Genomic DNA, 115,343 nt, shown 5'->3' on the forward strand with positions numbered 1-115,343 from the left:
CGCCGCCAGCGTTCGTCCTGAGCCAGGATCAAACTCTCCATAATAGATTGTTTATCTTAAGCTCTAAAACTAATAATTGACGTTTACTTCATGTTTTGTTTAGTTTTCAAAGTTCATTTTGTCGTCATATCTCTTGGCGACTTCTATATATTAACACGCTATCTTTTAGTGGTCAATACCTTTTGTTAATATTTTTCAAAAAAAGTAACCTCATTCCATTAAGTGGATGTAATTATTAAAAACAATATAATAATCCCCAAAACTTCAAAACCTAAGTTTTTCATAAATCAGTTTCCTATAAGTAGAGGGAGAACAGAAAATTAACTATAATTATTCCATATTCCCCCATGGATATTAACATTCTCCCCTAATCATAAAATCCTTATAAAAGGATTAACCTAAAGAATCTAACAAACCTCATTACACAAACTTGCAGTTCAAGGATAAAAAAATATTGCACATCACTGTTTTAGTTAAACACATTTTACAACTAGATCAGTTCTTTAATATAAAGAGTACGATCCTTCGTTAAATCGATAACCATTCCACTATTTTCTACTTTGATAGTCGGTCTTGTTATTTCCGTTGGTGACTGGTAAACAATTTGTCCCAGAACTCCGTTTGATAACATAACTCGATCACCAAGTTGATACTGAATAATCAGACTACTCATTGTCTCAATTACGCTAGGGTGGAACTTTCCAAAACACTCTTTCTTTAAATGTTCTATAAACTGAAAATCATTTTGTGTATGATTAGCGTCTAAAACAATCGTAACATAATATGTACTTGCACCTAATATTGATGCGAATTCATTAATAAATTTTGCTTTTAACTTAAGAGGAAAACCAGAACCATCGAGTCGCTCTTGATGTTGCAAAATAGCAATTTTCATTTGATCACGTAAAAATTGAATTTTTTCTACCATACGATAACTATACATAGGATAATTTTTATATTCTGGATCATTTTTTATTTGTGTCAAAGCATGGAATTGATATTTTGCATACCCTGCATTACAAAGTGCCGCTGAAATCCCAATTTGTATCACATCGCCTTTGGGATATTTCAACTTAGTTGCAATCATTGTTGAAATCATTGTACATAATAAACTATAGTGTGCAATTTTATCTTTCTCATCTTTTAAGGTTATTGAAGGAATGACCAACTTTTTAATAGTATCTTGATTAGAATATTCAATTATTGGTAAAAGTAGCTTTCTAAATTCCACAATATTTACCGCTGCTCCTGACTCCCAGCCACTAAAGTGTATCTTATACTTTTTAATTGCTTCAGAATAGATATCCATGAATTCGATACTTGAAATTGCTAATTTTTCTTCTTTTGCAGAAGAGTTGTTTGTGTTTTTATTAATCTGTACATCTACTTCGTTAATTAAAAAGGCACTTATTATATCAATATCTTCATTAGTTAATATTTTTCCAGTATTAATTATTGGAACATCTGATAAAGAATAGATTGGTTTATCGATCATCCAACCCTCTCTTAACATATCCACTCTAACGATCATTGTAAATCCCCCAAATTAATATAATAAAACTACAAAAGTTTATACAAAAAAGCACCTTCTGTAATCAAGATATATAAGTTACCAAATTCCTTACATACTATAGTTAACAGAAGGTGCCTTTTTGAATTACAAGATTTGTGCATATCTCACAAATTTATTTTATTCTATTTCTTCATGATTCTCTTCATCATTAGATTCTTCTTCTTCTTCTTTGGCAGTTACTGCAACAGTTGCAACATGCCCTTCTTCACCTAGTTTAATTAACTTAACTCCTTGAGTTACACGACCTAATCTTGAAATTTGATCAATAGGCATTCTAATGACTACACCTGATTCAGTAATCAGCATTAAATCTTCTTCATCATTTACGACTTTCATCGAAATCATTTTCCCGTTTTTCTCTGTAACATTAAGTGTTTTTAGACCTTTTCCGCCACGGCTTTGAATACGGTACTCTTCTTGGGATGTTCTTTTTCCATAACCAAACTCTGTTACTACTAAAATGTCACGATCCTCTTCAATAACTTCCATACCAACAACATAATCATCTTCAGAAAGTGTGATTGCTTTAACCCCTGTTGCGCTTCTTCCCATTGAACGAACGCCCTCTTCATGGAAGCGGATCATCATTCCTTTGGCTGTACCTACAACAATATCCTTTGAACCATCTGTTAAACGTACAGAAATAACATCATCATCTTCACGTAAGTTAATTGCAATTAATCCATTTGTACGGATATTTGCAAATGCAGATAATGGACAACGTTTAGCAATACCTTGTTTTGTTGTAAAGAACAGATACCAGTCATCTAAGAACTCGCTGACAGGTATGATTGCATTAATACTTTCATCTCGGTCTATTTCAAGTAGATTAACAATTGGCAATCCCTTTGCAGTTCTGCTATATTCTGGGATTTCATATCCTTTTATACGATAAACTTTCCCTTTATTTGTAAAGAATAAAATTGTATCGTGTGTTGATGTGGTTAAAAGATGCTCTAAGAAATCATCGTCATTTGTACCCATCCCTTGAATACCTCGTCCTCCTCTTCTTTGAGAGCGGTATGTAGAGATTGGTAGACGTTTAATATAGCCATTATGAGTTAAACTAATAACAATATTTTCTTGAGGTATTAAATCTTCATCCTCAATAACTTCATAACCACCAGGAATTATTGAAGTTCTACGTTTATCGTTGTATTGCTCTTTTAGTTGCGTAAGCTCTTCGCGGATAATCTCAAGTACACGTTCTTCATCCGCTAAAATTGCTCTTAATTCAGCAATCAATTTAATAAGCTCTTGATACTCTTCTTCAATTTTTTCACGTTCTAATCCTGTTAAACGTTGTAGACGCATATCTAAAATTGCTTGAGCTTGTTTTTCACTTAATGAGAAAGTCTCAATTAAACCATTTTTAGCAATTTCTGCTGTTTGTGAGGCACGAATTAAACTAATTACTGCATCTAAATGATCTAAAGCTACTTTTAATCCTTCTAAAATATGAGCACGTGCTTCTGCCTTTTCTAGTTCAAAGGCAGTTCTTCTTTTTATAACTACTACTTGATGATCAAGATAGTACTTTAAGCAGTGTTTTAATGAAAGTACTTTTGGTTCCCCATTTACTAAAGCCAAAAGATTTATACCAAAGCTTGTCTGTAATGCCGTTTGTTTATATAGATTATTTAAAAGAACATTTGCATTAGCATCTCTACGTACCTCCATTACGATACGCATACCGTTACGGTCAGATTCATCCCTAAGGTCGGTGATTCCTTCAATTTTTTTGTCGCGTACTAATTCTGCAATCCGCTCAACTAATCTTGCCTTATTTACTTGGTAAGGAAGTTCAGAAACAACGATTGATTGTTTGCCATTAGCTTTTTCCTCTATCTCAACTTTTGCACGAACAATTACAGAACCCTTACCTGTTTCATAGGCTTTTCGAATACCGCTTTTTCCTAAGATCATTCCAGCAGTAGGGAAATCTGGACCAGGGATATACTCCATTAGCTCTTGTACTGTTAATTCTGGATCTTTACTTAATGCAAGCACTCCATCAATAACTTCTCCAAGTTGATGAGGCGGAATATTCGTTGCCATCCCTACCGCAATACCAGTCGCACCATTTACTAATAAGTTTGGAAAACGAGCAGGTAATACAATTGGCTCTCTTTCAGAACCATCATAGTTATCTTGGTAATCAATTGTATTTTTATTTATATCACGTAAAAGTTCCATTGAAATTTTGGACATTCTAGCTTCTGTGTAACGCATTGCAGCCGCAGAATCTCCATCTATAGATCCAAAATTCCCATGTCCATCTACAAGCATGTAGCGATAGTTAAAATCTTGTGCCATACGGACCATTGTTTCATAAACTGCAGAGTCGCCATGAGGATGATACTTACCAATAACTTCGCCAACAATACGTGCCGATTTTTTATAAGCTTTATCTGCAGTCATCCCTAAATCATTCATAGCATATAAAATACGTCGATGTACTGGTTTTAGTCCGTCACGTACATCAGGTAATGCTCGTGCTACAATAACGCTCATTGCATAGTCTAGAAAGGAAGTACGCATTTCATGACTAATATTAATTTCTTTAATTTGTTGATTTTCGCTCAACAACAGCACCTCCCTTATTTCTAAATAGTACACTTAAGTAGGAAAAAGGAGCATAATGCTCCCCTATAAAATTCTTAATTATATATCTAAGTTTTTTACGTATTTTGCATTATCTTGAATAAAGTTTCTACGTGGCTCTACTTTGTCACCCATTAATGTATCAAATATTTCATCAGCTTCGATCGCATCTTGTAGGTTAACTTGTAATAGTGTACGAACTTCAGGGTCCATTGTTGTCTCCCAAAGTTGCTCAGGATTCATCTCTCCTAGACCTTTATAACGCTGAATAGATGGTTTAGGTACTGCATTTAAAGTTGATAGTACCTCTTCAAGTTGTTTATCATTATAAACATATTGTACTTTTTTCCCTTGTTGAATCTTATATAAAGGTGGTTGAGCAATATAAATATAACCTTGTTCAATAAATTCACGCATATAACGGTAAAAGAACGTTAACAATAGAGTACGAATATGCGCACCATCAACATCGGCATCTGTCATAATAATAATTTTATGATAACGTGCTTTTGAAATATCGAATTCCTCAGCGATACCCGCTCCAAATGCAGTAACCATTGACCGAACCTCATTATTAGAAAGGATTTTATCTAGGCGTGCCTTTTCTACGTTAATAATTTTTCCTTTTAGAGGAAGAATAGCTTGGAAGTGGCGATCGCGACCTTGCTTTGCACTTCCTCCCGCTGAATCACCCTCTACTATATAAATTTCACTAATAGAGGAATCTTTAGATGAACAGTCTGCTAATTTCCCAGGTAAACTTGAAATTTCTAAAGCACTTTTTCTACGAGTAAGTTCACGAGCTTTTTTAGCTGCAACACGCGCTCTAGCAGCCATTAATCCTTTTTCAATAATTTTCTTGGCTTCAACAGGATTCTCTAGTAAAAACTGTTCTAACTTCTCACCAAAAACATTATCTGTAATTGTTCGTACTTCACTATTTCCTAGTTTCGTTTTCGTTTGACCTTCGAACTGTGGGTCTGGATGTTTGATTGAAACGATAGCTGTCAACCCTTCTCGAACGTCCTCACCAGTTAAGTTACTATCTTGGTCTTTGATTAACCCATTTTTACGTGCATAGTCATTAATAACACGCGTTAATGCTGTTTTAAATCCTACTTCGTGAGTACCGCCTTCATGGGTATTGATATTGTTTGTGAAAGAATAAATGTTACTTAAATAACTCTCATTGTATTGAAGTGCAATTTCTACAGTAATACCATCTTTTTCACCCATTACATAAATCGGTTCTTCATGGATAACTTCTTTCGAACGGTTTAAATGCTCTACATAAGATTTAATTCCGCCTTCATAGTGATAATCTTTTTTCTGCTTATTTTCACGTACATCTTCAATTGTTAATTTGAGGCCTTTATTTAAAAATGCCAATTCACGTATACGATTTGCTAATGTATCAAATTCATATACAGTCGTTTCGGTAAAAATCTCTGGGTCTGGCTTAAAGTGAGTATGTGTACCTGTTGTATCGCTCTCGCCAATAACCGATAAATCAGCCGCTGGAACCCCTTTATGAAACTTTTGATAATAGATATGTCCTTCTCGATATACCTTTACTTCTAAAAGTGTAGAAAGCGCATTAACAACCGATGCACCAACCCCGTGAAGACCTCCTGATACTTTATAGCCTCCACCGCCGAACTTACCACCAGCGTGTAGAACTGTCATAATAACTTCAAGCGCTGGTCTTCCCATTTTTTCATGGATCCCTACTGGAATTCCGCGCCCATTATCTTTAACTGTAATACTATTATCTTCTTCAATAATGACATTGATTTCGTCACAGTAACCTGCTAAAGCTTCATCAATACTATTATCGACAATTTCCCAAACTAAATGATGTAAGCCTTTAGAATTGGTAGATCCGATGTACATACCAGGACGTTTTCTTACAGCTTCAAGACCTTCAAGCACTTGAATCTGACTCTCATCATAGCTATTGCCTTGTACCTGTTTTTGATCCATTGTCATCAATGCTCACCTTCTTTTCTAATTAATTATGGCGTTAAAATTGTGCCTTTTTGAACATTAATTATATTTGCTTTTTTTATTGTTTCATGATCTATTCCGTCAACACTAGTAGTTGTAACGAAGGTTTGTACTTTATTTTGTATTGCATTTAATAAATGAGTTTGGCGATAATCATCAAGTTCTGATAATACATCATCTAAAAGTAAGATTGGATACTCTCCAACTTCTGATTTAATTAATTCGATTTCTGCTAATTTTAACGATAGGGCAGTTGTTCTTTGTTGTCCTTGTGAACCAAACATTTGAACATTTCTCTCATTGACCATAAATAACAAGTCATCTCTATGTGGGCCAAGTAACGTTGTACCTCTAGCAATTTCACGATTTTTTTCACTAGAAAAAGCCTCTATATACTCTTCTTCCATTTTCGACAAATCTTCTGTATCTGATACATTTATACTTGGCTTATAAATAATCTCTAGGATTTCCGTTCCCCTTGAGATTTGGTGATGAATAGCAGACGCCCATTTTTGAAGTAATTGAATGAACGAAATTCTCTTAATAGCAATTTTAACAGCATGTTTAACAAGTTGAGCTGTTAAGACATCTAACATCAACTCATTAGTTTGCTCTCTTTTTACTTGTAATTGCTTTAATAGAGAATTTCGTTGGTTAAGGATTCGTTGATATTGACTTAATTCATGCAAATAGATAGGTGATACTTGACCTAATTCCATATCCAAGAATTTTCGTCTAACTTGTGGGCTTCCTTTAACAAGGTGTAGATCTTCAGGAGCAAACATGACAACATTCATTACGCCGATATACTGACTTAATTTTGATTGTTCTAAGTGGTTATATTTAGCTTTTTTACCTTTTTTTGAAAGGATAAGCTGTAAAGTAACTTCTTGATTTTTCTTTTGTACCGTTCCTTTTATTGTACCATACTCTTGGTCCCAACGAATAAGTTCTTTATCATTGCTTGTTCGATGAGATTTTGTCATGGCTAAAACATAAATTGCTTCCATGAGATTTGTTTTACCTTGAGCATTCTCTCCAATAATAACGTTAACCTGATCTTTAAACGTAAGGTTTAGGACTTCGTAATTCCGATAGTCTTTTAACCGTAAATCTTTTATATGCAAAGGGATTCCCCCAAATTATGTGGTAATAGTAAAGATACCAAATCCTATAATTTTAATTTCATCATTTGGTACTAATTTCTTTCCACGTCTATTCTCTAATTCGTTGTTCACATAAATTTCATGCTCTGATAAGAACCATTTTGCCATTCCGCCTGTATCAATCACACCAGCAAGCTTTAAAAATTGCCCTAAAGTAATATATTCTGTTTTAATTTTAATTTTTTCATTTTTCATTTAATCACCCTCAATTGTCCATTCCTTAATTGTACTAAACTTCTGAAAGAAAAACTATATTCTACTTTGTTTATTTTCTCCATATGATAGAAAAGTTACTAGCATTTCTACTAGTAACTTATATCTTACATAAAATTCATTAATAAGTACGTACAGGTAATATTAGTTGTAACGTTTTTGTATCATTTGCCGTTCTAATTAAGAATGGTCTCATTACACCTGTAAATTGAATATAAATTTCAGGACTTTCGATCGCTTTTAATGCATCCATAACATATTTCGCACTAAATGAGATCTTTAATTCTTCTCCTTTTAATTCTTTACAAATAATTTCATCTACTACTTTGCCAATTTCAGGTGAGTAAGAAGAAATATTAACGATTGATTGATCTACAGTTTCTAAATGAACAACATTATTTCGTCCATCTCTAGCTAATAATGAAGCTCGATCAATCGCTTGTAATAATGTTTTTGTATCAACAGTTAATTCTGTTTTACATTCATTTGGAATTAATTTAGTTGTATCTGGGTAGTTTCCTTCAAGAAGTCTTGTGAAAAATAAAATATGTTTTGTTTTGAATAATGCTTGATGCTCAGTTAAAACAATCTCTACTTTTTCATCGTTGTCATCAAGAATTTTGCTCAATTCGTTTAAACTCTTTCCAGGAATAACAACACTTACTTTAAAGTTATTATCCATAGAATCCATCTCTATCTTTGCTTCACGTAATGCAAGTCGATGACTATCTGTTGCAATACATGTTAGATCGCCGTTTTCAATCTTCCAATTTACCCCAGTTAAGATTGGTCTTGTTTCAGAAGTAGAAACTGCAAAAACAGTTTGACGAATCATAAATTTTAGTAAATCAGCTGATATTCTAAATGTTTCATGTTCTTCAATTTGTGGTAATAAAGGAAATTCTTCCGCATCAAATCCATTTAAACTAAATTCCGTTTTACCTGATTTAATTTTTGTAACAAAATTTTGATCTGATTCGATCTCTACAAAATCAGAAGGTAGTTTTTTTACGATTTCACCAAAGTATTTAGCATTAAGTACAATACTTCCAGTTTGTTGAACTTCTAATATATGTTGATCATCTAAAGTACTTGGTATAAATGATTCAATTGAAATATCCGAATCACTACCAGTTAAGATCATACCTTCTTGTGTAACGACAATTTTTATACCAGTTAAAATTGGAATAGTTGTTCTTGATGAAACAGCCTTCATTACATCTTGTACAGCTTTTACTAAATATTCTTTTTGAACAGTAAATTTCATAGTTTTCACTCCTTATAAGTAATTATTTTAAAGATAATAGTAGTAATAGGGGCTGTTAACATGTGGATAACTTTGTTTTAGTAAAGAAAAAATAGTCTATCAACATGTGGATAGACTGTGTAAAAGTGGATGTTAGTTATTCACAGTTTAACAACTTTTACTGTTGTAACTTTTCATTGATTTCTTTTAATTGAGCTTGAAGTTGGACATCAATTTCTACTAATTTAGAGATTTTTTCGTGGGCATGAATAACAGTTGTATGATCGCGGCCACCAAATTCTTCTCCAATTTTAGGTAGAGAGTGGTCAGTAAGCTCTCTAGATAGATACATTGCAACCTGTCTTGGGTAAGCAACTGACTTTGTTCTTTTTTTAGCTTTGAAGTCATCTAATTTTATATTAAAGAATTCTCCTACAGTTCGTTGGATATCTTGAATTGATAATATTTTTGGCTTAGCAGTTGTTATAAGGTTTTTAAGAGCCTCGGCTGCTACACTTGCATTTATATCTTTATTAATTAAGGAAGAATAAGCGACAACACGAATAAGTGCACCTTCTAATTCACGAATATTTGTGTCAACTTGGTTAGCGATATATAGCATTACTTCATTTGGAACATCTAAACCCTCTGCTTTAGCTTTTTTACGTAAAATAGCGATACGTGTTTCTAAATCCGGTGGTGTGATATCTGTAATAAGGCCCCATTCAAAGCGAGAACGTAAACGATCCTCTAAAGTTGGTATTTCCTTCGGTGGTCTATCACTGGAAATAACAATTTGTTTGGATTCCTCATGTAGCGTATTAAATGTATGGAAAAATTCCTCTTGCGTCTGCTCTTTTCCAGCTAAAAATTGAATATCGTCAATTAGTAAAACATCAACGTTTCTATATTTATTTCGAAATTCTACTGCTTTATTATCACGAATAGAATTAATAAACTCATTTGTGAATTTCTCTGAAGATAAATAAACTACTTTTGCATTTGGATTATGTTCTAATACATAATGACCGATCGCATGCATTAAGTGAGTTTTTCCAAGTCCAACTCCCCCATAAATAAACAATGGGTTGTATGCTTTCGCAGGAGCCTCCGCAACAGCTAAAGATGCAGCATGTGCAAATCGGTTACCTGAACCAATTACAAACGTATCAAAAGTATATTTAGGATTTAACATACTTTGTCCAAACTCTATTGGCTCATCGATTTTTACTTTTTCTTTTACCGCAGGGATATTCATAGCGATTTCATCTATATGATTTTGTGGCAGGATAAACTTAATAATTAATTCTGCACCAGTTATTTCTAATACAGTGTCCATTATTAATCCTGAATACTTTGATTCTAGCCAATCTCTAGCAAATTCATTAGGGGCTACAATGGTCAAGGTATCTTCTTTTAAGGAGTAAGCTTTTGTTGATTTCAACCATGTTTCAAAACTTGGCTTACTAATTTTTCTTTCGATTTCTTCTAGTACTCTTGACCAAAGATCCTCGATATTTTCCAATTAATTTTACCTCCTTTTATTAGATTGTTTAACTTTTGTACAACGTCACTTACGGAAGTTAATTTTTATTCAAAAACATGTATACGTTGCTTTCGTGATATTTCGGGAAATAATTAGTTATTCGACAATATTCACGGCCTGTGAATAACTTTATTTAGTATAACTGCAAAACCTGTCCACAAGTTATCAACAATTGTGGATAAAATTATAGGCCGTAAAAGTTACTCAGAAATAGAAAACAAATTAATCATAGCAAATTAAAACAGTATTTTCAATGCTTTGTTATTGTTATCCACAGAGTCGTCCACTTGTTGAAAAATACTTGTCCACAACAATAGTAAATGTGCAAAACCTGTCAATATTTGTTGTGAATAAAAAATGTGGAAATAAAAAATATCCACAGGTAAGTAAACAAATTAAATAAAATGGAGAACGAAAAAATTTCGTATGCATTAAAACTACGGATTGGTTCGCTAGTAATTAATCATTTAAATAGATTAATTTTTATTGGTTTGGAAAAACTGTACTTGTTTAAATCGAAGGATTAATTTAATATAGAATAATTCCATTAAAATGGTGATTTAATGGATGCAATATAGAAGATATTCTTATCATTTATCTTTTAAGGAATAGAAAAGAAATTATTTCCACTCTAAATAACACGCATTGACATATTAACTACTTATTCTTTATAATTGATAGGACTGTCTATAACAGTAATTCCTCAGGGAGGTGTTATATAATGAAAAGAACATATCAACCAAACAAACGTAAACGCAGTAAAGTACATGGTTTTCGTAGCCGTATGAGCACTAAAAACGGACGTAAAGTTCTTGCTGCTCGTCGTCGTAAAGGAAGAAACGTATTATCTGCATAGGCCACTGTCATCAGTGGTCTTTTTTCGCTAAATAGGGTATTTTTTCTTTTCTGGACGTAATGACTAATACCTAATAAATAAGATCTTTAACGAAACTTTCATTAGATATTTAAAGGAATTTCAGAGGTGTCAATCGAACATGAATAAGAAAAACAGAATAAAGAAAAATGCTGATTTTGATAGAATTTTTCGTGAGGGGACATCTACTGCAAATCGTCAATTTGTGCTTTATGTTTTACAAAAACAGAAACAAAATCAATATCGAATTGGACTTTCTGTAAGTAAGAAGCTGGGGAACGCGGTTGTACGCAATCATATCAAAAGATACATAAGACAAGCATTATTAGAAATGAAAGAACAACTTCAAAATGATTATGATTATGTTATTATTGCAAGAAAACCATGCGTAGAAATGCCATTTGATCAATTCAAAAGTAGTTTAAATCATGTTTTAAAACGTGCAAAAGCACTTAAAATAGACAATCAAAAGAACCTAATTAGCCGTAAAAGTTAATGGGGTTACTAGATCTTATAAAGGAGGGACTAAATTGAAGAATAAAAAGTTTAAACCACTTTTTACTGTTCTTTTATTAGTTCTAGTATTAGCATTGGCTGGATGTTCATCACAAACAAGTTCATCGCAAATCGTTCATCCGGTTGGTCCAAATAGCCCAGGAATTTGGACACACTATTTTGTTTATCCTCTTTCTTGGTTTATCAAACAGGTTGCAAGTATCTGCGGTGGAAATTATGGATTGTCAATTATTATTGTGACAATACTAATTCGTTTAGCGCTTTTACCTCTAATGATTAAGCAGATTAGAAGTACTAAAGCAATGCAAGCAATTCAACCTGAAATGATGAAATTAAAAGAAAAGTATTCTTCAAAAGATCAGAATACTATGAAGAAATTAAATGAAGAGACAATGAAGTTATACCAACAACATGGTGTAAATCCATTATCGGGTTGTTTACCACTCTTCATTCAAATGCCGATCTTAATGGCTTTTTATTCAGCAATTAGAGGAACAGAAGAGATTTTCCATAATTCGTTTTTATGGTTTAAACTTGGAGAACATGATCCTTATTATATTCTTCCGGTATTAGCTGGTATAACAACATTCTTATCTCAAAAAGCATCAATGGCAAACAATCCTGCTACAGGACCAGCTGCTCAACAAATGAAAATAATGTTATATATCATGCCAGTTATGATTATGTTTTTCGCAACCAACTTACCAGCAGCATTAGCACTTTATTGGGTAGTTGGTAACGTATTTATGATTGTTCAAACAATGGCAATTAAAATTCCTGATGCTAAGCATAATGTAGGAGGGGCCAGTAAGTGAGAGAAGTAACTGCTAAAGGTAACACAATTGAACAAGCAGTTGATTATGCACTTCAGCAACTTAGTACAACAAAAGATGAAGTAGATATCGTTATTGTGGAAGAGGCTAAAAAAGGTTTTTTAGGTCTTTTTGGAGCAAAACCAGCGATTGTTACAGTTACTAGAAAAGAAACTGTAATGGAGAAAACAATTAAATATCTATCAAATATCGTAAAAGCTTTAGATGAATCTGCTCAAATAGAAGTAAAAGAAACAGATAAATCTTTGTATTTTACAATTAAAGGAAATAAAGTTGCTCTGATTATTGGTAAAAGAGGAGCAACGCTGAACTCTTTACAATTTCTAACTCAAACTTTTATCAATCGACTTTCAAAACAATTAATACACATTGTAGTTGACGCAGAAAATTATCGTCAAAAACGAAAAGAATCCTTAGAGATACTTGCGATAAAAGTTTCAAAGACAGTTGGACGTACAAAGAAAGCTGTTTCGTTAGAACCGATGCCTTCCTTTGAACGAAAAATTGTTCATAATGCCTTAACAAAAGTACCTAATATTATAACAAAGTCAGTAGGGGAAGATCCGTACAGACAACTTGTTGTTAGTTACAATTCAACCAACTAAGTCATTCTTAGTTGGTTTTTCTTTTATATTTCTGAAATATGAAGTAGATGATACGAGCCATTTTAGTTTACTGAGAATTAATAGAGGTTATAATAAAAACGTTCAATTCTAAATATCTTTGTGCTATGCTATAAGTTTAGAAGTAGCATACTGCTGTGAATGCAGTATGGTAGAGGTGATAATATTATGGAATATGATACTATTGCAGCAATATCAACGCCTAAAGGAGAAGGGGCAATTGCAATTGTTCGCTTAAGCGGTGATCAAGCTGTTCAAATAGCTAATAAATTATTTAAAGAAAAGGACCTGGAAAAGGTTGATTCACATACAATTCATTATGGTCATTTAATCGATCCAGCTTCTAATCAAACAATAGAAGAAGTAATGATTTCAGTTTTAAGAGCACCAAAAACATTTACCCGTGAAGATGTTGTTGAAATTAACTGTCACGGTGGTATTTTTTCCGTAAATAAAGTATTAGAGTTAGTTTTATCTCAAGGTGTTAGACTTGCTGAACCTGGTGAGTTCACAAAACGAGCGTTTTTGAATGGTCGAATTGATTTGTCTCAAGCAGAAGCTGTAATGGATTTAATCCGTGCGAAAACTGATCGTGCAATGGCGGTTGCAATGAATCAAGTTGAAGGTAGACTTTCAAAATTAATTCAAACATTGAGACAACAATTACTGGAAATTCTTGCACATATTGAAGTGAATATAGATTACCCTGAATACGATGATGTTGAAGAAATGACGAACAATATGCTGATTCCTAAAGCGCAAAATGTCTTAGTCGAAATCCAAAAACTTCTTGAAACATCGAAGCAAGGGAAAATTTTACGTGAAGGACTTGCTACTGTTATTATTGGTCGCCCTAATGTTGGTAAGTCATCACTTCTTAATACGTTAGTACAGGAAAGTAAAGCAATTGTAACAGATATACCTGGTACTACTCGAGATGTAATTGAAGAGTATGTTAACGTTAGAGGAGTTCCGCTTCGCTTAATCGATACAGCAGGGATTCGTGAAACAAAAGATGTTGTAGAAGCGATTGGAGTTGAACGTTCTAAAAAGGTACTTGGTTTAGCGGATCTTGTCTTATTTGTTTTAAATTATAATGAACCTTTAACAGAAGAGGATCGTGTTCTTTATGAACAAATGGAAAATAAGGATATAATTGTTATTATAAATAAGACTGACTTAGAACAAAGATTAGATATCGAAGACGTCAAGCAATTAGTAAAGAATTCAACGATTGTTTCAACCTCTTTGAAAGAAGAAAAAGGAGTCGACGAATTAGAGGCTGCGATTGCTAACTTATATTTTAAAGGCCAAATCGAAGCTCAGGATTTAACCTATTTATCTAATGCAAGACATATCGGATTACTAAAACAATCTGAGCAAACAATTAAAGACGCTATTAGTGCGATCGAAATGCAAATGCCAGTTGACTTAGTTCAAATTGATTTAACAAGAACATGGGAATTATTAGGTGAGATTGTCGGAGATTCAGTTCAGGAAAGCCTGATTGATCAATTATTTTCTCAGTTTTGTTTAGGAAAATAAGGAGTAGGAGGTAAGAAATTATGGGATTTGAAGCTGGAAACTATGATGTTATCGTAGTTGGTGCTGGTCATGCTGGTGTTGAAGCCGGTTTAGCTTCTGCAAGAATGGGTGCCAACACTTTAATGCTAACAATAAACCTAGATATGGTTGCATTCATGCCATGTAATCCTTCAGTAGGAGGTCCGGCAAAGGGAATCGTTGTGCGTGAAATTGATGCCATTGGCGGTGAAATGGGTAAAAACATTGATAAAACACATATCCAAATGAGAATGTTAAATACAGGTAAAGGACCTGCAGTGCGTGCTTTACGTGCTCAAGCCGATAAGTTTTTATATCAACATGAAATGAAAAAAACAATTGAAGAAACACCTAATTTAACGTTGAAACAAGGGTTAGTTGAACGTTTAATTATTGAAGATGGAGAATGTAAAGGCGTTATTACAATGACTGGCGCAATTTATCGTTCTACAACAGTTGTTATTACTACAGGTACTTTCCTTCGTGGCGAGATTATTGTCGGTGAATTGAAATATTCGAGCGGGCCAAACAATCAACAGCCTTCAATTAAATTATCAGAGCATTTAGAAGAACTAGGATTAGAATTAGTCCGCTTTAAAACTGGTACACCGCCTCGTGTAAATAGTTTAACAATTGATTACTCAAAAACAGAGATTCAACCTGGTGACGATCAACCACGTGCGTTCTCTTTTGAAACAAAAGAATTTAATATGGATCAAATCCCATGTTGGTTAACGTACACAAGTGAACGTACTCATCAAATTATTGATCAAAACTTGCATAGATCACCTATGTATTCCGGAATGATCAAAGGAACAGGTCCTAGATATTGTCCATCGATTGAAGATAAAGTTGTACGTTTCAATGATAAACCACGTCATCAAATTTTCTTAGAGCCAGAAGGAAGAAATACACAAGAGGTCTATGTACAAGGTCTTTCAACAAGCCTTCCAGAAGATGTACAAGAAGAAATGTTAAAAACTTTACCTGGTTTAGAAAATGTTCAAATGATGAGAACTGGCTATGCGATCGAATATGATGCAATCGTACCAACTCAGCTTTGGCCAACTCTAGAAACAAAAGTAGTAAAAAATTTATATACAGCGGGCCAAATTAATGGAACGTCTGGATATGAAGAAGCAGCTGGACAAGGCCTAATGGCTGGAATTAATGCAGCATGCCGAGCAATCGATAAAGAAGAAGTTATTTTAGATCGTTCTGATGCGTACATTGGTGTTCTGATTGACGATTTAGTAACAAAAGGAACAAATGAACCTTATCGTTTGTTAACTTCAAGAGCAGAGTATCGTTTATTACTGCGTCATGATAATGCAGACTTAAGATTAACAGCATTAGGGCATAAAATCGGACTCATTACAGATGATCGATATAACGCATTTTTAGAAAAGAAGAAACGAATTGAAGAAGAAATCGAGCGTTTAAAACAAACAATTATTAAACCAACAAGTGAAGTGCAAGAATTAATTGCTTCGGTTGGTGGAAGTGAATTAAAGGATGGAATTCGTGGAGCAGATCTTCTAAGACGTCCTGAAATGAATTATGGTCATATAAAACAAATTATCCCGTCAGAGATTGCTCTATCTGATGAAATAGAAGAACAAGTGGAGATTCAAATCAAATATGAAGGATATATTGAAAAATCACTTCAGCAAGTTGAACGTATGAAAAAAATGGATTCTAAGAAGATCCCTGAAAATATTGATTATCAAGCGATTTCAGGTATTGCTTCAGAAGCAAGACAAAAACTAGAACAAGTTAGACCTCTGTCTGTTGGTCAGGCTTCTAGGATATCTGGAGTTAATCCTGCGGATATTTCTATTTTACTTGTTTATTTAGAACAAGGAAAAATTGCAAAAATATCGAATGAATAAAGATAGGGGAAAAAATTGTGAATAAACAGCAATTTGTAGATGCTCTAAAAGAAAAAGGAATTCTACTGACTGATCAACAATTAAATCAATTTGACTTATATTATAAACTTTTAGTTGAGTGGAATGAAAAAATGAATCTGACTGCAATTACCGATGAAGAAGATGTGTATTTAAAGCATTTTTACGATTCAATTTCAGCGGCATTTTACTTTGATTTCGATCGAGATCTAACAGTTTGTGACGTTGGTGCAGGAGCAGGTTTCCCTTCATTACCATTAAAAATATGTTTCCCGTCAATTAAAGTAACTATTGTTGATTCATTGCAAAAACGTATTACATTTTTGAATCATTTAGCAACGAAGCTAGGTTTAGAGAATGTGGCGTTTTATCATGATCGAGCTGAAACCTTTGCTAAAAAGGTTGGCATGAGAGAGAATTTTGATGTTGTTACTGCTAGAGCGGTTGCTAGGATGTCTGTTTTAAGTGAACTGTGTATGCCTTTAGTAAAAGTCGGAGGAAACTTCGTTGCACTAAAGGGTGCTGCTGGACAGGAAGAATTGGAAAAAGCTAACTTTGCTGTAAACAGTTTAGGTGGTAAAGTTGCCGAAGTTAATCATTTCTTACTACCAGAAGAAAACAGTGATCGTAATATTGTAATTATTAACAAAATAAGAAAAACACCAAATAAATATCCAAGAAAACCTGGATTACCAAATAAAGAACCACTCGAGCAATAGGTAAAATTACTCAAAGTATTTTTAATAGGCATAATTAATAACTAACTAATTATGTCTATTAAATTTAATGTTATATGATAAATAAAGTAGTTTTATAGATAGGTAATATAAAATAGTAGTGGTTGAGTGTTTGAAGAGTGTTTCACGTGAAACATTCTTTCATCTTTTATTTTGTGTTTGAAATCGAAAAGGGTGGGGGATACAGTGAAGAATACGTTGTCACGTCTTTTAGGTTTATCAGAGAAGGAGCATTTGGAAGATGAGGTTGTAAAGGAAGAAATAAAACAGATCCCTATTCGTGAAATTGTGCCAAATCGTTATCAGCCTAGGACTTTTTTTGATGAAGATAAAATTAAAGAGTTAGCTTTAACAATTCGGACTCACGGAATTATTCAACCTATTGTTGTTAGAAAGTTTGAAGATAATCGATATGAAATTATTGCAGGAGAACGTCGTTTCCGTGCAGTTACTTCATTAGGTTGGGAAACCATCCCTGCTATTATTAAAAACTTTTCTGATACAGAAACTGCTTCGGTTGCTCTAATTGAAAATTTACAGCGTGAAGAATTATCTCCGATTGAAGAGGCAATTGCATACGAAAAATTAATTACATTACATAATTTAACTCAAGAAGCATTAGCACAACGATTAGGCAAAGGGCAATCAACAGTAGCGAACAAAATGAGATTATTGAAGCTACCAGCAGAAATACAACAAGCTTTATTAGATAAGAGTATTACTGAACGTCATGCACGAGCACTTATACCTCTTAAACAACCAGAATTACAAATTAATATGTTAAATGAAATTATTCAGAAACAATTAAATGTAAAACAAACAGAAGATCGTGTTGCTGATTTACTTACTGAGAAAAAGCCAAAAGGAAAGCCAAGGCGTAAAGCTGTGAGTAGAGATTTTCGGATTGCAATGAATACCATTCGTGAATCACTACAGATGGTTTCGAATGCTGGTATGGATATTAATAGTGAAGAAGAAGAACACGAAGATTACTATCAAATCACTATTAAAATAGCTAAAAAATAACGATTAAAATCCACTTATTAATAGGTGGATTTTTTATTTTAACGCTCTATCGAGTAAAGCGAGCATTTCTACGTTCCAATTAACCTATCACTTTGTTAAAGGCTACTCTGAAAATAACATCTTAAAAGACAATCCTAATAAGATGATTCCTTATTTTTATGTGCCAAGGTGCGAATGTTTAATAGTATGGATGTCTCTTTTCTAAAAGATTGACGTTTTTGAGATTTGTAACTTTAAAGACAGAAGTTGATTGCAGTGGAAGGTGCGAGACTCCGGCTCCTGTGGGAATAGCGGGAAGGCTGAGACCCCGCAGGAGCAATAGCGACGAGGAGGCTCAGCTCACGCCCCACGGAAAGGGAGCATCCTGGAGTTGTAATCAACTAACGCATTCTAAAATAACAACAAAGTTTGCGAAAGTAACATTTTTTAGAAATATTAGCACTTTTAACTGATTTCTCGTAGTTTGGTAATAAAATTGAAATGTATTCTTTTTAAAACTTGGCCCTATTATGAATTGATTCATGATAAAATAAATTAAATAAACCGACTGAAGCGAGAGGAGTAGGTTACAAAGTGGCAAAGGTAATCTCGATAGCAAATCAAAAAGGTGGTGTAGGTAAAACAACCACTTCTGTTAATTTAGGAGCTTGTTTAGCTCATATAGGGAAGAAAGTATTATTAGTTGATATAGATCCACAGGGGAATGCAACAAGCGGAATGGGTGTTGAAAAAGCAGATGTAAATCAATGTGTTTATAATGTTCTTGTTGATGATGTTGATGTAAAACAAGTGATTATACCTACATCAGAAGAAAATTTTGATATTATTCCTGCAACAATTCAGTTAGCTGGTGCAGAAATTGAGTTAGTTCCAACTATTTCGAGAGAGGTACGTCTAAAACGTGCGCTTGATACGATCAAAAATCAATATGATTATATATTAATTGATTGTCCACCTTCATTGGGATTATTAACCTTAAACTCATTAACAGCCTCAGATTCTATTATTATCCCTGTACAGTGTGAATACTATGCACTAGAGGGATTAAGCCAGCTTTTAAGTACGGTACGATTAGTGCAAAAGCATTTAAATAAAAATTTGGCTATTGAGGGCGTATTATTAACAATGCTCGATGCTAGAACAAATTTAGGTTTGCAAGTAATCGAAGAAGTGAAAAAATATTTTCAAGACCGAGTATATAAATCAATCATTCCTAGAAATGTACGCTTAAGTGAGGCTCCTAGTCATGGTAAGCCGATCATTACCTATGATCCAAAATCGAGAGGTGCAGAAGTTTACTTAGAATTAGCAAAGGAAGTGATTGCAAATGGCTAAAGGGTTAGGGAAAGGGATTGGTGCTTTTTTTCAGGATTTAGAAAGTCAAAGTACGGAAGAACTAGTCCAAGAAATATCACTAAAAGATTTAAGAGCAAACCCTTATCAACCTAGGAAAAACTTCGACGAAACAGCTTTGCGAGAGCTTACACAGTCGGTTATAGAGCATGGTATATTACAGCCGATTATTGCTAGAAAGAGTATTAAAGGTTATGATATCGTTGCAGGTGAAAGAAGGTATCGTGCTGCTAAAAATGCTGGATTAAAAACAGTACCTGTTATTGTTCGTGAATTAACTGACGAGAAAATGATGGAATTAGCAGTGCTTGAAAACTTGCAACGTGATGATTTAAGTCCTTTAGAAGAAGCAAAGGCGTATCAAACTTTAATTGAAGCATTATATGTTACCCAAGAGCAACTTGCTAAGAAATTAGGGAAAAGTCGCCCTCATATTGCAAACTTCTTACGCATTTTATCTTTACCTCAATCTGTACAACAACTAGTTGAAAATGGCTCCTTAACAATGGGGCACGGTAGAGCTTTATTAGGATTAAAAAAGAAACAGCTAATCGAGACAGTAGCACAAAAAGTCATTCAAAAAGATATGAGTGTACGTGAAGTTGAAAATTTAGTAAATGAATTAAATAAAGATGTTTCACGTGAAACAAAAAGTGCGACTAAAAAGAAAAATATATACTTTGAAGAGTATGAAACAGTTTTGCAAGAAAAGTTAGGTACAGCGGTGAAAATTAAAACAACAAAAGATAAAGGTAAAATTGAAATTGAATTTTTTAATCAAGAAGATTTAAATCGTATTTTGTCACTTTTGAACTAATTGTTTATGATAATAAAAAGGCTGTCCATGGATTATTTGGGCAGCCTTTGCTGTTATCAAAAAATAGTTAGTTATTTTTTAGTAGTTCATTTTCAGTTTCTTTTATACCTTTTGCAATAAACTTGGCCATTTTCATTACAACGCTTAAACGTGTGTTTTGAAGAACTAAATAATCCATAAATCCACTAATGTTTACAACACCAGTAAGATGGATATGGCCAACTTCTGGAAGCTTTTTGTTTAATGCAGCTCCAGGTTTGACAGGTCCTTTTGCAATTCGAATACTACTAATGTTTTTCATCTTACCTAGGCAAGCATCAATGCCAACGATAAAGGGATTGGTATAATGAGATTGAATAAAGTCAAGCCGTTCTTGTAAATTTAATGCATGAATTGGATCATCGAGAGTACCATAAAAGTGAAATCTTTTTAAATCACTTTCTTCTAAAAAGGTTCCTACAAGTGGTCCTAATGAATCCCCTGTTGAACGATCAGTTCCAATGCATACAAAAATAATATCATGTGTTATTGTACTAGGTAGTAATTTGCATAAATGCTGACTAAATCGAGTAAGTGAATCTACCTCGTGATGAAATACAGTTAAATCGTCTTGAAAAAGATTTTGAAAAGAAAAAGAAGAAAATTGCATAGAATCACCTACTTTTCTAGTTAAGGAATAGTATCATTCTATGCACTTTTCTATTAATTTATACTGGTGAATCTATCTTTATATTAATTTGATTAGCCAAAAATATATTTTTATCATATAAAGTGAAAGGAAAGAATTCAAAAATGAATATGAATATGATTAACGGAAAGGATATTCAAACATTCATTGATAAATATATCATTTCTGAAAATGAATGGAGTATATTATTATCCGCAACGATTCGAATTGCATTGATTATTATCGGTGCAATATTAGCGATAAAATATGGAAAAAAAGTAATTAGAAAAGTATTAAAAGTCCAGGTTCGTGGTCCTTTGCAGGTTTCTGAAAGACGCTCTTTGACTTTAGTGAAGTTATTGGAAAGTGTTTTAGTTTATGTAGTATTCTTTATCGCAGTTATTTCGATTTTGCCGATATTTCATGTTGAAATTAAAGGATTACTAGTTGGGGCAGGAGTAGGTGGAGTTGCACTTGGTTTTGGTGCACAAAGCTTAGTGAAAGATATTATTTCTGGCTTCTTTATCTTATTTGAAGATCAATTTTCTGTAGGAGATTTTGTGAGAATACAAAACTTTGAAGGAACTGTAAAAGAAATCGGTTTAAGAACAACAAAAGTTCGCGCGTCTACAGGTGAACTGCATATTATCCAAAATGGATTAATAACCGAGGTTACGAATTTCTCACTAAACAATGCAATTGCGATTATTGACTTTAATATTACTTATGAGGGTGACATTGAGCATGCCCAGCAAGTAATTGAAGCCCATTTAGAAACAATGCCTAAACAATACGAGGAAATGGTAGATACACCTAAATTTTTAGGAGTGCAAAATTTAGGTCCCGCAGGTGTGACACTTCGAATTACATCTGAAGTGAAACCAATGACTCAGTTTAAAATATCTAGAGCAATTCGTAAGGAAATTAAGGAAGTGTTGGAGGCAAATAACATAGAAATTTCCTTTCCAAAAATGGTATTATATAACCAACAATAATAAAAGAATACATGACCGTCATTCAGTTTAAGAAGAGAGAGGAATTGTATGGAGAATAAGGAATTTAATTTAAACGATATCGTCCAAATGAAAAAAGCACATCCTTGTGGAGAGAATAAATGGAAAATTATTCGAATGGGGATGGATATTAGGTTAAAATGTGAAGGCTGTGGACACAGCGTCTTAATTCCTCGCAGAGAGTTTGAAAGAAAAATGAAAAAAATTCTTGTTAAAGCAGAAGAATAAAAGCGGATAAAATGCCTATTGAAATTCGTTTGAATTTATCATCCTTTATGTAAATGCATAAAGGATTTTTTTATTTTAAAACAGATGAGTTATCGTAATTTGCTTGTTATTTTTCCTAAGAGTAACTATAATTGTGGAAGATTGATTAGAACGTATAGGAGTGAATTTTATGGCATTAACGGCAGGTATTGTAGGTTTACCAAACGTTGGTAAATCAACTCTTTTTAACGCAATTACTCAAGCAGGTGCAGAGTCTGCAAACTACCCATTCTGTACAATAGATCCAAACGTAGGTGTAGTAGAAGTTCCTGATTTTCGTTTACAAAAACTAACTGAACTTGTTCAACCTAAAAAGACTGTCCCTACAACTTTTGAATTTACAGACATCGCAGGTATTGTAAAGGGTGCAAGTAAAGGTGAAGGATTAGGAAATAAATTCCTTTCTCACATTCGTCAAGTAGATGCAATTTGTCAGGTTGTTCGTTGTTTTGCTGATGATAATATTACACACGTTTCTGGGAAAGTTGATCCACTTTCTGATATTGAAACAATTAATTTAGAGTTAATTTTAGCTGACCTTGAATCAGTTGATAAACGTATTGATCGTGTTGCAAAATTAGCTAAGCAAAAAGATAAAGATGCTTTATATGAATATGAAATTTTAGCACCTCTAAAAGAAGCTTTCGAAAATGGGAAACCAGCTCGATCTGTTGAATTTACGGAAGAGCAAATGAAGGTTGTAAAAGGTTTACACTTATTAACATCTAAGCCAATGCTGTATGTTGCTAACGTTGGAGAAGATGATATCGTTGATCCTTCTGAAAACGAATATGTTCAAAAAGTAAAAGAATTTGCGAAAGATGAAAATTCTGAAGTAATCGTTATCTGTGCTAAAATTGAAGAAGAAATTTCTGAATTAGACGAAGAAGAAAAAAGAGTATTCTTAGAAGAATTAGGAATTGCTGAATCAGGATTGGATCAGTTAATTCGTGCGGCATACCATCTTCTTGGACTAGCAACTTATTTTACTGCTGGTGTTCAGGAAGTTAGAGCTTGGACATTTAGACAAGGAATGAAAGCTCCTCAATGTGCAGGTGTAATTCATACTGACTTCGAACGTGGATTTATCCGTGCTGAAACAGTTTCATTTGAAGACCTTTCTACTTATGGTTCAATGCCAGCTGCAAAAGAAGCAGGTAAAGTGCGTTTAGAAGGAAAAGAATACATTGTACAAGATGGCGATGTTATGCATTTCCGTTTTAACGTGTAAGTTAATAAAAAGTAAATTTAAACTATTCTTAGGGACGGGTTGATTAAAACTCGTCCCTATGTTATAATTTTGACTCGTGAGTAATTAAAATAATTGCTCCTTGCCCTTAAATAAGGGCCGTTAGTCCAAAAGGAGGTGAATTGTGATGAATAAATACGAAATTATGTACATCATTCGTCCAAACATTGAAGAGGAAGCACAAAAAGCATTAGTTGAGCGTTTTAACAATGTATTAACTGAGCAAGGTGCTGAAATCACGAACGTTAAAGAGTGGGGTAAACGTCGTTTAGCTTATGAAATTAACGATTTCCGTGATGGTCAATACATGCTTGTAAACGTAACTTCTAAACCAGAAGCAGTACAAGAATTCGATCGTTTAGCGAAAATCAGCGAAGATATCATTCGCCATATCGTAGTTAGAGAAGAAGCAAAATAATTTTGAATTACAATAGGGAGGTAAGAGTCAGATGATTAATCGTGTTGTGCTTGTAGGTCGTCTAACAAAAGAACCAGATTTACGTTATACTCCAAATGGAGTAGCAGTTGCGACATTTACTCTAGCGGTTAACCGTACCTTCTCAAATCAGCAAGGTGACCGTGATGCAGATTTTATTAACTGTGTTGTTTGGAGAAAACCTGCTGAAAACGTAGCAAATTTCCTTAAAAAAGGTAGTTTAGCTGGCGTAGAAGGACGTATTCAAACTAGAAATTATGAAGGTCAAGATGGGAAACGTGTTTATGTAACAGAAATTGTTGCAGATTCCGTTCAATTCTTAGAACCTAGAAATGCAGCTGCTAACCAAGGTGGTTCGTTTGGTGCAAATCCTTCGAACCAAGGTTTTAACACTGGATCTCCATTTGATGAACCGTTCAAACCAAGTACAAACGATGATCCATTTGGTGGATCAGGGAAAACGATTGATATCACTGACGACGATCTTCCTTTCTGATGAATATAGTTCGTAATGTTGTTCGGTACACATTACGTGAAACTGATTTAAACAATAAAGGAGGGAAATAAAATGGCATTTGGACGCAAAGGTGGACGTGCTAAACGTCGTAAAGTATGTTACTTTACAGCTAACGGCATTACAATCATCGATTTCAAAGACGTAGAATTATTAAAACGCTTTGTATCAGAACGTGGTAAAATTTTACCTCGTCGTGTAACTGGTACTTCAGCTAAATACCAACGTAAATTAACGATCGCAATCAAACGCGCTCGTCAAATGGCTTTATTACCATACGTTGCTGAATAATTATTATTAAAGCACAGCGAATTATTGCTGTGCTTTTTTTAGTGGAGAGGACAAAATAGCAGTATCTAATTTTTTTTTATTATTTATGGTAAAATATATAGATAGAATAAATCTTGGTAACAAGTTATAGAAAGGAGATGTACTTTGAAAAATACACGACTAGTTACAGAAGGTGCTATTTTATTAGCGATCTATTCTGTACTTATATTAGCGTATAGATATATCCCTTTTCTTTCGTTAATATTAACTTTTATTATGCCTTTACCATTTATCCTTTTCAGTATTAAATATACATTGAAAGAATCATTCATTATTTGTGCGTGTGCCTTAGGTTTAACGGTTATTATCTCATCAGTTTCAATTCTTCCAACCACGTTTATGTTTTCTACTGTTGGTATTTTGATCGGCTATTTAATTAATAAAAAAAGGTCAAAAGAAGAAATTTTACTCTCAAGTACTTTTTTATATTTAATACATATTGTACTTATATACTCGCTTGCAAAACTATTTTTCAATATAGATTTTGTAAAAGAAATTACTAACTCAATGAATGAGGCGATTAAGCAATCGCAATCGATCTCGGCAGGTTTGGGATTAAATTCAAATAAAGCTAGTCTAGATCAATTTAAAATGGTCATAAAACTGATTCCAAGCATGTTACCAACTTTATTGTTAATGTGTAGCTTTCTTTTGTCGCTTTTAACTCAAGTTTTAACATTCCCTTTAATAAAAAGATTGGGGTTCAATGTCCCGATATTTAAACCGTTTAGAGAATTTAAGTTACCATTAGGATTTGTTTGGGTATTTTTTGCAGTATTTATTTTATCATTTTTTAAATCTCAACCTGGAAGCTTCTTCTCGTTAGCGATATTAAATATAAGTTACCTATTGGAAATTGCACTAGTCATTCAAGGATTTGCTGTAATTTTTAATTTTTGTTATTCACGGCAGCTTTCTAAAGCGATTCCAATCATTATTCTTATTATGTGTCTTTTAATTCCTAACGCCTTATTTATTGTAAGTTTAATTGGAATAATTGGTATGGGCTTTAACTCTCGCATTAGAAAATAAAAATGATAATTCTACATACAAATTAGTCAAAGGTTTATTTTTAATGTATATCAGTTTTTTTTAACTCACCTTTTAATTCATAATAAAGTATTTTGTATTAGTGTTAATCTTAAATAAGTAATTCGAAATTACTTATTTGGTGTAGGAGCTGAATGTATGCAAGATTTTCATAAGAAACAAACGTTTCTTATACCTGTTTATCTATTACTTGCCTTGTCTATTCTGTTAATTGGAGTAATCACTTATATTTATCCTTTGCTAGGGTTCCTATTTATTCTAATTTTTCTTTGCATCTTATATTTTGTTATTCGAATAGAATGGACATATAAAAATAAGTTGGAGCTTTATATAAAATCAATTACGGCAAGAGTAAAAAACTTAAATAATGAAGCGATAACTGAGATGCCAATTGGGGTACTTATTTACAACAAAGAGTACCAAATTCAATGGGGAAATCAGTATATTTTAGATAGAATTGACAGTCTTAATTTGAATGGAAAACATCTGTTTGATGTATCTGAAGGACTAATGACGCTTGTTACACAACAGGAAAAGAAAGAAGATGTCTTGTTAATCAATAAACATACTTACCGAGTTATTTTACGAAGAGAGGAACAAGTTATTTATTTCTTTGATGTAACTGAGCAAGCACAGTTAGAAAAACTTTATGAGGATCAAAGAACTGTTATTTCAGGAATTTTATTAGATAATTACGATGAAATTACTCAAGGTCTTGATGACCAGGAAAGATCGAGTATCAATGGAACGGTAACGACGATTTTAAATAATTGGGCAAACCAATATGGGATTTTTCTACGTAGGGTTTCTTCTGATCGACTTTATGGAGTTTTAAACGAGGGTATATTAGCTGAGCTTGAAAAAAATAAATTTTCAATTCTTGATACAGTACGTGAAGAAACAACTAAGAAAAATCTTCCTATTACCCTTAGTATTGGAGTAGGAGTTGGGATGACAAGCTTACCTGAGTTAGGTCAACTTGCTCAATCGGGTTTAGATTTAGCTTTAGGTAGAGGTGGAGACCAAGTAACAGTAAAAAATGTTAATGGTAAAGTTAAGTTTTTTGGTGGGAAAACAAATCCAATTGAGAAACGAACGAGAGTTAGAGCAAGAGTTATTTCACATGCTTTAAGAGATTTAATGAAAAGTAGTGTGAATGTCATCGTTATGGGCCATAAAATGCCTGACATGGATGCGATCGGTTCGGCAGTTGGTGTATTAAAAATGGTACAACATAATGAAGTACCTGGTTATATTGTCGTTGACCATAGCGATATTGATAAAGGTGTTCAAGGGTTAATGAAAGAAATGCAAAAAAATGAAACGATCATGTCTAGTTTCATTTCTCCAGAGCAAGCGGAAGAACTTATTACTGATGATACATTAATTATAATTGTAGACACGCATAGGCCATCTATGGTGACAGAGGAAGCTCTTTTACAAAAAACAGATAAAATTGTTGTAATTGATCATCATAGGCGAGGAGAGGATTTTATTAAGGATGCTATTCTCGTTTATATGGAGCCATACGCATCGTCTACAGCGGAATTAGTGACGGAACTACTCGAATATCAACCAAAAAAAGTTAATTTAAGTATGATTGAAGCGACAGCCTTATTAGCAGGCATAATAGTTGATACAAAAAGTTTCACCTTCCGAACAGGTGCAAGAACATTTGATGCAGCTTCTTATCTAAGGTCAAATGGTGCTGATACAATATTAGTACAAAAACTATTGAAGCAAGATATGAAGCAGTTTATCAAACGAGCTGAATTAATTGAAGAGGCTTATATTTATAAAAATGGTATCGCAATTTCACATGCGTCAGCGGATGAAGAGTATAGTCAAGTGTTAATTGCCCAAGCAGCAGATACATTGTTATCAATGACTGATGTGGTTGCATCATTCGTAATTGCAAAAAGAAGCGATAATGTAATTAGTATTAGTAGCCGATCGCTAGGAGATGTAAATGTCCAACTAATCATGGAATCACTTGGTGGTGGGGGACATTTGACAAATGCAGCTACACAAATTGAAAATATGACTATAAAAGAAGTAGAATTAAAATTAATCGAAAATATAGATCAATATCTTGAAGGAGGAACCATACAATGAAAGTAATTTTCTTAAAAGACGTAAAAGGTAAAGGTAAACTAGGAGAAGTTAAAAATGTATCAGATGGCTATGCTCATAATTTTCTAATAAAAAATGGTTATGCTATTGAAGCAACAGAAGGAAATATGAAAACGTTAGATGCTAAAAAGAAAAAAGAAGCAAAAGATGCTGAAATCGAACTAGAAAATAGTAAAGAATTAAAAAATAAAATCGAGCAACTTACAGTTGAACTAAAAGCTAAGTCTGGTGAAGGTGGTCGTTTATTTGGCTCAATTACTAGTAAGCAAATTGCGGACGAATTACAAAAAGCTCATGGAATTAAATTAGATAAACGTAAATTTGAAATGAATGATGCAATTCGCGGTTTGGGAGTGACAAACATTAAAGTAAAATTGCATCATGAAGTGACTGCAACATTAAAGGTACATGTTAAGGAACAATAAAAGTATAAGTTGGGGGGATATAACAAATGAGTGATTTATTTACTGATCGTACTCCGCCTCAAAATATAGAAGCAGAACAAGCTGTTATCGGAGCGATACTGTTAGATTCAGACTCCCTTATTCCAACTTCTGAACGCTTAATGCCTGAGGATTTTTATCGAGCAGCTCATCAAAAAATTTATGAGTCAATGCTAACACTTTCTTCAAAAAATGAGCCACTAGATGTCATCACAATAACTTCTGAGCTGGCAAACCGTGGAGTGCTTGAAGAAGTAGGTGGAGTATCCTACTTAAATGATTTGCTAGCATCGGTTCCAACTGCTTCAAACGTAGATTATTACGCAAAAATTGTTGAAGAAAAAGCGGTATTAAGAAGGCTAATTCGAACTGCTACAGGCATTGCTACTGATGCCTATTCATCAGAAGATACAGTAGATGTGTTATTAGATGACGCCGAAAAGAAGATATTAGAAGTTTCTCAACGTAAAAATGTTTCTGGATTCCAGAACATTAAAGATGTAGTGTTTCAAACGTTTGGAAAGATCGAACAGCTTTATAGCAGTAGAGGTGAAATTACAGGTATCCCAACTGGATTTACAGAGCTAGATAAAATGACTGCTGGCTTTCAACCGAATGATTTAATTATCGTTGCTGCCAGACCTTCAGTAGGTAAAACTGCATTTGCTCTGAATATAGCACAAAATGTTGCAACGAAAACGAGCGAAAATGTAGCGATCTTTAGTTTAGAGATGGGAGCAGATCAGCTCGTTATGCGTATGCTTTGCGCAGAAGGTAATATCAATGCACAAAAGTTACGTACTGGTTCACTTGAACAAGAGGATTGGAATAAACTCACAATGGCAGCTAGTAGTTTAGCTGGCACAGGTATCTATATCGATGATACACCTGGAATTCGCGTAAATGAAATTCGTTCGAAGTGTCGTCGATTAAAGCAAGAACATGGTTTAGGAATGATCTTGATTGATTATTTACAGTTAATTCAAGGGAATGGTCGAGGTGGAGAGAACCGTCAACAGGAGGTATCAGAAATCTCTCGATCACTAAAGCAATTAGCAAGGGAGTTAAAAGTACCTTTAATTGCCCTGTCACAGCTTTCTCGTAGTGTTGAGTCACGTCAAGATAAGCGTCCAATGATGTCCGATATACGTGAATCTGGAAGTATTGAGCAGGATGCTGATATTGTAGCTTTCCTTTACCGCGATGATTATTATGATAAAGAGTCAGAGAGTAAAAATATCATAGAAATCATCATTGCAAAGCAAAGGAATGGTCCAGTAGGAACTGTACAGCTTGCCTTCGTAAAAGAATATAATAAATTCGTTAATCTTGAACGACGATTTACGGATGAACATGCACCATCTGCATAATAATAAATCACATAGGATATTCTTCTATGTGATTTTATTTTGTCATAAAAAGTATAAATTACGAATGGAATTAGGATTTTATCCTCAAAATTAGAGTGTTTTATTGACAAATACCGTAAGTTTGATATACTAATCTTGTTTTTAGTTCGGAAAAAACCGTAATATATTTCGGAGGTGCAACACAATGTCATCAGTAGTAGTAGTAGGTTCACAATGGGGAGACGAAGGTAAAGGTAAAATTACAGACTTTTTATCTCAGCAAGCAGAGGTAGTTGCTAGATATCAAGGTGGAAACAATGCTGGACATACAATTGTATTCCACGGTGAAAAGTATAAATTACATTTAATTCCATCAGGTATTTTCTTCCCAGAAAAAATTTGTGTAATAGGGAACGGAATGGTTGTTGATCCAAAAGCATTAGTTCAAGAACTTGCTTACTTACATGAAAAAGGTGTAACAACTGATAACTTACGTATTAGTAATCGCGCACACGTTATTCTTCCTTATCATTTAAAACAAGATGAGCTAGAAGAAGAAAGAAAAGGCGACAATAAAATCGGTACTACGAAAAAAGGTATTGGACCTGCTTATATGGATAAAGCAGCTCGCACTGGTATTCGCATGGCTGATTTATTAGATAAAGAAGAATTTTATATTCAGTTAAAACGTAACTTAGAAGAAAAAAATCATATGTTTGTTAAAATGTATGATTCAGAGCCACTTGATCTTGAACAAATTTTTGAAGAATACTATGAAGTTGGACAACAAATTAAAAAGTATGTGTGTGATACGTCAGTAGTATTAAATGACGCAATCGATGAAGGACGTCGTGTTCTATTTGAAGGTGCTCAAGGTGTTATGTTAGACATCGACCAAGGAACGTATCCTTTCGTTACTTCATCTAACCCAGTTGCTGGTGGTGTAACAATCGGTTCTGGTGTAGGACCAACAAAAATTAAGCATGTTGTAGGTGTGTGTAAAGCTTACACTTCTCGCGTTGGAGAAGGAGCTTTCCCTACTGAATTACATGATGAAATTGGACATCAAATACGTGAAGTTGGACGTGAATATGGTACAACAACTGGTAGACCTAGACGTGTTGGTTGGTTTGATAGCGTAGTAGTTCGCCATGCTAAACGAGTAAGTGGTATTACGGATTTATCACTAAACTCAATTGACGTGTTAACTGGTTTAGAAACAGTAAAAATTTGTGTTGCTTATAAATTGAATGGTGAAGTAATTACAGAATTCCCAGCAAGTTTAAAACAATTATCAAAATGTGAACCTGTTTATGAAGAGCTTCCAGGTTGGACAGAGGATATTACAAGTATGAAAACATTAGATGAACTTCCTGTAAATGCACGTCATTATGTTGAGCGTGTATCTCAATTAGTAGGAATTCCATTATCTGTATTCTCAGTAGGACCAGATCGTAACCAAACAAATATTGTTCGTAATGTATACGGTGGCTAATTAAAAGTAAAACCTCTTTTACTAAAGGAGTTTTAGTAAAAGAGGTTTATTTTATCTTGTGCTGATCTATTTGAATGGGGTTTTTTAGGCAATTTGATTAAATCGGGAATCCCGTGACACTCCTGCGATAAAACGGGCTGAATCCCCCTTTAGGGCGCGGAGGATTAACAGTTAGTGCGTGGAAAAGGAGCGGATTATCTTGAAAGATCAAAATGTAGTGTAACAAAAATATAGTTAAAATAAAAAAATGAATAATTTTTTTAAAAAAAGTATTGTGCAAATTATATAGTTCATGTTATGATAAATCTTGTCGTTGTTAAGAATAATTTTTAACTTTATGAGACATATTGTCGAATACATAAGTTACTATTATGAGCCATTAGCTCAGTAGGTAGAGCATCTGACTTTTAATCAGAGGGTCGAAGGTTCGAATCCTTCATGGCTCATCATTTATTATGGCCCGTTGGTCAAGCGGTTAAGACACCGCCCTTTCACGGCGGTAACACGGGTTCGAATCCCGTACGGGTCATTCTTAACTTAATATGGTCCCGTGGTGTAGCGGTTAACATGCCTGCCTGTCACGCAGGAGATCGCCGGTTCGATCCCGGTCGGGACCGCCATTTACATATAAGTAATTTGGTTAAAAAGGCTCGGTAGCTCAGTCGGTAGAGCAGAGGACTGAAAATCCTCGTGTCGGCGGTTCGATTCCGTCCCGAGCCATAAAAGATATCTCATATTGAATGAGATATCTTTTTTTTCATATTCTAAATGGTTGTCAATGTAGTGATATAATCATAAAAAGGTTGAATTGTATAAGAGTGTAAACGGGTAAAATTTAGGAATATGTTCTATCAACCAATTTAGGATAGAGATTTATTAGTGTAAGTATATTTTACAAACTATACATGTTAATTTAAAATAAAGATAGGAAAGTGCCTCTAGCAACAAGCTAGAGGTTTTTTAACAATAATTTATGGGTTCTTCAAGGAGGTTTATATAACCTGTAGAAATTTATAAATAAAGGGAATAAAAAGGCGCTTTTCTAAAAGATTGTTGGTTATGAGATTTGTAATCAACTGACGCATTCTAAAATAGGAACAATGTATACGAAAACAGCTATATAAAAATAAAAAATTGGATTCTATTGCCTAATTTTTCACTTTTAGATAAAACTACGTATATAGTCATAAATTGTTAGTTTAAATAGAGAATGTTAAAGAACACGGAAATTTAAATAGAAGACAGATATCTAGAGGAGTGAGGAGAATGAATAAAAAAATCTTAATTGTGGATGATGAAAAGCCTATTGCAGATATATTAAAGTTTAACTTAGAAAAAGAAGGTTATGAAACTTACTGTGCATACGATGGGGATGAAGCACTACAAAAAGTAGGGGAAGTTAATCCAGACATTGTTCTATTGGATATTATGCTACCTATACGAGATGGATTAGAAGTGTGTAGAGAAATCCGAAAAACTCATGAAATGCCAATCATAATGATTACTGCTAAGGATTCTGAATTAGATAAAGTTTTAGGTCTTGAAATGGGTGCAGATGATTACGTTACAAAACCATTTAGTACTCGTGAGCTTCTAGCGAGGGTAAAAGCCAACTTAAGAAGACACCAAGCAGGCGGAGCTGCTGAAAAAGAAGAAAATGTAGATATCGAAATTGGTACACTCTTAATCAATCCTAATGCCTATGTTGTTACAAAAAGAGGAGAAAAAATAGAATTAACACATCGAGAGTTTGAATTGCTTTATTACTTGGCAAAACATATTGGACAAGTTATGACTCGCGAACATTTACTACAAACTGTTTGGGGATATGATTATTTTGGTGATGTTCGAACAGTGGATGTAACAATTAGACGTTTAAGGGAAAAGATTGAAGATAATCCTAGTTATCCATTATTTATTGTAACGAGAAGAGGGGTAGGTTATTATCTACGTGATCCGGAGCAGGATTAATGGTTAGGATAAAGAAAGTAAACTTATTTAGATCAATTAAATTTAAGTTTGTTTTAGTTTATATACTCCTAATTTTAGTTGCAATGCAGATAATTAGTGTTTATTTTGTTAGAGAACTTGAAAAACAACTCGTTAATAACTTTTCAGTTTCCTTAAATGAACGAGCTAATTTGCTAACGTATAATATAAAGAATGAATATGAGAAGAAACAAACACTAGATGATCCCGAAATACAAGCAAGTATTCAAAATCTTGTTAACGATTTTTCAAAAACTAGTGACTCAGAAGTAAAAGTAATTAATCAAAATAGTGAAGTGATTGCTACTTCAGATCCTAACGATCAATTGATTGTAGGGAAACGCACTACTGATATTTTAATAAAAAGAGCCTTGTTAGTTAATTTGAAAACAGAGAAAACGTTAATAGACCCTAAAAATGGACATAGAATGAGAATTATTGTATTACCAGTTGAGGCTGATGGAGAGGTTATTGCTGCGATCAAATTGAGTTCTTCGATGGAGAGTACGTATAACTCAATGCAGCTTATTAATCAAATTTTTTCAACAGGTACTATTATTGCAATTACAATTACGTCCGTTTTAGGAATTTTACTGGCTAGTGCAATAACAAAACCAATTACAGAAATTCGAAAGCAAGCTCAAGAAATGGCAAAAGGAAATTTTTCTCGTAAATTAAAAGCATATGGAAATGATGAAATTGGTGAACTGACTATTTCATTTAATAATTTATCAAGAAATTTACAACAAGCCAGAGCTTCGACTGAAGGAGAAAGAAGAAAATTATCATCTGTTCTAGAGCATATGACAGATGGAGTTATAGCAACAGATCGAAGAGGAAAAATCATCTTATTAAACGACTGGGCAGAAGATTTATTAAATGTTTCACGTGAAACAGTCTTAAATCAGTCAATTTTGGATGTTCTAGGTATCACGGATAAATACTCTCTAGATGATTTATATGAAGAACCGGACGATGTACTACTTGATTTTAGTGAACCAAATAAAAATTTTATTATAAAAACTAGTTTTTCTACGATTCAAAAGGATACTGGTAAAGTGAATGGGTTAATTGCTGTATTATATGACGTAACTGAACAAGAGAAAATTGATCAAGAGCGTCGGGAATTTGTTGCAAACGTGTCACATGAACTACGTACACCTCTTACAACAATGAGAAGCTATCTAGAAGCTTTAACAGATGGAGCTTGGGAAGATAAAGAGATTGCTCCAAAATTTTTACAAGTAACACAAGATGAAACTGAGCGAATGATTCGGTTAGTAAATGACTTATTACAACTTTCAAAGCTAGACAGTACTGAATACCGTTTGATGAAAGATTGGGTTAACTTTACTGAGTTATTTAATCGGATTATCGATCGTTTTGAAATGAGTAAGTCACAAAATGTTACATTTAAACGAACATTTATCAATAAAGAAAGATTTGTATTTATTGATGAGGATAAAATTACACAAGTGTTGGATAATATGATTTCAAATGCTTTAAAGTACTCGCCTGAAGGTGGAACGGTTACCTACAGGATAAAAGAGTCAAGAGATCAAATATTAGTAAGTATAAGTGATGAAGGTGTAGGTATACCGAAAGAAAATATTAAAAAGATTTTTGATCGTTTTTATCGAGTTGATAAGGCTAGATCTAGAAAGCTAGGTGGTACAGGCTTAGGTCTTGCCATTGCCAAGGAAATGATTTATGCACATGATGGACATATTTGGGCAAAAAGTGAAGAAGGTAAAGGAACAACAGTTTATTTCACTTTACCAGTGGTAGATGACCAAGAGGATGGTTGGGGATGAATAAGGAACACATAAAATCAATTGTTTTGACAACCTTAGTAATTATTAGCCTAGTTCTTTCATATAGTCTTTGGTCCTATCAACCTGCGTATGACTTAATACCAAAACAAGATTATGTACAAAATGTTTCAATTGGTTCGAAGGAAGATTACAATGATATCATTGTTCCGTATGAATTAATTTATCACACCGATGGCAAACATCTAGTAACAAATAAAGAAGATGAAATTTATTATTTATATCGGTTACTACAAAAAAATCAAATAACTGATATGAAAAATATTTCAAACCAAATTAGTGAAGCAGCATATGAAAATTTAACTACAGCAAATGATCGGCTGGAATATCTATTTCCAGCCACTGTTCCAATAGAAACACTTAAAAGAGTATTAAGAGTTGATACAAAACGAGTAGATAATATCTCTTTTGATAGAATAATCATTGATTTTTCAAGAGTATCACATTCAATAGCAAACATTTATTTTGTTAATAATAACTTAAAATTGGTTTATCAAGGGAGAATCGATATAGCGTCTTTTCAAAATTCGATAAGCAAAATAGATGAGAGCAATGATAAATTTGAATCATACAAAGGATATAAACTTGTAAATGGTAAGACAGTTTACCTACCAATTAAAAGTAAAACGTTAAATACAATCGAGTTTTTAACAACAGATGTACCAGTTGATAAATTAAAAGATGCCATTTTTATTGATCCAACCAATGTCCGAAATGAAAATAGTGAGTCGGGAGATACGTATACTGATGGTACGCGATTAATGACAGTTTCCCAATTTAATAGGTCAATTACGTTTGTAAATCCAACGAGTACCGGAAACTCAAACGAAAATGCAGATTCACTAATTCAAAGAAGTGTTGATTTTATTAATGGTCATGGTGGATGGACAGATCGTTATTATTTGACGGATATTAACCTAATGAACGATCAAATTGGTTTTCGACTTTTCGTAAATAATCTACCTGTCTTTACGAACGCAACTATTTCAACCCAGTGGGGAAGAGATGATTTATCGACTTTTAAACGCCCTCTTTATAAGCTTGGAATTAAAGTAGATAAGGAAGAAAATAGCGTAAATCTTCTCTCGGGAGATGATTTAATGAACTTAATTGATCAAGATAAAATGATTAATAAATCATTAATTAGTGGGATATTTATAGGGTATGAAACAGTTTATAATAATTCTGATGACACTATGCCGAATCAGTTTTATCGAAATAGTGCGATTCAGCTTCAGCCTGTTTGGGTTATTAAATATGATAATTCATATAAAAAGGTTGAACAAAATCTACTCAGCCGAACTGGGGTGAAGATTGTTGGATTGGAGTAGAATAAAAACAATATTTATTTTTACTTTTTTAGTATTAGATCTTTTCCTAGCCTTTCAGTTCTATGAAAAGAGAAGTAGCTCTCAATTAGATGTTATAGCTGAATCAAGTATCGAAGACCAATTAAAGGCCAATGATATTACGTATGTTAGTTTACCGAAGAATTCTTTAAAAGAATCCTATATTGCTGGAAAAAGTAAAAAGTTTGATTTAAATGAAATCGGCAAATTAAAGGATCAAACAATCGACATCTATGATGAAGTGATTAATGGTACTTTAATTCATCCAGTTTTAATTCCTGCAGCGAATAAAGCATTTTTCTTTGAGAATTTTGCAAAGGAATATGTATGGAATGGGGATCGGTATAAATTTTGTAAGGTAAATGATGCAACGAAAACTGTCTATTTATGTCAAACATACAAAAATCGAATGGTCTATAATATAAATAATTCGTTTATTGAGTTAAAATATAATGATCAAAATGAAATTGTCTCATACAAACAACGCTACCTTGAAGGTTTAAAGGAAGTAGTTGATAAGCAAAAAGTTCAGGAAGTTTTACCAGCAATTAAGGCAATTGAAAATATGTATGTGAAAGATGAGCTAAATCCTGGAGATAGGATAACGAAAGTTGATTTTGGTTACTATACGATCATTCCATTATCAACAGGCGTGAAAGTATTAGCACCAGCTTGGCATTTGGTTGTAAATGATAAAGACGACTATTTTGTAAATGCAATAGAAGGACAAGTTATAAAAGTAGATTCAAATCAATGGAGTGGATAAGAATGAGTTTGCATTTTAGTGTACTTGCAAGTGGAAGTACAGGAAATGCGGTATACGTTGGTACTGATCAAACGAAACTTCTTGTTGACGTAGGATTGAGCGGTAAAGCGATGGAAGCTTTATTTAAAGAAATTAATAGGGATATCAAAGAAGTATCTGGTATCCTCGTCACACATGAGCATAGTGATCATATTAAAGGGCTTGGTGTTCTCGCAAGAAAATACCAAGTCCCAATTTATGCAAATGAAAAAACTTGGAGAGCGATGAATTCACTAATTGGAGAAGTGCCTACTGACCAAAAATTTATATTTAATATGGAAACTACTCATACATTTGGTGATTTAGAGGTCGAGTCTTTTGGAGTTTCACATGATGCTGCAGAACCAATGTTTTACGTATTTCATCACGAAGGAAAGAAAATAGTTACAATTACAGATACTGGTTATGTTAGCGATCGGATGAAGGGGACTATTAAAAATGCGGATATGTACGTTTTTGAAAGTAACCACGATGTAGACATGCTAAGAATGGGAAAATATCCATGGAATATTAAAAGAAGAATTCTAAGCGACGTTGGACATGTTTCTAACGAAGATGCTGCACTTGCGATGGCTGATGTAATTGGTGAAAATACAAAACGAATTTATTTAGCTCATTTGAGCCAGGATAATAACATGAAAGAACTAGCAAAAATGACTGTTACTCAAGTGTTAGAAAGCAAAGAATTAGGTGTAAATAATCAGTTTACAATTCATAATACTGATCCAAAGAAACCAACTGAACTTGTTTACATTTAAAGGTTTGAAGGGAGGAATCTACACTGATTCCTCTTTTTTTATAACATTAAAATAGATTAATACGTTTGGAGGAAAAAGAGTAAAATGAAAGAGATATATAGTTGCTTGGAGCATGTTGAATTTGCATTAGATGATTATGTGGATAAGTATAATCAAGTACCAGTGTTGAATAATGTCGAAGATGCAAATAAACTATCCACAACCTGTGAATATTGTCAAAATAAGGCCATATATATTGTGTCGAACACAGATTCGCCTACTAAATGTGGATAGATTTTGTGAATATGTGGATAACTTTTGTGAATAACTTGTTCGTAAAGTGAGGATACATTGTGAATATCTTAATAGTAAGCGTTGGAAAACTGAAAGAGAAGTACTTAAAGCAAGGAATTGAAGAATATATAAAGAGGCTTTCGAGTTATGCGAAAGTAGAAATAATAGAAGTTCCAGATGAAAAAGCACCAGAAAACTTAAGTGATGCAGATATGGTTATTGTGAAGGAAAAAGAGGGAGAAAGAATTCTTGGAAAGATTTCAGATGATACATATGTGATTGCTTTAGCGATCGATGGAAAAATGCACTCATCCGAGTCATTAGCAAAACGTATGGATCAGCTTGCTACATATGGAAACAGTAAAGTGGCTTTTGTGATAGGAGGATCACTTGGCCTAAGTGATTCTGTTATGAAAAGGGCAGATGAAACACTATCTTTTTCGAAGATGACATTTCCGCATCAATTAATGAGATTGATTTTGGTGGAGCAGATTTATAGGGCTTTTCGGATTAATCGGAATGAACCGTATCATAAATAGAGGCGGATTTTTGTAATAATCCCCCCAATATATTCCCAAAGAAGACAAAGGTGCTATAAAAAATAGCATCTTTTTTGGGTGCTTATCTATAAAGGGCTAATAATTCCTACCAATCTTTGGTTGCCTTGTTTGACGTTAACTTGGAGTGCAGAAAATATTTATAAAATAAATCCGACCAAAAAATCATATTAAAAAATGATCATTTAGACAGCTTTTTGATTTATTTGCTGACCATTGCCAATCCCCACTTCCACTCTAGTTTTCAAATGATTTGGGGCATGCATATAATCTTTATTGATGTAAAATAGCTTTTCTGCTCAAAAAGCCAGGAGAACCGTCCCCGTAACTTAGCCCTTTCATTTTCTGTATTATACGATTACGATTAGGAATATATTAAGTAAAAAGGGGGACTATCTTAAGTTTTTACAGAATGCGATTATTGATGTATAAGGACTTTCAAAAAACTACGGAGCATTTAAAGCGGCTGGTTAATCACAGCCTTTGTGGTGGCTAGTTATACCTTTAAATGGGAGTGAAAAAACAATTTTAGGAGGAACGCGTATGAATCAAAATTATAAGAATCATAGGAGAATGGATCCGCTTTTTCATATTATCCTTTTACTATTTTTATTATTTACCTTAGTAGCAGCCATTATTTTTATGTTCAAAAATGGATTCGATTTAACGTCTATCCTCATATTGGCCATCGTTGTGATTTTGGTCATCATATATATCTTAATTCGCCAGTACCCTTTAAAGGCTCAGGATCGCGCAATTAGAGCAGAGGAGAATCTGCGAAATTATGTTTTGACAGGAAAATTGCTGGATGAAAAACTAACAATGGGCCAAATTATCGCCCTTCGCTTTGCAAGTGATGCCGAGCTTCCAGCCTTAAGCGAAAAGGCTGTTTCAGAAAATCTGAGTCCCGATGAAATTAAGAAACAGATTACGAATTGGAAGGTAGATTATTATAGAATATAGTAGTAAAAAAGGATGACGATCGTTTGACGAAGTGAGCGGAATGGTTAATAAGTTCAATAATCAATTGAAATTGTAAATACAAGTAAAGCCGGGGAAAGGATTTATGGTATGAGTAAACGACGTACTTCCGTTTTGAAACCAATTGTTTTTTCGATTCTCATCCTCATCCTTATTCTAGTAGTTGGCTATTATTTTTTCGTCGGGGACCGAGGTGAGAAGCAGCCAACTAAGGAAACTCACAATACAACACCCCCAACTAAGAATCAACCATCCGATTCAAGTGAAGTTCATACATCGAATCCAGAGACCTTGATACTTAACACCTTTTCACTTTCTAAGGAAGGTAAGGTAGTCAATTCTCCTTTCATTTCCGGTAAGACCGAAGAAATGGACATAACGAATCGATGGGGAAAGCCGAACCAAATGGCGAAAACTTCAAGTGGGATGTACGAAGAATATCCACAGCACCGTGTAGTCGTGGGGTTTCTTGGAGAAATCGCGAACGATATTAGGTCTTATGATTCGGAATTACAGACCATTCCATTAAATGAAATCAAGAAGGCAGGCGGCGAACCTGACGAGGTACGGTACTACCAAGATCAATCCCATAGCCAAATCATTCTTGTTTATCATGTAAACTCTACAACGGATTTAAAATGGATATTACCAAAACCAACCGGCCAGGAACCGAATCCAAAAGTGGATCATATTTCTGTCTATACCCAAGTGAAAAGCCAATCAGACCAACAAAAGAGAATTGCGGATCTCCTTTCCGGAATGAGTTTAGATGAGAAAATTGGGCAGATGATTATTGCTGGTATTTCTGGTACAAAAGAAGATACACAGTCAAAAAATTTAATCACGAAATACAAAGTTGGAGGGATCATTTTTTACCCTGAAAATCTAGTAAATCCAGTGCAAACCGTTCAACTATTGAATCAATTAAAGAATGATAATACTCCCAATCCTTTACCACTATTGTTAAGTGTGGACCAAGAAGGTGGACGTATTTCCAGGCTGCCTGGAGGAGTTAAGAAATTCCCAACCAATAAAGAGATTGGATCCATAAATAATTCCCAGTTTTCTTATAAAGTGGGAACTATTTTAGGCAAGGAGTTAAAAGGATTTGGCTTCAATCTTGATTTCGCACCAGTTCTTGATGTCAACAGCAATCCGAACAATCCAGTAATAGGGGATAGGTCATTTGGAAAAAATCCGGACGTTGTCAGTAAACTTGGCATGCAAACCATGAAAGGGATTCAGTCGCAAAATATCATCGCAACGATTAAGCATTTTCCGGGGCATGGAGATACATCGGTTGATTCCCATCTCGAACTGCCAATCGTCAATAAAAATCTGACGGAACTAAAAAAATTGGAATTAATCCCTTTTGAGCGTGCCATCGATAATGGGGCCGATGTGGTTATGGTAGCGCATATCTTACTGCCAAAACTTGATGCCAATTATCCAGCTTCGATGTCCCAAAAGATCATCACGGATATCCTTAGAAAACGATTTGCATTCAATGGTGTTGTGATTACGGATGACATGACCATGAAGGCCGTAACGGACCATTTTAACATAGGCCAGGCTGCAGTAGATTCTGTCAAAGCTGGTAGTGATATCATTTTAGTGGCACATGATTATAACAAAATAGTCGGAACCATTGCTTCCATAAAAAGTGCTGTTCAAAAAGGAGAAATATCGGAACAAAGAATTAATGACAGTGTCAGCAGAATTATGAAGTTAAAAAGGAAATATGGAATTATCAATAAGAATGTGCGAAATGTAAATATTGGTGAGATGAACCAAGCGATTACCAATCTCCTAGCTGAGTATGTAAAATAAAAGGAAATGCCAAGAGAGAAAATTTGAGGAGTTCATACTATTAGCAAGTAATTGGCAAGGATTTGAAAGAGGAAAATCTTATACCAAGGATGGATTATAGCGACTGAGGTAAAGCCAAGAAAAAATGCTTTCAAATCTTAAATACTAAGCCTAATTTGACAATCCCTCCTTACACAATTATACGGGGGATTGTCTTTTTTAAGTATTGGAAAGACACTTTTAAAATTACAGATACAAAAAAATCTTTTTGAATACATGGATTAACTCTCCCTGCAATAAAAAGCTAAGGTTTTCAAAAGTTTTTACATAGAATATAAAACGCCCGAAATTGCTCCGGACCCAGATAAAAGATCGTACTAAGTTAATTTTTACAAGATAAATTTCTTAATCGCATAGGCAACACCATCACCTAATAAAAAAAGTAAGGAGTTTTTGAAACTGCTTACTTTTTTTATTTACAAAAAGGATTATTAAACTTTCATAAACTATGAAAACGGTTTTCATCCGAATATGATAGACAGGTAACAAAACAAAAGGGAGATTAAAACATAGTACAACATGCAAGAAAATTGGAACCGCTTTCTGAAATTGTTGGAGCAATTGGTAAAATAATGGATTCATTCGAGATTATAAAACTATTTTAGGAGGGGTAAAAATGCAAATTCCAATTAAGAAAACGCTTGATAAAATTCCAGGTGGTCTTATGGTTGTTCCGCTTTTTTTAGGAGTATTAACGAATACCTTTTTCCCGCAATTTTTAAAAATTGGAAGTTTTACAACGGCATTATTTAGTAAAGAAGCATCATCTACCATTTTGGCATGTTTTATGTTTTTAATTGGTTCACAAATTAATTTCAAATTAGCACCAAAGGCATTAAAAAAAGGTGCAATATTATTAACAGGAAAATTTATAGTGGGTGCTGGTATAGGTTTAACTGTAGCAGCGATTTTTGGGCCTGCCGGAATACTAGGATTATCACCATTAGCCATCCTTGCAGCGTTATTAAATGCTAATGGTGGATTATATGCATCTCTTGCTTCACAGTATGGTGACGAAACTGATGTAGGCGCATATGCTTTATTTTCTTTAAAAGATGGTCCATTTTTCACATTAGTTGCATTAGGTGCATCTGGCCTTGCTACAATTCCTTTTCAAACACTTGTAGGAGTATTAATTCCAATCGTAATAGGAATGATTTTAGGAAATATTGATCCTGATATGAGAAAGTTCCTTGGAAGCAGTAAATTATTATTAATCCCATTCTTCTCATTCCCATTAGGTGCAGGAATGAATCTTTCAACGATTATAAAAGCGGGAGGTCCTGGCATATTACTAGGATTAATAGCCGCATTCACTGGAATTGGAGCTTACTTACTTTTGAAGTTATTTAAAGAAAATCCTATCGTTGGTTTAGCAACAGGGTCAACTGCAGGAAATGCTGTAGCTACACCAGCTGTTGTTGCAGCAGCAGATCCAACCTTAGCTCATATAGCACCAGGAGCTACTGCACAAGTTGCAGCTGCATGTGTAATATCCGCAATAGTCTGTCCGATTATTGTTAATTATGCATTTAAAATGTCCGAAAAGAAAAAAGCTAAAAAACCAATTTCAAGTGCAGCATGACAATAAAGTAAAAATCTACTGTTATCCTGGCCATCATGCTGCTGAAGCTTGTAAGCCAATTTGAAAATGAAACAAAGACAAAGCAGCCAGCGGTTTCACTGTCTGCTTTGTTTAGTTACAAAAAAGGGTCATTAAGTTAAAAAAACTAGTGGGATAAGGAAAATTTTATTAACATGGTTGCGGTATTGTCGGAATAGCTATTTTAAGATAGAAGGAAGGAAACACCATGAATGTACCTGAGAATGTTATTATAACTACAATAAAAGGAAAAGAAGTTCTCTCCAATCCTTTTTTAAATAAAGGAACAGCTTTTACGAAAGAGGAAAGGGAAGACCTTGGACTTGAAGGACTGTTACCACCACAAGTACTCACCCTTGATGAACAAGTTAATAGGGTCTATGAACAATATTCGATGCGGACTACGAATCTGTTCAAAAACGGGCTGCTTTATGATTTATATAACCGCAATGTTGTTTTGTTTTACCGTCTTTTGAAAGAACATCTCGCAGAAATGCTCCCTATCATCTACACTCCTACTGTCGGCGATGCAATCCAGTCATACTCCCATAGCTACAGTCGCCCAGGTGGCTTATATCTTTCCATTGATGATCCTGAGGGCATTGAAAAGGCATTTTATAATCTAGGAAAGCCCAAAAATGGTATTGATTTAATCGTCGTTACCGACTCTGAAAGCATTCTTGGTATTGGGGATCAAGGGATAGGCGGTATTAATATTGCGATTGGTAAACTTGCCGTGTACACGGCTGCAGCTGGTATTGATCCAAGCCGTGTTCTGCCAGTTGTACTGGATGTTGGTACGAACAACCAGGCATTGATTGCCGATCCTATGTATATCGGTAACAAATTCCCACGTGTCCGTGGCGAGCGTTACGACGAATTCATTGATATTTTCATCCAGACTGCAAGAAAGTTCTTCCCCGAAGTGCTTCTTCACTGGGAGGACCTTGGAAATGTGAACGCGCGTAAAATCATGGACAAATATGGTGATCGAATTCTTACCTTTAACGATGATATCCAGGGAACAGGTGCCGTTACTCTTGCTGGTATTATGTCTGCTTTGAAAGTAACAGGAGAATCCCTGAAGGACCAGCGCATTGTTGTCTTTGGACCAGGTGCTGCCGGCATCGGTAACGCAGACCAAATGGCAGATGCCATGGTTCTAGAAGGGTCGACCAGAGAAGAAGCCTATGATCGTTTCTGGGCTGTAGACTATCGGGGTCTACTAACAGATGAAACACCAGATGTTCTGAACTTCCAGAAGCCTTATACAAGAAAGGTGGATGAAGTTAAGGACTGGGAAAAGAATGAGGACGGGATCATTTCATTAATGGAAGTAGTTCAAAGGGTGAAGCCAACCATCCTGATTGGTACTTCCGGACAAGCCGGTGCCTTCACTGAGGATATTATAAAAGAGATGGCCAAGCACGTTGAACGTCCAATCATCATGCCAATGTCCAACCCGACTGCGCTGGCTGAAGCAGTGCCAGAAAACCTAATCAAATGGACAGATGGCAAGGCGTTAATTGCGACTGGCAGCCCTTTTGCCGATGTAAAATACAAAGGTGTTACCTATGAAATCGGGCAGTCAAACAACGCATTTGTATTCCCAGGGCTTGGACTTGGAGCAATTGTTGCAAAAGCTGAAATCATCTCAAAAGGAATGTTCGCAGCAGCAGCACATGCAGTTGCCAAAATGTCAGATACCAGCACATCAGGCGCATCCCTGCTGCCATCCATTGAAAAACTTCATGAAGTCTCAAAATACGTAGCCATTGAAGTAGCCCATGCTGCAATACACGAAGGAATTGCAAGAATAGATATTCAAGATGTTGAAAATGCTATTGAAGATGCTATGTGGAAACCAGAGTATAAAGAAATTAAGAGTGTAGGTATTTGGACAAAGATTAATTCCTATGCATATTAAATAGTTAAATAAAATGCCTGTACTCATGGTAATTGATCGAACTTTCGGTATTCCAGTCAGTGACAGGCATTTTTGTAATAAACTAGATTAAATGGGGCCAATTCTTTTTTGGGAAATCTTTCATATATACGGTTTATTGCTGAGTATTGGAAAGCGAATGACACGAAAAAGGAATAAAAGAGCCTAAATATTGAATAAAAAATAAAGATGGAGTTTTACGTTGACTCCATCTTTATTTCTTTACCATACCTTGCTTACCTCAATCATGGCGGGAGCAATTTTATTAATAAGATGATTTAATATAGAGACTGCAAAGCTCTTCCAGAGAGCTTCGCGGTCTCTAAGTATGTAATAGGTAAACCTTATTCATACTATAATTAAGCAGATAATCTGGAGGAGATTATGAAAAAGGGCAGATTTAGTTTACAAGCCAGCATTATTATTTTTGTTTGCCTTGTCGTCGCTTTGTCACTTGGTATAACCGATTTGTTAATCAGTAAGAGAATTACCTCCAGTGTGGAAGAGACACAGAAAGAAAAGGCACTCAATATTGCAAAGATGGTTTCTCTTAGCCCGCAAGTGATTGGATCTCTTGAGGGGAAAACAAATCCGACAGAAGTACAAGCTTTTGCCAATCAAATAAAAGTTAAAACGCATGTTAACTTCGTTGTCGTCATGGATATGAAAGGAATCCGGCTTTCCCATCCGGATCCCAGTGAAGTGGGAAAGAAATTCAGGGGAGGAGATGAAGGGCCAGCCCTTCGCGGGAAAGAGTATGTATCCATCTCAAAGGGTATTCTCGGCCCCTCCATGCGGGCATTTACCCCAATAATAAATTCACAGGGAAAACAAGTCGGCGCAGTTGCCGTAGGGATTTCTTTGGAAAACGTAACCAAGGCTGTACATAAAGGTCGGATGGGTATGGTGATCGGGACATTAATCGGAATACTGATCGGGGTAACTGGTGCAGTGGTCTTGGCCAGGTTTATCAAAAAAATCCTTTTGGGACTCGAGCCGTTCGCTATTGCCAGGCTGCTTGAAGAGCGGAGTTCTATGCTCCAGTCTGTCCGTGAGGGCATTATAGCCATTGACCAAGAAGGAAAAATTACCCTTGTAAACAGGGCAGCTCGAAAGCTTTTTAAAAAAGCCGGCCTAGAAGGGAATCCAATAGGATTCAAAATAGAAGACTATTTGCCTGAGACCCGTTTAACCCGTATTTTGCAGTCTGGAGAAACTGAGGTTGATCAGGAACAGGATCTGCATGGGGTTACTATTTTGGTAAACAGGGTACCGGTAGTGGTGGATAATCAGCCGGTTGGAGCAATCGCTACATTCCGTGATAAAACGGAAGTTCAGTTATTGGCCGAACAGCTCACAGGTGTACGCAATTATGCGGATGCCCTCCGTGCCCATGCCCATGAATTCATGAATAAGCTGCATGTCATTCTTGGCCTTGTTCGTACCGAGCAATATGATACACTTGCGAACTATGTGAGTGAAACGGTTAACCACCGGGAAACGGAAAATGGTTTTGTAACCGAGAATGTCCAGGATCCGGTTCTAGCCGGATTTTTGATTGGCAAGCAAAGCTTTGCAAGAGAATCAGGTGCCTCACTATCATTTGATTGCTCCAATAAGCTTCCCCAGCCTGCGAACCCAGAAATCACCCATGAACTGATAACGATTATTGGAAATCTCGTCAATAATGCAATGGAAGCTATAGCGGACAGTCCTATCAAAAAAGTTGACTTAAAGCTTGATTACGCAGAGGATATTTTAACAATCGAGGTTAAGGATACAGGGATGGGAATGACGAAGGCAATGCAAAATAAAATATTGGATAAAGGCTTCTCCACGAAAGGAGATAACCGCGGGTTCGGGCTATATCTTTTAGCTCAGGCTATTGAAAGACTAGAAGGGGACCTAATCATTTCTTCCAAACCGGGAAAGGGAACGAATTTTGCGGTGTATATACCTTATAAAGCAGAGGATGAAGAGGAATGATCAATGTAATGATTGTCGAAGACGACCCTATGGTGGCGGAAATTAATAAACGATACCTTTCTAAGATTGGTGGGTTCCGTTTGACTACTATAGCCAATTCAGTTGATGATGCTATCCTTTTGCTTGGAAAGGAAAATATACAGCTTATACTTCTGGATATTTTTATGCCGGGCAAACAGGGATTAGAGCTACTTTCGTACCTCCGGAAAAATGAACTTGAAATCGATGTAATCATTATTTCGGCTGCATCGGATCTGGAGCGAATCAAGAAGGCATTAAGGTACGGCGTTGTCGATTATTTAATAAAGCCTTTTGAATTTGAAAGGTTCAATACTGCTCTAGTCAGCTATCAGCAAAAGACCCGGTTTACCGATAAACTGGAAGCAGTCAGCCAACAGGAGCTCGATAATTATCTATTGCACAGGGATGAAGCTGCAGTAGTTGAAGAGCTCCCAAAAGGGTTGACTAAGGATACCTTAAAGCAAGTATGGGAAGCGGTTCAGGAATTGAAGGAGGTGCCGTTTTCCACCGAAGAAGTGGCAAATGTTGTGGGCATTTCAAGGGTCTCAGCGAGAAAGTATCTGAACTTCTTAAAGGATTTAGGAATCCTTGATGTCAAGGTTATATATGGGACCATCGGAAGGCCTGTTTACCAGCATGAATATAACCAAATTAAAGAGTACTTAATAAAAAATTTTCTGTAAGTGGTTTTTAAAACTGCTTACTTTTTTAGTTTTAAAAAGAATTATTAAACCTTCATAAACTTTGAAAACGATTTACTTGGGAATATTTAGAACAGAGGAATTTGACAGTAGTAAAAGGATACTTTATCGGTTTAAGCTATTAGTCGATAAGGGAAAGTGGAAGGTACACTTCATCAACAGAAAAAGTTATACAGAAATTTGTATACAAATGGTAGTGTAATTATAGAATGTATTGAAGTAGAAATGAAAGAGTTACTAAGCTATCTGGCAAAAAAGTTTTTATAGGGGGTGGACTATGAAGTGGTACTTAATTATTAGTCAAATATTATATTCCATTACTTTAATTGCTTGGTTTTTTATTTGGGGTATATCATTTATGGTCTTTGACAGTGGGATAATCAATATATTTAATGTTTCTTTTGTTATTATTATTACTTTATACCCGGTTGCAGTAATCCTTTGTTCGTTATTAGCGTGGAAGATGAGAATAAAAAAGAGAGAACTTGCATTTATTATTAATTTAGTTCCGATGATATGGGTTATTGGCTTCTCCCTTTTACTATTTTTATCTTGAATAAAGGATATATTCCTTTTCTAAATCTGCAATAATAGGAAAAGAAGCAAGGTACATCCGAAACGTATTGTTATTTTTATATAATAAAATAATAGAAATGTGAACATTTTTAAAATATTTTTTTATATAATTGACAATGAAATGTTATTTCTCTATAATTGGCTATAATTTAATATATCAAATACGTCGAAAGAGCCCAGTAGCAGTTTGTCACTGTTATTTAGAAAGCTAGGGGTTGATGGAACCTAGCACAAACAAACTTGTGAATTACACTCTGGAGTATCTTAGGTAATGCTAAGCGGAGCAGCAATCGATACTATTGCTAAGAGTGGTACGAATAGTAGAATACATGCTATTTGTGCAATCTGGGTGGTAACACGGTTAAAGATCGTCCCTATGTCTAGTGCAGACATAGGGACTTTTTTTATCTGTTTACCAAACTAGGGTAAGCAAAATTTACAAATAAAAGGAGCTGGAAAGACATGAACATCATTGATGAATTGGAATGGCGCGATGCCATTAATCAACAAACAGATGCAGAAGGATTACGTAAACTAGTAGAAGAGAAAAAGATTTCCTTGTACTGTGGTGTAGATCCAACTGGTGACAGCATGCATATTGGACATTTAATTCCGTTTATGATGATGAAACGTTTCCAATTAGCTGGGCATCATCCAGTTATTTTAATTGGAGGAGCAACGGGAACAATCGGTGATCCAAGTGGACGCCAAACAGAAAGACAACTTCAAACATTAGAGCAAGTACAACAAAATGTTGACGCATTAACAGCACAAATGCAAAAGCTATTTGACTTTGGCGGGAACAGCGAAGTGAAAATGGTTAATAACTATGATTGGACGAAAGATGTAAGTATCCTTGATTTCCTACGTGATTACGGTAAAAACTTTAGTATAAATACTATGCTAGGAAAAGATATCGTATCAAGTCGTTTAGAAACAGGGATTTCATTTACAGAATTCTCATACCAAATTTTACAATCAATGGATTTCCACCACTTATTCAAAGCAGAAGATGTGCAACTTCAAATCGGTGGTAGTGACCAATGGGGAAATATTACAAGCGGTTTAGACTTAATTCGTAAAAAAGAAGGACCAGAAGCAAAAGTATTTGGATTAACAATTCCATTGCTATTGAAATCAGACGGCACGAAGTTTGGTAAAACAGCAGGAGGAGCGATTTGGTTAGATCCTGAAAAGACAACACCATTTGAATTCTACCAGTTCTGGTTGAACACAGATGATCGTGATGTTGTTAAATACTTAAAATTCTTCACATTCTTAACGAAAGATAGAATTGACGAATTAGCTGCTAAGGTTGAAACAGAACCTCATAAACGTGAAGCTCAAAAAGTATTAGCAGAAGAAATGACGAAGTTTGTTCATAGTGAAAATGCATTATTACAAGCAGAAAAAATTACAGCAGCATTATTCAGTGGAGATATTAAATCGTTAACTGCTGATGAAATTGAACAAGGGTTTAAAGATATGCCGACTTTCCATGCTACAGAAGAAACAAAAAATATTGTCGATTGGTTAGTCGATTTAGGAATTGAACCTTCTAAACGCCAAGCAAGAGAAGATATTAATAATGGAGCTATTTTAATGAATGGAGATAAAGTAACAGATGTAAACACAGATGTTACGGCTGAAAATTCATTTGATGGAAGATTTATTATTATCCGTAAAGGTAAAAAGAATTACAGCTTGGTAAAATTAGGGTAATTATACGCAAAAATGACATTCCCACTTTCTATTAGGTGGGCGAGGGCACCTGGCCATATGGTCAGGGCCTTTTTTTACCTTATGCAAAGGTTAAATAAAGAGGAAAGTAGCTAATGGAAAGAAGCTAAATGTGAAATTTCCCAAGAAAAATTGTTAACATTTCGTGAACATAGAAGTAAATTTCCTCTTCGGAAAAGTAAAATTATGACATCTAGACGTTTAATCGGTTACGGAAAATTGTTAAAAAGTAAAATAGAGGAATTGGTAAATGAAAATAAATTTCATTTATGTATGGATGAATTATGCATAAACAATTCAATTGTAAATCATGCTTTCGTAAATATGTTAGACTGGCATCCGGGTTTAAGAGAAGATGAAAAACCTTTTTTAGAATAATAATCAGCCCTTTTAGTAGTAGAAGAGTGTAGCAAATTCACTCTTCTTTTTTAATGGTTTTTATTGTGAAACCCGATTATGTTTTTATTCAATTTAATGAATAATTATTCTATCTATTTTTATAAATAAACTGTTTAATACTTTAACGGATGAAAGCATAAAATCGTTAATGATTTAAATGAAAAGTTTCTTTTTTTTGGTAATAAACATTGTCAAATTAACGTTTTGTAGGTTGTTGACAAAACAAAAGAACAGGAGTAGACTGACGTCATAAATTGATTGTGCAACATTTCACAATCATAAATACAGAGTATTATTTCATGAATATTATTCATCCGATTTATGAAAAAGTGAGTGGATGTATTCTACGAATTCATAACTCTGTTTAAAGAAGAAAGGGATGATTCAATAGGATCTACAAATTTTGTCTCAAATATTTTGTTTTAATACCCTAGTTTTTAATGTTTGTATTTTGACAGTACAGGCCCTTTGAAAATTAGCGTATTAGTTCAGTTTATTTCTTCTATGAAATTTAAATAAGGGAAAGAAGGATAAAGTCATGGCCAAGGCAAAAAAATTAACGCTCTTTGGGTTAATTGGTATTACGATGGCATTCTTTGGCACTGTACGTAGTGTACCGACGCTTGCTATTACAGGATGGACGTCAATTTTTTATATGTTAATTGCTGCACTTGTATTTGCTCTTCCTATTGCGCTCATGTCAGCCGAACTTTCAACAGGCTTTCCTGAAGAAGGTGGCCCTCAAGTATGGGTAAGAAATGCATTAGGTGAAAAATGGGGATTCGTTACCTCGTGGTTATTATGGGTTCAAATGTTTTTCGGAATGGTAATGGTTTCTTCAACAGTTGGTGTTTTATTCGGTTACGTTATTAATAAACCAGCACTATCTTCAAATAACTATTTTATTTTTGCCGTAATCTTAATTTCATACTGGGGTGTAACTTTATTAAACCTTAAGTTTGACATGGTAAAAATCGCAGGTAACTGGGGTGCCGTGATTGGTGTTTATATCCCGTTTGTGATTTTAGTAGTTTTAGGTGTTATCTATATGATTAAAAATGGCATTCAGCCAAATAGTTACTTAGGAAATTTCAAACCAAGTGACTTAATACCAAATTTAAAAGATTTAGGAAGCTTAGCGTATTTATCAGGGATTATCTTCATTTTTGCAGGGGTAGAGATTTCATCTGTACATGCAAATAATATTGAAAATCCGAAACGTAACTATCCAGTTGCTGTTATCGCTTCTGTTATTTTACTAGTAATCTTTAATATTATCGCTGGTTTAACCGTTTCTAACGCAGTGCCACGCGGTCATATAGAGTTAGCTAATATTACACAACCATACTTGATTTTCTGTGAAAATTTAGGAATTCCAACTATCTTTGTTAACATTATTTCTTTAATGATTTTAATTGGTGTTTTAGTACAGCTAAGTGCATGGGTACTTGGACCAAGTAAATCGATGATTAAAGTGGCAGAGGAAGGGAATTTACCAAAATTCTTCCAAAAGAGAACAGAGAAAGGTATTCCAATCACATTTGTGATGATTCAAGCAATTGTTATTTCATTAGTATCTTTCTTATATGTAGTCGTTCCAGATGTTAATAGTGCATTCTTAATTATTACCATTACAACAACGATTCTATATGCTATCGTATATGCTTTAATTGCAATTTCAGCAATTCGCTTACGCTATAACATGCCTGATGCTAACAGACCATTTAGATTAGGTAGTAAAGGAAATGGATTAATGTGGTTTGTATCTATCGTCTCAATGATAGGTATTGTTCTAACGATTGGTGTAAGTTTGATTCCACCATCAATTTTAAAACCAAGTCAGTATACTGGTTACGTCATTTATCAAGTGACTGCAACAGTGGTTATGATAGGGATCGCTCTTGTTATTTATAAATGCAAGAAACCAGAATGGAAGAAAGAAGATCACCAAGAAGACTATTTAAAACAAGCTAATTAAAATAAATAATTCCTTATATTAACATAGTTTAATTGACAACAATGGAGGAACTGAAAATGAAATACGAAATGCCAGAAATTAATTTAAAAGCGTTATTCTTAGGAGATAAAGGAGAAAACGTAGATTTATTTAAAGAATTATTATTAAAAATGGTAGATGAGCATGTTGGTTGGAGACAAAACTATATGCCACAAGATTTACCGGTGATTACACCTCAAGATAGAAGTTCTAAAGACTTCCAAGAAACTGCAGATCATATGCGCAGTGTGTTCAATGTATTATCTTCTAAATTACGTACGCACTCTTTACCTTGGCATTCTGCTGGTCGTTTCTGGGGACATATGAACTCTGAAACATTAATGCCTGCTATTATCGCTTATACAGCAGCAATGTTATGGAATGGTAATAACGTAGCCTATGAATCTTCACCAGGCACTTCTCAAATGGAGGAAGAAGTTGGACATGAATTTGCTGCACTTATGAGCTATAAAAAAGGTGAAAGCTGGGGACATATTTGCGCAGATGGTTCTATCGCTAACATAGAGGGCTTATGGTATGCACGTAATATGAAATCCTTACCACTAGCAATTAAAGAAGTGGCTCCTGAATTTGTTGAAGGTAAATCTGAATGGGAATTACTGAATATGTCTACAGAAGAAATTCTAGAAATTTTAGATCAAATTCCTGAACAAATTGATGAAATTAAAACTCATTCTGCACGCAGTGGTAAAAATCTACAAAAATTAGGTAAATGGTTAATTCCACAAACAAAACATTATTCTTGGCTAAAAGCTGCTGATATTATCGGTGTTGGTCTTGATTGTGTAGAGCAAATCGATGTTGATGACAACTATCGTATGGACATTACTAAATTAGAAGAAAAAATTCGTGATCTAGCGGCTGATCAAATTCCTGTTTTAGGTGTTGTTGGGGTTATCGGTACAACAGAAGAAGGACAAGTAGATCGCATTGATAAAATGGTAGAACTTCGTGAAAAATTAGCAAAAGAAGGCATCTATTTCTACCTTCACGTAGATGCAGCTTACGGCGGTTATGCTCGTTCTATTTTCTTAGATGAAAATAACGAATTTATCGAATGGGATCAAATCGATGAAGTGTATGCAAAACACAACATCTTCACTGAAAAATGTGAATGGCTAACAAGAGACGTTTATGAGTCATTTAAAGCAATGAGCCAAGCAGAAACAATTACAATTGATCCACACAAAATGGGCTACATTCCTTACTCTGCGGGCGGTATCGTTATTAAAGATATTAGAATGCGCGATGTCATTTCTTACTTTGCAACATATGTATTCGAAAAAGGTGCAGATATTCCAGCCTTACTAGGTGCTTATATTCTTGAAGGTTCTAAAGCAGGTGCAACAGCAGCAGCAGTTTGGACAGCTCATAAAGTATTACCTCTAAATGTAACTGGTTATGGTAAGTTAATTGGTGCAAGTATTGAAGGAGCTTATCGTTTCTACGACTTCTTAAGTAATAAAGAATTCAAAGTTGGCGATAAAACGATTCATGTGTACCCATTAACAAAACCTGACTTTAATATGGTTGACTACGTATTTAATGAAGAAGGTAATACAGACTTAGAAAAAATGAACAAATTAAATCATGATTTCTTCGATCAAGCTTCTTATGTTAAAGGTGGATTATGTAATAATGAGTTTATTACATCTCATACTGACTTTGCTACACCTGACTACGGTAACAGCCCACTTCCATTCGTGAAGAGTCTGGGATTTAGTGAAGGAGAATGGGATCGCGAAGGTAAAGTAACGGTGCTTCGTGCTTGTGCGTTATCTCCATATGCTCATGATAAAGAAGTATTTGAAGAATATGCTGTTAAGCTAGAAAAAGCAATTCAATGCAAACTTAAAACAATCTACAATGAAACGAAATAAGTTTAATAGAATACTATTTTAATAGAATGAATGCATGACGTTAAAAATCCGTTATGCATTCATCTTTATCTAATTGATTTTATTTATTTTAGTGAAGGATAGATCAATTAAGGAGTGAAAAAAGATGGTAAAAAAAGTATTAACGATAGCAGGTTCTGATTCAAGTGGAGGAGCTGGAGTACAGGCGGATCTTAAGACATTTGAAGAGTATGGTACTTTTGGTTTAACTGCCATTACAACAATCGTCACAATGGATCCCGACAATAACTGGCATCATCATGTTCATCCGATTGATAAGGAACTTGTGCAAGCGCAATTAAAAACAATTTTTTCAGGCGGAAAATTAGATGCGATGAAAACAGGAATGCTTGGATCTATCGAACTGATTGAACTCGTAAGTGATGTAATAGAAACATACGATATGCAAAATGTTGTCATTGATCCGGTTATGGTTTGTAAAGGAGAAAACGAACCACTTCATCCTGAAAATGGCCTTGCCATTCGTGATCTTCTATTACCAAAGGCAACAATTGTAACACCAAATTTATTTGAAGCAGGCCAGTTATCTGGAATCCAAAATGTAAAAACGATTAATGATATGAAAGAAGCGGCAAAAAGAATTATTTATTTTGGTGCTAAAAATGTTGTTATAAAAGGTGGTAAATCTATAGCTGATCATAAGGCAATTGATTTACTTTATGATGGAACAGATTTTGTGCTTTATGAAGTCGAGAAAATTCATACTAACTGCAACCACGGTGCTGGGTGTACTTTTGCAGCAGCGATTACAGCCGGATTAGCTAAAGGACTTTCAGTAAAAGAGGCTGTAGCAAAGGCGAAGGACTTCACAACAGAAGGAATTAAAAAGGGATTTAATTTTAATACATTTGTTGGTCCAGTTTGGCACGGTGCTTATAATAAAGCTGAATTGCGATAACTGTTTTATATTTTAGATGAATAAGAAAGGGCATAAACATCTATTGGTGTGATTTGTATGTAATATATTCTCATCCAAAGAATTGTTTATGCCTTTTTATGTGCAATTGTTCACAAATTAATGATAAATAGATTAGTAGAAAAAATCATACACCAACTTAAAAGGAGTTTATTAAAATGAAAAGAGATGTAACTCTAAAAGAGAGTATCTTTCTTTTAGTTGTTTTATTAGCGATTATTGGAACTTGTATTATAGGGTTAAGTTTACCTCCTCAAGTTCCTATTTTAATTGCCATAGGTATTGTTATTTTATTTGCAAAAGTGAAAAGTTTTTCATGGGATACAATACATAAAGGGATTATGAATGGAATTACACCGGGTTTAATTCCGATCATTATATTTATGTTAATTGGCGTTTTAATTAGTGTTTGGATTGCAGCAGGAACAATTCCAACTATCATGATTTATGGATTTAAAATTTTATCTGCAAAATTCTTTTTACCTTCTGTTTTTGTCATATGTGCACTTGTGGGGATAATGGTGGGAAGCTCTTTTACAACCATTTCAACTGTGGGCATTGCATTTTTAGGAATGGGACAAATGATGGGCCTAAATCCAGCGATGATTGCAGGTGCTATTATATCGGGAGCTTTTCTAGGAAATAACGTTTCTCCATTATCTGATACAGCGAACTTAGCAGCTGCTATTGCAGAAGTAGATTTATTTGAACATATCCGTAGTATGATGCGGACAATTATTCCAGCTTTTGTTATAACTCTTATCTTTTTCTTATTTGTAGGACATGGAGCATCAGAATCAGCAGGAAATGAAATCGATGTACTGGTTCGTACACTCCATTCATCTTTTACTATTTCAGCTTTCACATTAATTCCAGTGTTAGTATTATTTTTATGTGCTTGGAGAAAAGTACCAGCCATTCCGACATTATTACTTAGTATAGTAGTTACAATTGTTATCTGTTTTATTTATCATCCGCATATTAGCCTTAGTCAAATAGCTTCGTATATGCAAGATGGATTTGTTTCAAATACAGGCGTAAAGAGTGTAGATGTGTTACTTACTCGCGGAGGAATGCAAAGCATGATGTGGTCTGTTTCTCTTATCCTTCTTGCTTTAGCACTAGGTGGATTATTAGTGGAAGTAAAAATTATTGAAAAGCTAATTTCTAAAATTTCGGGTATGGTAAGCACGAAAGGAAACTTAATGCTCATGACTGCATTAAGCTCTATTGGTATTAATGTTCTTTTAGGAGAGCAGTATTTATCAGTTATTTTACCTGGTGAAGCTTTTAAATCACAATTTAAGGCAATTCATGTAGATTCGAAAAATCTTTCGGGGATATTAGCGAATGCCGGAGCCGCTGTGAATCCTTTGATTCCATGGGGAGTAAGCGGTGTGTTCATCGCTGGAACACTAGGTGTATCGACGCTGCAGTATTTGCCATTCACTATATTTTGTTTAGTAATTCCTGTAATTCATGTTATTTTAGGATTTCTTGGGAATGGAAAACAACAATTAAAAGAACATAAGAAAGCTAGTTAACACATCATTTTCTATTGTAAAAGAAAATTTAACATTTTGTACAATTAGTGAAAAAGCTGGTAAATACCAGCTTTTTTTGTTGGAATAAGTTTTTTTGTATTTCATACATAATTTAGACAAAATTTTGCCACTAATATGTAATAAAGGGGCAGGATTTAAGATGAAAAAACAGTGATATAATACCTTATACTCTTTAAAGGGTTAAAGAAGATGGAAATAGGGGTGAAGTACCTTTTTCTATATTTTTCTAATATATCTTTAGAATACTTTAGCATAAGAATAGGCAACTTGTGGCGCAGCGGCTACTTTGATGAAGGTGGAGGTAGGCATATGCTAATAGATAAATTACGTGGAAAAGATTTAGATGAATTTTTTAAAGCAATGTTAACACTAAAAACTGTAGATGAGTACTATAGTTTTTTTGATGATTTATGCACAGTGAATGAAATGAAGACAATCTTTCAAAGATTTAAAGTTGCTAAAATGTTATATAACAACAACACTTATCATGAAATTGAAGAAGAAACTGGAGCTGGTACAGCAACAATTTCTCGTGTGAAGAGATCTTTAAACTATGGAAATGATATGTATAATGTTGTTTTTAGCCGTATGAAAGAAAAATAAGTTTCACTTTATCCCGTATTAACGGACAGTAAGACTGAACCAGGTAGCTTTTGAAGGAGCTCTAGAGTAATAAAAAAAGAATGGGAAGATATTACTCAAAACATCAAAGCAGAGCAGATTCAATAGTTATAGATCTGCTATTGCTTGATACAACACATTATAGAGATACATTTACTGAGAATACCATTTTAGAAGTTTATTAACAAAACCACTCCATTGTTAGGAGTGGCTTTTTTGTTTAACAATCTAAGGTAAGAAAATCTTACTGATTAAAGGAGTTGGCAAGACATGAACATTATTGATAGATTGGAATACCGCGATACTTTTAATTAATAAACAGATGCAGAAGAGTTGCATAAACTAGTAGAAGAGAAAAAAATTTCCTTGTACTGTGGTGTAGATCCAACTGGTAACAGCATGCATAGTGGATATTTTTAAGAGAAGACGGATTGTCCCTTTTCAATTAGCTTTAATAGTATATAATTATTATGTAATAATAGAAATTTTAATCTTTAATTAATTATCAGATATTAGTAGATATTTTAATCTATAAATAATTATAATAGAATATGGTAGGGTATAATTGAGATAGAAAAGGTGTTTTCCTAGGTGGTGCCTTGGTTTTTGTGACATCTAAGCAGGAGCGCCTACTCTTTTTTGCAAATATTAGGGGATGAGGAAGGGTATTATGAGCAGCATAAAGAAAAAAACAGACGTTATCTTAATTGGTGCCGGAGTCATGAGCGCAACTTTGGGATCATTACTGAAAGAGTTAGCACCTGAATGGGAAATCAAAGTGTTTGAGAAACTTTCAAACGCAGGAGAAGAAAGCTCTAACGAATGGAATAATGCGGGCACGGGGCATGCTGCACTGTGCGAGCTTAACTATACATCCGAAAAATCTGATGGATCTATAGATATTAGCAAAGCTATAAAAATCAATGAACAGTTTCAGCTTTCAAGACAGTTTTGGTCTTATCTGGTAAATAGCAATCTGATTCGTAATCCACAAGACTTTATCATGCCAATACCTCATATGAGCTTAGTTCAAGGGGAAAAAAATGTATCGTTTTTGAAAAAACGCTTTGAAGCGCTTTCAAACAATCCACTGTTTCAAGGGATGGAATTTTCTGAGGACCCTGAAAAACTGAAAGAATGGATACCTCTTATAATGGATGGCCGTACAGCCAATGAACCGATAGCAGCAACAAAAATTGACTCTGGAACGGACGTCAACTTTGGTGCTTTAACACGTATGTTATTTGATCACTTAAAGGATAAAAATGTAGAGATCAACTACAATCATAGTGTTAAGAATATTAAACGTACTACTGACGGTTCATGGGAAGTGAAAGTCCATGATATGGATAGCGGTAAAATCGAATACCACACTGCAAAATTTGTGTTTATCGGTGGTGGGGGCGGAAGTCTACCTTTACTACAAAAAACGGGTATTCCTGAGTCAAAACATGTTGGAGGATTCCCTGTAAGCGGACTATTTATGGTATGTAACAAGCCTGAAGTTGTAGCGCAGCACCATGCAAAGGTATACGGTAAAGCTAAGGTTGGTGCACCACCAATGTCTGTTCCGCATCTTGATTCAAGATATATTGACAATAAGAAAACATTACTGTTTGGACCGTTTGCTGGTTTTTCACCAAAGTTCTTGAAAACGGGTTCAAATTTTGATTTGATCGGTTCCGTAAACCTGAATAATATCCTTACAATGTTGGCGGCAGGCGTAAAAGAGATGGCATTGACAAAATACTTGATTCAGCAAGTTTTGTTATCGCATGAAAAACGCATGGAAGAACTACGTGAATTTATTCCGAACGCCAAAAGCGAGGATTGGGATATAGTAGTAGCGGGCCAACGCGTGCAAGTTATCAAAGATACTGAGACAGGTGGAAAAGGGACACTTCAATTTGGTACGGAAGTTATTACTGCCACAGATGGCTCAATAGCTGCATTACTTGGTGCTTCTCCGGGTGCTTCTACTGCCGTACATGTCATGCTTGAAGTAATAGAAAAATGCTTCCCACAACAGATGAAGGAGTGGGAGTCAAAAATAAAAGAAATGATTCCATCATATGGCATGTCACTAATGAAAAACCCAGAGCTTTTCCAACAAATTCATACTTCAACAGCCCATGCGCTTGGTCTAAACGGGAAAGAACCAGTCTTTAGTTAATTCTTTGGATGTAAATTACAAAAAGAATTGAGTAAATAATAGAATATCATTGAAAATAAAACATAGAACCTTTGATCTATCTTTAGATTGAAGGTTCTTTTTTCAAAAATTGAGGTTAGGGAGGCTATAGATAGGTAAAATGACTAGGGATGAGTAGGTTAGAAAAAACCTGCTTTCTCAGCCTTTTTAATGTAATAAAAAAGAACCCTAAGCCAAAAAGCTTAGGGTTGTACTCTGAAATCATCGTTTTAAGGTTTTCTTACAAAGAAATAGTTAACTAATAGCCAACTTGTCCAATTGGAAAACATAATTTATTTTGTCGATTTTCGTCCTACTAATACCCAGTACAGAGATAAACTGAAAAGGGTAAAGAGTACGAGAATGAATAGGATATTACTAAACATGGAAGCATCCAAATTGTTTGTAATCCCTAGGAAGTTGTTTCGCATTGCGGAATTGTCCATCATTGCTGCTGTATAAGCAATTCCGATTGACATAGCAATACTAAGTGTTAAATTATAAAATCCGATTGCTGTTCCCGTTTTTCCTTTTTCAATCGTACAAATGCAAGCATCAAGTAATGGTGCATACATGAATGCAAATGAACTAGAAAATAAAATCATGGATATTACGAATACAACAACAGAAGTTCTTATAAAGAATCCGCCTAATAGTAAGCTGATCATAATGCTAGACATAGCGATTGTAATACATTGCTTGCTTCCTAGGACCTTCGCAATTTTTCCAGAAAGAGCGCCAACTATAGTAGCTGCGATATAGCCTGGAATCAATAATAGTGAAACGGTATCTAGCTTCAAACCATACATCTTTTCAAGCAAGAATGGAAATAAGAAAATATATGCTAACTGTACAGAATAAATTACAAAAGCAACTCCAAGCAATGAGATAAACTGTTTATTTTTAAAGAATGATATTCTGATAAACGCTTTTGAATTCTTGCTGATATAAGCAAGGAACAGTGCAATTGCAATAATAAACAAGATAAGGAACATCCAATTGAAATCGGTAATATATAGTAGCAAGGATGCTGAAATAGTTCCAACTAGAAATAATCCTAATACGTCTACATTACTGTTTTTTGTTTCTTCCTTAGGAAGATATTTTAAAATAAATGGAAGTGTAAAAATTGTTACTAAAGAAAGTAAAAACAGAGTTGTCCAATGGAAATATGTAGAGACATAGCCTCCAGTTAAAGCACCTATAAGTTGTGAAAGAGCAAAACTACTTGTACTTAATCCTAAAAATTTCTTTTGTTCATTTGCAGGTAAATATTTTGTTACAAATATAACATATAATGTTTCAGCCGATGCTAAGCCTGCAGTTTGGATCATTCGTGAGATAACAACAAGTAAAAATGAGTGTTGAAAAATGTATCCCATAACTGAACCAACACATATTAAAATAATACCAACGCTAAAAAGTTTTCTGATACTAACGGAATCCGCCAAAGTTGCGTAAACCACCGCTCCAATTCCAATCACAAGGCCAGCTAGAGTTGCTTGCCAGCTAACTGTTGTCGCTGAAATGTGAAAATCCTTTGCCATATCAATAGAAACAATCTTAAACGAATTGTCAATTACTAAACATAGTACAAATAACAGTAAGGTAACAGGTACTGCTTTCTTAGCACTATATTCCTGAGTTTTCTTCATGCTCACATCTGCAGTTGTTGTAGACATAGCTATATTCCTCTCCTTTTGCTATGCAGGAAATTGTCTTCCTGATTCATGGTTGTCTTGTTTTTAACTATCAATTGATCCTTTCGTAAAAGGATGCTTTCAATAATTTCTACGTCATTTGTTTTTATATTCAGGGTTTCTTTATGCACAGTTATACCTGCTTTTACTCTTTCTTATGATATTTAAAGAGGTAGCGTTTCCATGATCATGCATGATAACCCTTTAAAATATGCATCATTGTACAGCTATCTAAAAGTTTGTGCACATTTTAACAATGAAAAGGATACCATACCTTTTTTATGCTCACAACCCATCTTTTTTTGGGAATTTGTCTTTTTTGTATCAAAAAAGCGATGTATTCCGTATAAAATACATCGCTTCCACCATAGGCAGTGCTAGTTAAAACCCAAATGATCTTGGCCAGTTGCCATTTATCCTTTCGGTGAAACCTATCATAAGTAAAGGTAAATTATCCATAAAGTTGTGAAACTTAATTTAGTTGGAATGTTAAATAAAAGGTATTGGATAAGGACAAAAAAGAGATTTTAGTCCTTATTTTTTATGTTAGATAAAGTGTTTAATATGGTATGCAAAGAAATGGCGAGGAAGAAATACATTCTTATAAAAGAAAAAAGTAATCAAATTTGAATTGATTACTTTTTAGAAATTTACAGTAGAGGAGAAATGAGACGCATAAGAGATTCGAGCATGCGTTTTTGAATACTTCGCTTTTGAAATGAGTCCCATTTGATCTCTATGGAGTCTTGAAAATCTTGTTCAAAATCACTTTTTATATCTAGAACCGTTTTAGATTCATATAGGACCGCAATGAGTTCATAATTAAGCTCAAAACTACGAATATCCATATTTGCTGTACCAATTGTTGCAACTTCATCATCAACAAGTACAATCTTGGCATGCATAAAACTATCTTTATAGCGATAAATGGAGACTCCCGCTTTTAGAAGTGGAGTAAAGTATGATTGGGATGCTTGATCACTAATGATGCTATCTCCTTTTCCAGGGTATAAAATACGGACATCTACTCCGGAAAGTGCACTCAAACGTAGTAATGTTAATGTTTCTTGATCAGGAATGAAGTATGGACTAGCAATCCAAATTGACTTTTTTGCAGAGCCCATAACTTTCAATAGAGCATTCCGAATACTTGTATCATCCGAGCTAGGTCCACTTGCAACAATTTGTACTGCACCTTCTGCTTGAAGAATTCCTTGATTTGGAAAGTATGTTCTATTCATAAATTGTTCCCAAGAATAAGTATTTAAACTACTAGTGGCATAGAGCAAATCTTCTAAGAAAATGGCTTGTAGTTTGTATAATGCTTTTCCTTCTATTTTTAAATGACTATCACGCCAAATAGGAAACTTCTTCGAACGACCAAGATATTCATCCCCGACATTGAGTCCACCTGTAAAACCAATTGTCCCATCTACAATAACAATCTTACGGTGGTTTCGATAATTTACGGTTTCTAATAGCCAAGGCGAAAGAATAGAATCAAATTCGATTACTTCAATCCCTGCATCTTTCATTGGTTGCAAGAAACGCCTCCGTAATGTATTACTTCCTAGTCCATCGTAAAGAAATCGTACGATAACGCCAGATTTTGCTTTCCTTATTAAGGCATCTCGAATTTTTGTACCGATTTCATCTGATCGATAAATGTAGTATTGAATATGAATATGATGCGTAGCATTTTCAATCGCTTGTAAGATTTCAGTAAATGTTTCATCACCATTTGTTAAGAGTTTTGTTGTTGTTTCATTAGCAACAGGACCACCGCCAAATTTTTGTATAACTTCTGTCAAATAGGTAGATCGTTCATTTAAAGGGGAGGAGATTTCTAAATTAAAACTTCTCCCTGCTAAAATCTCACGGAATATCTTTCTTCGTTCTTCTGAACGATGTAAATGTTTCTTTCTTCTCCAGCGACTTCTTCCGAAAAGTAAGTACAGAAGTACACCGATAACAGGTAGAAGTGCTAATATTAAAAGCCAAGCCAATGTACTTTGTGGGGAACGATTCTCAATAAAAATAACGAAGGAAATCCCTATAATTGTGATCGGCCATAGTACACTGATAAAAGTATTTAAGGAAATGATGGATTTATTTAAGAGTATGAGCACAATTGCTGCAAGAGCAAATACAAATAGTAATTGAACAACGCGATTTTTCATATGTATACATTTTACCTATTCTTTCTTAAATATAAGTCTCATAAGAGGAAGTTGTACTTTAATAGTTATATTATAATTTAGTAATATTCAAATGAAAATGTTCCTGGCATGGTTTCCAGGAACATTTTTTCATAAAGGCAATTTACACCAAATATCTTATTCACTTCGATGTACATTGAAATATCTTGCTTCAGGATGGGCAAATACCATAGCAGTAACAGAAGCTTCCGGTTCCATCATACAACCGTCTGTTAGATGAATGCCAATATCTTCCGGGTTTAGAAGTTTAAATAATTTTTTTTGATCTTCTAGTTCAGGGCATGCCGGGTATCCAAATGAAAAACGCTGGCCTTGGTATTTAGCGGTGAATCGGTCTTTCATAGTCATCTCAATTGGATCTGGAAAGCCCCAGCGATCTCGCATTTGTCGGTGAAGTAATTCTGCGAAACCTTCCGCAGTTTCTAATGCCAAAGCTTGCAGAGCATGGCTTTCTAATAATCTTCCATCACTTTTCAATTTACCAGCTACATCACGAATTCCTCTGCCTGCTGTTACTGCAAAAAAGCCAACAAAATCCATTTGGCCACTTGAAACAGGTTTAAGGAAATCTGCTAAGCATAAATAGGAACCAAATTCCTGTCTAGGAAACTCAAATGTTTCAATAATCTGATTTTGTTTCTCAGGATGATAAATCAAGACTTTATCACCATCTGATTGCGCTGGGAAAAATTGATAAACTGCTGCAGGAGTAATCCAACGATTGATTTTCGCTTCAAGCAAAAGATTTTGAACCATATCATATACTTTAGTTGCCTTTTCATCACGAGTTTCTAGTAATTTTTCAAGTTTTCCTTTAACGCCAAGATGGTGCCCTATTAACATTTGTTGGTTAATATAAGGTTCAATATGAGAGAGCGAGAATGATTTTACTAAATGGCGTTTTAAATCAATCGGCTTATATACAGGAACATCTGTTTTGACGTTTGATTTCATTTTGACTGCGGTAGCAACCGAATGATTTGTTGGTAATGCTTGAGATGTTTGTATCGTTATTTCTTTTTTGCTTTCAATTAATTTTTCTTTTTCAATTGGGTCTTGTAGTTGATTAGCTAGCGCTAAACCGTTCATGGCATCTTTTGCATATAAGACAAGCCCATCATATTCCTTGCCTATTTTTGTTTCAGTAAATTTCCTTGAAAGAGCGGCTCCACCCACAAGAATGGGAACTTGAATACCTGCTTGCTTCATGTCATTGGCTGTTATGACCATTTGTTGTGCTGATTTTACGAGTAGACCTGACAAACCGACGATATCAGGTTGTTCCTTTTTTATGACTTCAATCAAATTAGCCGGGGTTACCTTAATTCCTAAATCAATTACTTGATAGCCATTATTACTTAAGATGATATCGACTAAATTTTTTCCAATATCGTGAACATCCCCTTTAACTGTTGCTAAGATGATTTTTCCTTTCGTAGAAGAGGTATCGTTGGCTTCCATATGTGGCTCTAAAAAAGAAACAGATGCTTTCATAACTTCAGCGCTTTGAAGAACTTCCGCTACAATTAATTGGTTATCATTAAATAATCTACCCACTTCTTTCATTCCATCCATCAAAGGTCCGTTAATAATACTAAGAGGGTTTGGATAGGTTGAAAGAGCGATTTTGAGATCAGGAATAAGTCCTTCCTTTGTTCCTTCAACAACATAGAATGCAAGCCTTTCTTCAAGTGGCATATCTTTCTTTACGTTTTTTGATTCCTTTTTTTTATCCCTGTAGAAATCCGTAAAGGATGCCAATGTCTCATCAGTTGTTTCGAAGAGTAGCTTTTCGGCTAAAACTACTTCTTCTTTTGGAATAGACGCAAATCTCTCAAGCTTTTCTGTATTCACAATTGCATAGTCGAGTCCTGCCTGTGTGCAATGATAGAGAAAAACAGAGTTTAATATTTCCCGTCCAACCGGAGGAAGACCAAATGAAACGTTACTGATTCCAAGAATAGTTTGGGTTTCAGGTAAATGTTCTTTTATCGCGCGAATCCCATCAACAGTTGCTTTTGCTGAGCCGATATATTGTTCGTCACCTGTCCCGACAGGAAAAACTAGTGGGTCAAATATAATATCTTTTGGTGAAATCTTATATTTGTTCACAAGTAAATCATAAGAACGTTTAGCTATTTCAAGTTTTTTATCAGCTGAAACACCCATTCCGGATTCATCGATTGTTCCAACGACAATAGCAGCTCCAAACTGGTGAATAAGTTTTGCTACTTGCCCAAAACGTTCTTCTCCATCTTCTAGGTTAATAGAATTTATAATGGCTTTTCCTTGCGAATAAGTTAGAGCTTTTTCAATAACTTTTTCATCAGTTGAATCAATCACAAGCGGCACTTTTACTTTTTTCACTACCTCTTTTATGAAATTTTCCATATCATGTAGCTCATCGGTATCAGGGTCAGCTAAGCAAATATCAATTACGTGTGCTCCACTTTTGACTTGGGCTCTTGCAATCTCTGAAGCCTCCTCAAATTTAAAATCTCTTATCAATCGTTTAAATTTACGTGAACCGATTACATTTGTTCTTTCTCCGACCATGATCGGGCGGAGGGTAGGATCGTCGTAAATAAATGGTTCAATACCAGATACCATGTGATGGCTCGTTTCTTGTATTTTACGAGGGAAATAGTCTTTCATTTTATCGGAAATTGCCTGAATATGTTCAGGCTTTGTCCCGCAACAGCCACCTACAATATTTAACCAGCCTTTCGAAGCAAAACCAGATAGTTTTTCTGCAAGGGATTCTGGTGTTTCGTGGTAATGCCCCTCTTCATCGGGTAGACCAGCATTTGGATAACAGCTAACAGCTATTGTAGATAGATTTGATAGCGATCGGATATGATCCTGCATAAATTCAGGTCCAGTGGCACAGTTTAAGCCAATAGCGATCGGATTCATATGCTGAATAGATATATAAAAGGCTTCGATCGATTGACCAGCTAAAGTTGTTCCCATTGGTTCGATGGTTGCAGAAATCATTATGGGAAGTACTTTCCCACTTTTTTGAAACGCACGCTGAATTCCAGTAAAACCTGCTTTCACATTTAATAAATCTTGACTTGTTTCAAGAAGAAGTAAATCTACTTCTCCATCAATTAACCCTAATGCCTGTTCCTCATACGAATCTGATAATACTTCAAAAGTAGTGCCCCCTGTAACACTCAATGTCTTCGTAGTTGGTCCCATGGAGCCTGCAACAAATCTTGGCCAAGAGGCCGTTGATAGTTGATTAACCGCTCTCTTAGCAATCAATGCTGCTTGTTTATTAATCTCATACGCTTTTGGACCAAGATCATACTCATCTAAAACCAGACTTGTTCCACCGAATGTATTCGTTTCAATAATATCTGCACCGGCATAGAGATAAGCAAGATGGATCGATTCAATGACAGAGGGAGCTGTTAGGTTTAAGTACTCATTACAACCATCAAACTGTTCTCCACCAAAATCATCGGCACTTAAATTTGCATCTTGAAGCATAGTTCCCATAGCCCCGTCCATAATAAGGATCTTCTTTTTTATTTGTTCAGTTACGGATGCTGTTGACATGCTGGTTCCTCCTTAGTGATTGAGAGCTACGAATACGAGCATATTTTGCTAATTCGACTGTCATTTCATATTTCATAAAAGGGGTAATAAGATAGATCCCATTAAACAGTTCGGAAGCGGCATCAATAAGCGCTTTAGAGATGACAATACCTTCAAGGTTCGACTGAATAGGATCATTTTTTAAAGATTCCATTCGATTACGAATTGTTTCTGGAATTTTAATACCTGGAACCTCATTGTGTAGAAATTCTGCATTCTTACTACTAGTTAATGGCATAATTCCTACATAAATGGGAGCATCAATGTGTCTAGTCGCTTCATAGATCTCTATTAATTTTTCTTCTGAATAGATAGGTTGAGTAATAAAATAATCGGCTCCATATTGGATTTTCTTTTCCATACGTTGAATAGCTTTATCAATCGAACGAACATTTGGATTAAAGGCTGCACCAATTGAAAATGCTCCTTTTTGTCCTAATGGCTTTCCCGAGATGGACAAACCTTCATTAAATAGCTTGATCATTTGAATTAGCTCAAAGGAAGAGACATCATAAACCGATGATGAACCTGGAAAATCTCCGACTCTTGCGGGATCCCCTGTAACGGCAAGAACATCATGCATACCAGCTGTATGGAGTCCCATTAAATGTGATTGGAGACCGATGATATTACGGTCACGACAAGTAATATGAACAAGAGGCCGAACTTCAATTTTAGCTTTAAGCAATTGCCCAAGCGCAGCATTGGAAATCTGCGGAGATGCTAGGGAATTGTCAGAAAGAGTAATCGCATCAATACCAGTATCCTGTAAGGCTTTTGCTCCTTCAAAGAAGCGTGTTGTATCTAATTTTCTTGGAGGATCGAACTCGACGATCACAGAAGGCCGTTCCCTTACGATATCCTGAAGAGCAGGTAAATCTCGTTTAGTAGGTAATGGTTCAACCTTAATCGTTGATTTTTTAATAGGTACTATTTTTTCCGTGATTGGTTTTGCATTCTTCAACTCTGCTGAAAAAGCATGAATATGCTCAGGTGTAGTCCCGCAGCATCCACCTAATAATCGAACTCCTTGTTGTCTAAATTGCTGTGCCATTTTTCTAAAATACTCTGGATCCCCTTCATAATGGAATTTTCCATCTGTATAAGCTGGTAAACTAGCATTTGGATAAGCAGATAAAAAAGCCGTTTTTGGCAGTTGAACTTCTTCTAGGGATAGAACCATATGATGAGGACCTAATCGACAGTTAATTCCAACTACGTCAGCTCCAAGTTCTTCAAGTTTTCGTAAAGCAACATTAAGAGATGTCTGATCTTGTAAAATTCCAGGCTCATGAAGAGAAACTTGAGCAATAATCGGTAATTCTGTCTCTTTTCGTGCGATTGCAAGGACGGTTTCAATTTCTTCTAAATCATAAAAGGTTTCTAATAATAGACCATCAATGCCTTCCATTAGTAAACAATATAACTGCTCTCGATAGCTTCTTTTTATCTCTTCCAACGAAATGGTGCTAGGTCTAATCCCACGATTCCCACCAATCGTTCCAAGAATAGAAGTGTTTTTATTTGCTGCTTTTTTAGCGAGACGAACTGCAGCACTATTTATCTCTTTGACAGAATCCTCTAAACCATATCTTTGGAGCTTTATATAGTTAGCAGCGTATGAATTAGTTTGAATAATGTCAGCTCCTGCTTGGATATAGGCTTGGTGGATATGGATAATGTCCTCGGGACGTGAAAGATTTAATTCTTCTATACAATTACCAGTTCCATAGGAGTATAAGAGTGTTCCCATTGCACCATCTGCAATCAATATTTCGTTTTGTAATCGATCTAAAAAACTCATTGTAAACCTCCTTAAATCCTTGAAACTTCTGGACTTACTTGTAGGGCAAATGAAAAATCTTTTATTAGGTCATTTGTATTTTCGATCCCTACAGAAAGTCTTAATAGACTATTACTAATCCCACGTTTTTTACGTTCCTCTTCAGGCATAGCCGCATGAGACATTTTGGCTGGATGGGAAATAATTGTTTCTACAGCACCTAAACTAACAGCAAATACTGGTATTTGAGTGTTTTCGATAAAATGTCTAACTGCATTTTCATCCTTTAATTCAAATGAAAGAACGGCCCCTGCAGAAGTAGACTGTCTATGTTGTAATTCATATTGAGGATGGTTTTTCAATCCTGGATAAAATACATTTTTAACAGAATGGTGCTCGGAAAGAAATTCTGCTATTTTTTGTGCGGAAGATGTAGACTGCTTTAATCTAACAGAAAGTGTCTTTAATCCTCGAAGTACTAACCAAGAGTCTTGGACTCCCAATACTGCTCCGAACGCATTTTGTAAAAATGCTAAACGATTTGCCAGTTGTTCATCCTTTACAACTGCAAGCCCAGCTACCACATCACTATGTCCTGATAAAAACTTTGTCGCACTATGAAGGACAATATCAGCACCAAGCAATAATGGCTTTTGAAAGGCTGGGGTTAAAAAGGTATTATCGACAAAAGTAAGAGCGTTATGTTTTTTTGCTAGATTACTAACTGCTCTTATGTCAGTTACTTTTAGTAAAGGATTAGATGGTGTTTCTACATAAAAAAGCTTAGTGTTCGGAAGGATAGCCTCTTCTACAGAATCCAAGTCTGTCATATCAACAAATGTATGCTCCACACCATATCTTGAGAGTACTTCTGTCACAATACGATAAGTTCCCCCGTATACATCTTCAGAGATGATGACATGGTCACCCTTTGAAAGAAGGAGGAATGCAGTAGAAATAGCAGCCATTCCAGAAGAAAATGCAAACCCTCTCGAACCTTCTTCTAATTCTGCGATTGTCTCCTCTAAAGCTTCTCTTGTTGGATTTAAGCTACGACCATAATCATATTTTCCAAAATGATCGAAATTTGGTTGATGGAAAGTAGATGCATGATGAATGGGAACACTAACTGCCCCAGTTGTAGAGTCAAATTTATGCGAGTTATGAAGAAGCTTTGTTTCAAATGTATAATCCTCAGCATGACTCATTGTGTAACCTCCTGTCTAACTTTTGCTAGTGCTTGCTCTAAGTCTTTTAATAAATCTTCTGAATTCTCAATTCCGACAGAAAAGCGTAATAGACGATTACAAACTCCTGTTTTAAGTCTTATTTCCTCAGGAATATCAGCATGTGTTTGCGTTGCAGGATAAGTGATTAAACTTTCTACACCACCAAGACTTTCTGCGAAGGTGATTAGAGATAAATTTTGCAATAATGGATTTACCCATGATTCATCTTGAACTCTAAAGGATAACATTCCGCCTTTTCCTGGATAAAAAACATCAGTAATAGCGTCGTGATTTTCTAAGTAATCAACAAGGATTTTCGCATTTTTTTCATGCTTATCCATACGTAATGCTAATGTCTTCATGCCGCGTATTAACAACCAAGAATCAAAGGGACTTAAAACAGCGCCAGCTCCGTTATGGTGTAAGGCAAGATTTTCACATAATGTTGCACCTTTTGCGACAATCAAACCAGCTAAGACATCATTATGTCCGCCTAAGTATTTAGTAGCACTGTGAATGACAATGTTAGCTCCTAAGGTTAATGGTTTTTGTAAGTATGGTGTATAAAAGGTATTGTCCACGATTAAAAGAAGGTCATGTTCTTTCGCAATGGTAGCTACTCTTCTAATATCTGTTTGTTGCATTAATGGATTAGTAGGAGTTTCGACCAATATTGCTTTCGTATTTGAATTAATGGCATTAATGATTTCAATAGGTTCGCTCGTGTTGACATAGTGAGTTTGTAATCCCCATTTTTTATAGCCTTGCTCTAAGAGGCGATACGTTCCACCGTATAAATCACTTGATACAATTAGCTCATCCCCAGATTGAAAAAGGGAGAGTACTGTTAGAATGGCTCCCATACCAGAACTACAAGCATAGCCTTGGTCTCCTTCTTCAAGATCTTTAATTGCATTCTCAAGAATTTCCCGCGTTGGATTTCCCGTTCTTACATAATCATATCCGCTTGATTGACCAATTCCTTCATGCCTGTAAGCTGTAGACAAATATAAAGGGGGACTTACAGTGCCTGTTACGTCTTCACTTCTATTGCCAATTTGGGCAAGTTGCGTATCAATTTTCACCATTTCATTTATCTCCTTTGTAAAAAAAAATAAAATAAAAAAAGCCCTCTTTAAGAAGAGGACTTTTAAGTGTAGACAAATTTAGCCATCTTCTTATCTTCCAAGTTAAAAAACTTGTAGGAATTAGCACCTTTTCAATAAAACATTGAAGGTTGCTGAGGCGTCATAGGGCCATACCCTCGACCTCTCTTGATAAGAAATCCGTATGTGATTTTTCTAAACTTTACAATACAATCTAAATTAATGTCAATCACTTTTTTGAAAAAAAGGAATCATCAGAAAAAGTAAAATGGAGTAAGAGTGCAAAAAGAAGTTATATAGAGAGTATGACCATTAGGTAACAAATATGAATGGATAAATTTTTTGTCTGGACATAAATCTAAATTTTCAAAAAAAATATTGACTTTTGGTATTTCTTGCATTTAATATTTTCATTAAGAATTTCATAGGCAAATTTTTTTCTTATCAAGAGAGGTGGAGGGACTGACCCTGCGAAGCCTCGGCAACCAGCATTTTTATGCCCGGTGCTAATTTCAGAGGAAGTTATTATGATTCCGAAGATAAGAAGGTGGAGCTCGCTATTTATTTACCCCCTTCTGTCTTTGTACGGAAGGGGGTTTAATATTGGGGGTCGTCACGGAAAATTTGATAAATGAATATGGTGTTGTTTGTGTCGGGGATCTTGAATTAGAGTCAGGCGAAGTCCTCCCTAAGGTAGAACTAGCATATGAACGAGCAGGTCAAAGGGACGGAGAGATTATTCTTGTTTGCCACGCTTTAACTGGAAATCAGTTCACTGTTGGATCCAATCATCAAGGTTGGTGGAGCGGTTTAATTGGTGCAGGTAAGTATATTGATACAAGTACCTATCAAGTGATTACTTTTAACGTTTTAGGAGGTTGTTCAGGTTCAACTGGCCCACTTAGCATTAACCCGAATACAGGGGAATTATATAAAAATAGTTTTCCCTTTGTGACAGTCAGAGATATGGTTCATGCGCAAGCTAAGGCTCTTCAAAAGATGGGAATTAGTAGAGTTAGGGCAATTATTGGTGGTTCGTTAGGAGGAATGCAAGTTTTAGAGTGGGGACTTCTTTACCCCACCTACTCAGATTTATTAATTCCATTAGCTGTTACGCCTGTTTTTAGTGACTATGGAATTGCCTTCAATACGATAGCAAGAAGGGCAATTGAAGACGATCCTTCTTGGCAAAATGGAGAATATGAAAATGGCGAAGTCCTTCGAGGTTTAGAGATTGCAAGAATGATTGGAATGGTTACATATCGTACTGATAGCCTGTTTAATCAACGGTTTAAGAAAGAACGAAAAGTGATAAGTAGTAACCAAGAGGAGTTTCAGGTTGAATCCTACTTGAAATATCAAGGTGAGAAACTAGCCCGCCGTTTTGATGCAAATAGTTACGTTAGATTACTTAATGCCATGAACAATTATGATATAGGTTTCTCTCGTGAAGGATGGAAAAAGGCTCTTCAATTTATTCAATCTAAGATTTTGTTGATCGGTTACTCGGGAGATTTACTATATCCTCCAACTATTCTTAAAGAAATGGCAAGTGTATTAAAACAATATCGAAAAAAAGTTATATTTCATAAAGTTGAAACAGATTTTGGTCATGATGGATTTTTGGCTGAGTATTCAAAATGGGGAACCATTATTAAAAGAGTGATAGAAAGGGGTATAAAAAATTGACAGCTATTCATGTTGCTTTATTAGGGTATGGGACAGTAGGGAAAGGTGTATATCGAACGATAGAAAAACATCAAGAAAGACTAAAAACGATTTTAGGAAAAGAGGTTAAAATTGTAGCAATCCTTGTAAAGGAATTAGAAAAACATCAATGGGTTAATAATGAAGTCCTTTTCACTGATAATTATACTGATATAATCAATCTTCCTAAATTAGATGTAGTAATTGATGCTATTGTGGGTGTTGAACCAGGATTTTCTTATTTACGACAAGCAATTAATAGAGGGTGCCATGTCATTACCGCAAATAAAGAAATGTTTGCCCATCACGGAACTGAACTATTAAGTCTGGCAAAAGAAAAAAACGTGTCCCTAGGTTTTGAGGCAACAGTGGCAGGGGGAATTCCGATCATTCAAACGTTGAAGAAACTATTAAATGCCAATAAAGTAGACAAAGTTGAAGGAATCTTAAACGGTACATCCAATTTTATATTAACAAAAATGAGAGAAGAAAACCTATCATTTGAGGATGCTCTTAAATTGGCACAGGAATATGGATATGCAGAAGCTGATCCAGCCAATGATATAGAGGGTGTGGATGCATTTTATAAAGCGGTTATCTTAAGTGAGGTTATTTTTGGTGAACAACCTGAATGGGAACAAACTATTACTCAAGGGATTGGCACGTTAACATTACAACAAATTAAATTATTTGAGTCTCTCGGTTTACGATTTAAACATGTCGCTTCTCTGCAAAAATCAAACACTGAGATTCAATGTACAGTCCGCCCGGTTCTAGTGACTAATTCCCATCCTTTGTATCAGGTTGAAGAGGTTCAAAATGCCATTAATATTGAAGCAGATATTGTTGGAAATATAAGCTTACAAGGACCAGGCGCAGGTATGTTCCCAACTGCAAGCGCCATTGTTGAGGATCTTATTCACATCGGAGATAAACAATTAGCTTCAAGCCCCGAAGATAGTTTGTTTTTTGAAAAGGAGACGAAAGAAAATATTTGGGCTTTGCATGGAGAGATAGACAATCTTCTTTTATCGGATGATATAAGAATTAGTAAAGAAATTCATCCTCAAGTAGTATTGGTTGAAACGACAGTAGAAAGAATCATTAACCTCAAAACATCACATGAAATATGTTGTTTTGAAGTATTAGGTAATATCGAGGAAGATAAGGTGCTTCATGGAGAATTAATTAAGGAAGAGAATATAAATCATTCTTACTAAACAAATATCAAACGGTTAATTTTAAGTTTATGGGTCTGGATAATGATATCAGTCAAATACAAAAAAATTAATATTTGTATGAAAAAATGTTCCTGATATGATTACCAGGAACATTTTTTCACAAGGGTAAATTTATTTACTACTAATCGTAGAATTTATCAATTCGAGCATATCGGCAAAGTCAAAAGGAGCCTTCAATTTCACTCGTTCAGCAAATTGAGACACAATTTTCAAAGTTTCAATACTTTGTACAGGATAATGTCCTGCAGCACTTTCAGCGGACAACATGACAGCATTTGTCCCATCCATAACAGCTTGAAATACATCTGTAACTTCGGCTCTTGTAGGTAATGGGGCTTCTACCATTGATTGAAGCATTTGTGTAGCGGTAATGACGAAAGTATCCATCCGATTACACTCGTTAATCATTGCTTTTTGTAGCACTGGTATCCATTGAAAAGGAAGCTCAACACCGAGGTCGCCCCTAGCGATCATCACTGCATCCGTTTCTTTACAAATTTCTTGAAAGTTACGGACTGCTTCAATCGTTTCGATTTTTGCTACTAACTGAGATGCAGTCCTTTGCTTAGATTCCATAAAACTTCTTATTTCTTTAATATTTGCTGCCCTCCGGATAAAGGAGCAAGCTATGTAATCTATTTCTTCTTGTAAAAGGAATTCAATATCCTGTTTATCTTTTTCAGTAATGGCGGGTAAACTTGTTACAACACCTGGAAGATTGACTCCTTTATGAGAAGATATTTCCCCACCTGTTTTAACTGTAGTGACAATACTTCTTTGATCCACTTTAGTAACCAATAATTCGACCGCACCATCGTTAATCAAGATTCGATTATTCGGCTTCACATCATTAATTAAGCCTTCATAATCAACACTTGCCTGTTTGTTATCTCCAACTACTTCATCAATGAGAATGGTAAAGGTTTGTCCAGCTTCAAGAATGACTTTTTCGCTATTAACTTTCCCTAATCGAATTTTTGGCCCTTGGAGGTCACCCAATATTTTGATATTCGTCCCAGTCTCATTACGAATTGATTTTATTAATTCAATAACACTACGATGGCTCTCATGGGTTCCATGGGAAAAATTCAGTCTGGCGATCGTCATACCATGCTGAATCAAGTCAGTAAGAACTTTTTTATCACTACTTGATGGCCCAATCGTACAAATACGATCAATGGACATAGTAACCACCCCCATTTAATGGGATTATTATGCCCAATAAAAATCTTTTTTTATTAGCAATTGACCGATAGCCTAATATTACATATTAAAATAATAATCTAAAGAGTTTTTTAGGCAGTTTGTCAACATAGAAAGACCGTGTTAGTATTTATCCATATAAGGAATATGCTATATATTTTTGTCGATTTAGATAGTAAAAGGAAATTGAAAATTATTCTATGTCGAACTAACAAGAACAAATGGAGGAAATACGAATGTCAAATTTACCAAATTGCCCAAAATGTAATTCAGAATACACTTATGAAGATGGAAGTCTTTTTGTATGTCCAGAATGTGGCCATGAGTGGGCTTTAGGAGCGGAAACAGAAACAAGCGAAGAAACTAAAGTAATCAAGGATGCAAACGGAAATATATTAAATGATGGTGATACAATTACCGTAATCAAAGACCTTAAAGTAAGAGGAAGTTCATCGGTCTTAAAAATGGGTACTAGAGTAAAAAATATTCGTTTAGTAGATGGGGACCATGATATTGATTGTAAAATTGATGGCTTTGGGGCTATGAAATTAAAATCTGAATTTGTTAAAAAGATATAAGCACATTTTTATATTAAAGAAGAACTCCAACCTAAACTGATTAATGTTCAGGTTGGAGTTTTTCTTTTAGTTTATTACTGAATAGATAGTATCCCGCTTTGACCTTGAGATGCTTGTCCATTTTTCTTAATATCTAGTTTAGATAAATTAGTGAAGATCACAGGTGTTACAGTTGAAGGAGCCGAGTTCTTAATGAAATCAAGATCGAACTTCAAGATTTCTTGTCCTTTTGTAACACGTGCACCTTCTGGGGCAAGAACTGTAAAACCTTCTCCTTTTAAATGAACAGTGTCTAATCCAATATGAATCAGAATCTCATATCCTTGATCCGATTTAATGCCAATTGCGTGCTTTGTTGGGAAGACGCCTGTAATAGTACCATCAACTGGAGAAACAACTGAACCACCTGATGGAATAACTCCGAAGCCATCACCCATCATCTTTTGTGAGAAGATTTGATCTGGTACTTCTTCAAGAGGGATGATTTCACCTTCGATTGGCATGACAAAGTCTTTTTCAGTTAGTGGTAATAGAGTATTAGTATTTGTTTCTGTTACAGTACTTTCTTCATTTCCATTTAGTTTTCCGACGTTCATATCAACCTTCTTCATCGCATCTGCGACAAATTCTACTGCAGTTCCTACAACAATTTGTAGGTTTGTTTTGTCTAGTTTGATGACACCTCTAGCACCGTGCGTTTTCAGGGCAGAATCATTTACTTTTTCCATATCCTTCACATTTAATCGAAGGCGAGTTGTACAGTTGTCAATTGTTGAGATGTTTTCTCTGCCACCAATATCACGTACAAAATGGTAAGCCATTGTTTCGTATTTATTGTCTCCTACTACTTCTTTGGCATTTACATCTTCAACAGTTTCCTCATCGTCTTCACGACCAGGTGTTTTTAAATTGAATGCCTTAATAACTGTATAGAACACTACGAAGTAAATTACTCCATAAAATAATCCTACTACAAGTAATAAAAGTGGTTTTTGTGCGATATTGAAGTTTAATAAATAATCAATTGCTCCAGCAGAGAAGGTAAATCCGTCTCTAATACCGAGCAATGAGGTAATTAGCATTGATAAACCTGTTAGAATCGCATGAATCAAATACAAGAAAGGTGCGATAAACATAAATGAGAATTCAATCGGTTCAGTAATCCCTGTTAAGAAAGATGTTAAGGCTAGTCCCATAAACATACCAAAAGTTTCTTTTTTCTTTTCAGGTTTTGCTGTTGCGATGATTGCAAAAGCTGCTGCTGGAAGACCGAGCATCATAATAGGGAAGAAACCTGTCATGTATGCTCCAGCGTGTGGATCACCTGCAAAGAAGCGAGCAATGTCACCTGTTTTTCCAGCAAATGAGCCAAATTGGAACCAGAATAAACTGTTTAGAACGTGGTGAAGACCTAATGGAATAAGTAGACGGTTTAAAAATCCGAAAATCCCTGATCCGACTGCTCCTAGTCCAATAATCCAGTTACCAACACCGTTGATTCCATCTTGAATAGTTGGCCAAACATAGCCCGCGATTCCTGCCAAAATAACCATTGCAACAGAGGTAACAATTGGAACAAAACGTTTTCCACTAAAGAAAGCAAGCCATTCAGGGAGCTTTATATTATGATAGCGGTTGTATAATAATCCGGCAATAATCCCGGCTAGAATTCCTCCCAGTACGCCCATATTAATATTTTTATCAATTGCTTGTGTACCTTGAGTTAGAACTAAATAACCGATGGCACCGGAAAGAGCAGCTGCACCATTGTTGTCTTTTGAGAAGCCAATCGCAACACCAATTGCGAAAATTAAAGCTAAGTTAGAAAAGATTGCGTCTCCTGCATTCGCAATGAAAGGAATGTTTAGTAAGTCAGGTTGTCCAAAACGAAGTAACAATCCTGCTGCAGGTAAAACGGCAATCGGTAACATAAGTGCTTTACCAATACGTTGTAAAAATCCAAGCATCATTTTTCTCTCCTTTTTGTAAATTATGAAAGCGCTTTTCCTTGGGCTTAATATAACACTAAGTAAATATAGATGTCTATACCAATTTAAACCAAAAATAATAAAATAATAGAATATTAACTGGGATTATAAGGGGCATTAAAAAATATAGATACTTTCGGATGGGTGTATTGGTATAGACAACTAGATAATTTAGGTGCTAAGATTAAGCTAAGAAACCGAAAGGAAGTTATGAAAATGATTTCGAATAGTCATCAAATTTTAATTAGAGGAATGAGAATTTATTCAGAAAATCAAATCATTGAAAGCGGTTATATAAAGATAGAAAATCAAAAAATTACGGAATTTGGAACGATAGAGAATCTTAAAAGTGAGGAAGGATTTGAAGTTTTTGAAGTGCCATCTCACTTTCATGCTATTCCTGGTTTGATTGATGTTCATATACATGGGGTAAACGGGGCAGATACGATGGATGCGACAGAGGAAGCTCTAAGCATTATGGCAACTGCTTTACCAAAGGAAGGTACAACAAGTTTCTTGGCTACAACAATTACGCAAGAAGCTAGTGAAGTAGAACGAGCAATTGTTAATGCTGGAGAATATATTCAAAAGCAATCATCACAAGGCAAAGCAGAGGTACTTGGTATCCATTTAGAAGGACCGTTTGTAAACAAGAAAATGGCAGGCGCGCAGCCGATTGAGCATATTATTGATCCGGACCTTGACTTGTTTAAGAAATGGCAAGAGAAAGCAATTGGGAATATTCGATTAGTGACGATCGCACCTGAACAACCAGGCGGGCTCGAAATGATTCGTTATTTAAAGGAGAATGGAGTGATTGCTTCCATTGGACATACCAATGCAACATATGAGCAGGTAAGTGAATCAATTGAAGCAGGTGCAAACCATGTAACACATCTATATAACCAAATGCGTGGTTTACATCACCGTGAGCCTGGGGTTGTTGGTGCAGCTTTTTTACGTGATGAGTTAAAAGCAGAAATCATTGCAGATGGGATACATGTTTGTTCTGAAATGGTTAAGCTGGCATATCACCAGAAACAAAGTGATGGCTTAATTTTGATTACAGATTCTATGAGAGCAAAATGCTTAAAGAACGGAAAGTACGATCTGGGTGGTCAAGAGGTAACAGTTGCAGAAGGCAAAGCAGTTCTTAAAGACGGTACGCTTGCAGGCAGTACTCTAAGATTAGGACATGCGCTTAAGAATATGATGGCGTTTACTGGGTGCCCTCTTAAAGAAGCAATTGAGATGGCCTCAGCAAACCCGGCTAAACAACTAGATATTTATGATCGTAAAGGAAGTATAGCGGTTAACAAGGATGCAGATATCGTTATTCTAAATGATGAAATGGAAGTTATCATGACATTTTGTCGTGGAGAACTTGCTTTTCATAAGGAGGAGAATGAAGAATGAAAATTGTTGAAGTGAAAGACTATAAACAAATGAGCCATATAGCAGCAGAATATATTATTCGTAAGGTAAGTGAAAATCCAAGTATCAATTTAGGTTTAGCAACTGGTGGAACGCCAATTGGAATGTATAAAAATTTAATTCAAGATCATCATTTAAATGGTACATCCTATCAAAAGGTGACTACTTTTAATTTAGATGAATATATCGGTTTGTCAGGTACGAACGAAAACAGCTATCGTTACTATATGAATGAAAATTTATTTAATCATATTGATGTTCAAAAAGGAAAAACATTTATACCTCATGGAGATGTACAGGATTTTGAAGCAGAGTGTAGGCGATATGAAGAGTTAATTGAAACAAATGGTGGGATTGACCTGCAAATTCTTGGGATTGGAAATAATGGGCATATTGGCTTCAATGAGCCGGGTACATCTTTTAATTCCAAAACACATTTGGTTGATCTAAAGTCTTCAACAATTGAGGCAAATGCAAGATTTTTCAATCGAATTGAGGAGGTACCAACACAAGCGGTAACGATGGGGATTTCAAGTATAATGAAAAGTAAAGAAATCATCCTTTTAATATCCGGTGAGGCAAAGAAAGAAGCATTACATCAGCTTTTATGTAGTGAAGCCACTGAAAGTTTTCCTGCCTCTGTGTTGAGAAATCATCCATGTGTTACAATTATTGCAGATGAAGCAGCAGTTTCAGGTGCAAAGCTCTATTGCTAATAAGATAACACTTTATGTTTAGGGTTTTAGAAGTGTAATTGCTGAGTTTAAGCAGAAAGGTGTCCGTAAAGAGAATGATTAATAAGAAATCCCCAATTCCACTTTATTATCAACTTGAGGAACACATTAAAGAGTTGATTGAAGAAGGCGAATTAAAGCCTGGTGATGCTCTTCCACCAGAAAGAGAGTATGCTGAGAAATATCAAATTAGCCGAATGACAGTTAGACAAGCATTCACACAACTCGTTAATAATGGTTATCTATACCGTATACAAGGAAAAGGTACGTTTGTAGCGGATAGAAGAATTGAACAAGCACTTCAAGGATTAACAAGTTTTACGGAAGATATGAAGGCAAGGGGACTGAAGCCAGATAGTCAATTAATCGTTTTTGAAATCATTCCTGCCACCATTCAAATTGCTAATCAATTATCGATTACTGAGTATAGTCCAGTTTATGAAATTAAACGAGTTCGGTTAGCTGATGGTGTTCCGATGGCGATTGAGACAAACTATATTTCAGCAAATCTAATTAAGGGACTAACAGAAGAAATTGTAAATCAATCCTTATATGGCTATATTGAAGGACAATTAAATCTACAAATTGATAATGCCTCACAAGTGATTGAGTCATCTGTTGCCAGTCAGAGCGAAGCAAAACTTTTAAATATTAATAAAGGTGCTCCGGTTATGCTAATCCAAAGAAATACGTATCTTAAGGATAGAACCCCTGTTGAGTTTGTAAAATCAGTATACCGTGCTGATCGATATAAATTTATGATTCAAATGAAAAGATGAAATCAATCGAATAATGGAGATACTACTATGTACAGTCTTTATTTTCAAAAATTAAAAGATTTATTCGATATTATAGAAAAGAATGAGGCCAGTCATATTTCATTGGCTGCCGAAAAAGTAGCACATTGTATTAGGCAAGATGGGATCATTCATGTCTTTGGTTGTGGGCATTCTCATATGCTTGGGGAAGAGCTATTCTACCGGGCGGGAGGACTTGTACCGATCCATCCAATCTTTTTTGAAGACTTGATGCTGCATAAAGGTGCTTTACGATCATCTCAATTGGAAAAGCAAAATGATTTTGCACATGTCGTTATGGAAAATGTTCAAATTAAGCCGAACGATATACTTCTTGTTGTTTCAACATCTGGAAGAAACCCTGTTCCAATTGATGTAGCTGAAATTGCGAAAGAACGCGGTGCTTATGTTATTGCGATTACATCTGTCGTTTATCGTGAAAGTGTTACGTCAAGGCATAAACAGGGGAAGTTTCTAGCTGATGTAGCTGATTTGGTGATTGATAATCATATCGCTGTCGGTGATGCTTTAATGGAGCACCCAGATTCTCCTGTCTCATTTGGGTCAGGTTCAACGATTGTTGGCATGATGATCGTAAATGGGATGATGGTAGAAGCCACTAACATGATGATTGAACATAATTTTATCCCGCCTATTTTTAGAAGCAGTAACGCATATGATGGAGAGGGTCATAACAGCCAATTGATTAATAAGTATAAGAAAAGAATTCCGTTATTGGATAACTGAATAGACATTGAATATAGAAACAAGAAGATGAAGTTCTAAGGATAGTATTTCTTCATTCTCTTGTTTTTTATTTTTGTAGTTTCATGAAAAAGAATCTGTGACTCTGCGGAAAACGGATTATCGATATCCGTAAGGGGGACCGAGCATATTACCTTCTTTAGATTTGAATAAATCAAAAGCTAAAATTTTGAAAAATTATGCAATTTGAATAAGTAACACCTTTTTTTATTGCCTGAAACAAGTATAATTAGATACAGAAATAATAAAGGTGTGAATAAATGAAAGAATTTAATCAGTATTTTAAGCAAAGGTTATATTATGTATCCGCCCTATTCTTTATTGCATTTATGACAACTGGTGTAATAGTTGCTTATTCTCGTTTTCCAACATTTAATGTTGGTTATACTTTACATATCGTATTAGTGGTACTTTTATCATTTTGTTTACTGATCTATCCTAGATTTGAAACACATGTTTTAAAAGTAATAATCATCTTAATTGGGACTGCTTATTCCTATAATCTATTCTTTTTATACCCTGAAACCTTGTATACTATTATATTTATCTGCTTTATACCAGCCATTTCCATTCTGTTTTTTGACTCAAGCTTATTTTATTTTTGTTTATTATTTAACGGGTTGTGCATGACGGTTACATTTTCTTACGTAAGTCTGTTCGACACCCAAGGAAAGTTCCTCCATATAAAATCTGACTTAATAGGAAATATAATTGACTTTATCGGAAGCCAAATTATTTTATATCTAATCTATTCTATTACTTTAAATCGAATTAAAAAGTTGCAGTTGTATTATGAACAAATACAACAAACAGAGCGATTAAAAACAACTGGACAACTTGCCGCTGCTGTTGCTCATGAAATTAGAAATCCACTAACGGTGGTTAAAGGTTTTTTACAATTCTATGAAAATGATCAATCTTTTGAGCCTGATGTAAAAAGAAATTTTTCATTGATGGTTGATGAGTTAGATTCAGCGGAATATGTAATTTCGCAGTTTTTAACGGTGGCAAAACCAGATAAAAATAAAATAGTAGAGATAGTGGATGTGAAAGTGACTATTCAAAGTGTGAAGGATTTAATTAAGTCTTATGGGCTTTTGCATGACAATAATATTGACTTAAGTATTCAAGATGACTTATTTATAGATATTAACAGTATAGAGTTTAAACAATTGCTCATAAACCTTGTAAAAAATGCAATTGAAGCTTCTGACACAGGTGATTCAGTTTTGATTCGTGCAAAAAAGAAAAAAGATTTTGTTGAAATACAAATAACTGATCAAGGCTATGGTATGTCTGAGGAAGAAATAAAATCTCTTGGCACTCCTTTCTACTCCTTAAAGTGCAAAGGAACTGGCCTAGGACTGATGATTTGCTTTAATATTGTTGAAAAATATGAAGGAAAAATACAATTTAATAGCACCAGAGGAAAAGGAACGACGGTTACAATTCGATTTCCCGTTCATTTAGAATAATTAATTCTTTCAACAGTCTTGATAAGGCTGTTTTTTTATTGTATAGGAAATAAATATTATACCCAAAGTATACAATTGAATAACTATAAAAATGTCGAAAAATAGCTCAAGTGTAATATCGTGTTCATCATTTGTTCACCATTCCTATATAAAATAAAGTCATCAAAGGAAATAAACAAAATTATTAGGAGGAACAACGATGTTAGTATATGCCATTATATTTATTACGTTAGCACTTATTTTTTATACAATTGGAGTATGGAGTGAAAAAATCCAAGGAGTATTGAAGCTTTGGCACGTTCTAATCTTTTGGTTAGGGCTAGTATGTGATACTGTTGGAACAAATATTATGGGTAAAATCGCTAAAACAGGGTTTGAATTTAGTTTCCATGGAATAACAGGATTATTAGCAATATTATTAATGTTATTTCACGCAGTGTGGGCAACAATTGTTCTAGTTAAAAAAGATAGCAAAATGATAAAAAGCTTCCACAAATTTAGTATTATGGTATGGATTATTTGGTTAATTCCTTATATTTCAGGCTTAATTTATGGAATGACAAGATAATGAATAAAATAACAAAAGAGGATGAGGCGAATGGGACTCATCCTCTTTTCCATCTAATGATTATTGAAAATCATTTTGGGAAATTTGGGTTAATGCTTCACCAGCACTTTCATTAGAAAGCTCATGCGTTGAAAGATCTCCTAGAGAAACCATTCCAACTAAGTTACCGTTTTCTACTACAGGTAATCTGCGGATTTGATGTTGAGACATTAAAGCAGATGCTTCTTCGAGACTAGCATCAGCGTTAATAGTCACAATGTTATTAGACATTACTTGTGATGCATTATCTACTCCATCGTGTCCAATTCCTCTTAATGCTAAGTCACGATCCGTTACCATCCCAACTACTTGACCATTATCTACAACTGGAATGGCACCTACATTTAATGATTCCATTTTACTTGATATTGTTTGTAAAGAATCTTGTCCTGAGCATGTTTCTACATTGCTTGACATTACATCTCTTACTTGCATTATGAAAACACCTCCTTTCACAATTAACAAAGATATTATTTGGGAAAATCAGATTAAATATGCAAAAACGACAAAATTATCATGCGTCTTACTAAATTCATTTTTTAATCCCTGATAAACTTACTAATAAGAAACTTAACTGTTTGAAGTGTGACAATATGATTAACATTAAAAAAAGTACGCTGTAATTTTTACAACGTACTTTTTGTTTTATTATCGATTATCAATTTTCTCTGGATATAAATCATGGTTCATCATACGATATTCAGCCATTTTTTCGTATTTTGTACCAGGTCGACCATAGTTGCAATATGGATCAATTGAAATACCACCACGAGGTGTGAACTTACCCCAAACTTCAATGTAACGAGGATCCATTAATTTAATTAAGTCGTCCATAATGATATTCATACAATCTTCATGGAAGTCACCATGATTACGGAAGCTAAATAAATATAGTTTTAAAGATTTACTTTCAACCATTTTTTGTTCTGGTATATAGCTAATATAGATTGTTGCAAAATCAGGTTGTCCAGTTTTAGGACAAAGTGATGTGAATTCCGGGCAATTAAATTTTACAAAATAATCTCTGTCAGGATGAGTATTATCAAATATCTCTAAAATTGACGGATCATATTCAAAGTTGTATTTTGCTTTGTTATTCCCTAGTAATGATACATCTTCTAAACTACCTTGTGATCTTCCTACTGCCATTATTTAAACCCCTCTCTTATTTCCCCATACATAAGCATGTAATTGAGGTAGAACTTTTACATTTTTAAAGACTGTTGATTTCATTACTTGATCAATTAGCCATTCGTAGCGTTTTAATAAATATTGTAATAATGATTCGTCATCTGCTTCTAGCCAACTATTTCCCACTTGTAGGTATAAAGGTAACTGCGGGAAACGTTGATGAACTATTTCTGCATAAGCTAAATCTTTTTCATCAAAGATAACAATTTTTAGGCATACTTTTGGATGGTTTTTCAGATGATCAATGATGTTTTCTAATATCGTAAAATCTGTGTCCATTCCGCTACTTGGTGGTTTCGGTGAAAGTGTTACTTCATCAATTAAAGGTAGCCAAGATTGCCATTTACTTCCTTGCGTTTCAAGAGCTAAAGTCATTCCTTTTTCCTTTAAAAAGTCAACAACAGGTCCTAAAGAAGGAAGAAGAGCAGGGTTTCCACCAGAAATTGTAATATGAGAGAACGTATCTCCACCTAGTTCATATAAAGTGTTCCAAATTTCTTCAGCTGTCATCCAATTGATATTTTGTTTTTCGGTACCATTCCAAGTGAAAGCTGAATCACACCAACTACATTGGTAATCACAACCAGCTGTACGAATAAACATCGTTTTTTGACCAATTGTCATCCCTTCACCTTGTACAGTTGGTCCAAATATTTCAAGTACGGGAACCTTATTCATGAATCATCCACTCCCGTCTTGCTTCTGCATAACTAGTAGGCGTTTCATATAAACGAACAAATTCAACACGTAAATCTTGTTCTGGATTCGTTTTTTCTGCCAATGCATTTTCCATTTGCTCATAAATCCAAACAACCATGTTTTCAGCAGTTGTGTTCATTGGAGGAAGCATTTCGTTTAAATAACGATGGTCTAAATAAATTTCAATTTTTTCTTTCCAAATCTGTTTAATGTCACCGAAATCAATCACAAGACCAATTTCATCGACAAAGCCACTAATTCCAAAGATCACTTTATATGTGTGACCGTGTAAATTTTTACATTTTCCTTCGTAGCAATGTAAATGATGGGCAGCATCAAAAGTGAATTCTTTATTTACTAATACACGTCTATGATGGTATTTTAAGTCTTTTTTCTGTATGTGTTCATCAATTTTATGCAGTCTTTCTACAATACGAAAATCAAACATCTTGAGAAGCCCCTCTCATTTCCAGATAGCGTTCTAATCCGGCACGACGAAGCTTACAAGCAGGACATTCTCCACATCCATCAGCAATGATTCCGTTGTAGCAAGTTAATGTTTTCGTTCTTACGAATTCAAATGCATTCAAGTCATCAGCCATTTTCCACGTTTCAGCCTTATCTAGCCACATAAGAGGTGTATGGATGACAAATGAATAATCCATTGATAAATTCAGCGTTACATTTAGTGATTTAATAAATACATCACGGCAATCTGGGTATCCGCTAAAGTCTGTCTCACAAACGCCTGTAACAAGGTGGCGAGCCCCTTTTTGTTTAGCTAATACAGCTGCAAAAGATAAGAATAATAAGTTGCGTCCATCAACAAATGTCGAAGGAAGCTCCCCTTCTTCTTGTGTAATTTCAATATCTGATCTTGTTAAAGCATTTGGCGCAAGCTGATTTAACAAGGACATATCTAGAATAGTATGAGGTATATTAAGTTCTTTACATATATCTGAAGCAACATCTAATTCTAATTTGTGACGTTGATTATAATTAAAAGTAACTGCTTCTACTTCTTTAAATTGTTGCATTGCCCAAAATAGGCAGGTAGTACTATCCTGACCACCACTAAATACAACAATTGCTTTTTCGTTTTTTAACATTTTTTTCTCTCCTTTACCTGTTTAAAAAGAAGAGCGCATCCCTAATAACAAAAATAAAACAATACGGACAATATTGTTTTTTCCTTATTTTTTGTAGAGGGAGGTTGCGACCTCTACCATAAGTATTGACTTATGGATTTTTATTTAATTAAAATACAATCGAAATTATTCGATAAGAGCACAAATATTATTATAATCGTTTAAACAAAAAAGAACAAAAATTTTTCTAGTAAAATAACAATTTTGGAAAAAATATCAAATAAAAAAAGATACCAATTTAGAATTGATATCTTTACGTAACTAGTTAAATTTGTACTTCACTCATTAATGCATGAATATTTTCTTCTGAGTCTTTGAAAAACGTCATCCAAGTTTCTGTATTGCCCATTTTTGCTACAATATGAGGCTCATCAATAAATAAAACACCTTTGGATTTTAATTCTTCATATTTTTCTTTAATATTTTCTACTTGAAAATAGATAACGGAACTTGAATGAGCAAACTCTTCTTTTTCAGGCAGGCTAAGAAGTAGACGAACACCATTACATTCAAAGAATGCCATGTTGTCTGTATTAAATAGGAGTTGTAATCCTATTAAGTCTTTGTAAAAGCTAATCGCGCTTTCTAAATCTTTTATAGGTAACCCAATTTGTCCAATTTTTTGTATTGAATTTGGTTTCATAAAATTCCTCTCCCTTTATCTGATTTAATAAAATTGATTACTTTGTTCGTGCAGAATAAAGTTTACTGAGTCTTTTTTTCTCATAAAGTCCTCTCCAAATGAAATTCAATAAAGATAAAAAGAAAGCACAATAGCGAACCATTGTGCCTCACTAAACTAATTTCTTAAGTTTTCTAGAACAACTTGAGCTTCATAACCTGCATAGAAATCTATGATGTTAGCATCTTCACCTTTGATTGCTCTTACAAGGTGATCAACAAGCGAATAAGATAAAGATGGATCTGCTTCAATTGTTTGAATAGGTTCTCCTACTTTTCCGCCTTCAAGATCAGCCCAGTTTAATAGGGACAATGTGCCTTCTGTTCCGTAAGCTGTGAATTTAATTTCTTCCTTTCCAGCAATTCCGCTTAATCCATCAATTACGATCGGTGTTCCATCTTCCAATTCCATTTGAGCAATTATTCCGATCTCACATGCTGCTTTATCTTCAGAATATTGAAGAGAACGGTTTAAGACATTAATTGGCCCAAATATTTTTTGGATTTGTTGGATGTAATGTACGCCAACTTCCAGTACAAATCCACCCTGTTCTTTGCTTGCAATCCATTCGTTATGCTGCCAAGGGCGTGGCCATTCGGGGAAATGCATTTTTAGCTCAACACGTCTTACATCTCCTATGTATCCAGTTTGGATTAGATGAGCGAATGTGTTGCTACCTTCCTTATAATTTAAAGGGAAATTCATTGCATGAAGAATTCCTTTTTCTTTTGCATGTGTATATAAACTTTTCGCTTCTTCAACTGAGTTTGCGAGAGGCTTTTCACATAAAACGTGCTTACCTTTTGCGATGACATCAGAAACTACTTGATGATGAAACTTTGGAGGTACCGCAACATACACTAAGTCCAATTCTACTTCCTCAAGCATTTGAACGTAGTTTGAAAAAGTTAATACATCTTTTAATTCAGTAGACACTTCTTGAAGTCGTTCTTCTACCCGATCACAAACGGAAACAATCGTTACATCAGAATGTTCATTAAAATTTTTAATCAGACGCTGCCCAATCGCACCAAGTCCAATAACACCAACTTTTATCATGAGGAAACCACCTTTCAATTCAATAAACTGATAATTAATTATATTAAGAAAAATAAACTTATTAAAGTGCTTTATTTCACTTTTAAGCACATATAAATAATTTCATTTTTTCATAGATTCCTATAGAAGAGATATTAGCTTTTAAAGATTTGATTAATTTTTTCAATCTCATCAATACTTAAATGGACATCTATTGTTTTTAAGTTATTTAATACTTGATCAGGTCTTTTTGCACCTGGAATTAATACATCAATGGAATTTTGAGTTAAGTACCAAGCAAGAACAACATGAGCAACTTCAGCATTTTTATTGTAGGCAATGTCTCGAACTTGTTCTACTTTTTCTAAGTTACGAATAAAAGTTTCTCCTTGGAATAAAGGTCTCTTTGCCCTTCCATCTTGGAATGTTGTATCTTTTGTGTATTTTCCGCCTAATAGGCCTGCCGCAAGTGGAAAATAAGGGACGAATGAAATGTTATTTTCTGAGGTATAAGGTAATAGATCTTTTTCAGCCTCTCGTTTAAATAAGTTATATTCGGATTGTAGGACATCTACATAGCCATTTTTATTTGCTTGAGTTAATTGTTCAATAGAGAAGTTAGATACGCCAATTGCTCTAATTTTTCCTTGATCTTTTAATTCCTTTAGTGCACCAACAGCTTCGTCTTTTGGTGTATTTTGATCAGGGAAATGAATATAAAATAAATCAATATAATCGGTCTGAAGGCGTTTTAAGCTACCTTCTACAGCCTCTTTTAAAAAACGAGGTGAATTATCTAACTCAATTTTCCCATTCGCAAACTTATGAGCACCTTTCGTTGCGACGATAGCTTCTTCTCGGTTGCCCATTTCTTTGATGACTTCTCCAATTAGTTCTTCTGAACGTTCTGGACCATAAATAAATGCAGTATCTAAAAAGTTAATTCCATTTTCTAAAGCAGTACGAACGATTTCTCTTCCTGTCTCATCACTAAGATTTGGATAAATGTTATGTCCACCAACAGCATTTGTGCCTAAACCAAGAGGATTTACGTATAAATCAGTTCTACCAATTTGAACTTTTTTAGCCATTTATTATTGTCATCTCCTTTTTTCAACCTCGCTAATATCATATCAAAGTACGAGATGTGAAAGAAAATAGTTAGCTTAACTATTTGAATATTATTAAAATTATTTATGTTTAGTGGAGCAATAGTGTGGTTGTATTAGCTTAGTTACTATAATTGCTCAAACTGAAGACTGAAATATCTAAAAAAAGCTGTCAAAAGTTAAAAGATGATTGTATACTTTTTGGGGCAAAATAATTTTGTGAGTCTAGTATGTGATCAAGGAGAGTTACATGAAAAAGAAGGAAGAGATTTCATATAGGAAGTTGCTTGGAATTTCAGGTCTGGGCTGGATGTTCGATGCACTAGACGTAGGTATGCTGTCTTTTATCATTGCAGCTTTAAAGGTTGATTGGAATTTATCAGTGCAACAAATGGGTTGGATTGGAAGCGTTAACTCGATTGGAATGGCAGTCGGTGCATTTGTTTTTGGAATATTAGCTGATCGTATTGGAAGGAAAAATGTTTTTATTATTACGTTATTGTTATTTTCTTTGGGGAGCGGCGCTTCAGCATTTTCAACGACCTTATTTATGTTTTTGTTCTTACGATTTTTCGTTGGTATGGGACTTGGAGGAGAACTACCTGTTGCTTCTACCCTTGTTTCTGAAAGCGTTCCGGCTGAAAAGCGAGGAAGAGTCGTAATCTTATTAGAGAGCTTTTGGGCAATCGGATGGATTGTTTCTGCTTTAATTTCTTATTTTATCATACCGAAATATGGTTGGGAAAAGGCATTATTGCTAGTGATGATTCCAGCACTTTATGCACTCTACCTACGCTTTAATTTACCAGATTCACCGCAATTTCAGTCCGTACATAAAAAAGAAAGACTGTCCGTTTTACAAAGCATTAAACAAGTGTGGTCTAAACAATACATACGTCCAACAACCATGCTTTGGATCGTTTGGTTTTGTGTTGTATTTTCTTATTATGGAATGTTCTTATGGCTTCCAAGTGTTATGTTAATGAAAGGATTTAGTTTAATAAAAAGCTTTAAGTATGTATTAATAATGACACTCGCTCAACTACCGGGTTATTTTACAGCAGCTTGGTTAGTTGAAAAGATTGGAAGAAAGTTTGTTTTAGTTACTTATCTAATAGGTACAGGATTAAGTGCATATTTCTTTGGTTCAGCTGAATCACTGACACTTTTGCTATTAGCAGGAATGTTTCTTTCATTTTTCAACCTTGGAGCATGGGGAGCATTATATGCTTATACGCCTGAACAATATCCGACAGTCATTCGAGGGACTGGTAGTGGGATGGCTGCTTCCTTTGGGCGTATAGGTGGAATATTTGGACCTTTATTAGTTCCTTATCTGGAAGCTCAACATATTTCAATTATCTCGATCTTTACGATCTTCTGTATTGCCATTTTTATTGGAGCATTAGCAGTATTATTATTAGGAAAAGAAACAAAAAAAGTGGAACTGATATAAAAAGGATATTCTACTTCAGTCAAAAAACAATAAGCTAACCCTATTTTTTTAAGGGTTAGCTTATTGTTTTTAGACTTTTAATAGATTTAGTAAAAATATTATGCCTCAGCTTCAAATAATTTAATGATCTCAATCACAACTTGCGTAGCTTTGATCATATTGTCTACTGAAACATATTCATATTTACCGTGGTAATTTTCGCCACCTGTAAAAATGTTCGGTGTAGGTAATCCCATATAAGAGAGCTGGGAACCGTCTGTACCACCGCGGATTGGTTCGATGATTTGTTTAATATCTAAATTCTCCATTGCTTTGTAAGCGATATCAACAATTTCTTTAACTGGTTCGATTTTTTCTCCCATGTTGTAGTATTGATCGTTCATTTCTAAAATGATGTTGTCTTTACCATATTGCTCTTTAAGATCTAGGGCAATTTTTTCAAATGTTGCTTTTCTTGCTTCAAACTTTTCTTTATCAAAATCTCGAATAATATAATGAAGTTCTGTTTTTTCTACATCGCCATTCATTGAAATAAGATGATAGAATCCTTCGTATCCTTCAGTAAATTCTGGAGCTTCCTCTACAGGTAATTTACGATTAAATTCCATCGCAATTTTAGCTGAGTTTACCATTTTTCCTTTAGCTGTTCCTGGATGGACATTGCTTCCTTTAATTGTAATTGTTGCACCTGCAGCATTAAAACTTTCGTATTGAAGTTCACCAATCGGTCCGCCATCAACTGTATAAGCAAATTTTGCACCAAATGCATCAACATCGAATTTGTGAGGACCTCTTCCAATCTCTTCATCAGGTGTAAAAGCAACTCTAATTTTCCCATGTTTAATTTCTGGATGTTTAATTAAATAAGCCATTGCGGTCATAATTTCGGTAATTCCAGCTTTATTGTCAGCACCTAGAAGAGTTGTACCATCAGTAGTGACTAATGTGTGCCCTTTGTAATTATGTAGTGATGGGAATTTTTTAGGCGACATGATGACTTGTAACGTCTCATTTAAAACAATATCATTTCCACCATAATTCTCTATTAATTGTGGTTTAACGTTAGTACCAGTAAAATCTGTTGCTGTATCAACGTGAGCTAGAAATCCAATTGTTGGTACTTCCTTCTCGGTATTTGAAGGAAGAGTAGCCATAACGTAACCATTTTCATCGATTGTGACATCTTCCATGCCAATCATTTTTAATTCTTCAACTAGTTTATTTGCAAGAACTAATTGCCCAGGTGTAGATGGGCATGTGTTACTACTCGCATCAGATTGTGTGTCCACTTTAACATAAGATGTAAAACGTTCAATTATTTCATTTTTCAATTTCATTCAGCTCCTTTAAGTAGGTTGTTTTAATACTATCATGATAAATAAATTTTTACATAATTGGACGCCTTTGTTTATAAAATATTAATCCAATTTAAGTAAATCATAATCGAAAACTTCTTATAAATATTTTTCCTATGTATTATTCTATAATACGAAATGAGCGTAATTTAATGGTTAATTTCTTTCGTCATTTTTAGAATAATTCGTCTTTTTTGCAGAGAATTAATTTTTTGGAATAACTATGATGAATTGGTTATTAATCCCCCCATAACATAATAGACTTACAATGTTCTAGTATGTTAGACTGTTAAAGTTGTTCCAAAAAGAAAATTAAAAGCTTGTTTAAGATAATAATAGTGATTGAACTTGCATATAAGGAGGGGAACATTCATTTATGGAGACAAAAAATTTCTACAAAAATAAGTTATTCTTCAGTCTCTTTGTTTTGAGTGTTTTTGGTTTGTATTTTTATTTGGCGTACAATACTCCATTGACACATGATGATTGGACTTGGGGAAGTTCAGATGGAATCCATCGATTAAATAATTGGTTTGCGAATTATAATGGAAGATATATGGGGAATCTTTTTGAGTTATTTTTAACTCGTGTTTATTGGATCAGATTCTTTGTGATGTCTTTATTTGCAACAGTTTTAGTTATACTAGCAGCGAATCAATCGAAAAATAATTCTTATTTCAATTACATTTTAAGTTTAGTATTGTTCCTATGTGTACCTATTAATGTCATTAGCCAGACATACGCATGGATAGCAGGTTTTTCAAACTATATCACTTCAATTGTTTGTGTATTACTTTATTTAGCTATAATTAAAAATATTTTTGAAGATGATAAACCAGTTTATAAAACATGGATGATCATTGTAGTTATTCCATTAGGGATTATTACTGAGTTATTTATGGAGCATATAACACTATACACACTATGTATGGCACTAATTGTTATCGTTTTTACAGCTATAAAATTTAGAAAAGTATATGCGGTTCATGTAACTTACTTTATTTCGACTGTAATTGGCGCAATTATTATGTTCACTAATGGAGCATATATGGCAATTTTCAGTGGAAAAGACCAATATCGCTCAATTGGACAATCAGCCGTGGCTCATGAAAGTTTAGTTATGAAAATTTATCATACATTTACAAATGAGATGTATCCAATGCTATTTTCGAATAATGTTGTGTTGAATCTTCTAATAGCTACTTTCTGTATAATTTTAATTATAAAATACAAAAAGTCAGTTTCGATGTTTGGTAGTTTTATTAAAAATGGTCTATTAACTATTTTAGTAATCTATCCACTTTATAAACCAATTGTGGTCGATCGATTAAAAATGAGTGTTTTCAAAATTCATACAAATGATTTTGAAGCATTCTTTTCAGTGATTTTTTTCATAAGTGTTCTACTAACGATTTGGCTATATACAGACAATAAAAACTTTAAACAAAAAGCAAGTTTATATTGGTTATCAGCTATTGTTTTAGCTGCTCCACTAATATTTGTTCAACCATTTGGTCCAAGATGTTTTATTGCTCCATACACATTCTATGTAATGGTCACAATTCAATTAGGACAATATATTATAGAAAAAAAATACTTTAATTTATTCTCTTTAAACAAATTATTTACTATTTTTGCTCTGTTTGTATCAGCTTGCTACATTTATATTTTTACAATGAATGGAATGGTAGACCGTCAACGTATGGATTACATTCATCAGCAAGTTAATGCACATAAAGATGAAATTATGTTAGCAAAATTACCTTTTGAACAATTTTTATGGCATAGTACGCCAATCATTGATAGTTACCAATATCAAACGTTTAAAGAGTATTATCATATTCCTGAAAACACTAAATTAAAAGTGATTAGTTATAAAAGATGGGAAAAAATGAACAAGTAATTTTACCCTGTATAAAGTGATAAAAAGATAGATAAAGTAGATCATAATTCTGCTTTATCTATTTTTTTGGCTCTTTTCTAAAAGATTGTTGCTATTTCAGTATGTGTAAGTTGATTGGAACGTAGGGATGCTCGCTTTCCTAGGGGCGTGAGCTGAGCCTCCTCGTCGCATATGCTCCTGTGGGGTCTCAGCCTTCCCGCATCTCCCACAGGAGTCGAGCACCCTTCCGTTCCAATCAATTTTTGCTTTTAAATTACAAAACCTAAAAGCAACAATCTTAAAAAAAGAGCCTATTATTAATAATGACGCAAAATGACTGTCTATGTATAAGATAGTCATTTTTATTTCTAAAAGTTTTTTTGTTTTGAAACTATTGATAATAAAATTGATTGAAGTGTGTACCCTTACGTTCCAATCAATAGGTACACGAAAACAGCCTAATTTTTTTAGTAATTATCAAATTTGTCATTATTTTTTTATGTCTTTCTTCACTTACAAAGGATTTGGATGTGACATCAAAGAATAAATATAGAATAAAGGATAACTCATGAAAAAGATGGGGGAGAAAACACATGGAAAAAGTAAAAGTAACGATTAATATTGCCATAATGATAGAAGAGTTACGTAAACAAGGGGTAAGCACTGACGAAATACTTAGTCTATTACATAAAGGGGATCCAAAGAATTTTGATGAATATGGAAAAGGATTTCCTGATTGGGAATCATTTATAGGGTTTTATGAGAAAAATCAAGAGCACGCAGTAAAAGCAATAGAAGAGGGGTATTGTTTAACTTTCCTTACAAAAGGCTCACTTCAAACATTGTTACGTATCAAATTTGACTTACAACCAGAAAGTGACTATCAGGTTCATGAAAAATATTTAGATGAAATTAAAATGACAACGGAGAACTTCACATTATTGAAATCTCTTTTAGCACCTAATTGGGTCATTAATAAAGAATGCTTTGATCAAGAGAAAGGTGTTCATGTATTACGAATTGAATTAGTTCAGCATACAAAACAAGGTGTTTAATTAATAAAATTCTTTTACCTAAATACAAAGGGATGAACAAGCTACTGAAATCAAAAGTAGCTTGTTTTAATGTTGAAAATAAAGTTGATTGGAATGGAAGGTGCGAGACTCCTGTGGGAGCGGCGGGACAGGTGAGACCCCGCAGGCGTGCCGAGGAGGCTCACCGCCCGCCCCACGGAAAGAGAGTATCCTGGAATGGAAATCAACTTAACGTATTTTTAAATAGCAACAAATTTTACGAATACTGCCTAGTTTTTAGGCTTTATTTAATGAATTAGCCGGTCTCACAGTATGATCAACTGTACTAGCTAGAATACTTTTTGCTATAAAAAATTGTGCTAAATAGTATGTGGTCATAATTAGTATATTGGAATATGAAATACTTGAAACAAATTGATTCCAAGATAAAATAGAGTCAGAAATCATAAAAAGAACACTTCCAATTATTGCCCACTTATTCGCAGTCATAATAGCAGACCAAACCATCGTTGAAATAACAGTAATATAGAAAATGACAGGCCAAATGAGTGATGTGTCACCTTTATCTGTTAGATGATGAATAATCGTGCTTCCCATATAAATGGCGTAAATTGCGATTGGTAAAATCATCATGAGTCGAACACGTGAAAAACGCCATTTGCTTAAAAATCCTCCAACATAAAATAAATGCCCAACTAAAAATGAGCTTAGCCCAAAAATAAACCAAGTAATCAACCAATCACCCTGCATACAGAAAAATAACCCGGTTAAAATGAGCCATCGGTTTTTAGATGAAGCGAAAGGGTTTTGGAGGTAAGCATAAATTAAGATTAATAACATTGGGATTAATTTAAATAAAATCTTTATTGTTAGTGGGTCAGACGGAATTAACCATATATAAATGATTGCCATAATTAGTATTGCTAGAGGCAGACGTTTCATAAAAAAATCCTCCTTATAGTGAATCCTTAAACTGTATCATTCTACTTAATATAATGAAATCCTTTTTAATTTCCTAAAATGAAATCAATTTGGAGAAATCCATCTCAGTCTCAAAGAAAAAAAGCTACCTGCTAGTTAAAGGAGGTAGCAAAAATAAGAACTATTTGCATAATAGTTATAATCGAATTAATTAAGATGCTACAGCTGCTGTCTCTTCTTTTTTCTTCTGTAATAAATTTAGTCTAATAAATAATGTAACAGCAGAGAAACACAATCCTGAAATTAAACCAATCCAGTAACCTTTTGCGCCCCAATCTGTATTAGTTGCAAGGAAGTAGCCGATTGGAAGAGCAACAACCCAGTATGCAAGAATCATCATTAATAGTGTGATATTGACATCTTTATATCCTCGCAATGCACCTTGAATCGGAGCTGCAATTGCATCAAATAATTGGAAGAAAATCGCAAAAATAAGAAATCCCCCAGCCATCATCTGCACGGTATGATCATTTGTATAAATTCCTGCTACGTCATATCTGAAGAGATAAATGATCAAACCAAAGACCGACGCAACGAGAAGCGCCATTAGGATTCCTATAATGCTATATTGCTTTGCAGAATGAAAGTTTTTTGCTCCAACCTCATACCCAACTGCAATTGTAAGCGCCATGGAAATACTTAAGGGAACCATGTAAAGCATCGATGCAAAGTTCATCGCTATCGTATGTGCTGCAATTGTGATTGTATCAAATTCACTTAATAAAAGTGTAACAACTGCAAATACACTTACTTCAAAAAAGATACTAAGTCCAATTGGCAAACCAATCTTCAGTATAGTTTTCCAAGCTGAAAAAGAAATCGGAGAAAAAGTTCTCAATACACGATAAGATGTAAATGGTTGTTTTGTAAGGACAATGTAAGTTGCTAAGCCTAAAATAATCCAATAAGTTATAGCTGACGCAACGCCTGCACCTACACCACCTAAACGAGGAAAACCAGCATTCCCAAAAATAAGAAAATAATTAAGAACTACATTGATCGGGACAGAAAGAACGGTAATAATCATTGTTGTCCTTGTTCTACCAATTCCATCAATAAAATAACGTAAAACACTATATAAAAATAGTGGAATAATACCAAATGAAAGTGCTCTTAAGAAGTGATAAGCAACTGTTCTTACGTGCTTCTCAAGATTCATGTGATCTAATACAGGGTTAATTAAAAAAGAACCAATTATAATGATTGCTACTCCAACAGTCAGTGCTAAATATAATCCCTGTGTGATAAGAGGAGCAATTTTCTCTTTTTGCTGTGCACCATTATAATTTGCTACTAATGTAGTTACGGCAATTAATATCCCTGTAAGTCCTGTACTAATCGGTACCCAAACACTCACACCAATTGCAACACCTGCTAAATCTTTTGGACCATAATTTCCTGACATTACTGTATCAAAAAAAGACATTGCGAATAATGTCACTTGGGTAACTAATATGGGTAGTAATAATTTTAAAAAGCGTGTGATTTTTTTCTTTACTGAACTAGTCATTTTCCCCTCCATCTCAAAACAATACGTCAATTGTAACATGTTCTCCTTGATTAGTTTATTCACCAGGGAAATTTTTTAACTCTTGATTCCAAAATATGTTTACTATTCTATCACAATAAATAATTGAATTGTGATAAAATTCATATAATTGGGTTAGGGGGGATAATGATGAACAATCAAAGTGAAGTAGCCGTATCAATTCGTAATCTTGAGATGTATTATGGCTATAAAAAAGTATTAAATAATATTAATTTAGACGTGATGAAAGGACAAATTGTTGGTTATATAGGTCCAAATGGAGCCGGAAAAAGTACGACAGTAAAAATTTTATTAGGATTAATCGAAGGATATGACGGAGAAATAACCGTTCTAGGAGAGCGTATTGGGAATGGCAATGTAGATTATAAGAAAAAGATTGGCTATGTTCCCGAAATAGCTGAGATGTATGAAAATTTATCTGCTAGAGAGTATTTAACTTTTGTTGGAGAGCTATATGGTTTGTCCTTTGACCATGCAGATCAGAAGGCTAGGGAGCTAATGAAAAGTTTTGGATTAGAAGAAATGTATGAAACAAGATTGACTTCATATTCGAAAGGGATGAAACAAAAGGTTTTATTAATCTCTAGTTTATTACATAATCCAGATATCTTATTTTTAGATGAGCCATTAAGTGGATTAGACGCAAACAGCGTAATGGTCATAAAAGAAATATTGGCTCAATTAGCAGCGCAAGGTAAAACAATTTTTTATTCCTCGCATATTATGGAGGTTGTTGAAAAAATAAGTCACCGAATAATTCTTTTGAATGGTGGAGAAATTGTAGCGGATGGTACATTTGAAGAACTAAAAGAACAAAGTAAAGAAGGTTCCTTAGAAGAAATCTTTAACCAATTGACTGGTTTTAATGAACACAAGGAAATCGCAAAAGATTTTGTCCAAACGATTCAAGAGGTAGAACAGAATGAAAAATAATTTCTTATTTCTACGATTATTAGATAGAATATCTTTCTTTTTTCGTTGGGTTAATGTCGACTATCCTGTATTTCGAAAAATTTTACAGGTAAAGTTAATGATGGACCAAAGAAGAGTTTCAACTGTTTTAAGTAATTCCTCAAAAAAGAATAGAGAGGAAGATAGTATAAACAACTTTTCTAAGTCGCTTATATTTTATGGGATAGTTGGATTAATAATGCTTCCGTTCATATTTATGGAAAATCAATATTTCTTTCAAATGAGTATGATTTTTGCAATTCTTTCCTTTTTAGTCATGACGACGCTAATTTCTGAATTTTCCTCTGTATTATTGGATGTGAGAGACAAAAATATATTGTTCTCAAAGCCAGTTAGCCGAAAGACAATCAACATGGCTAAAACATTCCATATCATTTATTATGTTCTTATAATTACATTTTGTATAACAGGCCCTTCGTTAATCGTGGCATTAATTAAACATGGCGTTTTGTTTTTCTTCTTATTTCTAATCGAAATCATTATAATTAGTCTCTTGATTATTGTATTAACAGGGTTAGTCTATTTACTTGTACTTAAGTTTTTCGATGGTGAAAAATTAAAAGATATAATTAATTATGTACAAATTATCTTATCGATTGTACTTGCGGTAGGGTATCAACTTGTAGGGAGATTATTTGTCCTCGTTGATAAACAGTTAATTTTTACGCCTAAATGGTGGCAGTTTTTTATTTTCCCTGTCTGGTTTGGGGCGCCATTTGAAGTGCTACTAAATCACCATACTACTAGTCTACTGATTGCTCTTTCTTTACTTGCTTTCATTGTACCAATTGGAGCCATCCTCATTTATATTAAACTAATGCCTTCCTTTGAGAAAAACATGCAAAAACTACTTAACAATCAAGCAAAAAGCAAAGGTAGAAGCTATAAATTCATTAATCGAGTAAGTAAACTTTTATGTGCTTCAAGAGAAGAACAAATCTTTTTTAAGTTTGCCTATTCCATGATGAGAAGAGAAAGAGAATTTAAGCTCAAGATCTATCCTTCCTTAGGATTTTCTTTAGTGTTTCCTTTTATCTTTTTAGCAAATTCACTTATGCACGATAGTTATCAGGATGTTGTGAATGGCAAATTATACTATAATAGTTATTTTTGTGCATTCATAGTTCCTACTATGATTATGATGATAAAGTTTTCAGAGAAATATCAAGGCTCATGGCTGTATAAAACTACTCCAATTCATGAGGTTACACCAATATTTAAAGGTGTTTTTAAGGCTTTTCTTTTAAAGCTTTTTATACCAGTTTATTGTGTAGTGAGCATAAGTTACTTATTCATTTTTGGAATGAGAATCATCCCAGATTTAATCGCTGTTTTATTAGGAATTCTCCTATATGTAGTGATTTGTTTTAAAGCAATGAAACAGTCATTGCCTTTTTCGCAAAAATTTGAAGTAGCAGGTCAAGGCCAGGGGATTATAATATTCTTTTTAATGTTAATCCTTGGAGTTATAGCTGGTATTCATGTTCTATTCTCTTTCTTAAATTATGGAATTTACATCTATATTTGCCTTTTACTTATTAGTAATTATGTTCTGTGGAAAAAAGGTTTTACTATTTCGTGGGATAAAGTTATTGAATAAAAAACATATTTAAGCTTAGGTACATTTAAATAGTGTATTTAAGCTTTTTTAGTTGGCTATTTTCTAAAAGATTGTTGTTTAAGTATGGTTGAAAATAAGTTGATTGGAGCGGAAGGTGCGAGACTCCTGTGGGAGCAGCGGGCAGGTGAGACCCCGCAGGAGCGATAGCGACGAGGAGGCTCACCGCCCGCCCCATGGAAAGCGAGCAACCTGGAGCGGAAACCAACTTATCTCGGTGTTAAATAGCAACAAAGTTTACGAAAACATCCTATTAGTTAACTTGTTTATTTTATGACCAATTTGAGAATGATGGTAGCAGGTATGAACATAGTAAGGATGAAATGAAATTAGAAAACGATAGTAGGATGCATAAATCTGTTACAATAGCATGAGTAAGTAAATAGTAGATAGGACGGATTAAATGAAATCAGAGGTCATACTTAAAGTTAAAAAAAACTTTGTTAATCAGTATAAAAAAGGATATCCACTACTTTCAAAAGATGCGATTCAAAATGAGAAAGATCTGAAAGAAGAAGGAAGTCTTATTAAGTTAGTTGATGATCGTAATCAATTTATTGCAAGAGGATATTATGGAAAACAAAATAAAGGGTTAGGTTGGGTTCTAACAAATAAAGATAATGAAAAAATTGATCAAACGTTTTTTGCTAAAAAGCTAAAGCAAGCAATGAATAATCGACTCCATTTATTCCGTAGCACTGAAACAACTGCTTTTCGTATGTTTAATGGTGAAGGTGATGGAATTGGCGGATTAACAATTGATTACTACGATGGTTTTTATGTCCTAAGCTGGTATAGTAAAGGGATTTATGAATTCAAAGATGAAGTCCTCTCATTTTTTCAAGAAAATGTTGAATATAAAGGGATTTATCAAAAAAAGCGGTTTGATACAAAAGGACAGTATATTGAAGAAGACGATTTTGTGATGGGAGAAAGAGGAGAGTTTCCTCTCATTGTAAAAGAAAATAATGTTAACTTTTCAGTTTATCTAAATGATGGAGCGATGGTCGGAGTATTCCTTGATCAAAGGGATGTCAGAAAAACAATTCGAGATAAATATGCTAAAGATAAAACGGTTTTAAATATGTTTTCTTATACTGGTGCTTTTTCAGTTTTTAGTGCAGTTGGCGGTGCAACAAAGACAACAAGTGTAGATGTTGCAAATCGTAGTTTAGCAAAAACGATTGAACAATTTAGCGTGAACGGAATTGATTATGAAGCACAAGATATTATTGTAGAGGATGTCTTCCATTACTTTAAATATGCTGTAAAAAAAGAGCTGAAGTTTGATGTAGTTATTTTAGATCCACCGAGTTTTGCCAAAACAAAGAAAGTTACTTTTAGTGCAGCTAAAGATTATAAAAATCTTTTAAAAGATACAATTGCTATAACGAATGAGAAAGGGCTAATTGTGGCTTCTACTAACTGTAGTGCTTTTAATATGAAAAAATTTAAAGGATTCATCGAAACAGCCTTCCAAGAAGTAGGAAAGAAATACAAAATTGTTGAGGAGTTTTCATTACCAGAAGACTTTAAGACAATTAAAGAATTTAGTGAAGGAAATTATTTAAAAGTCATATTTATAAGATTAGTGTAGAAAGCATCATAATTCGGGCTGATTCATTAGTAAACAGATTACTGTATGAATCAGCCCTTTCCATTTTTAACTATTGTTTTTGCTTGTCTTTATATTCTTCATGGTATTCTTCCATTTTTTTACTCTTTGAATAGGCAGAATCCTCTGAGTGCCCAAACTGATCAACTGAGCTTCGTTGTTTACCTAAATTTGTATGTCCTCTTCTCACGTCATTCCCTCCTTTTTTTTATCCCGCATTAACGGGCAGTAAGACTCCTCACCTCAAGATTGAGAGAGAGGCGAGGAAGATAGGCGGGGGAAAACTGCCCGTAAAAGCCCGATTGGTTCAACTAACCATTAGTGCGGGATGAGGCCCCCCACTAATGGAAGTTTCACTTTATTATTTACGAATTCTTGTAACATATGTTAAAAACGAGTGCTTTTGATTTTGTTAATAATTTCTCATTCATATGTGTTTTTCTGTTATTTTAAAAAAAACTATAAGATAATAAAGGGATAATTTGAATAATATAAAAATAATTACATATAGAGAAAAAATATTCGGATGATAGGAGGAGAAGCTGTTTGAATATCTTAAAAAAATACAGAGCAAAATACGGAAAGAAATTTTTAATTGCAGTACTATTTTTAACGTTTGAAGCTATTTGTGATCTTTTACAGCCTACGATCATGTCAAAAATTATTGATAATGGTGTCGTAAATAAAGATTTACATTATGTATTAAAATTAGGAGCTTTTATGTTGGCTATTACAGCAATAGGAGCTATCTCTGCCACTACTAGGAATATTATTTCAAGTAATGTTTCTCAAGAGTTTGGTACAAATCTAAGGTCAGATTTATATCAAAAAATACAATCACTGAGCTATGAACAAATTAACCAGTTTAACCGGGCATCACTTGTTACGAGATTAACGAATGATGTTACACAAGTTCAAGTCTTTGTGAATGGATTAATGAGAATTTTTGTGAAAGCCCCTCTTATTTGTCTTGGAAGCTTATTGATGGCTACTCGATTAAATCCGAGATTATCAGTTGTTTTAATCGTAGTTGTATCGATCGTAGCAGTTCTTATTTATTTAAATATGAAAGTTGGCTTTCCATTCTTTGTAAAGGTTCAAAGTGCATTAGACCGAGTTAATGGAACTATAAGAGAATATTTATCTGGTGTAAAAGTAATCAAGGCATTTCACCAATATAAAAAAGAAGAAAAAAAGTTTGAAGCAGCGAATAATGAATTTCAAATGCGTTCAATTAAGGCTATGAGAGTTATGTCTATCTTCAGTCCAAGCATAGCACTTACAGTGAATATGGGAATTATTGTAGTTATCTGGGTTGGGGGCTTGCGGGTTAATAACGGTCAGATGCAAGTGGGACAAATTGTCGCATATACAAATTACATGACCCAAATCCTTTTTTCACTTATGATGATTTCATTTATATTTAATATGTTTGTAAGAGCAAAAGCTTCAGCGGAAAGAATTAATGAGGTTTTTTCTCAAGAAGTTGAAGTCTATGTTGAGAAAGAGCAGACAAAGCATTCGTTAAGTAAAGGGAAAATTGAATTTGAAAATGTATCATTTTCTTATAAAGGTGCTGTTGGAGACCCGGTTATCAAAAACTTTTCATTCACATGTCTACCTGGCCAAACAGTTGGAATTATTGGATCAACTGGTGCAGGAAAAAGCAGTCTTATCCAGTTAATTCCTCGTTTTTACGATGTAACAAGTGGGGCAATTAGAGTGAATGATATCGATGTAAAAGATTGGGATGTAAAAGAGTTAAGGGAGAAAATTGCAGTTGTTCCACAAAAAAATATTCTTTTCACTGGAACGGTAATTGAAAATATAAGGTGGGGTAAGGAAGATGCGACCTTTGAAGAAATAGCGGATGCTTCAAAAGTTGCAGAAGCACATGACTTTATTTCAGCATTTCCAGAAGGATATGAAACACGACTAGGTCAAGGTGGCGTTAATCTTTCGGGAGGACAAAAGCAACGTGTATCAATCGCAAGGGCACTTGTTAGAAAACCAGAGATATTAATTCTTGATGATTGTACGAGTGCCGTTGACGTAGCAACTGAATCAAGAATAAAGGAATCATTAAAGAGATATGCAGAAAATACAACATGTTTACTGATTGCTCAGCGAATATCGTCCGTAATGGATGCCGATCAAATTATTGTTCTTGAAAATGGGGAAATGGTTGGATATGGACATCATGAAGAGCTCCTGAAGAGCTGCAAGGTTTATCAAGAAATCCTTCAATCTCAATTAGGGAAGGAGGCATTGCAATATGTCGCAGGCAAGTGAGAAAAACGCATCTAGAGAGAATTTTCAACCAATAAGAGTAGGTCATGGCCCTCGAGGAAGAGGACCAGTTGTGAAGCCAAAGGATGCTAAAAAGACACTTATTCGGCTATGGTCTTATTTTCAGCAACAAAAAAAACAGTTAGTATTATTATTTTTATTAATCCTTGTTGATACGCTACTAGTTTTAGCTGTCCCTTATTGTATTGGACTTGCAATTGATGCAATGTCACTAACAAAAGGTGGGGTTAATTTTTCAAAACTGAGTTTAGTTGTCATTGGGTTAGGTATCATCTATTTTTCTGATACGATACTTACTTTTTTACAAAGTTGGTTTACAGCTGAAATTTCTCAAAAGATAGTATTTAATTTGAGAGCAGCTTTATTTAAGAAGCTTCATAAAATCCCTGTTTCTTTTTATGATCAACATACGCATGGCGAAATGATGAGTCGTTTATCAAATGATGTTGATAATATTAGCAATACGATATCTCAGTCAACAACACAGTTTATGACAGGGATATTGACGATCGTGGGATCATTTTGCATGATGATTTGGCTGAGTCCAATCCTTACAGTAGCAAGTTTAATCACAATTCCACTTGTATTTACACTGACAAAAACGATTTCTAAGAAAACAAAAATTTTGTTCAAGGAACAGCAAGTTCAATTAGGCCACATAAATGGTCAAATTGAAGAGACGATTTCTGGAATTGAAATTGTGAAAGCTTTTAACCATGAAAGAAAAGCAATTGAAGAATTTGAAGCAATTAATACGAAATTACGTGATGTTGGTTTAAAGGCGCAAATTTGGTCTGGATTTTTAATGCCAATCATGAACGTCATTAACAATATTGGTTTTGCAGTTGTAGCAACTGTAGGTGGTGTACTAGCAGTTAAAGGGATGATTACAGTTGGAGTGATCGCTAGTTTTTTAAGCTATTCAAGACAATTTGCACGTCCGTTAACTGATTTAGCAAATATTTTCAACTTATTACAATCAGGATTAGCAGGAGCAGAACGAGTTTTTGAAATCCTAGATGAAGTAGAAGAAATTGAAGACAAACCTAATGCAAAAGTAATCGAAAATCTAAAAGGTGAAGTAGAGTTCAAAGATGTAACTTTTGGATATAGACAAGATGTAAACATCCTAAAAGGACTTAGTTTTTCTGCAAAAGCAGGAAGTAATATCGCAATTGTAGGACCTACTGGTGCAGGGAAAACAACAATCATAAATTTATTAACAAGGTTTTATGAAATTACCGGTGGAAGTATATTAATTGATGGAATAAATATTAATGAGTATACCCGTGATAGTCTCCGTGAGAGCTTTGGAATCGTTTTGCAAGATACATATTTATTTTCAGGAACGATTAAGGAAAATATCCAATACGGTAAGCAGGATGCAACAGATGAAGAAATCGAACGTGCTGCTAAGTTAGCAAATGCAGCCTATTTTATTAAGCGACTTCCAAATGGATTTGATACGGTTTTATCTGAAAATGGGGGAGAACTTAGTCAAGGACAAAAACAATTGTTAGCGATTGCGAGAGTAATTTTAGCAAATCCTTCGATCCTTATTTTGGATGAAGCAACAAGTAGCGTTGACACAAGAACGGAGCTTCATATTCAAGAAGCAATGAAAACAATCATGAAGGGACGTACAAGCTTTATGATTGCTCATCGATTAAGTACAATTCGCGATGCTGATACAATCTTAGTAATTGATAAAGGTAGGATTACTGAAATGGGAAGTCATGAACAATTGATGGAAAACAAAGATATGTATTATCAAATGGTGATGAATCAAACGAAAAATATTGAAGCAATGTAACGTTTTAACGTAAAAAAAGGCAACTCGAGATGCAAATTTGCATTTCGAAGTTGTCTTTTTTACTGTACTAGTGGGTACTGTTATTTTTGATTTTATAATACAAAACTTACGATAATAGAGGAAAGAATACTAACTAAAGTTGCTCCATATAAAAGTTTTAAGCCAAATCGTGCAGCAATCCTTCCTTGATTTTCATTTAATGCTTTAACTGCTCCAGCAATGATTCCGATTGAAGCGAAGTTTGCAAAAGATACTAAAAAGACAGATAAAATGCCGAGTGTACGAGGTGTAAATGTGTTAGCTATTTTTGCTAAATCTCCCATGGCAACAAATTCATTTGTAATTAATTTGGTTGCCATGATTCCACCGGCTTTAATTGATTCAGACCAAGGGATACCCATAATAAAGGCAATAGGAGAAAATACGTAGCCGAGTAACGCTTGGAAAGTAATTCCGAAAATTAGACTGAACATATGATTAATAAATGAGATTAATGCCACAAATCCAATCAGCATTGCAGCAACTATAATGGCAACTTTAAATCCATCGAGTATGTACTCACCAAGCATTTCGAAAAAGGTTTGTTTTTCGCCTATGTCCTCAACTTCTAAAATATCTTCATTTTTGTCAACATCATATGGGTTTATAATTGATGAAATGATAAAGCCTCCAAATAAATTTATAACAATTGCAGTAACAACGTATCGAGGTTGGATTAACGTCATATAAGCACCAACGACTGACATAGAGACGGTAGACATTGCTGAAGCACATAGAGTATATAGTCGGTTAGGAGGGAGTTTCCCTATTATCTTTTTTACTGTAATAAATACTTCAGATTGCCCCACAAGGAGAGAGGCAATTGCATTATACGATTCTAACTTACCTAATCCACTAATTTTACTTATTAAAAGCCCAACCCATTTCATAATAAACGGTAAAATTTTTGTGTATTGTAAGATTCCTATTAACACAGAAATAAATATAATCGGCAAAAGTACATTGAAAAAGAAAACAAAGCCACCTTTTGGAACGAGTCCACCAAACACAAAATTCACACCATCTGCAGCGTAAAGTAATAAATGCTCAAATACACTTGCGACACCTTTTATAAAAATAAGACCAAATTTAGTATTCAGTAAGATAAATGCTAAAATTACTTGGAGAACAATCATTACGATAATTGGTCTTAAACGAATGTGTTTCCGGTTGTTACTAGCAACATAGGCTAGTATTAGTACGACTAATAAACCGATTATTGAAATTACATAATTCATATGATCCCTCCGAAAGTTTATAAAGAACGAAAATACCGTTTAAAGAAAAATAGTAGTCTGAATCCCATTACTTCTTGAATAATATGCACTAAGTATTCGCCTTTTATTAGTGTGATTTAAGAATGTTAAACATCTTTTTACTTTTACTAGAGGGATAGGTCATGATTGATAGATGAACTTCAAAAGGAAGGGTGGATACAAGTGAAGGTTTTGATTGCACCTGATTCGTATAAGGAAAGTTTGACTGCAAAAGAAGTTGCAGATGCAATTGAAGCGGGATGGAAAGTCGTCTTACCACAGACAGAATGTATAAAAATTCCGATGGCAGACGGTGGCGAAGGGACAGTTCAGTCGCTAGTCGACGCAACAAATGGGCGCCTTGTTTATACAAAAGTAACGAGTCCTTTAGGTGAACCAGTGAAAGCTTTTTATGGAATTCTTGGAGATCAAAATACAGCAATCATAGAAATGTCAGCAGCTTCTGGACTCCATCAAGTTCCACTGACGAAAAGAAATCCACTCATAACGACGACAAGAGGTACAGGAGAACTAATTCTTCATGCTATAAACCAAAAAGTTGATAAAATCATGATTGGCTTAGGTGGAAGTGCAACAAATGACGCAGGAGCAGGAATGGCAAAAGCACTTGGCTATCAGTTCTTAGATCGTCAAGGAAATGAAATTATAGAAGGCGGTGCTGGTCTAATAGATTGTCATCGAATTGACGATAGTAAGGTTGATGAACGTATAAAAACGATTCAATTTGAAGTTGCCTGTGATGTTGAGAATCCACTTATCGGGGTAAATGGAGCTTCTATTGTGTATGGTCCTCAAAAGGGAGCAACAAGTGATATGGTTGAGAAACTTGAATGCTCTCTAGCTCATTTTGCTAAGATTATTGAGAAAGATTTAGGGGTATCAGTAGCGAATGAAAAAGGTGCAGGTGCTGCAGGAGGTATGGGAGCCGGAGCATTAGCATTTTTAAATGCAAATTTAAAAAAGGGTTTTCAGCTAGTTTCTGAAGCAGTATCATTAGAGAAATACATAAAAGAAGTTGAACTAGTTATTACCGGAGAAGGGAAAATAGATGGACAATCCATCTATGGTAAAACACCTATTGGCGTGGCTAGTTTAGCGAAAAAGTATCAATTGCCAGTACTTGTAATAGCAGGTTCGATTGGCAAAGGCTATGAACTGGTGTATAAAAACGGGATAGATGCAGTATTTCCTATTCTTCCAAGCATAAGTTCAGTTGAAGAAGCATTATTGAATGGTAGACAAAATATTGAGAGAACTGCAAGCGAAATCGCGAAAATATGGAAAATAGCAAATGACAAAATGGGGAAGATGTGAAAGTATGTTTGTAAAAAAGGGAGAAGTTTTATTTCGTCAAGGAGAAGAAGGACCTTTATATCACATAAAAAGTGGCTTATTTAAAGTTGTGCGACTACAAGAAGATGGACATGTCTTTTTATTTAATATTATTTTGCCAGAGGAAATGATTCCACATCACTCGTTGATCTCTCAAAAGGAGTATCACGGTACGGTTATTGCATTAATCGATAGTGAAGTCGAGATCATTTCACCAACTGAATGGTATAAGGAATTACATGAGAATCCTCAAAAGTTTGAGGAAGTTTCCATACAGCTTCAGCAAAAGCTACGAATGATGCAGAAAAGAATAGACCAGTTAACAACCGTTTCTCCAATGGAAAGACTCCTTTTATTAGAAGAATGGCTTGAAGGATATCTACCTGGTCAAACAATCTATTCAATTTTAACTCAGACTGAAATAGGTCAATTAATTGGATTAAGGCGTGAGACGGTCAATAGACTATTAAAGAAAAAGAGCTGACTATCAATGATAGATCAGCTCTTTTTGTCATATTACTATTTATTCTGCTAAAGATTCAGCAGGTCCAAAGATTTCATAATGAATTGAACTTGGATCAACTTTCCATTCTCCAAGTGCTTTATACATTGACTTCATAAAAGGAGTTGGTCCACAGAAATAGAAATCTGCTACATTTGAAGAAAGTACATTTTGTAAATCTTCTAATGTGATGAATCCTTCTTTGTCATAGTTTTTACTTTGTAAATCGCTACTTGTTGGATTTGAATAAGCAATGAAAGATTTCACGTTTGAATGTTCTTTCACTACGTCTTGAATATAGCCGTTAAACGCGTGTGTTTCACTGTTTAAAGCACCATGGAAGAAGTATACTTCACGTTTAATACCTTTATTAATAACTGTGTTTAACATACTTAGTAAAGGTGTAATGCCTACCCCACCACTAAGTAGAACAAGTGGTTTTGTAGATGATTCATCTAACGTAAAATCTCCTGCAGGAGCACTGATTGTTAATTCACTTCCAACAGACACTTGTTCATGTAAATAATTTGAAACCATACCACCCGGCGTTGTATCTGTTCCACTTTCTTTTTTTACAGAAATACGGTAGTAATCATTTCCAGGTGCATCTGATAAACTATATTGTCTCATATGAGTATATTGCTCTCCTGGAATTGAAGCTGTAATTGAAATATATTGACCAGCTTTATAAGATGCGATTTTACCACCATCTACAGGTTGTAAGTAGAATGAAGTAATCACACTACTTTCTTTTTCTTTTTTAATAACTTTAAATTTGCGTGTATCTTTCCATCCGCCTTCTTGTTCTTCAGCTTTATTGTACATATCAGCTTCTACACTAATGAACGCATCTGCGATTACACCATATGCCTCAGCCCAAGCAGCAATGACTTCTTCTGGAGGGTTTACAACATCTTTAATCGCTTGTAATAAAAATTGACCTACTATTGGATAGTGCTCAGGTTTAACACCTAAACTACGATGCTTGTGACCGATTTGAATAACGACAGGAATAATTGATTCTAGTTTTTCAATATTTACAGCTGCTGCATATACTGCATTAGCTAATGCTTCAGGTTGTCTACCTTTACGTTGATTTGTTTGGTTAAAAACATTTTTCAACTCAGGATGGTTTGTGAAAAGTAAATGATAAAAACGAGACGTGATTTCAGTTCCATGAACCTCTAAAACAGGTACTGTTGATTTAATAATATCAATTGTTTGTTGGGATAACATTTTGGTTTTCCGCCTTTCATTCATAAACTGATTTAATATACTTTAATATTACAAATAGAAATAAATTTATGCTGTGATTTAAATCACATCTTTATATTAAAAAATTGTTAGAATAATTTTTAATATAAAATATTCTTTGGAAGATAACCTTTAGTAGGAAGAGTATAGAGGGTAGTAGACAACTAAAAGCCTATGAACTTAATTTATGTTCATAGGCTTTTAACGTCTTCTATTTTAATTTTAAGCCTTTCAATGCTTCAGCAAACGGATTATTAATAGGCTCGTCTTCTTTTTGTTGTTGTTTTAAATATTTTTGTACATCACCTTTAGAAACTTTTTTACTAGACTCTTTTTTTCGACGTTCTTGGAATGTGGATAACTTTTCGCGATATCCACATATACACATGAAGATTTGACCTTCGCCTTCCCCACGTAATTCAAGTTTCTTTTTACATTGTGGACAACGTGCATTAGTGACACGTGATACGTTTTTGCGGTGACCACACTCACGATCTTGGCAGACTAGCATCTTTCCTTTTTTCCCGTTTACTTCAAGCATGGGTTTTCCACAGTCTGGGCAAGATTTTGTGGAAATGTTGTCGTGTTTATATTTTTTATCACTTGATTTAATGTTAGACACGATTTTTTTTGTGTAGTTTTTCATGTCATTAATGAACACTTCTTTTTTCATTTTGCCCTTCGCAATCGCCTCAAGCTTTTGTTCCCACTCAGCTGTTAAAGTAGGAGATTTAAGCTCCTCAGGCACTAAATCCAACAATTGACGACCTTTAGACGTAATATGAATGTCTTTACCACGTTTTTCAATCAAGAAAGAATTGAATAGCTTGTCAATAATGTCAGCACGTGTAGCAACAGTACCTAATCCACCAGTTGATTTTAATGTTTCAGCAAGTTGTTTATTCTGCGTATCCATATATTTCGTAGGGTTTTCCATTGCCGAAAGTAGAGTCGCTTCATTAAATCGAGCAGGCGGCTTTGTTTGCCCTGATGTTTGTGCAATTAGTTTCACGTCTAATGTATTGCCTTTTTCAATACGAGGTAAGATTTGTTCTTTTAAATCGTCTACATCATCGTCATCTTCAAAACGATTTTCATATACTTCTTTCCAGCCAGAATGAAGAATGGTTTTTCCACGTGCAACGAAGTTTTCATCGCCAATTTTTGCTCGTAACGTTAGTTGTTCGTATTCGAATGCTGGGAATAAAACAGCTAAGAAACGTTTTACAACTAAATCATAAATTTTGCGTTCTTTATCTGAAAAAGCTGAGAAATTTACATAACCTTCAGTTGGAATGATCGCATGATGATCCGATACTCTACTATCATCTACAAATGATTTTGAAGCTTTAATAGGCTTATTTAACACTTTGTTTGCTAAAGAACGATATTCACCAACTCCACATGCTTTTAGGCGTTCTGGTAATGTAGTAACGATGTCTGATGAAAGGTAGCGAGAATCTGTACGGGGATAAGTTAACACTTTGTGCTGCTCATACAGTTTTTGCATTATATTTAACGTTTCTTTTGCAGAGTAACCAAAGATTTTATTTGCATCGCGTTGTAGTTCTGTTAAGTCATAAAGACCAGGAGCAAAAGACTTCTTAGGTTTTTTCTCAACTTCCGTTACAATCGCATTTTGTTTACCTAGTTTTTTCACAATCACATCGATTTTCTCTTTATCGAAGCTACGGCCATTACCTTTAGCATCTTGCCAAGTCAGTTTTAACTTATCTGCCATTTGGGCTTCAATACCATAGTATGTTTGTGCTTTGAAATTTTTAATTTCGTCCTCTCGGCTTGCGATGATCGCTACAGTAGGTGTTTGTACACGACCACAGTTCAGTTGTGCATTGAACCTTGTAGTTAATGCTCGTGTTGCGTTAAGTCCGATGTACCAGTCAGCCTCTGAACGTGCAACAGCTGAAGCATATAAATTGTCATATGCATTACCAGGCTTCAAGTTTGCAAAGCCGTCTTTGATTGCTTTATCGGTAACAGAAGAAATCCATAGACGTTTAATTGGTTTGTTGATTTTAGCTTTATCAATAATCCAACGAGCGACTAATTCTCCCTCACGCCCTGCGTCTGTTGCAATGATAATTTCATTTACATCTTTTCTAGTTAGCTGACTTTTGACAGAATTAAATTGTTTGCCAGTCTGCTTAATCACTGTCAATTTCAAACGGTCAGGTAGCATTGGCAAATCTTCTAAGTTCCACTTTTTATATTTCACATCATAGCTTTCTGGATCTGCTAACGTAACGAGATGTCCTAAAGCCCAAGTAACGATATATTTATTACCTTCAATAAAACCATTTCCATTTTTATCACACTTAAGTACACGTGCAATATCACGCGCAACAGAAGGCTTTTCAGCAATTACAATACTTTTTGCCATATATAAACATCCTTTCGAGTTTCCGTGAGTTAAATATAGCATACATCCTTTTTTGATTCATAAATTGTTTCTTAAAATAATACTAGACATTCAATTAAAGACAGTTTAATATGAAGTAAAGTTCACATGAAGAAAACTTCACATGAAGAATGTTTCATATGTTAGGAGAGACTTGTTTGAAAAAATATGTACAACTTTATTTAGTTTCAATAGCAATTATGATAATCGGGTTGATTGAAATCTTATTGAATAAAACTAATCTGTCACAAGAATTTCGTGGTATTTTCGAGTTAGTTGTAGGAGTAATATGTTTCATTTTAGCTATTATTTCTCAAGTTAAATTTAATGCTAATCGCAAGCAGTCAGAAAGAGAGCTATCAAGAGAGTATGACGAGAGAGATGGCTTAATAGAAGGGAAAGCTTCACAGTTTACCATGACTGTTCTAATGATTGTGACTTTAATGATCATGTTTCTTACAAAATGGATTACAATTCCAACAAATAATGCTTTGTTTTTTATAGTGATCTTCTGTGGAGTTACGAATTTGTTAGCTAAAAAATATTATGAGCGTTTTCTTTAAATAGGAGAAATCTATGAAAAATAAAATAAAAGAGTTGCGTTTAGACCATGGTATAACACAACAAGAATTAGCTGATAAAGTAAGTGTATCTTCAAGAACAATTATTTCGTTGGAAAAACAGCAATACAATCCATCTGTTTTGTTGGCATATCGAATATCTTTAGTTTTTAGCTTACAAATTGAAGAGGTTTTTATTTTTGAAGAAGAAGATTTATAAAATTACAATCAAGAAATTAACACACAAGTGATTAACGGAGGAAATAGATTATGATGCTTAAACTATTATTAATACTTTTTGGAGTAGTCTTAGTACTATGGGGTAGATATCGCATGAAAAAGGATGATGCGTTGATCGGGAAAACTCAAACAAGAAAAAATATATTCAATTTTATTTTAAATGGACAAGCTTCTGGATTAGGTCAATTCCTAAGCGGGATCTTGTGTATCATTTTAGGGATTGTATCCTTTTTCATTAAGTAATTTATAAATTTAAAGAGCCAAAGTGTATTCTAAATTAGACTGGGAAAACACTTTGGCTATTTTCTTATAACCTTACAGGAAAGGGTTACCGATAACCTTATTTAGATTGGATATCCACCTGTTGGAGGTGGCCAAGCACCGAATAATCTACGAATTAGTACAATTTCTCCTAAATGGTAGGAGTTGTGAGATGCAATATTGCGTAACACACCGCCAGGGGTTTCCGAAGGCCAATTCTCCAATGGTTTGGAAAGTTGACCAGTTTGGGCAATCGTACATGCTTGTTCAATCCCCTGTAGAAAATATTGAATTAGCTGTTGCCACTCTTCCTCACTCTCAGGACATGTTTCTTCAGGCCAGCTCTCTTTTACATCCTTAGGCAATTCAGGCTTATCCCCTTGAGCGGATAATAAGAGAAAATCTTGCCAGTAGGCCATGTGTTTGACTAATTGATAAATAGAATAAGGTAGTTCCTCTCTACGTTTTCCCGCAAGCGCCACGTCTATGTCCAACAAAGCATTCTTGATGGGAAGATGTCCTCGTTCTCCTCTTAACGATTTAATTAATGCATCGCTAAACGCTTTATTTGATTGTTCCATAATAAACGACTCCTATACTGTTTTAATTTCTAATTTGGAGTAGTACTAGCATAGCTGGCACCACTCTCAAATTAAATGGATATCACTT

General features: G+C 34.5%; 97 protein-coding genes, 4 tRNA genes, 1 pseudogene, 2 riboswitches and 1 other annotated feature. Of the genes and pseudogenes, 70 read left to right on the forward strand and 32 right to left on the reverse strand.

Going from position 1 to position 115,343, the window contains the following annotated elements; translation table 11 throughout:
• Window positions 1–490: 490 nt before the first annotated feature.
• The 7 genes from J5Y03_RS06740 to dnaA all read right to left on the reverse strand — a co-directional run bounded on the left by J5Y03_RS06740 (window position 491) and on the right by dnaA (window position 10,334).
• Entirely contained in the window at window positions 491–1,531 is a 1,041-nt protein-coding gene (locus J5Y03_RS06740; RefSeq protein WP_209403892.1) for an HD-GYP domain-containing protein, read from the reverse strand.
• Between the two features lie 159 nt (window positions 1,532–1,690).
• Window positions 1,691–4,159, reverse strand: coding sequence for a DNA gyrase subunit A (gene gyrA / locus J5Y03_RS06745; RefSeq protein WP_209403894.1), 2,469 nt, complete (start codon window positions 4,157–4,159; stop codon window positions 1,691–1,693).
• A gap of 78 nt (window positions 4,160–4,237) precedes the next feature.
• Window positions 4,238–6,160 carry a DNA topoisomerase (ATP-hydrolyzing) subunit B gene (gene gyrB / locus J5Y03_RS06750; RefSeq protein ID WP_209404503.1) on the reverse strand — a complete coding sequence of 641 codons (1,923 nt, stop codon included), beginning with the start codon at window positions 6,158–6,160 and terminating at the stop codon, window positions 4,238–4,240.
• 32 nt (window positions 6,161–6,192) lie between these two features.
• Window positions 6,193–7,311, reverse strand: coding sequence for a DNA replication/repair protein RecF (gene recF / locus J5Y03_RS06755; RefSeq protein ID WP_209403896.1), 1,119 nt, complete (start codon window positions 7,309–7,311; stop codon window positions 6,193–6,195).
• A 15-nt stretch (window positions 7,312–7,326) separates the two neighbouring features.
• Window positions 7,327–7,545 carry a S4 domain-containing protein YaaA gene (yaaA, locus tag J5Y03_RS06760; RefSeq protein WP_209403898.1) on the reverse strand — a complete coding sequence of 73 codons (219 nt, stop codon included), beginning with the start codon at window positions 7,543–7,545 and terminating at the stop codon, window positions 7,327–7,329.
• A 139-nt stretch (window positions 7,546–7,684) separates the two neighbouring features.
• Window positions 7,685–8,830, reverse strand: a complete 1,146-nt coding sequence (dnaN, locus tag J5Y03_RS06765) for a DNA polymerase III subunit beta (protein ID WP_209403900.1) — start codon at window positions 8,828–8,830, stop codon at window positions 7,685–7,687.
• A 157-nt stretch (window positions 8,831–8,987) separates the two neighbouring features.
• A complete protein-coding gene (dnaA, locus tag J5Y03_RS06770) occupies window positions 8,988–10,334 on the reverse strand; it encodes a chromosomal replication initiator protein DnaA (protein WP_209403902.1) in 1,347 nt (448 codons plus the stop codon).
• A gap of 742 nt (window positions 10,335–11,076) precedes the next feature.
• Here dnaA and rpmH point away from each other — a divergent pair.
• The 10 genes from rpmH (at window position 11,077) to J5Y03_RS06820 (ending at window position 20,607) form a co-directional block, all read left to right on the forward strand.
• Window positions 11,077–11,211, forward strand: a complete 135-nt coding sequence (rpmH, locus tag J5Y03_RS06775; protein WP_209403904.1) for a 50S ribosomal protein L34 — start codon at window positions 11,077–11,079, stop codon at window positions 11,209–11,211.
• A gap of 139 nt (window positions 11,212–11,350) precedes the next feature.
• Window positions 11,351–11,725 (forward strand): ribonuclease P protein component, encoded by a 375-nt coding sequence (gene rnpA / locus J5Y03_RS06780; protein ID WP_209403906.1) that lies wholly within the window; start codon window positions 11,351–11,353, stop codon window positions 11,723–11,725.
• Between the two features lie 34 nt (window positions 11,726–11,759).
• Window positions 11,760–12,560: a membrane protein insertase YidC gene (gene yidC / locus J5Y03_RS06785; RefSeq protein ID WP_209403908.1), complete on the forward strand. Its 801-nt coding sequence runs from the start codon at window positions 11,760–11,762 to the stop codon at window positions 12,558–12,560.
• Complete coding sequence (gene jag / locus J5Y03_RS06790) at window positions 12,557–13,183, forward strand: RNA-binding cell elongation regulator Jag/EloR (RefSeq protein ID WP_209403911.1); 627 nt, start codon at window positions 12,557–12,559, stop codon at window positions 13,181–13,183. The genes yidC and jag overlap by 4 nt, the downstream gene beginning before the upstream one ends.
• A 186-nt stretch (window positions 13,184–13,369) precedes the next feature.
• Complete coding sequence (gene mnmE / locus J5Y03_RS06795; protein WP_209403913.1) at window positions 13,370–14,746, forward strand: tRNA uridine-5-carboxymethylaminomethyl(34) synthesis GTPase MnmE; 1,377 nt, start codon at window positions 13,370–13,372, stop codon at window positions 14,744–14,746.
• A gap of 20 nt (window positions 14,747–14,766) precedes the next feature.
• Complete coding sequence (gene mnmG, locus J5Y03_RS06800; protein WP_209403915.1) at window positions 14,767–16,656, forward strand: tRNA uridine-5-carboxymethylaminomethyl(34) synthesis enzyme MnmG; 1,890 nt, start codon at window positions 14,767–14,769, stop codon at window positions 16,654–16,656.
• A 17-nt stretch (window positions 16,657–16,673) separates the two neighbouring features.
• Entirely contained in the window at window positions 16,674–17,393 is a 720-nt protein-coding gene (gene rsmG, locus J5Y03_RS06805) for a 16S rRNA (guanine(527)-N(7))-methyltransferase RsmG (protein WP_209403917.1), read from the forward strand.
• Between the two features lie 204 nt (window positions 17,394–17,597).
• On the forward strand, window positions 17,598–18,437 hold the full coding sequence (noc, locus tag J5Y03_RS06810) for a nucleoid occlusion protein (protein ID WP_209403920.1): 840 nt from the start codon (window positions 17,598–17,600) through the stop codon (window positions 18,435–18,437).
• Between the two features lie 573 nt (window positions 18,438–19,010).
• Entirely contained in the window at window positions 19,011–19,772 is a 762-nt protein-coding gene (locus J5Y03_RS06815) for a ParA family protein (RefSeq protein WP_209403922.1), read from the forward strand.
• Complete coding sequence (locus tag J5Y03_RS06820; protein WP_209403924.1) at window positions 19,765–20,607, forward strand: ParB/RepB/Spo0J family partition protein; 843 nt, start codon at window positions 19,765–19,767, stop codon at window positions 20,605–20,607. Before J5Y03_RS06815 ends, J5Y03_RS06820 begins: the two co-directional genes overlap by 8 nt.
• 67 nt (window positions 20,608–20,674) lie before the next feature.
• Here the strand turns inward: J5Y03_RS06820 and yyaC are convergent, their stop codons facing one another.
• On the reverse strand, window positions 20,675–21,256 hold the full coding sequence (gene yyaC / locus J5Y03_RS06825) for a spore protease YyaC (protein WP_209403926.1): 582 nt from the start codon (window positions 21,254–21,256) through the stop codon (window positions 20,675–20,677).
• Window positions 21,257–21,399: 143 nt separating this feature from the next.
• Between yyaC and J5Y03_RS06830 the strand changes: the two genes are divergently transcribed.
• From J5Y03_RS06830 to J5Y03_RS07015, 38 genes and pseudogenes are all read left to right on the forward strand, one after another.
• A complete protein-coding gene (locus J5Y03_RS06830) occupies window positions 21,400–22,269 on the forward strand; it encodes a mechanosensitive ion channel family protein (protein ID WP_245208801.1) in 870 nt (289 codons plus the stop codon).
• Between the two features lie 48 nt (window positions 22,270–22,317).
• Window positions 22,318–22,515, forward strand: a complete 198-nt coding sequence (locus J5Y03_RS06835; protein ID WP_209403928.1) for a DUF951 domain-containing protein — start codon at window positions 22,318–22,320, stop codon at window positions 22,513–22,515.
• Window positions 22,516–22,684: 169 nt separating this feature from the next.
• Window positions 22,685–23,785, forward strand: a complete 1,101-nt coding sequence (ychF, locus tag J5Y03_RS06840; protein ID WP_209403945.1) for a redox-regulated ATPase YchF — start codon at window positions 22,685–22,687, stop codon at window positions 23,783–23,785.
• Window positions 23,786–23,930: 145 nt separating this feature from the next.
• Window positions 23,931–24,221: a 30S ribosomal protein S6 gene (rpsF, locus tag J5Y03_RS06845; protein WP_209403947.1), complete on the forward strand. Its 291-nt coding sequence runs from the start codon at window positions 23,931–23,933 to the stop codon at window positions 24,219–24,221.
• Between the two features lie 31 nt (window positions 24,222–24,252).
• Complete coding sequence (gene ssb, locus J5Y03_RS06850) at window positions 24,253–24,735, forward strand: single-stranded DNA-binding protein (RefSeq protein ID WP_209403948.1); 483 nt, start codon at window positions 24,253–24,255, stop codon at window positions 24,733–24,735.
• 72 nt (window positions 24,736–24,807) lie between these two features.
• Entirely contained in the window at window positions 24,808–25,044 is a 237-nt protein-coding gene (rpsR, locus tag J5Y03_RS06855; RefSeq protein WP_209403950.1) for a 30S ribosomal protein S18, read from the forward strand.
• Window positions 25,045–25,188: 144 nt separating this feature from the next.
• Complete coding sequence (locus J5Y03_RS06860; protein ID WP_209403952.1) at window positions 25,189–26,115, forward strand: YybS family protein; 927 nt, start codon at window positions 25,189–25,191, stop codon at window positions 26,113–26,115.
• Window positions 26,116–26,271: 156 nt separating this feature from the next.
• A complete protein-coding gene (locus J5Y03_RS06865) occupies window positions 26,272–28,248 on the forward strand; it encodes a DHH family phosphoesterase (protein ID WP_209403954.1) in 1,977 nt (658 codons plus the stop codon).
• Entirely contained in the window at window positions 28,245–28,691 is a 447-nt protein-coding gene (gene rplI, locus J5Y03_RS06870; RefSeq protein ID WP_209403956.1) for a 50S ribosomal protein L9, read from the forward strand. The genes J5Y03_RS06865 and rplI overlap by 4 nt, the downstream gene beginning before the upstream one ends.
• Window positions 28,692–28,717: 26 nt before the next feature.
• The gene (gene dnaB / locus J5Y03_RS06875; protein ID WP_209403958.1) at window positions 28,718–30,079 is read left to right on the forward strand and encodes a replicative DNA helicase; all 1,362 of its coding nucleotides are present in this window, start codon (window positions 28,718–28,720) and stop codon (window positions 30,077–30,079) included.
• 184 nt (window positions 30,080–30,263) lie between these two features.
• Complete coding sequence (locus tag J5Y03_RS06880) at window positions 30,264–31,553, forward strand: adenylosuccinate synthase (protein WP_209403960.1); 1,290 nt, start codon at window positions 30,264–30,266, stop codon at window positions 31,551–31,553.
• 373 nt (window positions 31,554–31,926) lie between these two features.
• A tRNA-Lys gene (locus tag J5Y03_RS06885) sits at window positions 31,927–31,999 on the forward strand.
• Window positions 32,000–32,010: 11 nt separating this feature from the next.
• Window positions 32,011–32,082: transfer RNA gene (locus J5Y03_RS06890), tRNA-Glu, on the forward strand.
• Between the two features lie 15 nt (window positions 32,083–32,097).
• Window positions 32,098–32,173, forward strand: a tRNA-Asp gene (locus J5Y03_RS06895).
• Window positions 32,174–32,200: 27 nt separating this feature from the next.
• Window positions 32,201–32,273 (forward strand) — tRNA-Phe (locus J5Y03_RS06900).
• 546 nt (window positions 32,274–32,819) lie between these two features.
• The gene (gene yycF / locus J5Y03_RS06905; RefSeq protein WP_209403962.1) at window positions 32,820–33,524 is read left to right on the forward strand and encodes a response regulator YycF; all 705 of its coding nucleotides are present in this window, start codon (window positions 32,820–32,822) and stop codon (window positions 33,522–33,524) included.
• An 8-nt stretch (window positions 33,525–33,532) separates the two neighbouring features.
• Entirely contained in the window at window positions 33,533–35,356 is a 1,824-nt protein-coding gene (walK, locus tag J5Y03_RS06910) for a cell wall metabolism sensor histidine kinase WalK (protein WP_209404507.1), read from the forward strand.
• Complete coding sequence (locus J5Y03_RS06915; protein ID WP_209403964.1) at window positions 35,353–36,705, forward strand: YycH family regulatory protein; 1,353 nt, start codon at window positions 35,353–35,355, stop codon at window positions 36,703–36,705. Before walK ends, J5Y03_RS06915 begins: the two co-directional genes overlap by 4 nt.
• A complete protein-coding gene (locus tag J5Y03_RS06920) occupies window positions 36,692–37,489 on the forward strand; it encodes a two-component system regulatory protein YycI (RefSeq protein ID WP_209403966.1) in 798 nt (265 codons plus the stop codon). The genes J5Y03_RS06915 and J5Y03_RS06920 overlap by 14 nt, the downstream gene beginning before the upstream one ends.
• A 2-nt stretch (window positions 37,490–37,491) precedes the next feature.
• The gene (locus J5Y03_RS06925) at window positions 37,492–38,286 is read left to right on the forward strand and encodes an MBL fold metallo-hydrolase (RefSeq protein ID WP_209403968.1); all 795 of its coding nucleotides are present in this window, start codon (window positions 37,492–37,494) and stop codon (window positions 38,284–38,286) included.
• Between the two features lie 84 nt (window positions 38,287–38,370).
• A complete protein-coding gene (locus J5Y03_RS06930) occupies window positions 38,371–38,559 on the forward strand; it encodes a CxxH/CxxC protein (protein ID WP_209403970.1) in 189 nt (62 codons plus the stop codon).
• Window positions 38,560–38,618: 59 nt separating this feature from the next.
• The gene (gene rlmH / locus J5Y03_RS06935) at window positions 38,619–39,098 is read left to right on the forward strand and encodes a 23S rRNA (pseudouridine(1915)-N(3))-methyltransferase RlmH (protein WP_209403972.1); all 480 of its coding nucleotides are present in this window, start codon (window positions 38,619–38,621) and stop codon (window positions 39,096–39,098) included.
• A gap of 561 nt (window positions 39,099–39,659) precedes the next feature.
• Entirely contained in the window at window positions 39,660–40,079 is a 420-nt protein-coding gene (locus J5Y03_RS06940) for a DUF6526 family protein (protein WP_209403974.1), read from the forward strand.
• A 108-nt stretch (window positions 40,080–40,187) separates the two neighbouring features.
• Entirely contained in the window at window positions 40,188–41,927 is a 1,740-nt protein-coding gene (gene nagZ, locus J5Y03_RS06945; RefSeq protein ID WP_209403976.1) for a beta-N-acetylhexosaminidase, read from the forward strand.
• Between the two features lie 655 nt (window positions 41,928–42,582).
• Window positions 42,583–43,551: a 2-keto-3-deoxygluconate permease gene (locus J5Y03_RS06950; RefSeq protein WP_245208803.1), complete on the forward strand. Its 969-nt coding sequence runs from the start codon at window positions 42,583–42,585 to the stop codon at window positions 43,549–43,551.
• Between the two features lie 226 nt (window positions 43,552–43,777).
• Window positions 43,778–45,496, forward strand: a complete 1,719-nt coding sequence (locus J5Y03_RS06955; RefSeq protein ID WP_209403978.1) for an NAD-dependent malic enzyme — start codon at window positions 43,778–43,780, stop codon at window positions 45,494–45,496.
• Window positions 45,497–45,898: 402 nt separating this feature from the next.
• Entirely contained in the window at window positions 45,899–47,500 is a 1,602-nt protein-coding gene (gene dcuS, locus J5Y03_RS06960; RefSeq protein ID WP_209403980.1) for a DcuS/MalK family sensor histidine kinase, read from the forward strand.
• Complete coding sequence (locus J5Y03_RS06965; protein ID WP_209403982.1) at window positions 47,497–48,204, forward strand: response regulator; 708 nt, start codon at window positions 47,497–47,499, stop codon at window positions 48,202–48,204. The genes dcuS and J5Y03_RS06965 overlap by 4 nt, the downstream gene beginning before the upstream one ends.
• Window positions 48,205–48,499: 295 nt before the next feature.
• Window positions 48,500–48,778 (forward strand): hypothetical protein, encoded by a 279-nt coding sequence (locus J5Y03_RS06970; RefSeq protein ID WP_209403984.1) that lies wholly within the window; start codon window positions 48,500–48,502, stop codon window positions 48,776–48,778.
• A 177-nt stretch (window positions 48,779–48,955) separates the two neighbouring features.
• Window positions 48,956–49,177 (forward strand) — a binding site (T-box leader).
• Window positions 49,178–49,260: 83 nt separating this feature from the next.
• Window positions 49,261–50,520, forward strand: a complete 1,260-nt coding sequence (gene tyrS, locus J5Y03_RS06975; RefSeq protein WP_209403985.1) for a tyrosine--tRNA ligase — start codon at window positions 49,261–49,263, stop codon at window positions 50,518–50,520.
• 204 nt (window positions 50,521–50,724) lie between these two features.
• Window positions 50,725–50,916, forward strand: coding sequence for a hypothetical protein (locus J5Y03_RS06980; protein WP_209403987.1), 192 nt, complete (start codon window positions 50,725–50,727; stop codon window positions 50,914–50,916).
• Window positions 50,917–51,475: 559 nt separating this feature from the next.
• A complete protein-coding gene (gene tyrP, locus J5Y03_RS06985) occupies window positions 51,476–52,915 on the forward strand; it encodes a tyrosine-tyramine antiporter (RefSeq protein WP_209403989.1) in 1,440 nt (479 codons plus the stop codon).
• Window positions 52,916–52,971: 56 nt separating this feature from the next.
• Window positions 52,972–54,834 (forward strand): tyrosine decarboxylase, encoded by a 1,863-nt coding sequence (tdc, locus tag J5Y03_RS06990; protein ID WP_209403991.1) that lies wholly within the window; start codon window positions 52,972–52,974, stop codon window positions 54,832–54,834.
• A gap of 124 nt (window positions 54,835–54,958) precedes the next feature.
• Window positions 54,959–55,771, forward strand: coding sequence for a pyridoxine/pyridoxal/pyridoxamine kinase (pdxK, locus tag J5Y03_RS06995; protein WP_209403994.1), 813 nt, complete (start codon window positions 54,959–54,961; stop codon window positions 55,769–55,771).
• A gap of 176 nt (window positions 55,772–55,947) precedes the next feature.
• Window positions 55,948–57,333: a Na+/H+ antiporter NhaC gene (gene nhaC / locus J5Y03_RS07000; RefSeq protein WP_209403996.1), complete on the forward strand. Its 1,386-nt coding sequence runs from the start codon at window positions 55,948–55,950 to the stop codon at window positions 57,331–57,333.
• A 330-nt stretch (window positions 57,334–57,663) separates the two neighbouring features.
• Window positions 57,664–57,957, forward strand: coding sequence for a YerC/YecD family TrpR-related protein (locus J5Y03_RS07005; RefSeq protein WP_209403998.1), 294 nt, complete (start codon window positions 57,664–57,666; stop codon window positions 57,955–57,957).
• Window positions 57,958–58,245: 288 nt separating this feature from the next.
• Window positions 58,246–58,389 (forward strand): annotated as a pseudogene (locus J5Y03_RS07010) (tyrosine--tRNA ligase); the annotation flags it as partial.
• 256 nt (window positions 58,390–58,645) lie between these two features.
• Entirely contained in the window at window positions 58,646–60,148 is a 1,503-nt protein-coding gene (locus tag J5Y03_RS07015) for a malate:quinone oxidoreductase (RefSeq protein ID WP_209404000.1), read from the forward strand.
• 311 nt (window positions 60,149–60,459) lie between these two features.
• Here the strand turns inward: J5Y03_RS07015 and J5Y03_RS07020 are convergent, their stop codons facing one another.
• From J5Y03_RS07020 to J5Y03_RS07045, 6 genes are all read right to left on the reverse strand, one after another.
• A complete protein-coding gene (locus tag J5Y03_RS07020) occupies window positions 60,460–61,848 on the reverse strand; it encodes an MFS transporter (RefSeq protein ID WP_209404002.1) in 1,389 nt (462 codons plus the stop codon).
• 668 nt (window positions 61,849–62,516) lie between these two features.
• Window positions 62,517–64,046 (reverse strand): cardiolipin synthase, encoded by a 1,530-nt coding sequence (locus J5Y03_RS07025; RefSeq protein WP_209404004.1) that lies wholly within the window; start codon window positions 64,044–64,046, stop codon window positions 62,517–62,519.
• Between the two features lie 156 nt (window positions 64,047–64,202).
• Window positions 64,203–67,652, reverse strand: a complete 3,450-nt coding sequence (gene metH, locus J5Y03_RS07030) for a methionine synthase (RefSeq protein WP_209404006.1) — start codon at window positions 67,650–67,652, stop codon at window positions 64,203–64,205.
• The gene (locus J5Y03_RS07035; RefSeq protein ID WP_209404008.1) at window positions 67,630–69,495 is read right to left on the reverse strand and encodes a bifunctional homocysteine S-methyltransferase/methylenetetrahydrofolate reductase; all 1,866 of its coding nucleotides are present in this window, start codon (window positions 69,493–69,495) and stop codon (window positions 67,630–67,632) included. The genes metH and J5Y03_RS07035 overlap by 23 nt, the downstream gene beginning before the upstream one ends.
• Before the next feature lie 11 nt (window positions 69,496–69,506).
• On the reverse strand, window positions 69,507–70,682 hold the full coding sequence (gene metC, locus J5Y03_RS07040; RefSeq protein ID WP_209404010.1) for a cystathionine beta-lyase: 1,176 nt from the start codon (window positions 70,680–70,682) through the stop codon (window positions 69,507–69,509).
• Window positions 70,679–71,791, reverse strand: coding sequence for a methionine biosynthesis PLP-dependent protein (locus J5Y03_RS07045; RefSeq protein WP_209404012.1), 1,113 nt, complete (start codon window positions 71,789–71,791; stop codon window positions 70,679–70,681). Before J5Y03_RS07045 ends, metC begins: the two co-directional genes overlap by 4 nt.
• Before the next feature lie 87 nt (window positions 71,792–71,878).
• Window positions 71,879–71,987: riboswitch (SAM riboswitch) on the reverse strand.
• A gap of 260 nt (window positions 71,988–72,247) precedes the next feature.
• Window positions 72,248–72,355, forward strand: a riboswitch (SAM riboswitch).
• Between the two features lie 57 nt (window positions 72,356–72,412).
• Here J5Y03_RS07045 and metX point away from each other — a divergent pair.
• Both metX and J5Y03_RS07055 read left to right on the forward strand, forming a co-directional pair.
• On the forward strand, window positions 72,413–73,498 hold the full coding sequence (gene metX / locus J5Y03_RS07050; protein ID WP_245208804.1) for a homoserine O-acetyltransferase MetX: 1,086 nt from the start codon (window positions 72,413–72,415) through the stop codon (window positions 73,496–73,498).
• The gene (locus J5Y03_RS07055; RefSeq protein ID WP_209404014.1) at window positions 73,495–74,736 is read left to right on the forward strand and encodes a homoserine dehydrogenase; all 1,242 of its coding nucleotides are present in this window, start codon (window positions 73,495–73,497) and stop codon (window positions 74,734–74,736) included. The genes metX and J5Y03_RS07055 overlap by 4 nt, the downstream gene beginning before the upstream one ends.
• A gap of 132 nt (window positions 74,737–74,868) precedes the next feature.
• Here the strand turns inward: J5Y03_RS07055 and pyk are convergent, their stop codons facing one another.
• On the reverse strand, window positions 74,869–75,942 hold the full coding sequence (gene pyk, locus J5Y03_RS07060; protein ID WP_209404016.1) for a pyruvate kinase: 1,074 nt from the start codon (window positions 75,940–75,942) through the stop codon (window positions 74,869–74,871).
• A 254-nt stretch (window positions 75,943–76,196) separates the two neighbouring features.
• Between pyk and J5Y03_RS07065 the strand changes: the two genes are divergently transcribed.
• A complete protein-coding gene (locus J5Y03_RS07065) occupies window positions 76,197–76,538 on the forward strand; it encodes a zinc ribbon domain-containing protein YjdM (RefSeq protein ID WP_209404018.1) in 342 nt (113 codons plus the stop codon).
• Between the two features lie 74 nt (window positions 76,539–76,612).
• Here the strand turns inward: J5Y03_RS07065 and nagE are convergent, their stop codons facing one another.
• On the reverse strand, window positions 76,613–78,505 hold the full coding sequence (gene nagE / locus J5Y03_RS07070; protein WP_209404020.1) for an N-acetylglucosamine-specific PTS transporter subunit IIBC: 1,893 nt from the start codon (window positions 78,503–78,505) through the stop codon (window positions 76,613–76,615).
• Window positions 78,506–78,742: 237 nt separating this feature from the next.
• Here nagE and nagA point away from each other — a divergent pair, with 237 nt between their 5' ends.
• From nagA to J5Y03_RS07100, 6 genes are all read left to right on the forward strand, one after another.
• Window positions 78,743–79,942, forward strand: a complete 1,200-nt coding sequence (nagA, locus tag J5Y03_RS07075; RefSeq protein WP_209404022.1) for an N-acetylglucosamine-6-phosphate deacetylase — start codon at window positions 78,743–78,745, stop codon at window positions 79,940–79,942.
• Window positions 79,939–80,676: a glucosamine-6-phosphate deaminase gene (gene nagB / locus J5Y03_RS07080; RefSeq protein WP_209404024.1), complete on the forward strand. Its 738-nt coding sequence runs from the start codon at window positions 79,939–79,941 to the stop codon at window positions 80,674–80,676. Before nagA ends, nagB begins: the two co-directional genes overlap by 4 nt.
• Window positions 80,677–80,750: 74 nt before the next feature.
• Window positions 80,751–81,473 (forward strand): GntR family transcriptional regulator, encoded by a 723-nt coding sequence (locus J5Y03_RS07085; protein ID WP_209404026.1) that lies wholly within the window; start codon window positions 80,751–80,753, stop codon window positions 81,471–81,473.
• Between the two features lie 27 nt (window positions 81,474–81,500).
• Window positions 81,501–82,238, forward strand: a complete 738-nt coding sequence (locus tag J5Y03_RS07090) for an SIS domain-containing protein (protein ID WP_209404028.1) — start codon at window positions 81,501–81,503, stop codon at window positions 82,236–82,238.
• A gap of 278 nt (window positions 82,239–82,516) precedes the next feature.
• The gene (locus tag J5Y03_RS07095; protein WP_209404030.1) at window positions 82,517–83,731 is read left to right on the forward strand and encodes a sensor histidine kinase; all 1,215 of its coding nucleotides are present in this window, start codon (window positions 82,517–82,519) and stop codon (window positions 83,729–83,731) included.
• Window positions 83,732–83,930: 199 nt separating this feature from the next.
• Window positions 83,931–84,299, forward strand: coding sequence for an HsmA family protein (locus J5Y03_RS07100; protein WP_209404032.1), 369 nt, complete (start codon window positions 83,931–83,933; stop codon window positions 84,297–84,299).
• Between the two features lie 60 nt (window positions 84,300–84,359).
• Here the strand turns inward: J5Y03_RS07100 and J5Y03_RS07105 are convergent, their stop codons facing one another.
• From J5Y03_RS07105 to J5Y03_RS07140, 8 genes are all read right to left on the reverse strand, one after another.
• A complete protein-coding gene (locus J5Y03_RS07105) occupies window positions 84,360–84,776 on the reverse strand; it encodes a CBS domain-containing protein (protein ID WP_209404513.1) in 417 nt (138 codons plus the stop codon).
• Between the two features lie 210 nt (window positions 84,777–84,986).
• The gene (queF, locus tag J5Y03_RS07110) at window positions 84,987–85,487 is read right to left on the reverse strand and encodes a preQ(1) synthase (RefSeq protein ID WP_209404034.1); all 501 of its coding nucleotides are present in this window, start codon (window positions 85,485–85,487) and stop codon (window positions 84,987–84,989) included.
• Window positions 85,488–85,490: 3 nt separating this feature from the next.
• Window positions 85,491–86,207, reverse strand: coding sequence for a 7-carboxy-7-deazaguanine synthase QueE (gene queE / locus J5Y03_RS07115; protein ID WP_209404036.1), 717 nt, complete (start codon window positions 86,205–86,207; stop codon window positions 85,491–85,493).
• Window positions 86,200–86,676, reverse strand: a complete 477-nt coding sequence (gene queD, locus J5Y03_RS07120; protein ID WP_209404038.1) for a 6-carboxytetrahydropterin synthase QueD — start codon at window positions 86,674–86,676, stop codon at window positions 86,200–86,202. The genes queE and queD overlap by 8 nt, the downstream gene beginning before the upstream one ends.
• Window positions 86,669–87,337, reverse strand: coding sequence for a 7-cyano-7-deazaguanine synthase QueC (queC, locus tag J5Y03_RS07125; protein ID WP_209404040.1), 669 nt, complete (start codon window positions 87,335–87,337; stop codon window positions 86,669–86,671). The genes queD and queC overlap by 8 nt, the downstream gene beginning before the upstream one ends.
• 304 nt (window positions 87,338–87,641) lie before the next feature.
• The gene (locus J5Y03_RS07130) at window positions 87,642–88,019 is read right to left on the reverse strand and encodes a VOC family protein (RefSeq protein WP_209404042.1); all 378 of its coding nucleotides are present in this window, start codon (window positions 88,017–88,019) and stop codon (window positions 87,642–87,644) included.
• A gap of 156 nt (window positions 88,020–88,175) precedes the next feature.
• On the reverse strand, window positions 88,176–89,117 hold the full coding sequence (locus tag J5Y03_RS07135; protein ID WP_209404044.1) for a Gfo/Idh/MocA family protein: 942 nt from the start codon (window positions 89,115–89,117) through the stop codon (window positions 88,176–88,178).
• A 134-nt stretch (window positions 89,118–89,251) separates the two neighbouring features.
• On the reverse strand, window positions 89,252–90,187 hold the full coding sequence (locus J5Y03_RS07140) for an aldo/keto reductase (protein ID WP_209404046.1): 936 nt from the start codon (window positions 90,185–90,187) through the stop codon (window positions 89,252–89,254).
• A gap of 268 nt (window positions 90,188–90,455) precedes the next feature.
• Here J5Y03_RS07140 and J5Y03_RS07145 point away from each other — a divergent pair, with 268 nt between their 5' ends.
• The gene (locus J5Y03_RS07145; protein WP_209404048.1) at window positions 90,456–91,661 is read left to right on the forward strand and encodes an MFS transporter; all 1,206 of its coding nucleotides are present in this window, start codon (window positions 90,456–90,458) and stop codon (window positions 91,659–91,661) included.
• 98 nt (window positions 91,662–91,759) lie between these two features.
• Here the strand turns inward: J5Y03_RS07145 and pepT are convergent, their stop codons facing one another.
• Window positions 91,760–92,992, reverse strand: a complete 1,233-nt coding sequence (gene pepT, locus J5Y03_RS07150) for a peptidase T (RefSeq protein ID WP_209404050.1) — start codon at window positions 92,990–92,992, stop codon at window positions 91,760–91,762.
• Window positions 92,993–93,392: 400 nt separating this feature from the next.
• Here pepT and J5Y03_RS07155 point away from each other — a divergent pair, with 400 nt between their 5' ends.
• Both J5Y03_RS07155 and J5Y03_RS07160 read left to right on the forward strand, forming a co-directional pair.
• Window positions 93,393–94,919 carry a DUF6056 family protein gene (locus tag J5Y03_RS07155; RefSeq protein WP_209404052.1) on the forward strand — a complete coding sequence of 509 codons (1,527 nt, stop codon included), beginning with the start codon at window positions 93,393–93,395 and terminating at the stop codon, window positions 94,917–94,919.
• A gap of 572 nt (window positions 94,920–95,491) precedes the next feature.
• Window positions 95,492–95,953 carry a hypothetical protein gene (locus tag J5Y03_RS07160; RefSeq protein ID WP_209404054.1) on the forward strand — a complete coding sequence of 154 codons (462 nt, stop codon included), beginning with the start codon at window positions 95,492–95,494 and terminating at the stop codon, window positions 95,951–95,953.
• Window positions 95,954–96,208: 255 nt separating this feature from the next.
• Here J5Y03_RS07160 and J5Y03_RS07165 read toward each other — a convergent pair whose 3' ends face one another.
• Both J5Y03_RS07165 and J5Y03_RS07170 read right to left on the reverse strand, forming a co-directional pair.
• A complete protein-coding gene (locus tag J5Y03_RS07165; protein ID WP_209404056.1) occupies window positions 96,209–96,874 on the reverse strand; it encodes a lysoplasmalogenase in 666 nt (221 codons plus the stop codon).
• 190 nt (window positions 96,875–97,064) lie between these two features.
• Window positions 97,065–98,423, reverse strand: coding sequence for an MATE family efflux transporter (locus J5Y03_RS07170; RefSeq protein ID WP_407648412.1), 1,359 nt, complete (start codon window positions 98,421–98,423; stop codon window positions 97,065–97,067).
• 168 nt (window positions 98,424–98,591) lie between these two features.
• Here J5Y03_RS07170 and J5Y03_RS07175 point away from each other — a divergent pair, with 168 nt between their 5' ends.
• The 3 genes from J5Y03_RS07175 to J5Y03_RS07185 all read left to right on the forward strand — a co-directional run bounded on the left by J5Y03_RS07175 (window position 98,592) and on the right by J5Y03_RS07185 (window position 102,649).
• Window positions 98,592–99,395, forward strand: coding sequence for an ABC transporter ATP-binding protein (locus J5Y03_RS07175; RefSeq protein WP_209404058.1), 804 nt, complete (start codon window positions 98,592–98,594; stop codon window positions 99,393–99,395).
• The gene (locus tag J5Y03_RS07180) at window positions 99,385–101,034 is read left to right on the forward strand and encodes a hypothetical protein (protein ID WP_209404060.1); all 1,650 of its coding nucleotides are present in this window, start codon (window positions 99,385–99,387) and stop codon (window positions 101,032–101,034) included. Before J5Y03_RS07175 ends, J5Y03_RS07180 begins: the two co-directional genes overlap by 11 nt.
• Window positions 101,035–101,455: 421 nt before the next feature.
• Window positions 101,456–102,649, forward strand: coding sequence for a class I SAM-dependent rRNA methyltransferase (locus J5Y03_RS07185; RefSeq protein WP_209404062.1), 1,194 nt, complete (start codon window positions 101,456–101,458; stop codon window positions 102,647–102,649).
• A 70-nt stretch (window positions 102,650–102,719) separates the two neighbouring features.
• On the opposite strand, the gene J5Y03_RS07190 is transcribed toward J5Y03_RS07185, so the two are convergent.
• Window positions 102,720–102,857 carry a hypothetical protein gene (locus tag J5Y03_RS07190; RefSeq protein ID WP_209404064.1) on the reverse strand — a complete coding sequence of 46 codons (138 nt, stop codon included), beginning with the start codon at window positions 102,855–102,857 and terminating at the stop codon, window positions 102,720–102,722.
• A 356-nt stretch (window positions 102,858–103,213) separates the two neighbouring features.
• Between J5Y03_RS07190 and J5Y03_RS07195 the strand changes: the two genes are divergently transcribed.
• Together J5Y03_RS07195 and J5Y03_RS07200 are read left to right on the forward strand one after the other, a co-directional pair.
• A complete protein-coding gene (locus J5Y03_RS07195; RefSeq protein ID WP_209404066.1) occupies window positions 103,214–104,959 on the forward strand; it encodes an ABC transporter ATP-binding protein in 1,746 nt (581 codons plus the stop codon).
• Window positions 104,943–106,790: an ABC transporter ATP-binding protein gene (locus J5Y03_RS07200; protein ID WP_209404068.1), complete on the forward strand. Its 1,848-nt coding sequence runs from the start codon at window positions 104,943–104,945 to the stop codon at window positions 106,788–106,790. Before J5Y03_RS07195 ends, J5Y03_RS07200 begins: the two co-directional genes overlap by 17 nt.
• A gap of 92 nt (window positions 106,791–106,882) precedes the next feature.
• On the opposite strand, the gene J5Y03_RS07205 is transcribed toward J5Y03_RS07200, so the two are convergent.
• A complete protein-coding gene (locus J5Y03_RS07205) occupies window positions 106,883–108,067 on the reverse strand; it encodes a NupC/NupG family nucleoside CNT transporter (RefSeq protein WP_209404070.1) in 1,185 nt (394 codons plus the stop codon).
• Between the two features lie 201 nt (window positions 108,068–108,268).
• Between J5Y03_RS07205 and J5Y03_RS07210 the strand changes: the two genes are divergently transcribed.
• The gene (locus J5Y03_RS07210) at window positions 108,269–109,420 is read left to right on the forward strand and encodes a glycerate kinase family protein (RefSeq protein WP_209404072.1); all 1,152 of its coding nucleotides are present in this window, start codon (window positions 108,269–108,271) and stop codon (window positions 109,418–109,420) included.
• A 4-nt stretch (window positions 109,421–109,424) separates the two neighbouring features.
• Entirely contained in the window at window positions 109,425–109,922 is a 498-nt protein-coding gene (locus J5Y03_RS07215; protein ID WP_209404074.1) for a Crp/Fnr family transcriptional regulator, read from the forward strand.
• Between the two features lie 39 nt (window positions 109,923–109,961).
• Here J5Y03_RS07215 and hmpA read toward each other — a convergent pair whose 3' ends face one another.
• Both hmpA and J5Y03_RS07225 read right to left on the reverse strand, forming a co-directional pair.
• Entirely contained in the window at window positions 109,962–111,176 is a 1,215-nt protein-coding gene (gene hmpA, locus J5Y03_RS07220) for an NO-inducible flavohemoprotein (protein ID WP_209404076.1), read from the reverse strand.
• A 229-nt stretch (window positions 111,177–111,405) separates the two neighbouring features.
• A complete protein-coding gene (locus J5Y03_RS07225) occupies window positions 111,406–113,595 on the reverse strand; it encodes a DNA topoisomerase III (protein ID WP_209404078.1) in 2,190 nt (729 codons plus the stop codon).
• 176 nt (window positions 113,596–113,771) lie between these two features.
• Here J5Y03_RS07225 and J5Y03_RS07230 point away from each other — a divergent pair, with 176 nt between their 5' ends.
• Genes J5Y03_RS07230 through J5Y03_RS07240 form a run of 3 tightly spaced genes read left to right on the forward strand, consistent with a single transcriptional unit; the run spans window position 113,772 to window position 114,656 of the window.
• Window positions 113,772–114,176, forward strand: a complete 405-nt coding sequence (locus tag J5Y03_RS07230; protein ID WP_245208806.1) for a hypothetical protein — start codon at window positions 113,772–113,774, stop codon at window positions 114,174–114,176.
• A gap of 13 nt (window positions 114,177–114,189) precedes the next feature.
• Window positions 114,190–114,393, forward strand: coding sequence for a helix-turn-helix transcriptional regulator (locus J5Y03_RS07235; protein WP_209404083.1), 204 nt, complete (start codon window positions 114,190–114,192; stop codon window positions 114,391–114,393).
• Between the two features lie 50 nt (window positions 114,394–114,443).
• Window positions 114,444–114,656 carry a hypothetical protein gene (locus J5Y03_RS07240; protein WP_209404085.1) on the forward strand — a complete coding sequence of 71 codons (213 nt, stop codon included), beginning with the start codon at window positions 114,444–114,446 and terminating at the stop codon, window positions 114,654–114,656.
• Between the two features lie 101 nt (window positions 114,657–114,757).
• On the opposite strand, the gene J5Y03_RS07245 is transcribed toward J5Y03_RS07240, so the two are convergent.
• Entirely contained in the window at window positions 114,758–115,255 is a 498-nt protein-coding gene (locus tag J5Y03_RS07245) for a DinB family protein (protein WP_209404087.1), read from the reverse strand.
• Window positions 115,256–115,343 lie beyond the last annotated feature (88 nt).

Origin of the sequence: Gottfriedia endophytica, from assembly GCF_017814275.1 — a bacterium.
Classification (GTDB): Bacteria; Bacillota; Bacilli; order Bacillales; family Bacillaceae_G; genus Gottfriedia; species Gottfriedia endophytica.

Excerpts from the sequence above, each read along its gene's own strand:
- metH (WP_209404006.1), bottom strand. The coding sequence starts at position 67,652 with ATGTCAACAGCATCCGTAACTGAACAAATAAAAAAGAAGATCCTTATT.
- J5Y03_RS07025 (WP_209404004.1), bottom strand. The coding sequence starts at position 64,046 with ATGAAAAATCGCGTTGTTCAATTACTATTTGTATTTGCTCTTGCAGCA.
- J5Y03_RS07185 (WP_209404062.1), top strand. The coding sequence starts at position 101,456 with ATGAAATCAGAGGTCATACTTAAAGTTAAAAAAAACTTTGTTAATCAG.
- J5Y03_RS07225 (WP_209404078.1), bottom strand. The coding sequence starts at position 113,595 with ATGGCAAAAAGTATTGTAATTGCTGAAAAGCCTTCTGTTGCGCGTGAT.
- J5Y03_RS07200 (WP_209404068.1), top strand. The coding sequence starts at position 104,943 with ATGTCGCAGGCAAGTGAGAAAAACGCATCTAGAGAGAATTTTCAACCA.
- nagB (WP_209404024.1), top strand. The coding sequence starts at position 79,939 with ATGAAAATTGTTGAAGTGAAAGACTATAAACAAATGAGCCATATAGCA.
- tyrP (WP_209403989.1), top strand. The coding sequence starts at position 51,476 with ATGGCCAAGGCAAAAAAATTAACGCTCTTTGGGTTAATTGGTATTACG.
- pyk (WP_209404016.1), bottom strand. The coding sequence starts at position 75,942 with ATGTCCATTGATCGTATTTGTACGATTGGGCCATCAAGTAGTGATAAA.
- J5Y03_RS07160 (WP_209404054.1), top strand. The coding sequence starts at position 95,492 with ATGGAAAAAGTAAAAGTAACGATTAATATTGCCATAATGATAGAAGAG.
- J5Y03_RS07170 (WP_407648412.1), bottom strand. The coding sequence starts at position 98,423 with ATGACTAGTTCAGTAAAGAAAAAAATCACACGCTTTTTAAAATTATTA.
- J5Y03_RS07035 (WP_209404008.1), bottom strand. The coding sequence starts at position 69,495 with ATGAGTTTTTTAGATCGATTACAAAACGAAATATTGATTGCAGATGGT.
- yaaA (WP_209403898.1), bottom strand. The coding sequence starts at position 7,545 with ATGAAAAATGAAAAAATTAAAATTAAAACAGAATATATTACTTTAGGG.
- nagA (WP_209404022.1), top strand. The coding sequence starts at position 78,743 with ATGATTTCGAATAGTCATCAAATTTTAATTAGAGGAATGAGAATTTAT.
- J5Y03_RS07015 (WP_209404000.1), top strand. The coding sequence starts at position 58,646 with ATGAGCAGCATAAAGAAAAAAACAGACGTTATCTTAATTGGTGCCGGA.
- tyrS (WP_209403985.1), top strand. The coding sequence starts at position 49,261 with ATGAACATCATTGATGAATTGGAATGGCGCGATGCCATTAATCAACAA.
- J5Y03_RS07175 (WP_209404058.1), top strand. The coding sequence starts at position 98,592 with ATGAACAATCAAAGTGAAGTAGCCGTATCAATTCGTAATCTTGAGATG.
- J5Y03_RS07085 (WP_209404026.1), top strand. The coding sequence starts at position 80,751 with ATGATTAATAAGAAATCCCCAATTCCACTTTATTATCAACTTGAGGAA.
- dnaN (WP_209403900.1), bottom strand. The coding sequence starts at position 8,830 with ATGAAATTTACTGTTCAAAAAGAATATTTAGTAAAAGCTGTACAAGAT.
- tdc (WP_209403991.1), top strand. The coding sequence starts at position 52,972 with ATGAAATACGAAATGCCAGAAATTAATTTAAAAGCGTTATTCTTAGGA.
- yycF (WP_209403962.1), top strand. The coding sequence starts at position 32,820 with ATGAATAAAAAAATCTTAATTGTGGATGATGAAAAGCCTATTGCAGAT.
- J5Y03_RS06740 (WP_209403892.1), bottom strand. The coding sequence starts at position 1,531 with ATGATCGTTAGAGTGGATATGTTAAGAGAGGGTTGGATGATCGATAAA.
- J5Y03_RS07245 (WP_209404087.1), bottom strand. The coding sequence starts at position 115,255 with ATGGAACAATCAAATAAAGCGTTTAGCGATGCATTAATTAAATCGTTA.
- J5Y03_RS06820 (WP_209403924.1), top strand. The coding sequence starts at position 19,765 with ATGGCTAAAGGGTTAGGGAAAGGGATTGGTGCTTTTTTTCAGGATTTA.
- nhaC (WP_209403996.1), top strand. The coding sequence starts at position 55,948 with ATGAAAAGAGATGTAACTCTAAAAGAGAGTATCTTTCTTTTAGTTGTT.
- nagE (WP_209404020.1), bottom strand. The coding sequence starts at position 78,505 with ATGCTTGGATTTTTACAACGTATTGGTAAAGCACTTATGTTACCGATT.
- metC (WP_209404010.1), bottom strand. The coding sequence starts at position 70,682 with ATGAGTCATGCTGAGGATTATACATTTGAAACAAAGCTTCTTCATAAC.
- J5Y03_RS06925 (WP_209403968.1), top strand. The coding sequence starts at position 37,492 with ATGAGTTTGCATTTTAGTGTACTTGCAAGTGGAAGTACAGGAAATGCG.
- gyrB (WP_209404503.1), bottom strand. The coding sequence starts at position 6,160 with ATGGATCAAAAACAGGTACAAGGCAATAGCTATGATGAGAGTCAGATT.
- J5Y03_RS07140 (WP_209404046.1), bottom strand. The coding sequence starts at position 90,187 with ATGGCTAAAAAAGTTCAAATTGGTAGAACTGATTTATACGTAAATCCT.
- J5Y03_RS06940 (WP_209403974.1), top strand. The coding sequence starts at position 39,660 with ATGAATCAAAATTATAAGAATCATAGGAGAATGGATCCGCTTTTTCAT.
- J5Y03_RS07155 (WP_209404052.1), top strand. The coding sequence starts at position 93,393 with ATGGAGACAAAAAATTTCTACAAAAATAAGTTATTCTTCAGTCTCTTT.
- J5Y03_RS06915 (WP_209403964.1), top strand. The coding sequence starts at position 35,353 with ATGAATAAGGAACACATAAAATCAATTGTTTTGACAACCTTAGTAATT.
- J5Y03_RS06930 (WP_209403970.1), top strand. The coding sequence starts at position 38,371 with ATGAAAGAGATATATAGTTGCTTGGAGCATGTTGAATTTGCATTAGAT.
- pdxK (WP_209403994.1), top strand. The coding sequence starts at position 54,959 with ATGGTAAAAAAAGTATTAACGATAGCAGGTTCTGATTCAAGTGGAGGA.
- J5Y03_RS07165 (WP_209404056.1), bottom strand. The coding sequence starts at position 96,874 with ATGAAACGTCTGCCTCTAGCAATACTAATTATGGCAATCATTTATATA.
- J5Y03_RS06830 (WP_245208801.1), top strand. The coding sequence starts at position 21,400 with ATGAATATGAATATGATTAACGGAAAGGATATTCAAACATTCATTGAT.
- dcuS (WP_209403980.1), top strand. The coding sequence starts at position 45,899 with ATGAAAAAGGGCAGATTTAGTTTACAAGCCAGCATTATTATTTTTGTT.
- J5Y03_RS06965 (WP_209403982.1), top strand. The coding sequence starts at position 47,497 with ATGATCAATGTAATGATTGTCGAAGACGACCCTATGGTGGCGGAAATT.
- J5Y03_RS07095 (WP_209404030.1), top strand. The coding sequence starts at position 82,517 with ATGAAAGAATTTAATCAGTATTTTAAGCAAAGGTTATATTATGTATCC.
- J5Y03_RS07020 (WP_209404002.1), bottom strand. The coding sequence starts at position 61,848 with ATGTCTACAACAACTGCAGATGTGAGCATGAAGAAAACTCAGGAATAT.
- ssb (WP_209403948.1), top strand. The coding sequence starts at position 24,253 with ATGATTAATCGTGTTGTGCTTGTAGGTCGTCTAACAAAAGAACCAGAT.
- queF (WP_209404034.1), bottom strand. The coding sequence starts at position 85,487 with ATGGCAGTAGGAAGATCACAAGGTAGTTTAGAAGATGTATCATTACTA.
- rnpA (WP_209403906.1), top strand. The coding sequence starts at position 11,351 with ATGAATAAGAAAAACAGAATAAAGAAAAATGCTGATTTTGATAGAATT.
- dnaB (WP_209403958.1), top strand. The coding sequence starts at position 28,718 with ATGAGTGATTTATTTACTGATCGTACTCCGCCTCAAAATATAGAAGCA.
- hmpA (WP_209404076.1), bottom strand. The coding sequence starts at position 111,176 with ATGTTATCCCAACAAACAATTGATATTATTAAATCAACAGTACCTGTT.
- rpmH (WP_209403904.1), top strand. The coding sequence starts at position 11,077 with ATGAAAAGAACATATCAACCAAACAAACGTAAACGCAGTAAAGTACAT.
- nagZ (WP_209403976.1), top strand. The coding sequence starts at position 40,188 with ATGAGTAAACGACGTACTTCCGTTTTGAAACCAATTGTTTTTTCGATT.
- yyaC (WP_209403926.1), bottom strand. The coding sequence starts at position 21,256 with ATGCAATTTTCTTCTTTTTCTTTTCAAAATCTTTTTCAAGACGATTTA.
- J5Y03_RS07065 (WP_209404018.1), top strand. The coding sequence starts at position 76,197 with ATGTCAAATTTACCAAATTGCCCAAAATGTAATTCAGAATACACTTAT.
- rpsF (WP_209403947.1), top strand. The coding sequence starts at position 23,931 with ATGAATAAATACGAAATTATGTACATCATTCGTCCAAACATTGAAGAG.
- J5Y03_RS07205 (WP_209404070.1), bottom strand. The coding sequence starts at position 108,067 with ATGAATTATGTAATTTCAATAATCGGTTTATTAGTCGTACTAATACTA.
- queC (WP_209404040.1), bottom strand. The coding sequence starts at position 87,337 with ATGTTAAAAAACGAAAAAGCAATTGTTGTATTTAGTGGTGGTCAGGAT.
- mnmG (WP_209403915.1), top strand. The coding sequence starts at position 14,767 with ATGGGATTTGAAGCTGGAAACTATGATGTTATCGTAGTTGGTGCTGGT.
- J5Y03_RS07005 (WP_209403998.1), top strand. The coding sequence starts at position 57,664 with ATGCTAATAGATAAATTACGTGGAAAAGATTTAGATGAATTTTTTAAA.
- queD (WP_209404038.1), bottom strand. The coding sequence starts at position 86,676 with ATGTTTGATTTTCGTATTGTAGAAAGACTGCATAAAATTGATGAACAC.
- J5Y03_RS07135 (WP_209404044.1), bottom strand. The coding sequence starts at position 89,117 with ATGATAAAAGTTGGTGTTATTGGACTTGGTGCGATTGGGCAGCGTCTG.
- J5Y03_RS06835 (WP_209403928.1), top strand. The coding sequence starts at position 22,318 with ATGGAGAATAAGGAATTTAATTTAAACGATATCGTCCAAATGAAAAAA.
- queE (WP_209404036.1), bottom strand. The coding sequence starts at position 86,207 with ATGAATAAGGTTCCCGTACTTGAAATATTTGGACCAACTGTACAAGGT.
- J5Y03_RS07240 (WP_209404085.1), top strand. The coding sequence starts at position 114,444 with ATGATGCTTAAACTATTATTAATACTTTTTGGAGTAGTCTTAGTACTA.
- J5Y03_RS06980 (WP_209403987.1), top strand. The coding sequence starts at position 50,725 with ATGACATCTAGACGTTTAATCGGTTACGGAAAATTGTTAAAAAGTAAA.
- rplI (WP_209403956.1), top strand. The coding sequence starts at position 28,245 with ATGAAAGTAATTTTCTTAAAAGACGTAAAAGGTAAAGGTAAACTAGGA.
- J5Y03_RS07090 (WP_209404028.1), top strand. The coding sequence starts at position 81,501 with ATGTACAGTCTTTATTTTCAAAAATTAAAAGATTTATTCGATATTATA.
- J5Y03_RS07045 (WP_209404012.1), bottom strand. The coding sequence starts at position 71,791 with ATGGTGAAAATTGATACGCAACTTGCCCAAATTGGCAATAGAAGTGAA.
- J5Y03_RS07215 (WP_209404074.1), top strand. The coding sequence starts at position 109,425 with ATGTTTGTAAAAAAGGGAGAAGTTTTATTTCGTCAAGGAGAAGAAGGA.
- J5Y03_RS06950 (WP_245208803.1), top strand. The coding sequence starts at position 42,583 with ATGCAAATTCCAATTAAGAAAACGCTTGATAAAATTCCAGGTGGTCTT.
- rpsR (WP_209403950.1), top strand. The coding sequence starts at position 24,808 with ATGGCATTTGGACGCAAAGGTGGACGTGCTAAACGTCGTAAAGTATGT.
- J5Y03_RS07145 (WP_209404048.1), top strand. The coding sequence starts at position 90,456 with ATGAAAAAGAAGGAAGAGATTTCATATAGGAAGTTGCTTGGAATTTCA.
- J5Y03_RS07180 (WP_209404060.1), top strand. The coding sequence starts at position 99,385 with ATGAAAAATAATTTCTTATTTCTACGATTATTAGATAGAATATCTTTC.
- mnmE (WP_209403913.1), top strand. The coding sequence starts at position 13,370 with ATGGAATATGATACTATTGCAGCAATATCAACGCCTAAAGGAGAAGGG.
- J5Y03_RS06880 (WP_209403960.1), top strand. The coding sequence starts at position 30,264 with ATGTCATCAGTAGTAGTAGTAGGTTCACAATGGGGAGACGAAGGTAAA.
- J5Y03_RS07130 (WP_209404042.1), bottom strand. The coding sequence starts at position 88,019 with ATGAAACCAAATTCAATACAAAAAATTGGACAAATTGGGTTACCTATA.
- ychF (WP_209403945.1), top strand. The coding sequence starts at position 22,685 with ATGGCATTAACGGCAGGTATTGTAGGTTTACCAAACGTTGGTAAATCA.
- J5Y03_RS07100 (WP_209404032.1), top strand. The coding sequence starts at position 83,931 with ATGTTAGTATATGCCATTATATTTATTACGTTAGCACTTATTTTTTAT.
- J5Y03_RS06955 (WP_209403978.1), top strand. The coding sequence starts at position 43,778 with ATGAATGTACCTGAGAATGTTATTATAACTACAATAAAAGGAAAAGAA.
- J5Y03_RS06865 (WP_209403954.1), top strand. The coding sequence starts at position 26,272 with ATGCAAGATTTTCATAAGAAACAAACGTTTCTTATACCTGTTTATCTA.
- J5Y03_RS07235 (WP_209404083.1), top strand. The coding sequence starts at position 114,190 with ATGAAAAATAAAATAAAAGAGTTGCGTTTAGACCATGGTATAACACAA.
- J5Y03_RS06970 (WP_209403984.1), top strand. The coding sequence starts at position 48,500 with ATGAAGTGGTACTTAATTATTAGTCAAATATTATATTCCATTACTTTA.